Source organism: Bradyrhizobium sp. USDA 4501 (genome assembly GCF_054062115.1).
Map to the genome: position 1 here is coordinate 5,397,111 of NZ_JBSSEX010000001.1, position 113,180 is coordinate 5,510,290.

Genomic DNA, 113,180 nt, shown 5'->3' on the forward strand with positions numbered 1-113,180 from the left:
TCAGATCGCGGAACATGTGGCCGGCGCTCGGGAAGCCGTGCAGCAGCAGCAGCTTTGGCGCGCCGGGCGAACCGGCTTCGCGATAGAAGATGTTAAAGCCGTCGACATCGGCAATGCGGTATTTGACCTGGGACATCTGTCACTCCTTGTGATCGTGCGTTGGTGAGTTCCGGGACTTAGGATTTGATTTGCTTCGCGAGCCCGCTGATCGCTTCGGGACGCAGATAGAGCAGCAGGGCGCAGCACACGGTGGCAAAGCCCAGCAGCGGCATGAACGGGGCGATGGCGGCGCCGGCCGCGAACACCAGCACGGCGAGCAAGGTGCGGCGCTGCGTCCATGTCCGCACGCGCTCGGAGATCAGGCTCTGGTCTGCCTGCGTCAGCACCGCGCGCTCGAAGGCGAGATAGGCGAGATCGATCAGCAGGAAGATGACCGCATAGACCACCACCGGTGCGCGGCGGCCATGTGCGATCGCGCGACCCATGCGGTGGCAAACGGCAGCAGCGAGACCGCGAACAGATGCACGAAGTTCAGCCAGATCAGCCGTGGCGTCGGCTGCTGCACGAGATGCAGCAGATGGTGATGATTGACCCAGATCACCGCGATGAACAGATAGCTCGCCGCGCAGCTGATCGCGGTCGGCCATAGCGGCAGCAGGTCGGCGAACCGCGAGCCCTCCGGCGCCTTCAACTCGAGCACCATCACCGTGATGATGACGGCGATCACCGCATCGGAAAACGCGCCGCGCCGGTCGGCCGAGAGACGTTTCTCCTGCATGGCAGCTCTCCTGTCCGGAATCGTGGGAAGAGGTCAGTGCTCTGTAACGTTCTCGACCGCTTCCCGGATGATGTCGGTGACGAGCTTCGGCGCGGTGACGATCGGGGTATGATCGACGGGATGTGAACGCACGGTCGCCTGCATCCGCGCCGCCATGCTGCGCTGAGTCTCGGGCGCGATCATCCGGTCGTCCTCGGCAACCAGGAACCAGCTCGGGACGTCCTTCCAGAGCGGGCGGCCGACCGGCACGGTGATGCAGGCCGGCGAGATCGGCCGCTGCACCGCGGCGAGTACCGCAAGGTCCTCGGACCGCGCGCCCTGCGCAAAGGCCGCTGCGAAAGCAGACTCCGGCAGCCAGATCAGGCCATTGGCGTCGGGCGCGAGCTTCGGCGCGAACGGATGCGGCGGCAGCCGGTAGAATACGTCGGCGACCGTCTCGCTTTCATCCGGCGCCAGCGCCGCGACATAGACCAGCGCCTTGACGCGCGGCGAGCGGGTCTCGGCAATCACGGCGCCGGCATAGGCATGGCCAACCAGCACCACCGGGCCCGCGACGCGGTCCAGAGTGCGGTTCAGCGCGGCGACGTCGTCGGCGAGCGAGGTGAGGGGCAGCGGCGCCGCCACCGCTGTAATGCCCTCGGCGTCGAGCGCCGTGATCACCCGCGCCCAGCTCGAGCCGTCGGCCCACGCGCCATGCGCAAGCACCACGCTGACATCCTTGTTCGACATTGTCCGCTCCCTCGTTTCAGGCCCGTCTTGCCGTAACCTCTAAAATGCTGTTTGACAGGTTATCGCATTTTTGGTCCAGGACGCGTAACTTGTCAAATGATTTTTATCAGGTTACTATTTCCGTGACTGAGGAAGCCGTCAGAAAGCCGCCAGGAGGGCGTCACCGTGCAATCCCATCCGCCCGCGATGTTCATCGCAGACAGCCTGGGCATCGATTTCATCAATTCGATCGCGACGCCGGTCGATACGCCGGTCGACTGGATCGGCGATGGCGACGGCCTGCTGCGCTGGCTCGCGCAGGCGCAGCTGGTGCCGCCCGATGTGCTCGACGAGCTCAAGGCGCGCGCGACGCCGGGCGAGCTCGACGACGTCGCCGGTCAGGCCCGCGATTTGCGCGAGTGGTTCCGCGGCTTCGTGCGCAAGCATATGGGCCGGCCGCTGGCGCCGCGTGCGCTCAAGGAGATCGAGCCGCTGAACCGGCTGCTGGAAAGCGATCAGGCGTTCAGCCGGATCGTGGCGCATCGCCACAAGGACGGCGATGGCGGCCATGACGGTTTCGCGCTGGAGCGGACGCGGCGCTGGCGTTCGGCCGAAACATTGCTGCTGCCGATCGGGGAAGCGATGGCCAGGGTCGTCTGCGAGGAAAGCTTCTCCGACATCAAGGCGTGCGAGGGCCCGGCCTGCACGCTGATGTTTGCCGACCACACGCGGGCGCGGGCGCGCCGATGGTGCAGCATGGCGATCTGCGGCAACCGCGCCAAGCAGGCCGCGCACCGCAGCCGGATGAAGGACAGGGGCTGAGACCACCAAAGCATGATCCGGAAAAGTGCGTAGCGGTTTTCCGAAAAGATCATGCTCAAAACAAAGCCCAACAGGAGCCCAACAAAATGGCGGCACTTCCCCTGATCGTGTTCGACGTCAACGAAACCCTGCTCGACCTCGAGACCATGGAGCCGGTGTTCGCGCGCATCTTCAACGACAAGAGCGCGATGCGGCTGTGGTTCGCCAACTTCATCATGTACTCGGCCTCGCTCACCGTCGCGGGGTGTTACGTGCCGTTCACCGATATCGGCGCCGCGGTCATGAAGATGCTGGCCGACACCCGCGGCATCAGGATCGACGATGCCGACAAGCAGGAGCTGACCGAGAAATTCTCCACCATGCCGCCGCACGGCGAAGTGCCCGGCGCGCTGCGCAGGCTGCGCGCGGCGGGTTTCCGCCTGTTCACGCTGACCGACAATCTGCTCGAGGTGCAGACCCGGCAGCTGACCCATGGCGGCATCGTCGATCTGTTCGAGCGGCGCTTCTCCGCCGACGGCGTCAAGCATCACAAGCCGTCGCGGCAGGCCTATGGCTATGTCGAGAAGGAGCTCGGGGCAAAGCCCTCGGAGTTCTGCCTGATCGCCTGCCACACCTGGGACACGCTGGGCGCGGTCGCGGCCGGCTGGGAGGCCGCGCTGATCAAGCGTCCCGGCAACGATGTCCTCGGCGTCGGCCCGCAGCCGCAGGTCGTCGGCAATGATCTCGACGATGTCGTTGGTCAGCTGATCCGCCGCTACGGCGCCAAAGGGTAACGACGCCTGACGGATTCCCGCGCGGAGAAGAGGGCAAAGCGCCCCTCCAGGCCCGATCGCTCGGAAGCGCATAAAACCGGAATGAAATCCATAGCGGTTCTCAACCATGCCCCTTGAGCTTTCCTCAACTTCCGCGGCCGATGCTGCATCCGCCGCAGGGATCGAAGGAGCTCACAGCATGCCGGCCAAGGGACGAGCGACCGCCACCAACGCCACCGCGCAAGGGCGCGAGGACATCCTCAACGCGCGCGCCATCAGCACGCTGGGCGCCGGCGTCGTCAGCGCGATGAGCGCGGTCGGCGCCGCCGTCATCAAGAAGAACAAGCCGGCACTCGGCAAGAACGCGGACTGGTTCTGGCACATGTTCGCGAAATGCGAGGCCAGGGCCGCGCGCATCGCCGAGCAGGCCGCGCGCGATCCGGAGGCCTGCGGCGATGCCACCTTCATCGAGGTCTATGCCGCGCAATTGCCGAAGCTGATGACAGCGGCGCTCGAGAGCCACGAGAAGGCGCTCAAGGCGAAGTGATGCCGCGTCGAGAGAGTCCCGCAACGGTGCTTGCCCCGTTCTCGTTCCTCTTGACCTCTCAAATGCGCCAAGGCGGCAAAGTAGCGGCGGCTGTCGCCGACCGGACGGTCTTGCAGGTTAGGCGAAGCCGTCACCCGCCATCGCGCTGACCAGCCCTACGGCCCGGATCGGGCAGGCCGCCTGATCCGGGCGCCAGCTTTTCTGCGACGGGGGCATGGCGATTTGGCGCTTCTTGGCGTAAAGCAGCCCAAATCGTCATGCGGCTGTGCCGCCTGCCGGGTACGCAGCTCCAGGTCGTCCCGCTCGACGTTCTGCGCCCGGACCAATCAAGGTTTCCCATCTCGTGCCCTTTCCGACCACAAGTTCGCCGCTCGCCCGCGCCTTGGCTGAGCGCAACTACGATCAACCGACCCCGGTCCAACTCGCCGTGCTCGCCGCCGACGCGGTCGACCGTGATCTCCTGGTTTCGGCCCAGACCGGCTCGGGCAAGACCGTTGCCTATGGCCTAGCCATGGCAAAGGACTTGCTCGACGGCGCCGAGCGGTTCGAGCCGGCCGCCGCCCCGCTGGCCCTGATCGTCGCGCCGACGCGCGAGCTCGCCTTGCAGGTCCAGCGCGAGCTTGCTTGGCTTTATGAACACGCCGACGGCCGCGTCGTCTCCTGCGTCGGCGGCATGGACCCGCGCCGCGAGCAGCGCGAGCTTGCCGAGGGCGCCCACATCGTGGTCGGGACGCCCGGCCGGTTGTGCGACCATTTGCGGCGCGGCCGTCTCGACATTTCGGAACTCAAGGTCGTCGTGCTCGACGAGGCCGATGAAATGCTCAATCTCGGTTTCCGCGAGGATATGGAATTCATCCTCGAGACCACGCCGGACACCCGCCGCACCTTGCTGTTCTCGGCGACGTTTCCGCGCGGCATCGTCGCGCTTGCCAAGCAGTATCAGGAGCAGGCGTTCCGGATCGAGGTCGCGGGTGACGAAGGCGGCCATGCCGATATCGAGTACCGCGCCATCCGGGTGGCCGCCGACGATGTCGAGCACGCCGTCGTCAACGTGCTGCGTTTCCATGAGGCGCCGAGCGCGCTGGTGTTTTGCAACACGCGTGAGGCCGTCAGGCATTTGCAGGCGGCGCTGCTCGAGCGCGGGTTCTCCGTCGCCGCGCTGTCGGGCGAAATGACCCAGAACGAGCGGACCCAGGCGCTGCAGGCGTTGCGCGACGGGCGGTCGCGGGTTTGCGTCGCGACCGACGTCGCGGCGCGCGGCATCGACCTGCCGAGCCTCGATCTCGTCATTCACGCAGATCTGCCGAAAGACCCGGAGGTCATGCAGCATCGCTCGGGCCGTACCGGCCGCGCCGGCCGCAAGGGCGTCAGCATCCTGCTGGTGCCGCCGGCACGGCGGCGGCGCGCCGAATTGCTGCTCGATCTCGCCGGCATCGATGTGGTCTGGGGCTCCGCGCCGCAGGCGGAGGAGATCCGCAAGCTCGACCATGATCGCCTGCTGCAGGATGCAGTGTTCTCCGAAGAGGCGACGTCAGATGATCTGGCGCTGGCGCAGGCCTTGCTCGCCGAACGCGCGCCCGAGGCGATTGCCGCAGCGCTCGCCCGGCTTTACCGTGCGCGGCTGCCTGCGCCCGAAGACATTCTCGATCCCGGCGAGGGACGCGGTCGGGACCGCGACGATCGTCGCGGCGAGCGCGCCTCGCGCCGCGATGATCGTGCCGCCGGGCCGCGATCGAAGACCGGCAAGTCCTCCGCGCGTCACGGCATGGAGGAGGCGACCGTCTGGTTCCGCGCCGCGATCGGACGCCGGAAGAGCGCCGAAGCCCGCTGGCTGCTGCCGATGATCTGCCGCCGTGGCGGCATCGACAAGCGCGACATCGGCGCGATCAAGATCATGGATACGAGCACCGAATTCGAGATCGCCGCGCGGGTCGCGGATTCCTTCGCGGTCAAGATCAAGCGTCCGGACAAGGAAGACAGCATCCGCATCGAGCCGCTGGCGGGCGCGCCGCAGGGAGAGGTGCGCGAGAAGCCGGCGCGCAAGCCCTGGCGCGGTGATGACGACGGCGGATACGGCGCGCCGCGCGCCGAGGGTGCAGGAAAGCGGCGCGGCACGCCGGACCGCGAGGCCAGAGCGTTTTCGAGCGAAGGCGCGAGCGGTTCGCGTCAGGAATACGCGTCAAAGAAGGAATCCAGGGACTCGTTCCGATCCGATTGGGACGGAAAAGGCTTCAGGCCGAAATCCGGCCGAGGAGCCCCGGTTCGGAAAGAAAAAGAAGCATCCGGGCAAGTCCAGCCACGCCGGACCCACGCAGTGGCCGGACGTGTCGGCGAAGCCGAAGTTCGGCAAGAAGCCGAAGAAGAAGCGGCGGGGCTGAGTTGGCGTGCGGATGTGTGAGTCACAAGCCGTGCCACATCCTCACCGTCGTCCCGGCGAAGGCCGGGACCCATTACCCCGAATGCTCATTGTTGCCTAACGCTGGAGCCGCAGCTCGCTTCGACGACGAACGCCTGTGGTTATGGGTCCCGGCCTTCGCCGGGACGACGATGCGGAGAGGGCTTCGCGTCTAACTGATTGCTTGTGACGCCCGCTTGGCCCCTCACGCCACCAGCGCGATCTTCGGCACGGTTGCGAGCACCGACTGGTTGCGGCCGTTGGCCTTGGCGGCGTAGAGCGCCTTGTCGGCGGCCTCGATCAGATCGGACCATTGCTGGCCCGCGGTCGGCCGCATACTGGCGACGCCGATGCTGACTGTCGTGATCAGTTCGCCCGCGCACCATTGCTGGACCTTGCGGCGGATGGTCTCGGCCAGGTTGAAGGCCTCGAGCGCGGTCATGTTGGGCAGCAGCACGGCGAACTCCTCGCCGCCGAAGCGCGCCGGGCAATCGCCGGCGCGGCGCACCGCGTCCGAAATGCAGATCGCGATCCCGACCAGCACCTGGTCGCCGGCCTGATGCCCATAGGTGTCGTTGTAGGCCTTGAAATGATCGGCATCGATCATCAAGAGCGCGACCGGCTGGCCGTAGCGGCCGGCACGGCGCCATTCGCGCTCGATCTCGCCGTCGAACTTGCGCCGGTTCTTCAGGCCGGTGAGGGCGTCGGTGGTCGCCATCTCCTCGAGCTTGTCCTCGGCGTCGGCGCGGCGGACGATCTCGCGGGCGAGCACCAGCGTTGCGCTGAGCACGAACAGGATCAGAAACGCCATGATCGCGCCGATGCGAATGGCCTCGGTGCGCCAGAGGTTGAAGACGGCTTCGAGCGGCTTGCCGACCACCACGTAAAGCGGCCCGGAGCTGCTGCGCCTGACATAGAGCCGCGGTATGTCGTCGACCGGGCCCTTGCCGGAGAAGGCGCCGCCCACCTTCAGGTTCTCGGCCTTCCAGTCGAGCTGCTCCGCGAGGTTCTTGCCGATCACGTCGAGATCGAACGGCGTCCGCATGATGATGGTGCGGTCGTTGCGCAGCACGGTGATGGTGTCACCCGGCATGAGGTTCAGCCGCCCGAACAGGTCATGGAAATAGCTGAAGCGGATCGAGCCGACCACGACGCCGAGGAAGCGGCCCTCGTCGTCGACGATGCGCCGGCTCAGCACGATGGCGTAGGCGCCGCGATGCAGCATCGGCCGGCTGATGTAAAGGCCGGCATCGGGATTGTCGCGCTGGACCGTGAAGTACTCCTCGTCGCTGCGGGTCTCCGGCCGTGGATCCAGGCTCGCTGCGTCGATGGTCAAATTGCCCTTGGTGTCGAACACCTGGATCGCGCCGAAATGTTTTGCGGTCGCGGCGTGATCGAACAGGATCAGCTGGCGCAGTTCCTTGCTGATATTGCGGATCTCCGGCATCTCGAGATTGCTGGCGACCGCGCGCAGCGACAGGTCGTAGAGCTCGATGTTGCGGCTGATGTCGGCCTCGATCCCCGACGCCAGATTCTCCAGGGTGCGGCGGGCCAGTTCCTCCTCGCCGCGGCGCATGTCGAACATCACGCCGGCGCAGACCGCGGAGAAGCCGAGGACGGTCGCAACCGACGCCGCGATCAGCAGCTTTGCCGATAGCCGCCAGCGCCGCCTTGCGTCGTTTCGCCGTCGAAATGACATGTCCCGCTCCAATGCGCCGTCATGCAACGGGAAATCTTGTTGTCGCCTTAAATGGCGACAGCAGCCGCCGAATGGGTTAACGGGTGGTTGCCGGACTTTTGTCATCGAGGACGTTGTGAACGACTACGACGCATTGCGGGATTATCTGAAGAAGCAGCATCTGCCGGAATTCGTGCTGACCTTCGAGGAGATCGAGGCGATCATCGATGCGGCGCTGCCGCGCGCCGCGCACCGGGCCTCGTGGTGGGAGACGTTGCGCAGCCCGCAGGAGAAGATGCCGCAGCGCGAGGCCTGCCTCGAGGCCGGCTACATCGCCACCCGCCAGGCCGACGGCAAGAGCGTCAGGTTCAAGCGCATGCCCAACCGTCGTCCCGGCGAACGCCGGGACCCATAACCACAGGGCGTTGTTGTTACGAAGGCAACCGGCCCCAGCGCGTCATGGATGGGCCGCGGCGTATGGGTCCCGGCTCCCGTGCGCAATTGCGCACGAGGCCGGGACGACAAGAGTTAGCTCGCGGCTTCCAGCCGTTCCTCGGTGAGCAGCCGGGTCGCCGCATCGGCGTCCATCGGCTCGCCGAAGGCAAAGCCCTGGGCGTATTCGCAGCCGAGCTGGTAGAGCTCGACGGCATCCGAATCCGTCTCGGCGCCTTCCGCCACCACCTCCATCCCGAGATCGTGCGCCAGCGCGATGATCGATTTCAGGATCACCGGGCGGGTGCCGCGGCTGGTGGTGCGGACGAAGGACTGGTCGATCTTGATGGTGTCGAACGGGAAGCGCTGCAGATAGGACAGCGAGGAGTGGCCGGTGCCGAAATCGTCGAGCGACAGCCCGGTGCCGAGCTCGCGGATCCGCGCCAGCATCTGGGCGGCGTGCTCCGGATTCTCCATGACCAGCGATTCCGTCAGCTCAAGCTTCAGCGTGCCGCGCGCCACCGAGGAGCGCGACAGCACGGTGCGGATATCGTGGATCAGATCGTGACGCAGCAGCTGCCGCGACGACACGTTGACCGACGCGAAGATCGGCTCGCGGGCGCGCATCGCGCGCTGCCACACCGCGAGCTGGCGCGCGGTCTGGTCCATCACGAACATGCCGAGATCGACGATCAGGCCGGTCTCCTCGGCGACGTTGATGAACTCCGACGGCGACATCCGGCCGAGCTTGGGATGATCCCAGCGCGCCAGCGCCTCGAAGCCGGCGATCGCGCGATCCTCCAGCCGCACGATCGGCTGGTACAGGATCGTGATCTCCTGCCGCTCGATGGCGCGGCGCAGGTCGCTCTCCAGCGTCAGGCGGTCGGTCTTGCGCGCCCGCATCGCCGGCTTGTAGACGTCGATGCGGTCGCCACCGATCCGCTTGGAATGATACATCGCAAGCTCGGCGTCCTTGATGATCTCGTCGGTCAGCGGCGCCGCCGGGTCGGACAACGCAAGCCCGATCGAGGCGGTCAGGAAGATCTCGCGGTCGTTGAACGCGATCGGCGCGCGGATGGTCTTGCGGATGGTCTCGGCGAAATTGGTGATCCGTGCCGGGTCCTGCTCCGACAGCAGGATCAGGCCGAACTGGTCGCCGGCCATGCGGGCCAGCGTGTCCTGCGGCTTGAGGATGCGGGTCAGCCGCCGCGCCAGCGTCAGCAAAATGGAATCGCCGACCGCGATGCCGACGGAATCGTTGACCTGCTTGAAGCGGTCGAGGTCGATCACCATCAGGGTCGGCCGCAGGTTCGGCATGGTCTTGGCGAGATTCGCCACTGCGCCGAGGCGGTCCATGAACAGCCGGCGGTTCGGCAGGCCGGTCAGGTTGTCATGGACGGAGTCATGAAGCATCCGCTCTTCGGAGTTCTTGAACTCGGTGACGTCGGTGAGCGTGCCGACCACGCGCGAGACCTCGCCGTCGGAGCCGACCACCGGCCGCGCCTTGAGCGCGAACCACATGAAGTGGCCGTCGGGCGTGCGCAGCCGGAAATCCTGCACCAGGCGGCCGCGGCGCTGGTCGAGCACGCTGTCGAGCGCGGCGCGGAAGCGGTCCTGGTCGAGCGGGTGCAGCACCTCGAGCCATTTCGCCGCCGGGCCTTCCAGCGTGCCGCGCTTGAGGCCGAGCAGGGCCTCGGTCTCGGGACTGGTGAACACCTTGTCGGCTGACACGTCCCAATCCCAGATCAAGTCGCCGGAGCCGGTCAGCGCCAGCGCGCGGCGCTCGACATCGGAGACGACGCCGGTGGTGGCGCCGCCGCCGGCGAAGGCGTGCTGCATCACCGTGAATCCGATCAGCATCACGATCAGCACCAGGCCGCCGAGCAGCGCCGGGCCGACGATGTCGTTGGTGACGGAGCCGGCGACCGTCATGCCGGCCGCGACCACCCAGACCACCAGCAGGAACCAGGTCGGGATCAACAGCACCGCGCGGTCGAAGCCGTGGGTCGAGAGATAGACGATCAGCGCGAAGCCGGCGAAGGCGATCATCACCAGCGACATGCGCGCGATGCCGGAAGCGACCGCGGGATCGAACAGCGCCAGCGCGACCAGCGAGCCGAGGAAGACCAGCCAGCCGATCGTGATGTGCGAGTAGCGGACGTGCCATCTGCTCAAATTCAGATAGGCGAACAGGAACACCAGCAGTGTCGCGGCGAGGATCGCCTCGCCCGCCGCGCGCCAGACGCGCTCGGCGTTGTTCGACATGTCGAGCACCTTGCCCCAGAAGCCGAAGTCGACGCCGATATAGACCAGCACCGCCCAGGCCAGCGCCGCGGCGGCCGGGAACATGATGCTGCCCTTGACCACAAACAAGATCGTGAGCACGAGCGCGAGCAGGCCCGAGATGCCGATCACGATGCCCTGGTACAGCGTGAACGAATTGACCTTGTCCTTGTAGGCGTCGGGTTCCCACAGATAGAGCTGCGGCAGCTTGTCGGTGCGCAGTTCCGCGACATAGGTGACGACGGCGCCGGGATCGAGCGTGATGCGGAACACGTCGGCGGTCGGGCTCTCCTGCCGCTCGGGACGATCGCCGACCGACGGCGTGATGGTGGCGATGCGCGACAGGCCGAGGTCGGGCCACAGCAGGCCGGACGACACGATGCGGTAGTGCGGCGCAACGATCAGGCGGTCGAGCTGGTCGTCGGTGTTGTTGGCGAGCGCGAACACCACCCAGTTCTGGCCGCCTTCGCGGGCGCGAACCTCGATGCGGCGCACGATGCCGTCGGTTCCGGGGGCGGTGGAGACCTGGATGCGGTCGGCTTCACTGCGCTGATGGTCGAGAACCGCCGTCAGATCGATCGCGGGCGCATCGCTGCGCACGCTGACCGCGTCGATCGCATACGCGGCAGGCGCGGCGGCAAACATCATGAGGCCCAGCGCGAGCAGCGCAAGGCACCTGATCAGACGCAATGTCAGTACTCCGCGATCGACAAACTGACCGGACCCGGCGACCGGCCCGGCGGTGGCGCGATAAATGACACGAAAGCGAAGGGAATCAAAGGGTTTCCGCCCCTGCTTCCGTCGCGAGGGTTAAACCGCCAACACAATTTTGCCAATATGTTCGCTGGTCTCCATGCGCCGGTGCGCGTCGGCGGCCTTTTCCAGCGGGAATGTGCTGTCCATCAGCGGTTTGACGCGGCCTTCGCGCAGCAAGGGCAGCACCTTCGCCTCGATCGCCGCGACCATCGCCGCCTTGTCCGCATTACTACGGGGGCGCAGGGTCGAGCCGGTGTGGTGCAGCCGCTTGACCATCAGCTTGGCGAAATTGGCCGTGGCCTTCGGTGTTCCCGACAGGAACGCGATCTGGACGATGCGGCCCTCGACCGCGGCGGCGTCATAGTTCCGGTCGATATAATCGCCGCCCACCATGTCGAGGATGACATTGGCGCCGTTGCCGCCGGTGGCCTTCTTCACCGCCTCGACGAAATCCTCGGTCTTGTAATTGACCGCGTGATCGGCGCCGAGCTTGAGGCAGGCATCGGCCTTGTCCTGCGAGCCGACGGTGACGATCACCTTGGCGCCGAACGCCTTGGCAAGCTGGATCGCCATCGTGCCGATGCCCGACGAGCCGCCGTGGATCAGCAGCGTCTCCCCGGCCTGCAGCGCGCCGCGCTCGAACACATTGTGCCACACCGTCATCAGCGTTTCCGGAATCGCGCCGGCTTCCTGCATCGACAGCGAGGGCGGCACGGTCATCGCCTGCGCGTCCTGCGCGATGCAATATTGCGCGTAGCCGCCGCCGGCGACCAGCGACATCACCTTGTCGCCGATCTTGTGCTTTGCGCCTTCGCCGAGCGCGACCACTTCGCCCGCGATTTCGAGGCCGGGCAGGTCGCTGGCGCCGGGCGGCGGCGGATAGGAGCCGGAGCGCTGCGCGACGTCGGGACGATTGACGCCGGCGGCCGCGACCTTGACCAAAATCTCGCCGGCCTTCGGCACCGGCACCGCGCGGGTCTCCGGCACCAGCACCTCAGGGCCACCCGGCTTGCTGATGGCAACGACGGTCATTTGCGCGGGCAGATTTGGCATGGCTGGTCCCTGGTCAGTGGAGAGGATCGGCGGATGGCATACCGCCTTTTCCATCGAAGCGAAACGCCATTAAACCCCGAACCGCGCCGTGAGCTGGCTGGCTCGCTCAGGCGTGATCTTCTCGACCAGCGGGCCGAGCCTTGCGACCGGCGTGCCCGCGCCACGATCGAGCAGCGGAACGAGTGGGCCAGTGGGCCAGCGCGGTACGGCATCGCTCTGACCGAGCGCGCCGAGCACGCGCGCCGCGAGGTGAGGCACGATGCTCCACGCCAGCGTGGCGCTGAGCGCGACAAGATTGAGCCCGGTGCGGGTGATGACTGCCGCGCGTGCCGGATCGGACTTGATCGCCGTCCAGGGTGCCGCGTGTTGCAGATAAGCGTTCGCGGTGTCCCAGATCGCGCGGGTCGTGGCCGCCGCCGCGCGAAATTCCAGCGCCGTGTGATGGCGGTGCAGCGCTGCGATGCGCTGCTCCAGTTCAAGCGCGAGTTGTCGCTCGGCATCGCCGGGAGCGCCACCATCCGGGATGCGGCCGTCGAAGGCGCGATGCGCGAAGCTGATGATGCGGTTGGCGAGATTGCCGAAGATATCGGCGAGATCCTTGTTCACGTCGGCGACGAATCTGGCGACGCCAAAATCGGTGTCGACGCTCTCCGGCGCGTTGGCGATCAGCCACCAGCGCCAGAGGTCGGCAGGCAATTCCGCCAGCGCCGCATCGGTGAAGATGCCGCGCTTCCTGCTGGTTGAGAACTTGCCGCCCTCGTAATTCAGCCAGTGGAATCCCTTGATCACATCGGCGGTCTTCCAAGGTTCGCCGGAGCCGATCAGCGTCGCCGGAAAGCTCACGGTGTGGAACGGGATGTTGTCCTTGCCGAGAAATTGGATGTAGCTGACGTCATCGGCCTGCCACCACCACTGCCGCCAGTCGCGGCCAGGCGCGGCGTCGGCCCATTCCTGCGTCGCCGCGATGTAGCCGATCGGCGCGTCGAACCAGACATAGAACACCTTGCCGTCGAAGCCGTCGCGCGGCACCGCGATGCCCCAGGCGAGATCGCGCGTGATGCAGCGGTCGCGCAGCTCCGCATTGAGCCAGCCCTTCGCGGTCGACACCACGAAGGGCGGCCACCCGGTGCGGCTGTCGATCCATGCGCCGATTTTTTCGACCAGCTGCGACTGGCGCAGATACAGATGACGGCTGTCGCGGATCTCGAGCGCGCGGTCGCCCGACAGCGCCGAGCGGGGATCGATGAGGTCCGGCGGGTCGAGCAGCGTGCCGCAATGGTCGCATTGATCGCCGCGCGCGCCGGCGTCGCCGCAATGCGGACAGGTGCCGAGCACGTAGCGGTCTGGCAGGAAGCGCCGGTCGGCCGGCGAGAACACCTGTCGGGAGGTGCGTGCTTCGATCAGCCCGGCGTCATCGAGCCGGCGATAGAAGTGCTGAGTCAGCGCATGGTTGTGCGGCGAGCTGGTGCGGCCGAAATGATCGAACGACAGACCGAAGCGCCGATAGATGTCGGCCTGGACGGCGTGCTGTGCGTCGCAGAACGCCCGGACATCCTGTCCGGCCTCGATGGCGCCGAGCTCGGCCGGTGTGCCGTGCTCGTCGGTCGCGCAGATGAAGAGCACGTCGCAGCCGGTCTGCCGGCGGAAGCGGGCGTGGACGTCGGCGGGCAGCAGCGAGCCGACGAGATTGCCGAGATGCTTGACGCCGTTGACGTAGGGCAGCGCGCTGGTGATGAGAATCTTGGTCATGGATTAAGGTCTTTCGCGTTCGGTGATGCCGACCCCGCAAGAATCAAAGCGGAAAATCAAAAAGCCCTCCCGCGTGACCGGAAGGGCTTGGGGTCGGCTCATGCCTCGCGCGCAGGCGCGCAACTATCCCGTCCGGTCAGATTCCTTGCGGTCGGGCCGGGGCATTCGCGTCAGATGTTGCGCGCACACGAAAGTCACTGCAAAATTCTCCTCTGGACGGATATCTATCATCGCTGGACGCAGGACGCCAGATCAGCATCGCGGGGAAGACACATGCCGATTGAGGATGAGGACCGGCCGCGGAAGAAAATCAGCCATGAGATCGGCCAGGATCTCTCGCTGCTGTCGGTCGAGGAGTTGACGGAGCGCATCGCGCTGCTCAACGCCGAAGTCGATCGCCTGAAAGAGGCGATGACGAAGAAGCGCGCGTCGAAGGACGCCGCCAACGCGTTCTTCAAGTCGTAGCGCTGCGCCATCATTTCTGTCGTAGCCCGGATGAAGCGAAGCGCAATCCGGGAGCCGCGCTATCCGCGGATGGACCGTTCCCGGATTTCGCTGCGCTCCATCCGGGCTACGCGGCTCCACCTCCCCTTGAAAAGGGGAGGTCGCTTTGCTCGCCAGAGCAAAGCGGGTGGGGATCAGCTCTCTTCACATACGCCGTCGCCTGCGGTTGACCCCCATCCCGACCTTCCCCTCTCAAGGGGAAGGAGAAGAGGCCTGTCCCAAACTAGGTCAATGGCCGACATGGCAAACAAAGTGTCAAGAAATCCGTTCATTTACGATCGGTTAAGCTTTCTCGATTATGACTGCATTGTCCTCGTTTGGACACCGAGTGGCTCCTGTCCACTCTGTTTGACGCCTCCCTGTTATCAACTTCAAAGCCGCCGGAAACGGCGGCTCTTTTTTGGTGTGCCGAGCATGTTCGACAGCTTGGAGGTGGAAGTCCTTTACCCAGCCTGATGGCGGCGAAGGGTTAGCGAAGCGCAAGGGCGTCATCGCGAGGTGGGGTCTGAAGGAAGCGTGGAGCAAACCTGCGGCCCGATGGACAAAAACCGGATAACGAGGCCTACCCAACCGGACGAGCGAGCCAATGATCGCAAAGTCCACAGTCATCAAGGGTTGGGGTGGTAAATCCGGCGGGCGTGCAGGGAAGGCGGTCGAACTTACCTCGGGAGATCTTCGGCGTGTCCGGGCGACCGGACTGAGCGGGCCGCAAGGTCCGTGATCGCGACGGAGAAGTCAGCAGACGGCATAGTAGGCGGAACGAGTTTCGCTGAAGGCCCGAACGCTGGAAAGACGTTTGGATGTGGAAGCCTCGAGCCGGCCATGCGGCTGAAATCCAGGTCACTGGCCTTTGGAGCGGCGGGAAAGGGTGAAGCCCGGACGGCGCCGCTCAAAGGGGCCGAAGCCGACACGACGGAGACCACTATCTGAGCCTCTGGCGCGGACGCAAAACAAACCGTTCGCGCTTAATCCGGTGAACCGCCGTATACGGACCCGTATGTACGGTGGTGTGGGAGGGGAGAGTCGCGAGACTCCCCCTATCCCGATTGCGTCCTAGCGGCTGGAAACCATAAATCCGGTTGCGGCTGGACTCTTCGGCGCGCCCGCGCAATGATTTGTTCATCATAAGCTGGCGCGTCAGATGCCAGCGGGCGTTACGGTGGTGTGAGGGCGTTAACCATGGCCGATCGTTCCCAGAGCGAAGCCGGGCTTGTACTGTTCAGTGAACGGTTGACCAATTCTGCGGCATTCGGCGTGCTGTTCCGGGAAGGCATGGACCTGGTCGAGCAGACCGCCGCCTATCTCGACGGCGACGGACGTGCCGAGGCCAAGGCGCTCGAACGGTCCGTGAGCCTGACCTATGCCACCGAAAGCATGCGCCTGACCACGCGGCTGATGCAGCTCGCCTCCTGGCTGCTGCTGCATCGCGCGGTCAAGGAAGGCGAGATGACGCTGACCCAGGCCAATCGCGAAAAGACCAAGGTGAAGCTGTCGGCCGCCGATCCCGGCCCGGCCGACATGGTGACCAAGCTGCCGGAGCAATTGCAGCAGCTGATCGCCCGCTCGATGGATCTGCAGGCGCGCGTCCGCCGCCTCGACACCACGATCCACGCGCCGGCGCCGGATCGCTCGTCGATCGGCAACCCGCTGGTGCCGCAGCTCAACCGCCTCAAGGCGGCGTTCGAGCAGTAATCCGGGCAGCAAATCAGTGTGACGCGTCCGCGCGGCGTGGCTTGGTCCGCCGCGGCGACGTGTGCTGATCGATTGCGCGCCGCAGCCGTAGCGTCGCCGCTTCCAGCTCCTCCGGTTCGAACCCGCCGAAGCCGAGCATCAGGCCGGGGCGTGGTGCGGCTTGGTACATCGGCGAAATCGGCCGCACGACGATGCCGGCGGCAAGCGCTGATTTTGCCAATTGCACATCGTCGAAGCGCTCTGGCAGCCACAACAGCAGATGCATGCCCTGGTCGCTCGGCTGCAGCGTGACCTCACCAGGCATGTGACGCGTCAGCGCCGCGATCAGCGTCGCACGCCGTGCGGCGTAGACGCCGCGAATGCGCCTGATATGCGCCTCGAACAGCCCCTCGCGCATGTAGGCTGCCAGCACATGCTGGTCGGCGGTCGGCGAATGCCGGTCGAGCAGCGCCCGCGCGCCGGCGAAAGCGTCGATCAGCGGCGAAGACGCCACGACATAGCCGAGCCGCAGCGAGGGAAACAGCACCTTGCTCAGCGTGCCCAAATAGATCACCCGCGATGGGGCGAGGCCTTGCATCGACGGGAAGGGATGCCCGGCGTAGCGCAGCTCGCTGTCGTAATCGTCCTCGACGATCCACGCATTGCTTCGTTGCGCCCACGCCACCAGCGCATTGCGGCGGGCCATGCTCATCGGCATGCCCAGCGGATATTGATGCGACGGCGTCACGAACGCCGCGCGTGCGTGCGGGCACGCGGCGGTGGCGGCATCGACGTCGATGCCCTGCGCATCGACGCCAACGCGCGTGGTGACGAGATCGAGATCGTCGAGCACGGCGGTCATGCCGGGATAGGCGGGATCCTCGGCCCAGACAGGATCGCCTGACGACAGCAGCACGCGGCCGGCGAGATAGAGGCCTTGCTGGGTGCCGGCCGTGATCACGACCTGCTCGGGCTCGCAATGCACCGCGCGGGATTTGCGCACATAGTCGGCGATCGCCTGCCGCAGCTCGATCAGGCCGCGCGGATCGCCATAGCTCGCAGGCGCCGCGGCGCGCGATGCGCGCACGCGGTTGCCGAGGCGGCGCCAATGGTCGTCGGGCGCGACCGCGCCGCCGGGGACCGCGATCGCAAACGGGACCTCCGGCATCGGCCTGAAGGCCGCCGCCACTTTGGCAAGCCGCGCCGCGCGCGGCGGCAACTGGATCGGCACTGATTTGTTCGGCTTGCGATTGACCGCGACGGGCCGTGCCTGCTCGGCAAGCGTCGGCGCGACGCGGGTGCCGGCACCGACCTGCGATTCCAGATAGCCCTCGGCCAGCAACTGCTCGAAGGCTTCCGTCACCGTGCCGCGCGCAACGCCGAGCGAGGCCGACAGCGCGCGCGTCGACGGCAGCAATTCCCCGGCCTTCAGTTCGCCGCTCGCAATGGCGGCGCGCAGGGCCTGCGCGATCTGCCGCCCGACCTGTCCGGCGGCGCGGTCGATCGTGCCGAGCGAGGGGATGCTGATCGTGGCGCGCAGGCGGGGCATAGTGGACCAATTAGTTTGATCGAAAGTGGCCCTTATCATAGGCCAATTCAACGCTATGGTGCGAGCAGCAATTGATCAGGCCTGCCAGAGTGTCTGCCAAGAGGTTCGCAATGTACCTGCCGCCGCATTTCAAGATGGATGAGCTCGGTCCGATCCACGCCGCGATGCGGGCCTCAAAGCTTGCGACGCTGGTCACCGCAACCGCCGACGGCCTGATCGGCACGCCGCTGCCGCTGATCCTCAATGAGAACGAGGGCGACTACGGCACGCTGTACGGTCACGTCGCGCGGCCCAATCCGCAGTGGAAGCTGCCCGCGGTCGGCGAGGCGATGGCGATCTTCATGGGGCCCGACGGCTATGTGACGCCGTCCTGGTATGCGACCAAGGCCGAGCACGGCAAGGTGGTGCCGACCTGGAATTACGTCGCCGTCCACGCCTATGGCGCGGCCGAGTTCTTCGAGAATGCCGATCGTCTGCTGGACGTCGTGACCCGGTTGACCGAGCTGCACGAGACTTCGCGCCCGGAAGCCTGGCAGGTCAGTGACGCGCCTGGTGATTTCATCAAGGCGCAGCTGCGCGGGATCGTCGGCTTCCGGATGCCAATCACGCGGATCGATGCCAAGAAGAAGATGAGCCAGAACCGCAAGCTCGAGGATCGCGCCGGCGTGATCGCGGGGCTTGAGGCCAGCGACAATCCGACTGATCGCGAGGTCGCGGCAATGATTCCGGCGAGCTGAGACGCCTTGAACAAATTCCAGACCGTCATTGCGAGGAGCGATAGCGACGAAGCAATCCATCTATCGGCATATGCGGGCAGATGGATTGCTTCGCTTCGCTCGCAATGACGGCGGAGGAAGTTGCGCCCGCTCGACCCCTGCGGAGATTGACGCCCACACATGGAATTGTACCTCGCCTTCGCGATCACGACCGCGACCTTCGCGCTGATCCCGGGTCCCGCCATGCTGTATGCCGCGGCCCGCACGCTGGCAGGCGGCCGGCGCGCGGGGCTGATGGCCTCGCTCGGGCTGCATCTCGGCGGCTATGTCCATGTCGTCGCCGCGGCGGCCGGCCTCGCGCTGCTGTTTCATGCGGTGCCGCCGTTGTTCATGGCGATGAAGCTTGCCGGTGCGGCCTATCTGGTCTGGCTCGGGCTGTCGCTGTTCCGCGACCGCGACAATGCAAAGCGCCCCACACTTGCGCCGCTCTCCGCGGAGCGCGCCTTCGCGCAAAGCATCGTCGTCGAGGTGCTCAATCCGAAGACGGCGATCTTCTTCCTGGCGTTCCTGCCGCAATTCGTCGATGCGTCGGCCAGCCTGCCGGTCTGGGTCCAGCTGTTTCTGCTCGGCACAGCGGTCAATCTGACCTTCTCGGCGGTCGATATCGTCTGCGTGTTCTTCGCCAGCGCCGTGATGTCGAAGCTGCAGCGCTCGAAGAGGTCGCGGCGCATCATGCAGCGGATCGGCGGCAGCATCCTGGTCGCGCTCGGTGCGCGGCTGGCCTTCCAGGATCGCTAGAAGCAGTCATGTCCATCAGCGGCGATGGTGCGGATCAACGCTTCGCCAAGCTGCGCGACGAGCTGCTTCTGCAATGGCGCGACCGGTCAATTTCTGCGCGAGGCTTCAGTCGTGTTCGACGTCATGGGCGCGGCGGATGATCGCGGTGGTCGCGGCGGCGCAAGATCGTGGATAAAATCTCTCAGTGCGTCGGTATCGAACGGCTTGCGGAGTATTTTTAGACTTGGTGGAGCTGCTTTTGCGGCATCGCTGTAGCCGGTTGTAAGGGCGATCGGCAAACCGGGGTATCGCGACCGGACTTCTCTCGCGAGCCCGACGCCATCGATGGTCCCGGGCATGACGATATCGCTGAAGACGAGATCGATCTTTGTACCGGCGTCGAGCAATTTCAGCGCCGCTTCGGCCGAATCTCGATAGATCGTGTCATAACCCAGATGCTCGAACAGCGAGGAAGTCACATCCGCCACTTCGGGGCTGTCGTCGACAACGAGAACCGTCTGCCGCTGCGGCTGCTTTGCTCTTGTTCTGGCAGCGGCCAGCTCTTTACTGGTGGTCTGCTCGTCCGCGCAGGACGGCAAGTAGATTGTAATCGTTGTTCCCTGTCCAACCTTGCTGTCCGCCGTCACCGTTCCGCCGGCCTGGTGCGCGAAACCATAGACTTGGGACAAGCCGAGCCCGGTACCCTTGCCGACCTCTTTGGTCGTGAAGAACGGGTCGAACATCTTGGACAGCAGGTTTGGCGGAATGCCGGTGCCGGTATCGCCAAGCGCGATCGCAAAGAAAGCCTTTGCGCGGCGATCGCCGCCGGTTTCCTGGTTCGCAGTCACCGCATGGACGGATAAGGTGAACGTGCCGCCGCTTGGCATTGCATCGCGCGCATTGACGGCGATGTTGACGATCGCAAGTTCCAGCTCGGCGAGGTCCACCTTGACCGATGCGACGCCCTCGCCGACGTTCTCATTGTACACGATGTTCCCGCGCAGCGAGCTCTCGATCATGGTCCGCATGTTCTTGATGGACGCATTCAGATCGACGACCGTCGGGCTGAGATGCTGATGACGAGAGAATGTCAACAATTGGCGTGTGAGGCTTTCGCCGCGTTTGGCCGCGGTCTGTATGGCTTCAATTGCCTTGGGCAGTTTTGGATCAAGCAGGCGTGTGAAGATCTGGGCGCTGCCTCCGATGATCATCAATAGATTGTTGAAGTCGTGTGCAATCCCGCCGGTCAGCTTGCCGATTGCCTCCATTTTCTGCGACATCGCGAGCTGTTCGCGTGCCTGAACCAGCTTCTCTTCCGCGTCGCGTCGCTCGGTTGCGTCCCGCAGAATACTGATGAAGCCGATCAGATTTCCTGAGTCATCATGGCTCGACGAGACCGAGCCCGTGATGAAGAACGGCGTACCATTCTTTCTGATGCGCCAACCCTCTACGTCGTACTTGCCTCTTTCGATTGCCGTCTCCAGCGCGTGTGTCGGCGAACCCGCGCGGCGTTCATCCGGCCGATAGAATATTCCAAAATGCTTGCCGATGATTTCTTCCGAGGTGTAGCCGATGATCTTTTGAGCGGTGCTATTCCAACTCGTAACGTGTCCTTCTCTATCAAGCGCAAAAATCGCATAATCGACGACGCCTTCGATAAGGGTTTGGAAGTGCCGTCTGATGCTGTCGAGCGCCGAAGCGTTCCGTTCAAGTTGACCGTTCAACTGGTCCTGCACGGAAAGCAGATGGGCTTCCGCGGTGTGACGCGTGGCGATTGCCGCTGCCAGGGCAAGAGAGGGGGCCGATACGGTGATCGAAAGCACGAGCAGTGACAACAATGCTCCGTTCGGATCCGTTTTCGGAAACGGATCATTACCGAACGCGAAACCCCAGACTGCGATTCCGGTGAAAATGAGCGCAGCCGTAGCCGCGGTGCATCGATTGCCGCGCAGACCGGTCCAGATCAACGGGAGCAAAGCCAGAAAACCCAGCAGGCTGCGATGCGGCAACGCCACGTTGAGATCGTCGCTGACGAGGTCACTGCCGATGAGCGGGCTGTAGGCTACGATCCCAATGAGACCAGCGAGGGCGATAACTGCGATCGATTCCAACAGATCCCATCTGGAGGAAATCCGTAAGGGCATCATCGCCCAGAGCACGATGACCGGAGCAATCACCAGGATCGCGGCTGCGTCGGCAAGCCACCAGGTCAGCCCGGCGGCGACGGAATCGGGAAAGCTCGGTTCGTTGACGAAGATGGATCCGGCCAAGGCGGAGAATGAACTGATCATCGCGGTCGGCGCAAAGGAGACGCCTGCAAACTTTGCGACACCGGATGGCGTGGCAAACGTCTGGCAACCGTTCGACCAGCGTCCGATCAGCCATGTCCCGGCCAGTGCAGCAAGGAGGGTGCCGATCCCGGCGGCGACAAATTCCAGGAGCGATCGGTCGGTTATCAGGTAAGGCGCGACGGCGCCCACTAGGATCGCGGGCCAGATCCGGTAGCCACGCAGCAGCATAAGCGCGAGCGCAACCCCGGTTGGCGGCCACAGCGGTGTCGCGGTCGGATTGATAGCGGGAAGGAAATGTGCGGAGGCCGCAAGGCTCCCGTAGATCGCGGTGACGATAAAAAGTTCGATCGAGTAGGTCACAGCGCTCCGAGCATCGCCAAAAGCGAAAATCCCGGCCTTATCGAACCTTGCCCGTTCCATCACAAGCCTTTGCGGTGGGCACCTCAAGAATGCGGTAGGGAACGACCTGGCACCCGGTTCCATGTCACCCGAAGGAGGGCGATCGTATTTTCGCCAAGTCGATGACCCCTGCCAAACACTCAACGCAGTTTTGACCAAAGCATGGCCGCTGGATCGAGAGTAGGGGGCGCCAGCAACTTCTGAACAAGAGACCATGGGGCAGAACCGCTGACCTAACGGCGTGGGCCTGCAAAATCGATCCGATCCCGCCGCGTGTCGGTGTAACCGCTCCGGGTCAAAGGCGAATATCGGCAAGAGCCGTTCGAGCTCAGCTTTGGGCTAGACGCCGGAACGGTGTGAGCGGTCGGCGTTCTCCGCCGCCATGTCGATGTCGATCGTGAGACACCGGAAGATTTATCCTCAACCCTAGGTAGCCAAACTCGGGCTGTATGGTACCGTGCCCTCGTCGGGACGGCATTTCCGTCCCGGATTTGGGAGGGCTATGTCATGAGATCGCCGTCGAGCCTTGTCGCGCCTTCAGCCGTCGCCGTGTTGTCAACTGTCTGGCTGTGCGGCCCGGCAGCGTCGCAAACAGACCCAGCCAAGCCGCTTCCCTCCATCACGGTCGAGGCGCCGAAGCCAGTGGCAAGGCCAAATCGTCCGACACAGGTGGTGACCACGGGGATATCTCACCGGAGATCGAGAACCACCCAGACGTCGTCGTCAACCGCTCGAGCGCCGTCGCCGGCGCCGGATTCAGTGCTGGGCAGGATTGCCGCGCTGGAGAAAGTCGCCAGCAATTGCAACGGTGGCTGCGAATCGAGCCTCCCGCATGGCAAGGACCCTTGGGTCGGGTGCAGCGAGTCGACGGGCGGACAAACCCACGGACCGTTCTCGTCGACGTGCCGAGACAACCTCACCTACAAGTCCTACGTCGATTGCGTCGAGACCAAATGGTTCCTGGGCGAGTACCGAAACAGGGCCTGGTGGCTTTGCAGCAGCCTGCAGGCCGCGGGGAAGTTTAAGGTCGCCGAACTCAAGCGACCGAAACGTCCGCGCTAGGTTCGCCGTCGGAATCCGCGCGACGGCGCGAGCTACCATTTCCTGTTCGTGATTGAGCCGTCGTTGCGGGTCCCGGAAGCAGGCCATCCGCGGCAATTCCCGCAAGGCGACTACGCCTTTGTTTCTTCCGGCCTCGGTAGAGGGGAGACGCGCTTGGCAAACTCGCGTCCCGGATAGTGCTGGCCGCAATAGGCGACGAGTTCGTCGATAAAGGATTTGGCATAAGAAGCCAGAAAGCGCTGCGGATCCCAAGCCACCGCAGTCCATCGCCCGATCGAGGCGCCCCTGTGAATCAGCGGAAAGGCGCGGACGCCTGCGGACGGGATCTGGACATTCGACGGCACGATGGCGACATCGTTGCCGCCTTTTGCCAGCGCGAGCAAGGTGTGAGGCGCTGCGCTTTCGAGGATCACGCGTGGCCTGATGTGTGCGACGTTGCAGGCGGCATCGAACCATCCGCGAGATGCGAAGTCCCGCCGCAGGAGCAGCAATGACTCTTCGGCAAGTTCGGCAATCTCCAGCTTCCGCCTGCTTGCGAAGCCATGCCGCGGCGAAACCGCAGCAAGCATATGGACGGGAGCCAGCAACCGGCGGTGATAGCCGTCGTCGGCGGCCGGAATGATCGCGAGATGAACGTCGCCCCGCTGCAGACGATCCGGAACGCGGGCACCACCATCCTCGATCAAATCGATGGCCACGGAGGGGTGCTTGCGCCGGAACAGGGGGAGGAAATTGGCGAGCACCGTTTCCATATGTTGGGTGCTGCAGCCGACGCGCAGCGCGCCGGCCTTGCCGGTTCTCAGCGCGCGGGCACGCTCGCCGAACGATTCGGCATCCTGCAGGAGACGGCGGCCGCGCCGTAGCAGATCCTCGCCTTCTGAAGTCAGTTTGATCCCGCGGCCGACGCGATCGAACAACGGAATCCCGAGTTCGTCCTCGAGCGCCTGGATCTGGCGAGAGGCCGCCGGCTGGCTCAGACGCAGCTGTTGTTGAGCGGCGGCAAAGCCGCCTGCCTCGGCAACGACGACGAAGGTGCGCAGCTGTCGAAGGTCCATTTTCAATGCACCAAATGCATGAATAGATGGATAATAAATGCATTGGACACATTGAGCAAGCCGCGACATCCTTATGCGGCCCAGCCGAGATTTGTCCAAAAGGGGAATCGCGATGTTTGACACCGAGCGTTTCGTTGCCGACTGCCGCGCAGCGTTCGCGGCGGACCCGTCTCACCGAGCCATTCATGAGGTCGTTGCCCGCGCGATGTCTGAACCGGCTGCGGTATTCAAGGGACTCGGCGAGCCGCAGCGTCCCGAAAGCCGCGCGCTCTTCCATTCCGAGACGCTGACCATCCTCAACGTGGTGTGGCCCCCCGGCTATATCGTGCCACCTCACGACCATCACATGTGGGCCGTGATCGGCGTTTATGGGGGCCGTGAGGACAACGTCTTCTGGCGGCGCATTCCGAGCGAGCCGAACAGGATCGAGGCTGCCGGCGCCAGGGCCTTGTGCGTGCGCGATACCGTGCCGCTCGGCACCGACATCATCCATTCGGTGATCAATCCAATCGACCGGCTGAGCGGCGCAATCCACGTCTATGGCGGCGATTTTTTCGCCACGGAACGGAGCAAATGGGATTCGTTGACGCTTGAAGAGGGCCGCTCCGACCGCGAAGAAGCGCGCCGCAACTTCGAACGGGCGAGCGCGCGTTACGAAGCAAGTCTGCGCGAGGCCGCCGGCTGACTGCAGCGCGCTTAAAGAAGTAGCCCATCCATGCTTGCTTGCAGATGTATGACCCAAAAGTCGAGCCACACATTCAGTGTCGTCCCGGGCTTGACCCGGGACCCATAACCACAAATGACAGTAGTTGCGCGACGCTGGGGCCGCAGCCCTCTTCAACAACACAGCCCTGTGGTTATGGGTCCCTGCTCCCGTGCGCAATTGCGCACTAGGCAGGGGCGACGATTGTGGATGGAGGCCGTGCCACACATTCGCTGTCGTCCTGGCCTTTGCCAGGACGACGCATCGGGAGGATCGCGGGCCCGTTCAGCCCGCCGGTCCGGAGCGGCCCCCAAAAACAAAAACGCCCCCGCGACGGGGGCGTTTTGCGTGTGGTCGCCGGGGCGATCCCGAAGCGGACTTTAGTCCTTCTTGAGGAAGCCCGAAAATTTCTTCTGGAAGCGCGAGACGCGGCCGCCGCGATCCATCAGCTGCTGGGTGCCGCCGGTCCAGGCCGGGTGCGACTTGGGGTCGATGTCGAGGTTCAGCGTGTCGCCTTCCTTGCCCCAGGTCGAGCGGGTCAGGTACTCGGTGCCGTCGGTCATGACGACCTTAATCGTATGATAATTCGGATGAATATCGGCTTTCATGACAGTTCCTTCGGCGCGCCGGCGCCCGTCTCAAGATGTCTGGAATACGGGATTTGCGTGGGTCTATAAACCCATGGAGCCCGCCAAAACAAGCCAAGAAAGGGCCTAAGCCCATCACCGGATTGGGACTTTACCGGATTTGCCAGCCGGGGGTCGGCGGGCCTATGTGGGGGGCGATAGAACCGGTCTAGATTGATGAGCGTAGCCGAACAGCTTGAGACCCCGCGCGGCGCCCCGCAGCCTCCGCGCGACGCGTTGCTCGATGAGGAAGCCTTCATCGAGAGCCAGATCACGGAGCCGGCGAAGAGCCGTGCCCGGTTGCGGCCGTTGCTTGCGCTCGCGCCCTATGTGGCGCGCTACAAGGGCCGGGCGATCCTCGCGCTGATCTCGCTGACGATCGCCGCGATCACCACGCTGATCGTGCCGGTCGCGGTGCGGCGGATGATCGACATGGGCTTCACGCCCGAAGGCATCGCGATGATCAACAGCTATTTCAGCGTGATGATCGCGGTCGTCGCGGTGCTCGCCTGTGCCAGCGCCTCGCGCTATTACCTCGTGATGACGATCGGCGAACGCATCGTCGCCGATCTCCGGCGCGACGTGTTCGCGCATCTGATTTCGCTGTCGCCCTCGTTCTTCGATTCCGCGCGATCAGGCGAATTGGTGTCGCGGCTCACCGCCGACACCACTCAGATCAAGTCCGCGGTCGGCGCGTCGGTGTCGATTGCGCTGCGCAATCTGATGCTGTTCTTCGGCGCCGCCGCGATGATGGTGATCACCAGCCCGCGGCTGTCCGGCTTCGTGCTGCTCGCGATCCCGATCATCGTGATTCCGCTGGTGGCGTTCGGCCGCTGGGTGCGGCGGCTGTCGCGCACCGCCCAAGATACGCTGGCCGATGCCAGCGCCTATGCCTCCGAACTGGTCAACGCGATCCGCACCGTGCAGGCCTATACCGGCGAACGGCTCGCCAGGACGCGCTTTGCCGGCGAGGTCGAGCAGGCCTATCAAGCCGCGCGCAGCTCGACCAAAGCACGCGCGGTGCTGACGCTGATCGTCATCTTCATCGTGTTCGCCAGCGTCGTCGTGATCCTCTGGGTCGGCTCGCACGATGTGCTGGTCGGAACCATCAGTCCGGGCCGGCTCGGCCAGTTCATTCTCTATACGGCGTTCGCCGCGAGCGGCCTCGGCCAGCTCAGCGAGGTCTGGGGCGAGGTCTCGGCCGCATCGGGCGCCGCCGAGCGGCTGTTCGAGATCTTGCGCGTCAGGCCGCAGATCGCGGCGCCCGCGTCGCCGCGCGCGCTGCCGCAGCCGGCGCGCGGCGATGTCGGTTTCGACGATGTCAGCTTCGCCTATCCGACCCGGCCCAACGCGCTTGCGGTCGATGAAGTGTCGCTCTCGGTCCGGTCAGGTGAGAAGGTCGCGATCGTCGGCCCGTCCGGCGCCGGCAAGAGCACGCTGTTCCATCTGCTGCTGCGCTTCTACGATCCGAAATCGGGCACTATCTCGCTCGACGGCGTGCCGATCCGGCAGGCCGATCCGGCCGAGGTGCGCGCGCGCATCGCGCTGGTGCCGCAGGATTCCGTGGTGTTCGCCGCAAGCGCCCGCGAGAACATCCGGTTCGGCCGGCCCGATGCCAGCGACGCCGAGGTGGAGCGTGCCGCCGATCTCGCCCATGCCACCGAGTTCCTGCGCCGCCTGCCCGATGGCTTCGACGCCCAACTCGGCGAGCGCGGCGTGACGCTGTCCGGCGGCCAGCGCCAGCGCATCGCGATCGCGCGCGCGATCCTGCGCGACGCGCCGCTGCTGCTGCTCGACGAGGCGACCTCGGCGCTCGACGCCGAGAGCGAGACGCTGGTGCAGACCGCGCTGGAGGAGTTGATGCGCCACCGCACCACGCTGGTGATCGCGCATCGGCTGGCGACCGTCTTGTCCTGCGACCGCATCCTGGTGATGGACCAGGGCAGGATCGTCGAGCAGGGCACCCACGCCGAACTGGTCGCCGCGGGCGGACTCTACGCCCGGCTGGCCCGGCTGCAATTCGAGGGGATCTGAAAGAATTGGGGCTCGGCGCGCTCCGCCTATGCGATTCCTATGCAATCGGGGGCGCGCTCCCCTCGAAAACCTATTCCTGCGCAAGGATAGTCGCGCCGCGCCCGACCTCCATCGACAGCCGAAGGACGTCCGGCGCGCGGGGTGTTCGACTGATGCGCGAGAATGCGACCGAACCGGAGAGCAAGCTGCTCCGTGCCTGGCAGCTTGCCGTGCTGCGCTTCGCAGTGACGCTCGACGACGACGATCGGATGCACGCGCTCGGTGTGGCCGGCGAGGTCGACCGGCTGGGCGGCGCGGCCGATGACGCCTTCCACTTCTTCCGCAGGACGACCGCGGAGCTGTGCGCGGCGATCTCCGGTCAGGGCGCGGATCAGGATGCCGTCATCCGGCGGTTCCTGGCGCAGATCGACAATGTCAGGCTCAAGCGTGCGGTCGAAGCGGCGTTAGCCAGGGACCGCACGCCGCCGAAACTCGTGGCGAGCCGCGTGAAGCCCGGCGCCGATCTCTGGCGCGGGCTGCCGTCGCGGCGTGCAACCGGAACGTAGGAAGGGCCTCACTCTGCAATCGCCATCACGGCGCGGCGGATATTCCGTCACAGCATGTCGCCACAACCCTGGCCGGCTTGCTGCGATCAGTGCGATGCGCTTCTCTGTGCTCGACAGGAGACCGGTCGGTTTCGGAATGCGGGGAGTGGCGAGATGGGTGGCTTGGTGATCAGCGGCGGCCGGGTGGTGGATCCGGCCAGCGGGATGGACGCGATCGGCGATGTCGCCGTGGTCGACGGCAAGATCGCCGCGGTCGGCACCGGCCTCGGCGGTTCCGAACGGCAGATCGACGCGACCGGGCTCGTGGTGGCGCCGGGCTTCATCGACCTGCACGCGCATGGCCAGACCATTCCAGCCGACCGCATGCAGGCGTTCGACGGGGTGACGACCTCGCTCGACCTCGAGGCCGGCGTGTTGCCGGTCGCGTCCTGGTACAAGCGCCAGGCCGAGAAGGGCAGGGTGCTGAACTACGGCGCCGCCGCCAACTGGGCCTTCGCGCGCATCGGTGCGATGACCGGCTCGAATTCGGAGAGCTCGCTGGAATCGTTTGGTGCCGCGATGCGCGATCGCCGCTGGATCGAAAACGTCGCGACCGAAGGCGAGGTCGGCGGCATCCTGGAGCGCCTCGCCAATGCACTGAACGAGGGCGGCATCGGCATCGGCATTCTCAACGCCTATGCGCCGGGCGCCGGCGTGCAGGAATTGACCGCGGTGTGCCAGCTCGCGGCGGATCATGCGGTGCCGACCTTTACCCACGTCGCCTACATGTCGCGGATCGATCCCGAGAGCGCGGCGGAAGCCTATATCCGCCTGATCGGCTATGCCGGCGCCACCGGCGCGCATATGCACATCTGCCACTTCAACTCGTCGAGCAAGACGGATATCGAGCGCTGTGTCGCGCTGATCGCGAAAGCGCAGGCGCAGGGCCTGCCGATCACGGTGGAGGCCTATCCCTACGGCACCGGCTCGACCGTGCTGGCGGCGACCTTCTTCAGCGATCCGAAATTCGAGGAGCGCAACGGCCTCGGCTACGATTCGGTGCAGCGCGTGACCGACGGTCACCGCTTCGGCAGCCGCGAGGAATTGCTGGCGGCACAGGCCGAAGAGCCCTCGACCTTGGTGCTGTGGCATGTGCTCGACATCGAGAACAACGCGCATCATCGCGATCTGCTCGATATGGCGGTGCTGTATCCGGGCGGCGCGATCGCCTCCGACGCGATGCCGTGGACGCTGTCGGACGGCCGCCCCTACAGCGGCGACGCCTGGCCGCTGCCCGACGATGCGACCTCGCATCCGCGCTCGGCCGGCTGCTTCACCCGCTTCATCCGTGAATGGGTGCGCGAGCGCAAGAAAGTGTCGCTGCTCGAGGGCATCCGCAAATGCGCGCTGATCCCGGCCGAGATCCTGTCGGCGAGCACGCCGGCGATGCGGGCCAAGGGCCGGCTGCAGGTCGGCGCCGACGCCGATGTTGTGGTGTTCGACTACGAGACGCTGAGCGATCGCGCGACCTTCTCGGCGATGAATCGTCCGGCGGAGGGCGTGCGGCATCTCGTGGTCAGCGGCCAGCCGCTGATCAGCGATGGTGTGCTCGATGTCGCGGCGCGTCCCGGCCGGCCGGTGCGCCGGCCTATCACGGGGGGCTGAGGTGCCGGTCCCGATCCTGCTGGTCGCGGGCTTCCTCGGGGCGGGCAAGACCACGGTCGTCAACCATCTGCTGGCGCATGCGCAAGGGCGGCGCATCGCCGCCGTGGTCAACGATTTCGGTGCGATCAATATCGACGCCGAGCTGATCGCCGGCGCCAGCGACGGCGTGGTCAGCCTGAGCAATGGCTGCATCTGCTGCACGCTGGAGGGCGCCCTGCTGCGCACGCTCGCCACGTTGCTGCGGCGTGATCCGCGTCCCGAATTCATCGTGATCGAGACCAGCGGGATCGCCGATCCCGCCGACATCGTGCGCAACCTGATGGATCCCGTGATCTGGAAGGAGGCGCCGCTGGAGACCGTGCTGTGCGTGGTCGACGCGACGCAGCCTGCGGCGATGCTGAACGATGCGCTGCTGCGCTCGCAGCTCCGGGCGGCGGATGTGGTGGCGCTGAGCAAGGTCGATCTGACTGACGCCGCTGCGTGCGCCGCGATCCGCGACGCCGTGCGCGCGGTGCGTCCGGCGGCCGTGGTGGTCGATGCCTTGCATGGCGAGGTGCCGGCCGCGCTGCTGTTCCCAGCGGACCTCGATCATGTGTCGGCGCCGCGCGAGACCGCGCCGCGACGGCCGTCGTCCGATCGCTTCGACACGCTGAGCTGGACCTCGGAGCGGCCCGTCGTGCTGCCGCGCTTGCAGCAGGCGATCGGCAGACTGGCGCCGAAGCTGGCGCGGGCGAAGGGATTGTTCGAGACGGTGGAGCAGCCCGGGCGGCTGACCGTGCTTCACCTCGCCGGCGGCCGCGCGACCTTGGCTGCGGGCGGCGTGCCGTCGCCCGGCGTGCCGCGCACGCGCATCGTGTTCATCGCCGAGATGGGTGCGCTGTCGCGCGCGGAGATTGATGAGGTGATGCAGGGATGCGTCGAGGCTCAGTGACGCGAACCTACGTTTCCCGTCATACTGAGGTGCGAGGGAAGCGGCGTCTCGAAGGATGAATCGGCCACCAGCCGGGCCGTGCATCCTTCGAGACGCGCGTGCCGCGCTCCTCAGGATGACGGGTTGCCTTTCGGCGTCAGCCCTCGACGTCGCTGTGTCATCGCCGCAGCAGCATCTCGCAAAGCATGTGTGCGACAATCGCATCGAATTGACAGCCTTGCCGGCACCACCTATCGTTTTTGCCGACGGTTCCCTTCGGGGATCAAAAGGGAATGCGGTGCGAGGGTAACCCCAATGCCGCAGCTGTCCCCGCAACTGTAAACGGCGAGCCTTTCGTCAATTTTGCCACTGGGCCATCGGCCCGGGAAGGCGTCGACAGGCGATGACCCGTGAGCCAGGAGACCTGCCGTCAGTCGTGGTCACACGCGAGCACATCGGGCGGGGGCGTCCTGGTGGGATCGGAGCACTGCCTTTTTTGGCAATGCGCCAGTCCACGTTCGCGGTGACGTGCCACGTTACCGCGAGTCCTTTTCATGTCTCCGTCCTCTCCCGTTGCGCGCAAATGGCGCCTCGGTCTTCTCTGCTCCCTGTCATCATTGTTGTTGCCGGTCGAAGGCTCGGCACAAACGCCGCCACCAACCAGACTCGATCCGATTGAGGTCGCGCCTTCCGCTGCGGCAAAGCCGAAGCCTGCGGCGCGCAGCCGTGACATGACCGCTGCGGCGCGGCCACGGCCGAGGCCTGCAACAGCCGGCAACGCCCCGCGCGTCGCGGCGTCGGGCGTACCGGGATCGGCATCGCCGACGCTCAATGCCACCACGCAGGGCGGCACCGGCAGTCGTCTCAACCTGACGCCGCTGCAGACGCCGGCCAGCGTCGAGATCATCACGGCGCAGACCATCGCTGAACGCGGCCAGCATAATGTGCTCGATGCCGTCACCCAGGACGCGGCCGGGTTCGTCGCAACGCCGGCGCCAGGCAATGGCGGCCTGTCGTTCAGCACCCGCGGCTTTGCCGGCAGCAACTCGGTGATGACGCTGTATGACGGCACGCGCTTCTATATCGGCTCCGGCACGCTGACGTTCCCCTATGACACCTGGTCGACGCAGCGCATCGAAGTGCTGCGCGGCCCGGCCTCGGTGCTGTACGGCGAAGGCGCGATCGGCGGCGTCATCAACGTGATTCCGAAGAAGCCGCAGAGCACGCCCTATAACGAGGCCGAGGTTTCGCTCGACAGCAACATGACGCGGCGGCTCTCGGTGGACAGCACCGGTCCGATCAATCCCAATGTGTCGTACCGCATCAACGCCACCGGCAACATGTCGGACAGCTGGGTCGATCGCGACAAGACCTCGAACGCGGTGGTCTCCGCTGCCGTGCGGGTGCAGGCGTCGGACAATCTCGCCTTCACGCTCTCGGAAGATTACGGCGATCGCAGCCCGTCGCGCTATTTCGGCACGCCGCTGATCAACGGCGCGATCCAGGACGCGCTGCGTTTCAAGAACTACAATGCAGCGGACAGCGCGATCCGCTATCAGGACAGCTGGACCCGGTTCAAGACCGAGTGGGACGTCGCCGACGGCATCAAGGTCAACAACACGCTGTATTACCTGACCAGCGAGCGGCACTGGCGCGACATCGAGAACCACACCTGGAATCCGAAGACCCAGCTGATCGATCGCACGAGCTATATCGAGATCTTCCACGACCAGAAGCAGCTCGGCAACCGGATGGATACGACCTTCAGCGGCCACGTGTTCGGCCTTGCGAACCAGGTCGTCGCCGGGTTCGACGTCAACCGGATCGACTTCACCCATACCAACAACTCGCCCTATGGCGGCGCGTCGTCGGTCAATCCTTATGTGTTCGATCCCGGATCGTTCTTCGCCACGACGACGGCGACCACGCCGGGCTTCAACGCGATCGTCAATCAATACGCGCTGTTCGCCGAGGATCGGCTCTCGCTGACCGATCAGTTGTCGCTGGTGACCGGGGTCAGGTATGATCGCCCCGGAGTGGACCGCACCGACTACAAGACGCCGGCAAACAGTTTTGAGACGACGCTATCGGGCACTAGCTGGCGCGCGGGCCTCGTTTACGAGCCGATCAAGAACCTCGCGTTCTATGGCCAGTACGCGGTCGGCGTCGATCCGGTCAGCAATCTGATCTCACTGTCGACCACGCAGAAGACATTCCAGCTTGCGACCGGCAAGCAGACCGAGATCGGGGTCAAGCAGTCGTTCTGGGGCGGCCGCGGCGAGTGGACGCTGGCCGCCTACGAGATCGTCAAGACCGGGCTCACGATTCCCGATCCCGGCAACCCTACCGGCGGCGTGGCATTGCAGATCGGCCAGCAATCATCCCGCGGGGTCGAAGGATCGATCGGGCTCGCGCTGAACGACGGCTGGCGCGTCGACGCCAATCTTGCGCTGTTGCGCGCCAGATACGACAACAACAGCCAGGTGGTCGGCGGCAAGATCGTCAGCTTCAACGGCAATGTCCCGGTCAACGTGCCGCAGCAGGTCTCGAATGTCTGGCTGACCTGGGATTTCGCGCCCAACTGGTCGGTCTATGGCGGCGTGCAGATCGTCGGTGCGATGTACTCCGATCTTGCCAACACCCAGCTGCGTCCGGGCTACAATGTGGTCAATGGCGGCGTCAGGTGGAAGCCGGATGACCGCACCACGGTCGCGTTCCGCGTCTACAACCTGTTCGACAAGGCTTACGCGGCGACCTCGAACGGCACCGGGCAGTGGCTGCTAGGCATGCCGCGTACCGCCGAATTGTCCGTCAACGTGAAGTTCTGACCATGCGCAACGCTCTGATCCGGCGCGGGCGGCGGTGGCTCTATATCGTCCATCGCTGGATCGGCATTGCGACGTGTCTCCTGTTCGCGATGTGGTTCATCTCCGGCCTTGTCATGATGTACGTGGCCTTTCCGCGCCTTACCGACAGCGAGCGCCTCGCCGCGCTTCCTGTCATTCCCTGGAGCAAGGTGCGGGTCACGCCTGATCGCGCGATGGCGATCGCAGGTGTCGAGCGTTATCCGCGTGACCTGCGGCTTTCGATGATGGACGACACGCCCGTCTATCGGGTGACCGCCTGGAAGGCAGGGACGATCACCATTTCGGCGACCGACGGCAGCGTGATCGACCGGATCACGCCCGACCAGGCGCTGGCCATTGCCGCTCATCATCCGCATGCCGTGCAGCCTCGCTTGATCGAAACGATCACGCGCGACCAATGGTCGGTGACCGCGCGCTTCGATCCGTTGCGGCCGCTCTATCGGATCGGCCTCGGGGACGCCGATGGCACCGAACTCTACGTTTCCTCGCGCACCGGCGAGATCGCGCTCGACACCACGCGGCGCGAGCGCGTCTGGAATTGGCTCGGCTCGATCCCGCACTGGATCTATCCGACCGTGTTGCGCAAGGACGGCCCGCTGTGGCGGGATGTGGTGCTGTGGATCTCGGGTGTCTGTCTTGTCGTCGCGGTCACCGGCTTCTGGATCGGCGTCCTCCGCCTGCGGCTGATGCGCCGCTACGCTGATGGCGCCGTCTCGCCCTATCGCGGCTGGATGGCCTGGCATCACATCGCCGGCCTGGTCGGCGGCATCTGCGTCTTGACCTGGATGTTTAGCGGCTGGCTGTCGCTCAATCCCGGTGGCGCGTTCTCCGGCCGCGGCGTCACCCGCGAGATCGCGATCGGCTATAGTGGCCATGACACGGCCGACATCGTCGCCGGCTTCCAGTCGTCGCCATCGATGCCTGCGGTGGAGGCCCGCTTCGTCTGGATCGGCGGACACCGGTTAATGTTGCTCGACGACGGCAACGGCGGCCGCAGCATCGCCGATCCTGTGACCGGTGCGCGGATGCCCCTCTCGCGCGACGAGGTCATCGCTGCCGCCCGACACGCAATGCCCGGCGCTGCGATGACATCAGCGCGGCAGCTCGATGAACCCGACGCCTATTGGTACACGCTGCACCAGGCGCGCGAGCTTCCGGTATTGCGGATCGGGTTCGACGATCCCGCCCGCACCTGGCTGCACATCTCCCCCGTCACCGGCGAGATCCTCGAGCGCAGCGACGACAGCCGCCGGTCCTACCGCTGGCTGTTCAACGCGCTGCACAGCCTCGATGTCCCGCTGCTGCTGCGCATCTGGCCGGCGCGCGACGTCGTGGTGTGGCTGCTATCGGCGGCTGGTACGATTATCTCGATCAGCGGGATCGTGATCGGGTGGCGCCGGTTGCGGCGGCGGAAGGTACGAGGCAGGCGCGTGTCGGCGCGCCTCGTGCGCACACCCCCGTAAGGCGCGATTACTTGGCGGTCAGGTGCACGTCCGGCGCCGGCCGATCGGGGGCCCATTCCAGTGCAAACCGCTGACCGGCGATGATCTCATAGGTCGAGAGCTTGGATGCGACCGCATCGCGGAAACGGAGATAGGCATCGCGCTGCCGCCCGTTCGAGCGGGCCGCGGCCAGATTGAGCCATTTGTAGGCCAGCACGAAATCCGTCGGAACGCCGTGACCCTTGTCGTACATCAGGCCGAGCTGGGCCTGCGCGAACGGGTCGCCCTGCACGGCGCCGCGATAGTAGCAGTCGGCGGCGGCTGCGTAGGCCTGCGGCACGCCGAAGCCGTGCTCATACAAGAAGCCGAGCATGCCGAGAGCGCGCGGATTGCCGCGCTCGGCGGCCGGCGCGAGCTCCCGAGCCGCCCGGACATAGTCGCCGCGATGGAAGGCGGCCGATCCGCGCGCGACGCTGTCGGCGCTCGCGACAGAGGCGGTCATCGCCCAAAGCGCGATCGCAAGCGAAGCCGAGAGGCCCGTCCGTTGTGCGAGAACGCGGCGCATCCTGCTGCCCGGCTCAGTGATAGCTGGTGGTGATCGGCGCATTGGTCGATGTCGTGGCGATGCTGCCGCGCAATTTCGATCGAAGCTCCTCGGCCACAGTCTGGGCGTCGGAGCCGTTGCGGATGATCTGCGGGCGGATGAAGATGATCAGCTCGGTACGCTGGGTGCCGTTGCTCTGATGTCCGAAGGCGTCACCGAGGCCCGGAATCTGGTCGAGCACCGGAAGCGCGTTGCGGGCGCCGCTCTGCTGTTCGCTGATCAGGCCGGCCAGCAGCACGGTCTGACCGTTGGCCACCGAGATCTGGCTCTTGACCCGTCGCTCCGAAACGGTCGGCGTCAGGTTGACCGTGCTGCCGCTGCTTTGGGGAACGTTGCTGATCTCCTGCTCGACATCGAGCCGCACGGTGCCGTTCACGCTGACGCGTGGCGAGACCTTCAGGATGATGCCGGTGTTGCGATAGTCGATGGTGTTGACGACGGTGTTGCTCGTGGTCAGCACCGTCGCGCTGCCGGTCGAGACCGGGACGACGTCGCCGACCTGCAGGGTCGCGACCTGGTTGTTGATCACCACCAGCGAGGGATTGGACAGCACCTTGACGCTGGTGACGGCGTGCAGCGCATCCAGGATCAGGCTCGGCTGCGTTGCATTTCCGATCAGGAAGTTGAAGCCCGGGAAGCTCTGGTTGATGAAGGCATTGGTGAGCGACCCCGCGACCGAGACCGCGCCGGTGGTCGCGTCGGTGGTGGTCGCGGGAGCGGAAGTGGCCTGGGTGCCGAGGATCGAGCCGGTGTTCGGCTTCAGGCCGAGGTTCTGGCTGGTGAGATAGGTCTGCACGCCATAGGACAAGGTGTTGTTGAGCGTGACCTCGGCGATCGTCGCGTCGATCGCGACCTGGAGCTGCGGCTCGTCGATCTGCAGCAGGGTCGACTCGATAATGCGGTAGTTGGCCTGGTCGGCATAGATCAGGAGATTGTTGTTCACGACATCGGGCGTGATCCGGACGTCCTGCATGACGGGCTGCCCGTTGCCGCCGCCGGCACCGCGTCCGGCATCCAGCGCGGCATTGTTGCCCTGGCCCGGATTGTTGGGATTGTTCGCTTGCCCGCCGGCGCCGAATCCCTGGCCAAGGCCCTGGCCTGTTGCGCCTGTCCCCGACGTGCCGCGGGATGCGAAGCCGCTCATGCCTGAATTCGCGCCGTTGTTGTTGTTGAGCGACAGACGGTCGGCGACGCTCGAGGTCGACGAGGTGCCGGAGCCGGGCGCGAGCTGGCTGTCGGCACTGTCGAGCAGGTTGCCAGACGATCCGCCAAGGAACATGTCGGTCAGGACCCGCGCGATCTGGCGCGCATCGCCGTATTTGACGCGGTAGACATGGACCGAGGTGCGCGCCGTGTCGTTGCGGTCGAGGCGCTTGATCCAGGTCGCGGCCGTGTGCAGCATGTCGGGCTTCTTGGTCACCACCAAAATCGCGTTCAGGCGCGCGATCGGCATGAACTTGATGACATTCTGGCTGAGGCCGTTCTCGCCGGAATCGACGATCTTCTCCAGCTCGGCAATGACAGGCGCGGGCGAGCCGCTCGAGATCGGGAAGATGCCGACGGATTGGCCGCGCATCCAGTCGACGTCGAAACTGAGCACGGTATCGACCGCGGTGCGGCGCTCGGCGCCGGTGCCCTGGATCAGCAGCAGGTTGCGTGTCGTGTCGGCGCGGATCGCGCCCGCCCTGGTGGCGAAGCTGTCGGTCAGCTTCATGAGGGTCTGCGCCGACACATATTGCAGGGGGACCACCGAGATGCCGAATCCGGGTTCGGGATTGGCCGCCGCAGCATCGACGCGGCCGCCGCCGACGGCGTCGCCGAGCGGCGTCAGGCGATAGCCTGCCGGATCCTTGAGCAGCACAACGCCGCTCAGGCGGAGTGCGTTTTCAAGCACGAACACCATGTCGGACTTCGGCACCGGGCGGACCGAGACCAGGCTGACCGTGCCCTGCACCCGCGGGTCGATGGTGTAGCCGACATGCAGGATGTCGCCGAGCACCACCTTGGCGACGGTCGCCACCGGCGTGCTCTCGAAATTCAGATCGAAGCCATTGCCGTTCGACGCCGGTTGCGGCCGCGCGTCCGCGACCGCCGTCACTTCGCTTCCGTCATACATCGCCGCGCGGACGCTGCCGCTCTGGCTGCCGCCCGTCGCCGCCAGTGCGTTCACCGGTTGCGGCTGGCGCTGCGCCAGATCCAGCGAGCGCACCTTGTCGGTGACGTCGAGTTGGGATGCGTCCACGCTCTCGCCGACCGTCGCGGAATTGCAGGACGCCAACAGCCCCAGTGACGTCAAGGCAAAAATGGCTGCGAGGCCGCCACGGATCGTCGGGCAGCGGCCCACTGTGCCTACGCGTTGCATGAAGGCCCTTCGCTTTGACTAACTGAAATTTCGATTGCTTGCGACGATCGGTCCTACCCCGGAGGGACTCTTAGCGATCGAACATGACAGAAATAAATTGGTTACATGATTGTCGTTCGCGACCTGCCCATCGCATCGCACCGAAATCGTGCTGCCGGCGCGCTGCTTGTGTCCGCGATGCCACCCTCAAAGTTTCTTGAGCGCGACGAATGATGTGACTTCGCACAGCTGTCACACTTCGGATCGATAACCGCACAATTGCCGGGAGCCGAACGCGACGGCACGCAGCGGCGCTTGGCACGAACTGATCCGGGATAGTGTGGCGGGATATCGAGAATGGCCAACGACCTGTCCGTTCGGTTCGTGGATTATCTGCGTCAGAACAATCACCTGGCGCCGAGCGATGGACCGGCTGAGCGGACCGGGCAGGGCGCCGATGTCAGGCAATTGAAGCTGTGGGAGGTCACCAGCCTCTCCCCGACCGAATTCGCCGACGAAGCCGCGCGCTTCTTTGCGCTCGGCCGCCTGACGCTCCAGGAGATGACCTCGGCCGAACCGCTGGCCGGGGCGTTCTCGCCGCGCTTCCTGCGCGAGACCATGGTCTATCCGTGCCGGGCGGCCGACGGGACCACGGTGCTCGCGGTCGTCGACCCGACCGATCAGGCGACGCTGCGCGCGGCACAGATCGTGCTTGGCGCTGATATCAATGTGAAAGTGGCATCGTCGGAAGACGTCGCCATCGCGCTGAACAACTCTTCCAGCACTGAAGAGGCCGAGGCCGCCGATAGCGCGGCGGCGCTGCCCCGCGAAGACGACATCGAGAGCCTGCGCGATCTCGCCAGCGGCGCGCCGGTGGTGCGCGCGGTCAACGATCTGATCGAAAAGGCGGTCGAGCTTCGCGCCAGCGACATCCATATCGAGCCGTTTTCCGGCGGGCTGATGGTGCGCTTACGGGTCGATGGTCTGCTCCGGCCGGTCGCCGCGCTGTCGGGCGTGCTGCCCCAGGCGGTGGTCTCCCGCATCAAGATCATCGCCAACCTCAATATCGCCGAGCGCCGCCTGCCGCAGGACGGCGCGGCGCGGCTGCGGGCCGGTCGCACCGACATCGATATCCGCGTCGCGATCATGCCGACGCAGCACGGCGAATCCTGTGTCATCCGCATCCTGCCCAAGGATCGCGGCTTGCTGGTGGTCGAAAAGCTCGGATTCTCCGAGCCTGACGAAGCCAAGCTGCGGCGGCTCTTGAAGCTGCCGCACGGCATGGTCGTGATCACGGGGCCGACCGGCAGCGGCAAGACCACGACGCTGGCGACGATCCTGTCGATCCTCAATGAGCCGAGCCGCAAGATCCTGACCATCGAGGATCCGGTCGAATACGAGCTTCCCGGCGTCAACCAGTCCCAGATCAAGCCCGCGATCGGCCTGACCTTCGCCACCGCCCTGCGGTCCTTCGTTCGCCAGGACCCTGACGTGATCATGGTCGGTGAAGTCAGAGATTCCGAGACCGCGCATGTCGCGGTGCATGCGGCGCTGACCGGGCATCTGGTGCTGACGACGCTGCACACCGAGACCGCGGCTGCCGCGGTGCCGCGTCTGCTCGACCTCGGGGTCGAAGGCTATCTGTTGCGTTCGGTGCTGCGCGGCGTGATCGCGCAGCGTCTGGTCCGGCAACTCTGCGAGCGCTGCAAGACGGCGCGGCCGCTTGCAACAGCCGATTTCGCCGAGGACCCCCGGCTCGCCGCGCTCGGCTTCAAGGCCGACGAGATCATTCAGGAGCCATGCGGCTGCGAGCGCTGCGGCGGGACCGGCTATCGAGGCCGCCTCGGCGTGTTCGAACTGCTCGAACTGTCCAATGAACTGCGCGAACTGATCGGGGAGCGAACCGACGGGCTGAAGATCGATACGATGGCGATCCGCTCGGGCATGACCACGATGCTCGACGATGGGGTCGCCAAATGCCGCGCCGGATTGACCTCGCCCGCCGAGATCCTCCGCGTCGCAACGGTGCGGTGACGCCGTGCCGAATTATCGCTATCGCGCTCTGACCCAGGCCGGCGAGATCGTGAACGGCACGATCTCCGCCCCGACGGCGGCCGAGGTGGCGCGGCGGATCGAATATCTCAAGCTGCTGCCGATCGAAACCACCGAGGACAAGCGCGCATCCGGCGCCGTCGGCGCCCGCAGCCTGTTCGGCGGGCCGAGCGCGGCCGAGGTCACTACGTTCACGCGTGATCTCGCACTGCTGCTCAAGGCCGGTGCGCGTCTCGACGATGCCTTGGAGCTGCTGTCGGGCGACGCCGATGTCGGCCGGATGCGTCCGGTGGTGGCGAAGATTCGCGCTGCCCTGCTCACCGGCGAGAGCTTTGCCGATGCGGTAGCGGATCATCCAACCCTGTTCCAGCCGATGTACATCGCCCTGGTCCGGGTGGGGGAAATCTCCAGCACGCTCGATTCCGTGCTGGAGATGCTGGGCACCGAGCGCGCGCGTTCCGAGCAGATGCGGCGAAAGCTGACCGACGCCATGCAATATCCGGCCTTCGTGCTGGTCGCGGCGTCCGGTGTGATGCTGTTCTTCCTGCTGTTCGTGTTGCCGCAATTCTCGACCGTGCTCGGCGATTTCGGCGGCAAGTCGGACACGGCGCTCGCCAGCTTCATTGCGGTATCGGATTTCCTGCGCGCCAATGCCACCGCGGCAAGCCTGATCAGCGCGGCGACGATTGCGCTCGCATGGTGGCTGCTGCGGCAGGCGCGCGTGCGCGCCGCGTTGGTCAATGGAATTTCGCGGGTGCCGGGCATCAGCAGCGCTTTCCAGTTCTATCGGGCCAGCCTGTTCTGCCGCAATCTCGGCGTCCTGCTCGGCAGCGGCGTCAACCTCACCGCCGCGTTGCGCATCCTGGTCGACATCATGTCAGTGACCGGAAACGAGGCGAACTGGACCGCCGCCGCCGACCGCGTCCGCCATGGCGGCAAATTGTCGGAAGCACTCGCCGTGGCGGACAGTCTGCCGCCGATGGCGGTCCGCATGCTGCGGCTCGGTGAAGAGACCGGGCAGCTGCCGGTGCTGGCCGGGCGGGTCGCGGAATTCTACGAAGCAAAATTGCAGCGCAGCCTGGACCGGGTCGTCGGCATCGTCGGTCCGCTGGCGATCATCACGATCAGCACCGTCGTCGGCGGACTGATCGTGTCGGTCATGACGGCGCTGCTCTCGGTCACGCAGCTAGTCGGTTAGAGCAGGGGTCATCGGCCATGATATCGCGCAACACCATCATAAAGGCATTCGCCACGCGAGTGGAACGCGCTCGCGCGCCGTCGCAAAGCCAGAGGCGTTCGGGGCAGGAGGGCTTCACGCTGGTCGAGATGCTGGTGGTGATCGCGATCATCGGCCTGATCATGGGGCTGATCGGCCCGCGCGTGCTCAACTATCTCAGCGAATCCAAGGTCAAGACCGCGCGCATTCAGTTGCAGAGCTTCTCCAGCGCGCTCGACCTGTTCTATCTCGACGCCGGGCGCTTCCCGTCCACGGCTGAGGGGCTTGCCGCGCTGGTGCGGCGCACGCCGGGGGTCGCGGCCTGGAACGGCCCGTATCTGAAGGGCGGCAACGTGCCAAACGATCCCTGGAACCACCCCTATCTCTATCACTCGCCCGGCGAGCACGGACCCTATGACATCGTCTCCTACGGCTCCGATGGTCAGGAGGGCGGCAGCGGCACCTCGGCCGATATCTCGCTCGAGAAGACCACCGCCGCCAACAACGACCAATAAGGATGCATCGCAAGCATGAGTGACGCGACGCAGCGCGGTTTCACCCTGCTCGAGATGGTGTGCGTGCTCGCCATCATCGCGCTGCTGGCGGCCGTGCTGCTTCCGTTCATTCCGCACCAGACCTCGCGATCGCGCCTGCAGGCCTATGCATTGCAGACCGCGACGCTGCTGAAGGCCGATCGGAATGCCGCCATCGAGCGCAGCACCAGTGTTGCGACGCTGGTCGATGCGCCGAGCCGGGTGATCCACTCCGGCGCGTCGCGCATGACGGTGCGGATCCCCGAAGACGTGCGGTTCGATGCCGTGCTGCCGCAGAGCTGTCAGCGCCGCGCCGCACTGTCGACGATCCGCTTCTTCGCCAATGGCGGTTCCTGCGGCGGCTCCATCGCGCTGACGCGGCTCGATGCGGGATATGAGGTCCGCGTCAACTGGCTTACCGGAAGGGTTGAAATCGTTGCTCGCGACGTCGCCGCCAACTAACCGCACTGATGCGGGGTTCACCATCATCGAGGTGCTGGTGGCGCTGGCGCTGGTGGCCGTCTCGATCGTTGCGATCGGCGCCGTCATGGGCGTCAAGACGCGCGGCGTGCGGGCGCTGGAGCAGCACGTGGCGCTGATGCAGGCGGTGCGCACCTTGATGACGGTCGGCATCCCGCCCCGCGCGGAATTGCAGTCGGGCACCTCGACGGGGCAGGCGGAGGGCTACCGCTGGACGATTGATGTCAGTCCGCTCGGTGGCGACTGGAAAGTGCCCGAGGGCAATGTGCCCTGGGCTCCGGAGCTGGTACGGATTCGCGTCAAATCTCCGGGCGGTGCGCTGTCCGACATTCGCACCGTGCGCCTGATGCCGAGGTCGTCGGAATGACCCGGGCATGGGCAGACCAGCGAACGGGCGAGCGCGGCTTCACGCTGATCGAGACCATCGTCGCGCTGGCGCTGATGGGGCTGTTGCTGTCGGCGCTCGCCAGCATCACGGCGCAGTGGCTGCCGAGCTGGAACAGGGGCCTCGACCGGATCCAGCGCAGCGAATTGATCGGGATCGCGCTGGAGCGGATCGGCGCCGATCTTGCGGCCGCGGAGTTCGTTGCCGCCAACCGCGACAGCCACAAGCCGCTGTTCGACGGATCGGAGTTGTCCGTGATGTTTGTGCGCACGTCGGTGGGGCCGAATGCCGGGCCGGGGCTCGACGTGGTGCGCCTTGGCGAGACGCGCGATCGCGGCGAGTTCGTCACGGTTCGCACGCAGACGCGGTTCACGCCGCTGGCTGAAGGGGTGTCGCGGTCGGAACAGGTCCATCTCGCCAGCCCGGTGGTGCTGCTGCGCGCGCCCTATCGGCTGTCGTTCGCCTATGCCGGTGCTGACCGGGCCTGGAAGAGCGCGTGGAAGGACGCGGACAGACTGCCGGCGATGATCCGGCTGACCGTGCGCGACGCGGCGAGCCAGCGCGTCCTGTCGGTTTCGACCATCGCGCCGGTCCATGTCCAGATTCCGAGCGACTGCACCAAGCCGGACGGCAATTGCGGCGACAAGCAGAGTTCCGGCAGTGCCACCGATCAGGGGAAGACGTGATGGGCGCGTCCGGCAAGATCGGCCGATCGCCGGCCAATCGCGGTTTCGTCATCGTTGCGGTGCTCTGGATCCTGCTGGCGCTGTCGTCGCTGGCGATCATCTTCTCGGCGTATCTGGCCGCGTCGGCGCGCGCGCTGGCGGCCAGCGATCTGTCGTTGCAGACCGAGGCGCTGGTGTCGGCCGGGGTTGAGCTCACCGCCTATCAGCTGACGCTGACGGACGAGAAGACGAGGCCGCAGCAGGGGACGTTTCATTTCGGTCTCGACGATGCCAGCGTCGATGTCACCTTCACGTCGGAGGCCGGCCGCCTTGATCTGAATTATGCATCGAAGGAGATGCTGATCGGCCTGTTCGTCGTGCTCGGTGCCCGCAAGGACGCCGCCGCCGAATATGCCGACCGGATCGTCGGCTGGCGAACCCGGCCCGCGCCGGGCAGCGAGAACGTGGAGGCGGCGCGCTACAACGCGCTTGGCTATTCGCCGCGGCAGGGGCTGTTCACCCATGTTAACGAGCTGGCGCTGGTCGCCGGCATCCCCGAAGCGTTTGTCGATCGCGTGTTGCCATTCGTGACGGTGTTCAACGGTGGTCCGGACGTTGATCCGACCATTGCCGCGCCGGAAGTCGCTCTCGCCGTCGATAAGGCACCGGGGAAGGACCAGGACGGCTTCGGGGCGCGCCCGGCTTCGCCGAACGGAATCGCTGCCGGAACGCAGGCCCCAAGCCAGCAAAGCGCGGCATCGACGGCGCAGAGCCCGTGCTACCGGATCGCAATCTCGATCCGCTTCCGCAACGGTCACCGGACCACATCCGAGGCGGTGATCGCACTCGGTGACAAGGTCGAGCCCTATCGGGTGTTGTCCTGGCAAAACGACGTCGAGGCGCGAATTACGGCTCTGCCGCGCAGGAGAGGTTGATGGCAATGCTTGCCGAGGCACGGCAATGGTTCGAGCAATGGATCGCCGCGGTCGCGACGGCCGTCGACGGCGTCGCCGGCATGTTCATGCGCCGGCGCAGCATCGAGCTCGACGAGAATGGCGATGGTACGTTCACCGCCCGCCTCGCGGTCTCGAAGGATGGCTCGCCTTCGATGCCGGTTTCGTTCCGGCTCGATCACGATGCGCCGCAGCCTCCGCTGCCGGCGGAGTGGAAGACCGCGTTCGACGGCAGCCGCATCGAGGTGCGTTTGCGATCGGATCAAATCGTCAGCCGCGTGCTCGATTTCCCGAGCCAGGCAAGCGACTTCCTCGACGGCATGATCCGCGCACAGGTCGACCGGCTGACTCCATGGAGCGCTGCCGATGCCGTGTTTGGCTGGAGTTCGCCGCAACCGATCGCCAATGACCGCATCGAAGTCGCGTTCGGCGCGACCGCGGCGGCGAAGGTCGATCCGTTGATCCGGATGGCGACGATGCTCGGCGCCGCCTCCGTCGCGGTCTTCGCGCCGGCGGTTGGCGGCGACGGCGCCGCGCAGCAGGTGACGCTGCTCGACAAGTCGCTGCGCGGCCTTGCCGGGCCTTCGGTTCCGCGGCTGTTGCGCGTCAGCCTGGTCTCGACGGCGGCCGCGGCCGCGGTCTCGCTGCTGCTGAACATCTATCTCGGCGGGTGGCTGCAATCCGAGCAGGACGACCTGCAACACCGGATCGCGCAGCGCCGCGCCGCGCTGCGTCTCGATGCCAATGGCGACTCGTCCGGGCTCGGCCTGCTGGCCAAGCGCAAGCAGACGACGCCGTCGAGCGTCATGGTCCTGGAAGCGGTCTCGCGCGTGCTGCCCGACACGACCTATGTGACGGAGCTTCGCATCGAGGGCAACAAGGCGCAGGTGGTGGGACTGACCCAAGATGCGCCATCCCTGATCCGGCTGCTGGAGCAGTCGCCGCAATTCACCCGCGCGACGTTCTTCGCGCCGACGACGCGTGCGGCAAATGAATCGGCCGAGCGGTTCCACGTCGAGGCCAACATCACTGCTTATTTTGGGTCCGGCTCATGAGCGCAGCATCCCGATCGCTGACCGCTGTCAGCACCTCGCCAATGGTCGCGACCGCGAGCTATCTCGGCCTGTTCGTGCTGCTGCTCTTTGTCGTCATCTCGTCGCTCTCGGACATCATCGGCCTGCGCAGCGATGTTGCGGCAGCGGCCGGATTGCTGGAGCAACTGGAGGGGCGATCCAGGGCGAATACCGCGCCAGGTCAGCCGGCGATGCCGACCGGCTCGGCCTATCTCGAGGGGGCGACCGTCACGGTGGCCGGCGCCACCCTGCTGCAACGGGTGTCGGGTGCGGTGATCAAGGCCGGCGGCAACGTGCTGTCGACGCAGCTCGATGTTCCCAACGCGCCGGCCAAGGCCGGCTTCATCAGCATGGTCGCGAGCAGCGAGATCGAGCAGGCGCAATTGCAGCAGGTGCTCTACGATCTGGAAGCTGGCATGCCGTTTTTGTTCATCGACCAACTGGTCGTGCAACCCGTCGCCGACGAGGCCGCCAAGGGCGCCGATCCCGGCAAGCTGCGCGTGCTGCTCGGCGTCTCCGGACAATGGCGAGGAGCGAAATGATGCGACGCTTCGCAGCGACCATCGTGCTGTTGGCAGTGTCGGCCTATTCGGCGCCGGCCGCGGTGCCTGCCCCGTCCGGCGATGCATTGGACGCCGGGATGCTCGACGATACCCGTCTCGGCGGACCGGTGCTGAGTTCACCGCCGCCGTCCGAGCTGGTGACGTCGGTCCGGGTGACACCGTCGCCGGCACCGACACCCCGGCCGCTTAGCGCCAATCCGTTGTGGGGCATCCCGCTCAAGACGCTGTCCAACACGCGCGACCGGCCGGTGTTCTCGCCGTCGCGGCGGCCGCCGCCTGCCGTCGTTGCGGAACCGGAGGTCAGCAAGCCGGCGCCGCCGCCGCCGCGCAAGGTCGCGATCGAGCCACCGCCGCTGTCGCTGGTCGGCACCATCGCGGGAGATGACGAAAGCTTCGGGATCTTTCTCGATCAGTCGACCAAGACGGCGCTGCGGCTGAAGATCGGCGACGACTTCCAGGGATGGAAGCTGCGGTCCATCAACGGCCGCGAAGTCACGATGCAGAAGGACGATCAGGGGGCCGTGCTCACATTGCCCCAGCCCGGTGGCGACGAGAGCGGCGATGTCCGCCTGGTTCCGGTCAGCAGCGAAAGGAAGCCCTTGGCCGCGCGGCGCCAGATGTGACCGCGCGTCGGACCGAGATGCTAGTTCAACGCGAGCCAGCTCTGAAGGGCCGGCGTCACGAGAAGCCCGAGCGCCAGAAACGGGCCGAACGGGATCGAGGTCTGGCGCTTCATCTCGTGACCGGCGAGTTGCAGGCCGCCGGCAACACCGAGCGCCGCGAGTGCCGCGATCAGCAGCAAGGTCGGAACGCCTGTCGCGCCGACCCAGATCGCCGCGGCGGCAAGAAACTTGACGTCGCCAAGTCCCAATCCGTCGACATGCCGCAAGGCGAAGTAAAGACGCTGCAGTAGAAGGAACACGATGCCGACCAGGACCGCAATCGCCATGGCGGTGAAGGCGGCCATCGTGCCTTCGGTGACGACGACGTTGGCGAGACCGAGCGCCGCGATCGCAAGGTTCAGCCAATTCGGGATGATGCCGTGGCGAAGATCGATCAGCGCGACCGCGCAGCAAAGCATGCAAAGCGCGCCGTAAGATCCGATAAAATAGAGAGCTTCGCGATCAATCTGCATGACGACGGACAAGTGTGACGGGTGCGAACGTTGTGTTGCAACAACTCACGCGCGTTGAACAGTCCAATTTCAATCCGTCTGCAGCAGCGCCAACGAGTTTGCGAGATTGTGATCGTCATCGACGATCGCGAAGCAGAAAAGATGCGACAAAAAGTCTGCGCTGTCACAAATCCGCATAGGATACCGACAATAGTTCGCCCCGCTACATGCCGCGAGCCCTTCGTGGCAGACGAGTGGGTTGACTATGCACAAGATGCAAGTGGCGGCGTGCCTTGCTTTGCTGGCAGCGTTCGCAGGCGTGCGCGCCGCGAATGCCGGCGCTCTCGAGGAGGGCGCCGAGCGCTACCGGCCATATTTGATCGAGGGCGTCGCCAGTGCGCTGACAGGCGCGCGTGCACTGCGCGAGCGCGCCGCAGCGGCGGATTTGCCCGGAGCGAAGAAGGCCTGGCTGTCGGCGCGCGCCGGCTGGGAGCGCTCGGAGGTGTTCACCGCGGGCTTCGTGCCTGAGCTCGATGCGCAGATCGACGCCTGGCCCAACGCGGACAGCGGGTTCCACGCCATCGAGGCGAAACTGTTCGGAGCTGCCAGCACCGACGTTGCAACGGATGCGACCGGCCTTGTCGAGCATCTGAACGATCTCCACGGCAAGCTCAAGGATATCAAGCTGACGCCGCAGGGCCTTCTGGATGGCACGGTGCGGCTTGCCTACGAGGTCGGAGAGAGCAAGGCCGATGGCGGCGAGTCGCGCATCAGCGGCACCTCGCTGGACGACATGCGCAACAACATCGCCGGCATCGACTTCGCCTACCACACGATCTTCTCGGCCGCGCTCAACACGGTCGACGGCAAGCTCGACGAGATGGTGACCAACCGGATCGAGCAGCTCGAAGCGATCGTCGCTACGCCCGACCTGCCGCATGTCAACATTGCCGATCTGCGCCAGACCAGCGAGGAACTGGTGGTTGCGTTGCAGAGCGCCTCGGCAAAGCTCGGGCTGCAGCGGCCGACCCTGGAGGCCCAGGCGCGATGACATCGCTTCACCTGCGTCTGGCCACGCTGCTCTCCGGTGTCATCGCCCTGGCACTGCTCGGGCGTGCGGTGGCGTTTCCGGTCGACGGTGACAAGACCGTGCTGCCTGTCGCGACCGAGCTGAACGAGGATGCGCTCGACAAGCCGCGCGAGGTGTTCCAGTCCGAGCGGACCGGTGCCAAGTCCTATCTGGTGAATCTCGGCGATCTCGCGTTCAATTCGCCGGGGCTGCTCGGTGACGTGGCGCGGCAGGCCGGCGTGAGCTGCGGCACCTGCCATGTCAATGGCGCGAACAACGCCAAATTTTTCATGCCGAAGATGTCGAGCCGGCCCGGCACGTTCGACACCACCGGTCCGCTGTTCAATCCGAAGGCCAACAATCTGGCGTTCGATCCAGTGCGGATCCCGAGCCTGCGCGGCGCCCGTTATCTAGCGCCCTACGGTGCAGACGGCCGATTCGCCTCGCTGCGCGACTTCGTCCGCAACGTCATCACCAACGAGTTCGCAGGTCCCGAGCCGTCGCCGGCAACGCTCGATGCGATCGTGGCGTATATTCACGACATCGACTTCCTGCCCAATCCGAGCCTTGGTCCCGCCGGACGGCTGGCCGGCAAGATCAGCGACGCGGAGCGCCGCGGCGAGGTGCTGTTCGCAAAGCCGTTCCCGCACGATCCATCATCGAGCTGCGCGGGATGCCACGTTCCATCGTCCGGCTTTGTCGATCACCAGCAGCACGACGTAGGTTCGGGCGGCCTGTTCAAGACGCCGACGCTGCGCAACGCCGACTTCAACGCGCCGTACTTTCACGACGGCCGCTTCGACAATTACAACCAGGTTGTCGATTATTTCGACCGGACCTTTCAGCTCGAGCTCTCGGCGCAGGACAAGGACGACCTCGTCGCCTATCTCACGGCGGTCGGCGATGGCGTTCAGCCCTATGAGCGCGACGGTGCCGGTGCAACGTTGAAAGAGATCAACGATTTCTCGATGGTGCTCGCGACTGCGATTCCGTCCGGTGACAAGGACATCGTCGCGCTGGCGGTCGATACGATCGGCCGCGAACTGCGCGAGTTGACCGAGCAGTATCCCGACCGCAAGAACACCAGCGTCTCGGGCGGGGAGCAGCAGCGCGTACTTGCGCGCAACGGCCTCAAGGAGCTCGTGCTCACGCTGCGGCGAATCGAGATGGCGGTTGCGGCAGGGCGCAACGCGGATGCCGCAACCGAGTTCAGGAATTATCGCAATCTGATGGCTGCTGCAGTGCCTGCGCTGTTGGCCAGCGCCGAGCCGTGGTCGCTATTCAATCAGGGCGTGCATGACCAACATTATGCTGCGCTTCGCCAGGTGATGCGCTCCAGGCACCTTTCGCATTGATTGCGTTGTATTGAAGTGATTTTGCGATCTGCGCTGCGGGCGCGGATGCTCGATCAATTTTCGATCATTGGTTGCATGATTGAATCGTGGAGATGCACCGCGCGGCGGCAGATGTCTCCTTAGAAAATATTTGAACGTTTCGAAATTTCTTGCGCGCTTTCACGTAAGCGAAAACCATGCGTCATATTGTCGCACTAAACAGTGTGTGTTGCTAACCGCAAACACCCTGAGGTCGACAATGAGTTTGAATTACAAAAAGCACTGGCGAACCAGCACCGCGCTCTGCATCGCGTCAACGGTGCTCGTCGCAACGGCCGCATATGCTGCTCACTATCCGGGCGGCCGCAGTGATTGGGACAAGCGTCCGCATCACAATCACCAGGCGCACGAAGAGGGCGATCGTGCGAATCATGGGAACCATGGCCATCATGGTGACGGCGATCACGGCGTGAAGACCGCGTCGCCGATCAAGCACGTCATCATCCTGATCGGTGAGAACCGCGGCCTCGATCACACCTTCGGCATCTACAAGCCGAAGGGCAAGGGACAGACCATCTCCAACCTGTTGTCGAAGGGCATCGTCAACGAGGATGGAACGCCGGGACCGAACTTTGCGCAGGCGCAGCAGTCCTCGGTCGCGGGCCAGCCCTTGTACTATATCGGCGCACCGACCATCGCGAAGTCGCCCTACAACGCGACCAACCCGATGCCGCAGCCGAACACGGCCGGCACGCCGACCGCGCAGAGCGACACCGCGCCCCCGTTCAAGACGATCGCCGAAGCCAGCGTCGAGAAGGACATGGACCCGGCCGATCTCGATATCCTCACCACCGGCTTCAGCGGCCTGCCGACCGGTGTGCTGGATACCCGCATTCCCGGCGCCGGCGGTCTGAACGGACCGTTCCAGTTGCAGGGTGAGCAGATCAGCGACGACGACTATACCGGCGACTCGACGCATCGCTTCTATCAGGATTGGCAGCAGGAAGACTGCAGCGCCGCCAACGCCACCAAGAAGAACAATTCGGGCTGCCTGAACGATCTGTTCCCGTTCGTGATGGCGACCTATTCGGCGTCCAACAAGAGCATGGCCAACTCGATGGGCTTCTACAATGCCCAGCAGGGTCAGGCTCCGGTCCTGAAGATGCTGGCCGACCGCTTCACCCTGAGCGACAACTTCCACCAGTCGTTCCACGGCGGCACCGGCGCGAACCACTTCATGCTCGGTACCGGCGACGCGGCCTTCTGGAGCGACGGCAAGGGCAATCCGGTGACGCCGCCGGCCAACCTGATCGCCAATCCGAATCCGGTCGCGGGTTCGGTCAACCGCTACACTGTCGACGGCAATTGGAGCAATTGCTCTGATGTCTTCCAGCCCGGCGTCAAGCCGATCGTCACCTACCTCAACAATCTGCCGTACGCGGCGGAGCCGAACTGCAAGCCCAACCACTACTACATGCTCAACAACGTCAACCCGGGCTATCTGCCGAACGGCGCGCTGTCGGGCGGTAACAACGTGCCGCCGTCGTCGGTTCGCACGATCGGCGATGCGCTCATGGAGAAGAACGTCTCCTGGGCGTTCTATGGTGGCGCGTTCAACGACGCCGTGGCGCTTTCCAACGCCGCGGTTGCCGCCAATCCGTCGAACCCCAACCTCAGCGCCGCTGCGGTCGCCGATCCGGCGCACGCGCTCGGTGTTGCCTACTGCCAGATCTGCAATCCGTTCCAGTATGCGACCTCGATCATGGCCAACCCGGCCGTGCGTCAGGCTCACATGAAGGACACTGCCGATCTGATCACGGCGATCCGGAACAACACGCTGCCTGCGGTGTCGTTCGGCAAGCCGGACGGCCTGCTCGACGGTCATCCGCAGAGCTCGAAGGTTGATCTGTTCGAGGCCTATGTCCTAAACGTGCTCAACTCGCTGGACAACAATCCGGAGCTGAAGGCTGAAACCGCGGTCTTCATCACCTGGGACGAGGCCGGCGGCTATTGGGATTCCGGCTACCAGCAGTCCATCGACTTCTTCGGCGACGGACCGCGCATTCCGACCCTGATCCTTTCGCCCTATTCGACGGGCGGCAAGGTCAACCACAACTACGCCGACCACGTTTCGCTGCTGAAGTTCATCGAGCGCAACTGGGCTCTCCAGCCGCTCACGAACCGCAGCCGCGACAACCTGCCGAACCCGACCTACTCGAAGAACAACGAGTATGTTCCGACCAACAGCCCGGCATTGTCTGATATGTTCGACGCGTTCGACTTCAGCAAGCCGGTCACGTTGTCCTACACCGAGTGATCAAGCTCTCGCCCACGGCGAGGTCTTGACTGCATCCAAGGGCGGCGCCGATCGAACCAATGGTTCGGTCGGCGCCGTCATGTTGTGTCCCTGCCACCTGATCGACCGGAGACATGCGATGAAACGCAATAAGAAGACGTGCGCGATCAGCAGCAGCGTCGCGGCTAGCCTGCTTGCCGTCGCCATCCTGGCCGGCGCGGCGATCCCGGCCATGGCGCAGCAGTTTTCCGCCGACCTCGTCGCGAACAAGGACGACACGGCAACCGCCATGGGAGCCTTGCGGGTCTCGGGCGGAAAAGCACGGATCGAGACAAGCGCGCTGCCCGACGGGTTCTTCCTGATCGATACGGGCAAGCCCGCGGCCTATTTCGTCCGTCCGGCGGCACGGGCTTACATGGACGCGCGGCAATCGAGCCCGCTCACCCGGATGTTCATTCCGGTCGATCCGGATGATCCCTGCCAGCAATGGCTGGCGATGGCGCAGCTGTCCGCGCCGATCGACCTCGCGACGTGGCACTGCCAGCGCGATGGAACGGAAACCATCGCGGGGCACGACACAGACGTCTTTCGAATCGCCGCGCCGTCCGGTTTGAGCTTTGTCGGCTGGATCGACCGCGCGCGCAGATTTCCGGTACGGATCAAGACCGCGGATGGGACGGTGATCGCTGCCGATCACATCCGCGACGAGCCGCAGCCGGCGCAGACGTTTGAAATCCCCGCAGGCTTGCGCAAGTTCGACCCGCAAGCGCTGATCCGTCGGATCCAGCAGAGTGACGTATGGGTTGAGCCGCCGGCTTCGGAGTGAGCACGCCGTCCGTTAGTGCGACTGCTGGCTTGTTACCGGCAGGATCCGGCCGAGCGCGGTGTAGTGCGACTGATGCACGTTGCTGTTGAACAGCGACCAGGGTTCGGCCTTTTTCAGAGCGACGGGTACGTCGAAGTGCGCCAGCTGCGCAAAGTTGCGATATTCAGCCATCGCGTCGTCGATACGGCCGGCGGCGACGTCGAGATCGATGCGGCGCAGGGTGAGAACGAGGTCCTTCAGGATCGCGCGCGCCGCCAGCCGCTCGTCCTTGCCACCGATCGCGGTGTTCCTGATGTCCGGGATGCGCTCGGTCAGTTCGCGCAGCTCGGCTCCGACCCCGGTCACGGCCAGCGACACCACCGCGGTGTCGGCAGCCGGGATCGCGACCTCGAGGACGCTCGAGAGCTCGAGCACCTCTTTCATCCGGAGCATGACGCCGTCCTTGTCGAACGGGCGTTCGCCGTCGCCGACCGCATTCAGATAGGCCACGAGGTCCTGGGTGTCCTGGGTCGACAGTTCGAGGTCGAACACACGATCGAAATGATCGACCACCTGTTCATAGCTGTCGTAGCGGCCATCGTGGAAATACGGGGCGTTGAAGTTGGCGTTCAGCAAAGTCGGGGTCTTGACCAGTCCACCGGATCCGACGTCGTGGCGCATCTGGTCGTTGAAGGTTCCACCCGGAACATGACAACCGGCGCAGCTCAGCTCGGCCTGCTTCGGGAACGGCTTGAAGAACAGCTCTTCGCCGCGGCGCTCGGCCAGGCTCGCCTGCGCGGCAAGCCTGCCGCCGGGCGCAATCTTCGGATTGGGGAGGAAATCGATATCGTTGATATAGGCGACCAGGCCGTCGAGAACCTCGTCGCGCGGCTTCGGACCGGAAAATTCATTGACGATGACATTGTAGACGAAGTCGCGCAGCGAGGTGATGCGCCCGTCATGTCCGTAGGGGGCGAGGAAGCGGGCGCCGCGCAGGCTCGGAATCCTGACCGGATCGAGGATGCTGTTGAACGTCTTCGCGTTGAAGGCAAGGCTGGTCGTATCGAAGGTGCCGGGGCGGGAGGATGCGCCCGGAACGAACAGTTTCGGGTTCGATGCGCCGTTGACGTGACAGGTGCCGCAGCTCATCTCGGCCTGACGCGCCTTGCCGCCCAGGATGGAAGGCGAGTTGAACGCAAGCTCGCCGAGATTGACCAAATAGGACTTTCGCCCGCCGACGGCTTCGGAATGAAAGAGTTCGCGCGGCCGCGCCAGCGCTTCCTCGGAAAATTCGGTGCCGGTCGGCAGCACGGTCTGGTCGCCGCCGAGCGGGAACGCCGTCGCGCGCAACGGGAGCAGGGCAACGACGAGCGCCAGCCACGCGACCCGTGCCGGTCTGACGCCGCGATCGGCGGCTCTCGCACGATGTTTTCCGGAGCCGGACGCCAGAATGTCCCAAGCCATCGCGCGAATACGCCCCTGTCACAAATGCATATGCGCTGCCGTGCGTCGGAAGATGTCACGGAGGTGACAGTTTCCTGTCGGCAGGATCAATGACCATCTGACTGGATAGACGAATTTTGATTGCGGTTTGATGACGCGCGATCAGCGAAGCGCAACGCAGTCTGCGTTTGACACGATGAAAGTCTGTTGGTGCGCGAGCATCTTTCCGCGCGTTTGCGCGCGCGTCGAAAAACAGTCATCCCAGCGAAATGTGTTTTGCATAGCGTGTAGCTCCATTTCTATTTCTTTCTAAATCAGGAGAGCACTATGCGGCTTTGGGGAGCCATTCCGGCGCTCGCGGTTGTTGCTGGCGCCGTTGCCATCTCGCCGGTAGCAAACGCAGAGAATTTGGTCGAAAAGATCGTTGATGAGTTCAAGCACGAGATCAAGGACGAGCTGCGCGACCTGCGGGATCGTGGCCATGAAGGCGTGCACCAGTACAAGCACATCGTCGTCATCTATCAGGAGAACCACAGCTTCGATAACCTCTACGGTCACTGGGGCGACGTCGGCCGCGACCGGATCAACGGCACATCCTACGCCGATCAGGCGCACACCCTGCAGGTTCGGCAGGACAACCAGACCGTCTATGCTTGTCTGCTGCAGAACGACGTCAACCTGACTTCTCCGTCGCCGCAACCGACGAGCTGCACCGACAATACGGGCACGGTCGCGATCCTGAGCGCCTTCAAGAACAAGCCGTTCGAGATCAATGAATTCATTCTGACCTCGGCCACGACCTGCCCGAAGCCGCTCGGCGCTTTCGCGGCTCACGGTTTCCTCAACGGCACCGGCGCGCCCGGCGGCTGCACCGCGGACATCGTGCACCGCTTCTACAGCGAGCAGTACCAGCTCAACGGCGGCCGGCAGAACCGCTACATGACCGGCAGTGATGCGGCGGGTCTGGTGATGGGCTATTACGACACCAAGAAGCTGCCCATCTACACCTATCTCCACGGCAACGGCGCGCCGAACTACATCATTGCCGACAGCTTCTTCCAGGGCGCCTTCGGCGGTTCGTTCCTCAACCACCAGTTCCTGGTCGCCGCCGCGGCGCCGCAGTTCGTCGGTGCCCTGAATGACGGCAGCGCCAACGACTTCCACTCGATCGTCGATGCCAACGGCATGCCGACCAGCACGCCGCTCTACACGCCGCTCTCGACCGTGAAGGATGCGCAGCTGACGGCGAAGTGCAATCAGGCCGGCCTGCCGGCGGGCCTCGCCTGCGGCGACTACGCGGTCAACACCACGCAGCCGTTCTATCAGCCCTATTCCCCGGGCACCGCCGACATCAAGCGCCTGCCGCCGCTGCACACGCCGAACATCGGCGATCGGCTGTCGGCAAAGCGCGTCGATTGGGCCTGGTATTCGGGCGGCTGGTCGAACGCCAACGGCGACGTCGGCGCTTCGGGCTGGACCAACGGCAACGGTACGACCTGCACCGACCCGAACCATGTTTCCACGGCGGTGTTCCCGAACTGCCCGGACGTGGATTTCCAGTACCACCATCAGGCGTTCAACTACTTCGCCAACTACGCGCCCGGAACGCAGGCCCGCAAAGATCGCCTGAAGGACGAGGCGGAGTTCATCCAGGCGGCGAAGACCGGCCGGCTGAAGCAGGTCAGCTTCATCAAGCCGATCGGCGAGGAAAACGAGCATCCGGGCTACACCAGCGAGTCCGAAGGCAGCCAGCATCTCGTCGATCTCGTCAAGGCGATCGTCGAGGGGCCGGATGGCAAGGACACGCTGATCGTCATCACCTATGACGAGTTCGGCGGGCAGTGGGATCACGTTCCCCCGCCGCCGTTCAACCGCCATGGTGCCGAAGCCAAGGCTGCGGACCAGTGGGGCCCGGGCACCCGCATTCCGGCGCTCCTGATCGCCAAGCGCTTCAACAAGTCGGGCGTCGCGCACGAGGACTTCGACACCACGTCGATCCTCAAGATGCTTGAAAAGCGCTTCGACCTCGACCCGCTGGTGACGCGCCCGGTGCGCAGCCTCTCGGCGGCGCTGAAGGCCGGCGAGGGCTGGCACTGACACGAGAAACGCTGCCGGCCCGCGTCAACGTCCGACGCGGGCCGGAGTGCCGGCCACGCGCCCAAGGGATCGCTAGACGAAGGGATCGCTACAAGAAGCGATCGCTACATGATCAGATCGTGTAGCGGATGGGTCACGACGGCGTCCGGCGTATGGTCCGGGAAGAAATCTGTTTGGTGCTCCGGGACAGCCGGCCCCATTGCCGGCGTTCCACCAGTTGCAACTCCTTGCGCCAGCTGAAATCCGGCGGAATCGTCGTGGCGGCCGAACCATGCGAGGCTTTGATCAAACTGTGGAGGGGACGAAGCTCCCTGCTGTTCAAGGCTCGAAGGCTCCGCGAAATGAAAGGACTGCTCGGTCGTTCCCGACGTTCCGCCGTCTACAAAGGGCAAGATTGCCTGAGACAACGCCGCGTCCTCGTGGCTACTCGTTGACATCGGACTAACATCGGGTGCGGGAGCGCTGGCGCCGACCGGCGGCGCGGGGCTGTCCTGGCTGGCGGCGAATATGAAGGTGTCCATCCCCGCCGTGTGGCACTGAATATCGACCTGAAGGCTGCTCGTCGCCGAATCGCCGTCCGCATCGACCGCCGTCACATCGAACAGCAGATCCGCATTGATGCTCGTCTTTTCGGTATAGCTGATGTTGTTGATCGCGAAGGTGGGACACCCGGCTTCCACCCGATCGTAGTCGACCTGGACTTGATCGAACGACCTGTCAACGTAAAGCGTATACGTCGTCGTCGTGGCATCAAAGGTGTAGGTGTCGATCAGCGAAGCATCCGATGTCTCCTGCACCACGAAGCCGGCGCTGCCGCAGAGCGGCCTGGGAACATCGATGCAGAAGTCGTGAACGTCGGCGCTGCCATCAAGAACCTTGAGGATCACGCCGGCGGTGCCGTAGCCCTGCCATTCCGTGAGATTGAAGCCGACCTGCGATTGCTTCTCGGTGAACGCGAGATTCAACTGCTCGGCCGGGTCCATCTGCAGTCCACTGTCGCCGACCGCAATACCGCAGTCCGATGCCTTGACATCGAGCGGCTGGCCGGCGCAGTCCGACCCGGTAATAACCAGTTGTCCGTCCGGAGCCGTCAATGACGGCGTGCCGCAGATCGGGGCATCAAAATCGGAGCCATGGACGGTGACGTCCTTCGACGGCCCGGCGTGCTCGAGATCAAAGCAGAATGTTCCATCCGGATTGATCAGCAACTTGAAATAAGGATCGTCCAACCTACCGCCGCAATCGGTAAGATACGCGTCGAGCTCGACGCCGCCGCCCACCTCATGGGTCGTATAGTAGAAGTTGTAATCATCGCCATGTCCGGTGACGTGCACCGCGGTGATGCCGTTGCCCAGGCATGATGTGGCCAGATCATATCCCGAGCAGCCGACCGGACCGTTGTGGACGGCAACGAACATCGCGGCATCGCCATCCGCGCCGAAATTGATATCGTAGGTACCTGTCGCAGTCTGATGATCCTGAGCGGCGACGAAGGTCTCCGGGAAGCTGCAAATGGTCGGGTGATCGTCCGTGATCGTCAGTTGCTTGCCGAGGTCGATGCACGCGCTCTGGAAGTCGCCGTCCTTGTCCGTGATGGTGGCAACCAGGCTTACGACGCCGGCGGTCAGCGACACGGCTTCGCCGCTGTCAGGGCCGGCGCAGGCCGGATGCGTCACCGCGCGATATTCGGTGAAGGTGACGCATCCCGTGGCCGGATCAACCGCGATGGTGAATGCCAGCGCGCCACTTGCTGTGCCAACATGGCCTTCGATGGTGTTGCCGTTCAGAACTAGCACGTCGGAGCAGCCGGTATGCGAATCGATCAGACCGGATGGGGTGCAGTCACCTCCGTTGATCGACAGTGCATAGTGAGCCGTCGCGCCGTCGGCGCCCTGGAGCGAGCTGAACGCCGTCGAGAATTCGGCGGAAATTTTCGTCAGCGCCGCGTCCGGTGCCGAGCCCGCGACATGGTCGTCCAGTGCCGTTGCCGTCAGGTGCGTCTCGCTCAGCGTCAGCGACGGAGCGGTGCAATTGGCTCGGATGCAGGGGCCATCGTCGCTGATGGTCAGCCTGCTGCCGAGGTCGAGGCCGGCGCTCTGGAAGTCGCCGTCCTTGTCCGTGATCGTGGCAGTCAGGCCCACGATGCCCGCGGCCAGCGATACGGCTTCGCCGCTGTCCGGGCTGGTGCCGAGCGGCTGCTCCACCGGCCGGTAGTCGGTGAAGGTCACGCGTCCCGTAGCCGGATCGAGCGTGATGGTGAATGCCAGTGTGCCGTTGGTCGCGCCGACGCGGCCTTCGATCGTGTTGCCGTTCAGAACCAGCAGGTCAGCGAGGCCGGTATGCGAGTCGATCAGCCCCGATGCCGTGCCGTTGCCGCCGGTGATCGTCAGCGCGTAGCGGATGGTCGCGCCATCGGCGCCTTGCACCGAAGTGAACGCGGTCGAGAAATCGGCGAAAGTCGTCGTCAGCGCCGCGTCCGGTGCCGAGCCGGCGATGTGGTCGTCCAGCGCCGTTGCCGTCAGATGCGTCTCACTCAGCGTCAGCGATGGGGCTGTGCCCGCCGCCTCGATGCGCGGGCCATCGTCCGTGATTGTCAGCTGCTTGCCGAGATCGATGCTTAGATCCTGGTACTGGCCGTCGCTCTCCGTGACCGTCGCGATCAGGTTGACGAGGCCGGTCCCCAGCGCGATCCCTTCGCCGCTGTCAGGGCTGGTGCCCGACGATTGTTCGACCGCGCGGTGCTCGACGAAGGTCACGCGGCCCGTGGCCGGGTCAACCGTGATGGTGAACGCGAGCGCCCCGCTTGCCGTGCCGACATGGCCTTCGATGGTGTTGCCGTTCAGAACCAGCAGGTCAGCGAGGCCGGTATGCGAATCGATCAGCCCTGACGCCGTACCGTTGCCGCCGGTGATCGTCAGTGCGTAGCTGACCGTCAGACCCGGTTCGGTGACGAATGCCGCCGAGAACTCGCCCGATGTCGTCGTCAGTGCGGCGTCCGGTGCCGAGCCGGCGATATTGTCGTCCAGCGTCGTCGCTGTCAGATGGGTCTCGCTCAACGTCAGCGATGGCGCGGTCCCAACCTCGATCAGCGGGCCGTGGATGGTGAGTGTCACCGTCTGCGGGGTTCCGCCGATCGTGGTCACCGTGAAGCTGTCGGTCAGCGTGTTGCCGACATGGAGGGCTTGCACGGAGCTGTTGGCGTTGTCGAGCGTATAGGTCCACACGCCGGCCGTTGTGAGCGTGAATGAGCCGTAGCCACCTGCGCTTGTCGTCGGCGCGTTCACGGCGGTGAAGGTATTGGCGGGATCGTCGACATCGGTGTCGGTGAGCGTGCCCTTTGCGATGAGCAGGCCGGGCGAGGCATGACTGACGCCGACCGCACCCACCACCGCGCCGGCCTTGGTGCCGGAAATGATGGAGGCGTCATCGGCGCCCAGGATGCTGATGTCGAAGCTCTCGCTTGCCGAAAGCGCGCCGTCCGAGACCGTGATCACGAAGCTCTGGGTCGTGTTGGCCTTCAGCGCGTTGATTGCGGTATTGTTCGGAACGAAGGTGTAGCTTCCGGTCGCGCTGTTGAGATAGAGCGTGCCAAAAGTACCGACGCTCGACACGTCGTATGTCGCCTGTCCCAGCACCGTATCGCCTGTGGCGCCTCCGCTGATGCCGAATTTCAGTGCGCCGCCCTTGATGCTGCTCGCGGAAAAGGTCCCGCTCGCCGCATTGAAGTCGTCAAATATCACCGTATCGATTTCAGTCGGCCCCGCTCCGAGGTTCAACTTCGGCGGAACCGGCGGCAGCTTGAAGAGATCATTTTTCGCGAAGGTCGCTACCGGCAGCGGCCCGAGCGTATCTTGCACCGGCGACAGCGGGGACTGCTGAATAAAATTGATCGGCAGCAGCAGTTGTCCGCCTTCGAGAGCAGGCATGCCGGATCCTTTCGATGCCGGTCCTTTCTCGAAATAGGCAAGGGTCTCCTGTTGGGCCTCCCGTAATTCCTCCATGTGCGAAGGGGAATTCGTGGCATGGTTCACGCCGACGGAGGAGCCTCTTCTGCTCAGGATGATCGTCTCTTCGGGATCCTCGACGACGATGTGACGGGGGATCGCCTCCTTGGTGACGAGTTCGAACACGCCGTGGTGGAGGTCCTTGTATTTGATGTTGTCGTCGTCCAGGAGCGTGACGTTCGGCTCCGCGGCCCGGGCGTCCTCCAGCAGCGAGAAGGTCAGGGCGGCCAGCGACAGCATGCCGAGGCCGCTGGCGCGGATGGTGCCAACCGGTGTGTCCGCCGTCAGGACGCCAGACCCTGCGAGCCGGCTGCCGATGAGGCGGAAGAGGCTTCTGGTTTTCGCGAACAGGCCCGGCCGCAAGCCCCCGCCGGGGTCCTGCGCGATGTCCAACTCCAGCCGGGTGCCGGCCGGCAAATTGAGCACCCTGCCATCGACCAGGCGGATTTCGATCCGCCCGCCGGCTCCGACCTCGATGACGTCACCCTGGCGAACGGGATCGCCAGCTACGATTTGAATCGGTATGCCGCGGGCACCCGCGATCGTGCCGCAGCCGATCGCCGTCCGAACAGTGCCAACTAAGCGGGGCGGTTGGCCCAAAACGGCCATGCACGCGTCCCCGAACTCTACGCCGGACGCAACTGACATTGGCTTTTTGCCTGTTAGGCAGTTCGAGCGGAAAGTGGCGCCGCAGTCTTTTTATTTTGGCTTGGTTCGGCCACGCGGCGAAAAACCCCGCGCCGTCAGCCATAGGCTTGTCCGCTGAAACGTCCTGATTGAAACCAAATTCGGCAGTAAAAATGGAATTCCAATACTGCGGGGAAGCCTTACGAAAAGGACAGAACAGCTGTCCTTTATCGCGCGTGCAGCCCCGCAAAATTAATAGTATGATTACCATGCAAATTGTCCACTTATTAATTTTTAGTCGAACTGCGTCAGGCATTTAGGCCTGTCTGCGACAACTCGTTTGGCACTCAAGGTCCTGCGGTCTCGGCCCGGTGGTCCCGGTCACCCATCGAGCCCCGGCACGACAAGACCTTTTCGAGGAGGGGATCGTGCGCATCCATTTGATTGTTCAATTGCTTGCAAGCTTCGTCCTGGCGCTCGCAACGCTCACGCCCGGCCAGGTGCAGGCGCAAACCGAACCGGACAATATCCAATTGAAATTCATCGGAAGGGTCGTAGCCGCCACCGGTTCGGTCACGATCGAGCATCCGAATGCAGTCGTCGTTCAGGCAGGGCTGCCCGGCAAACTGCCTCAGGCGCAGGTCGGCGACCCCGTGTATCTGGGCGACGTGGTGCAAACTGGAGCCGACGGACGCGTCGGGATCAATTTCTCCGACGGCACTTCGTTCAATCTGTCGAGCAACGCCAAGATGGCGATGACCGAGTTCGTGTACGACCCGAACGGCAAGTCGAACTCGACCTTGCTCAAACTGACCAATGGGACGTTCACCTTCGTTGCCGGCAACATTGCGAAGACCGGAGACATGAAGATCGACACCCCTGTCGCAACGATGGGCATTCGAGGCACCACGCCACGCATCGAGATATCGGACGATGGAACGGTGAGGTTCGCCACGCTCGTTGAAGAGGGCAAGAGCAAGGTCAGGAAGGTCGGGACTCGAACGCCGCAGCAACCTGAGCAAAACACCCTTCACAAGTTCAATCCCAACATCTGTCGAGGGTGCTAGGCCAGGCGCAGCCAGTTTCGTGCAAGCAAGGCCCGATATGAAACTTCGTGCAAGCGCCGGCGCAATTGTCAGCCTGATATCGCTTCTCGTTGCGACGCTCCCCGTGTTGCCGGCGGTCGCGCAGAACGCGAAGAAGGACAGCTATCTCCGCACTATCGGATTGTGCAGCGGCCTCGATCGCACACCGGCCGACGCGCGCATTGCTGCCTGCACGGCGCTGATCGATGCGGGGCAGGACATGACCCAGGCTGGCCTCGCGATCGCCTATAACAACCGTGGTAACGCCTACGCCGCCAAGGGAGACTATGACGGCGCCATCCGGGATTTCGATCGATCGATCGAACTCAATCCGACCTACACCAAGCCGTTCAACAACCGCGGCGTGGCCTATCTCAGGAAGCGCGAATATGATCGCGCGACCGACGCCTTCGATCAGGCGATCAAGCTCAACCCGAACTACGGCGAGGCCTTCGCCAACCGCGCCGGCGCCTATTTGAAGAAGAACGATTATGCACGCGCGGCGCAGGACTACGATGAGGCAATTCGCCTCGAGCCGAAGCTCGACGGGGTGTGGAACGGACGCTGCTGGAGCCGGGCCATCCTCGGCGAATTGCAGGCGGCGCTGGAAGATTGCAACAAGGCCCTTCAATTGGCGTCAACCAACGCCGCGACGTATGACTCGCGTGCCCTTATCTATCTGAAGACCGGCGAGCTGGGCGCGGCGATCGCCGACTACAGCTCCGCACTTCGCATCGATCCCAAGCTCGCAAGCGCTCTTTATGGCCGCGGCCTGGCGAAGTTGAAGCAGGGTGACAAGGCCGGCGGCAATACCGACATGGCGGCGGCCAAGGCGATCCAGGGCAGCATCGGCGACGATTTCACACGCTACGGCGTGCGATAGGCCGAGTGGTCGACGAGCCGCAGTAAGGTGCACCGGCTCGATGCTGTCGCCGCGGATGCGCCCGGCCAGCCGGCTAGTCCATGATCTCGACCGTCGCCGAACGGCCGGCGACCAGCGCGATGCGATCCGGCAGGTGGTCCAGCGCGATGCGCACGGGGATGCGCTGTGCGAGCCGAACCCAGCTGAAGGTCGGGTTGACGTTTGCGAGCAGGCTCGCGCCTGCCGCGCGGTCGCGATCCTCGATGCCGGCTGCAATGCTCTCGACATGTCCGGTGAGCCGCACCGGCTCGCCCATCAGCCGGATCTGCGCCTTGTCGCCGACGCGAATGCGCGCGAGCTTGGTCTCCTCGAAATAGCCTTCCACATGCAGCGTGTCGGTGTCGACCAGCGCCATCACGCCCTTGCCTGCGGTGACGTAAGCGCCCGGCCGCAGGTCCATATTGGTGATGGTGCCGTTCACCGAAGCGTGCACCTCGCTGCGATCCAGATTGAGCTGCGCGACGGCGCGGTCGGCGACCGCCTGGTCATAGGCCGCCTTGGCCTGCAGCTGCGTCGCCAGAACCTGCTCCTGCTTCTGCTGCGACACCGCATCGGTGGTCAGCGAGCTGTAGCGTTTGAGGTCGGCGTCGGCCTGATCCAGCGTCGCGCGATGGCCGGCGACCGCTGCATCGGCCTGCTTCAGTGCCAGGGCATAGCGTGCGCGATCGATCCGGAACAGGATGTCGCCACGATGCACCGGCTGATTGTCCCTGACCAGCACGTCGGTGACGAAGCCGGAGACGTCGGGAGCCACCTGGATCACGTCGGCGCGGACCCTGCCGTCGCGAGTCCATGGCGATTCCATATAGTAGACCCAGAGCGCGCGAGCGACAGCGAGTGCGGCGACGACGGCGACCGCGGTCAGCGCAACCCGGCCGAGCCAGGCGAAATTCGCTTTCATGGCAGAAACTCCGAAAGATAAACCACGACGCCGAGCAGGCATACGTACAGGGCGAAATTGAACAACGCGCGATGCCAGACCAGCCGGTAGAACCCGAAGCGCTGCAAGATCCGGCTCGCCACTGCGCTCAGCGCATAGGCAACGATGAGCCACAGCAGCAGCGCCGGAACGAGCACGCCGTAAATGTCGAGCTCATATCTCATGCGGCAAAGCTCTCCTCGGGCTGCGATCGATACGCGGGTGCATCCGGAAACAGGCCGCGGCGGATGCCGACGAGGCCGAGCAACGCATCGTCCCGCGCGCGCTCATTGGGGTCCTTGACGACCGCGGTCAGCGCCGCATCGATGCATGACAACAGTTCGGCCGGCATTGCCTGGTCCGCACGGGCGCGAAACGCCGCCGCGAGGTCGTCCAGCATGTCGTCGATGGCACGCACGGTCACTGCGGCGAGGCCGTAGCGGGCCCGCCGGAGGTCGATGATGTTGAGCCCGATGCGGAGCTGGACCAGGCTGTCGGCATCACGGCGGTCGCTCTCGGAGATGAAGGCGATGCGCTGGACCAATAGTCCGAGCCGATGCAGCATCAGGCCGGCAAACTGCGCGCGATCGCCGTGGCCGCGCCGCTCGGCCGCGACCGCGAGCGCCTGCCAACTCGACGTCATCAGCCGCTTGGCGATCCATTCGGCGCCGACGCCGCGTGCGATCCGCGTTACGATCTCCGCGATCACAACACCGAGGAAGAAGGCGACCGACGTGTTGGCGAAACTGGCGAAATCCGCGCTGTAGGTCGATTGCAGCGCGAGCAGCGTCGCGGTGTTGGCGGCGAGCGCCATGCCGATCGGCGCGGTCTTGGGTCGTGCGATCAAAAAGCCGTACAGGAGGAAGGTCGGCGCCAGTGCCGCGATCAGGACCTCGACATGGGAGATGCCGGGCACCAGCGCGAACTGATAGATTGCGACGATGACGATCGCGACCAGTGAAAACAGGCCGAAGGCCCGGATGCTGCGCGCAGGCTCGTCCTGTGCGGCGAAGAAGGAGCAGGCGACCGCCGCCATCATCGGCGCCGAGGCGCCATCGGCCCAGCCGGTCGCAATCCACAGGCCGCAGCAGATCAGGATGGCGACCGCCGCGCCCGCGGCCGACCACAGCGCCATGCCGTGGTCGCGATGACGGACCGGTGCGGCCCCCGACTCCGGGTGGAACGCCAGCTGGACGCTGGAGATATCCCGGCCCGCGGTGATCGCATCGCCCAGCGCGCGGCAGTCGGCCGAAATGTCGGCAAGCTCGCGCAGCCGGAGCAGCAGGCTGATCGTGATGATGCGTTCCCGCGGCGCGATGCCGTCGAGCGCAGATTGCCGCTCGGCGATTGCGGTGCGGATCTGCTCGCCGGATTGCCGCTGGCGGTCCTCGTCCACGATCCATGCGGCGAGATCGCCGATCAGGCGTTGCAGCTCCGGTTGCCGTTGCAGCGCCGCTTCGCCAAGTGCGGTAAGCCGGTCTTCGATCGACGTGATGATCGGCAACAGCATCAGCATGCGCAGCCGGACCTCGCCGAGGCCACGCACGGTGCCGGCGTCGGCCAGCCGGTCATAGGCGACATGGGTCGCCAGCGTATCGATCTCGACAATGTCGGTCGCAAGACGGAGGCGTTGGGCCCGGCGCGTCTCGCCGGTCCCGCGGTCAAGCAGCACGTCGCGGGACAGACGGCGCGCATCCGACAGCCAACTCCTGATGCGGCCGCCGACCGCCGGCGCGACGCTGCGGGGAAACACCACCGTCGACACCAGGCTCGCACAGATGATGCCGAGCGAGATCTCCTCGACTCGTGCCAGCGCTACATCGAAGATGCTGCCCGGTTCGGCCACCGACGGAAAGCCGATCAGCGCGACGGTATATCCGCCCAGCATGAAGACATAGCTGCGCGGCGTGCCGTCGAGCAGCGATAAATAGAGACAGAGCCCGACCCAGAGCGCGATCGCGAGGCACAGTAGCTCCGGTGCATTGACCAGGTTCGGCACCAGGGCGACCGTGACGCTCGCGCCGACCAGCGTACCGATCACGCGGAAGAACGCCTTCGAGCTGGTCGCGCCGGCCAGCGGCTGCGAGGTGATGTAGACCGTCGCCATCGCCCAATAGGGACGCGGCAGATCGATCGCCAGGGCGATGACAAGCGCCAGCATCGACGCCGCGAACGTCTTCAACGCGAAGATGAGATCCGCGTGGCGGACCAGGAACGGCTCTTCCGCGCGCATGACTATTTCGCCTCTGGAGCAGTCCTGGCTGGCGCAGTCCTGGCGTCCTGCAGGCGGCTCGCCCGCTGCTCGATGAGCTGCAGCGTCTCGAAGGTTACCGCAAGTTCCGCGCTGCCGATATCCTTCAGCAGGCTGGCCCGTACGCGACGCAGCACCCGATTGATCTCCTCTACCTTGGCTCCGCCGGCCGCGGTGAGATGCAGCGTCTTGGCGCGCCGGTCGGTCGGGTCCTCGCGACGCTCGACCAGGCCTTCAGACTGCAGCAGATCGATCAGCCGCACCAGTGAAGGCCCCTCGATTCCCAGTTCATCCGCGAGCACGCCTTGCCGGACGTTTTCCCCCTGGCGGGACAACACCAGTAGCGGAATCGCCGTCGCGTAGGACAGTCCGTGGTCGGACAAGGCCTGATCCGACTCGCGGCGCCAGATCCGGGCCAGTCTGGTCACCAGGCGGCCGATCTCGGCGTGGATATGGGACTGTGAAGGCATGTAAACTAGATAGGATGCGAACTATTAGGATGCAACGATATAGTACGAACATCGCGGATGATCACGCGAATGCGATCCTGCGTGAGGGAGTGTCAGTACTGCTGCGGGATCGACCTCGATGCGCTGGTTATGCTCGGTTGCGGGCGGACCTTGAGCGCGGCGGGTTAGGAACACATCGGGATACAGATGCTTCTGTTCTTGAGGAGATTGTCATGAACAGAAAGCCGGTAACGCAGGATTCCGGACGCTCGAGCGACTGGGGTTCGCACGCGCAAACCGACAAGCCGTGGAAGGGAAACCCGGAGAAGGAGCAGCGCTCCGGAGATGCGAGGCGCTCGGGAGACGCGAAGGCCTCCGGAGACGAGAAGCCGGACCTGGAAAAGTGGCATGAATCGAACACGCATTGATGCGCGGAGATAGCCGATGTCCGCCTTTCATTTCGCGATCGTGAATGATGAGCGTGTGATCGATGCAACCGGTCAGCCGGTTGCCGACCGCGATGAAGCCATTGCGGTGGCCAAGCGGCTCGCCATCGACCTTGCGGAGACCCGACAGGAATATCTGGGCCGCGGCTACTACATCTCGGTGATCGGCAGCGACGCCCGCGAAATTCACCGCGAAAGCATCGACAGTGCCGCGAAGAGCGGATGAACGATGCCGCCCCGGCGGGCGGCAAGAGAGCAAGGCTTCGAGAACAAGGCTTTGAGAACAAGGCCTGGAGAGACCAAATGGATATGGGCCTTGAGATCATCTACGGCATCGGAGCGCTCGTGCTGCTGACCGCTTTGATCTTCGGCGTGCTTCAACACCATTTTCGCAGCAGGCGCACGGTGCAGGCCGGCGAGGAGGTCGTCCGCGAGCGATACAAGCGGAATGAGACCTGACGCAGCGCCGCTGGCGCAAGGAGGAGACGATGGGATTGGCTCAATATGCGGTGATTGCAGCCGGCGAGGAATGGGGCGTCCTGCACGACGGCAATCTCAACGGCGGATACGCCACCAAGGAAGCTGCATTCGAATCCGCGGCGGCCGCCGCGGCTCTGGCGATCAGGATGGGGCACGAGGTCCACGTCAGCGTTCCCGGGCGCGAGGAGGGTGAAGCGGCCCTCACCAAGCGACCCGCCTGATCCAAATCACAGCAGTACGGCTTGCATTCGATGTGACGACGATGCGCGCCAGCGCGCTCTACGGATCGAGCTCAGTATCCCAGTAGAGATAATCGAGCCAGCTCTCGTGCAGATAGTTCGGCGGAAACAGCCGGCCGTTGCGATGCAGCTGATGCACGGTCGGGGCGTAGGGCGTCTGCTTCGGAAACATCTTGGCCTGCTGCGGCGTCAGATTGCCTTTGCGCAAATTGCAGGGCGAGCAGGCGGCGACGACGTTCTCCCAGGTGGTCTGGCCACCCTTGCTGCGCGGAATGATGTGATCGAAGGTGAGATCGTCGCCCGACAGGCAATACTGGCAGCTGAATCGGTCGCGCAGGAAAACGTTGAACCGGGTGAAGGCGGGGTGGGTGGTCGGCTTGACGAAGGACTTGAGGGATACGACGCTCGGCAGCTGGATTTCGAAGGAAGGACTTCGTACCGCCCGGTCGTAATATTCGACGATGTTGACACGATCGAGGAACACCGCCTTGATCGCGTCCTGCCAGGACCAGAGCGACAGCGGGTAATAACTCAGCGGCCGGAAGTCCGCATTCAAGACCAGCACCGGCCAACCGCCTTGCGAGACATGTGCGTTCAAATAACGCTCCTGACTCCCACTAGCTGCGAAGCAGCATGCACTCACATACTACAGGCAGCGTGACGGGATTGTGAAGAGCAATGAGCGGCTTATCCGCCGCGCCCTGCCATGTTCCTGCCCCGATTGCCTCCCGCCCGCGAGGCCCGTAAAGGGAGCCGCAAGGCCCTGTCGGCCAGTGACGGACCCTGCCGATGACCACGACCTCAAGCTATCTCGAGGCGCCGCGCCGGTTGCGCGCGTTCGTGCGCGCGCACGAGACGAGCCTTGTGGTGCTGGCGGTGCTGATCGGCGCCATTGGCGGCCTCGTGGTGGCGGTCATGAGCGGCCTCGTCACGGTGCTGCATTCGGTGCTGTTCAATCTGCCGCTCGGCGACCGGTTGTCGAGCCAGCCCAGCATCGATCCCGTGCGCGCGCTCGTGGTTCCCACGATCGGCGGCCTGCTGCTGGGATTTGCATTCCTTCTGTTGCTCCGGGTGCGGCCGGCCCGCGAAATCGACCCGATCGAGGCCAACGCGCTTTATGGCGGGCGGATGTCGTTCCGCGGCAGCGTGATCGTGGCGCTGCAGACGATCTGGTCAAGCGGCGTCGGCGGCTCGGTCGGGCTCGAGGCCGGCTACACCCAGCTCTCCAGCGGCCTCGCCGCCTCGCTCGGGCGCGGCTTTCACCTCCGCCGCAACGACCAGCGAATCATGGTGGGCTGCGGTGCGGCGGCGGCGATCGCCGGCGCCTTCAGCGCGCCGCTTGCGGGTGCGTTCTACGCTTTCGAGCTTGTGATCGGCGGCTATACGCCGGCCAGCCTGACCCCGGTCGGCGTGGCGGCGGTGACCGGCTACTTCGTTGCCCATGCCTTCGAACCGCTGCCGCTCGGCGTCGGCGTCGGAACCGTCGGCGATGTGCTCGGACGGGATCTTGCGATTGCAGCGCTGCTCGGCATGGTCGCGGCCCTGACCGGCATTGCGATCATGCGCGGGGTGACGCTGTGCGAGGCGCTGCTGACCAAGAGCCGGCTGTGGCCGCCGCTGCGGCCGGCGCTCGGCGGGCTTGCGGTCGGCGCGATGGCGCTATTGACGCCGCAGGTGATGTCGTCGGGCCATGGCGCGCTGCGCTTCGCCGGCATCGTGGCGATGCCGCTTGCCTTCATCGCCGGCGTGTTCGCGCTGAAGGCGGTGGCCTCGATCATCTCGCTCGGCTCGGGCTTTCGTGGCGGATTGTTCTTCGCCACGCTGTTCATGGGCGCGCTCGGCGGCCGGCTGTTCGCCGCCGGCGTCGACATCGTGTGGCCGGGGCTGAACCTCGACCCCAACGCCTATGCGGTGATCGGCATGAGCGCGCTGTCGGCCTCGGTGATCGGCGGCCCGCTCACGATGTCGTTCATCGCGCTGGAATCCACCGGCAACCTCTGGCTCACCACCGCGGTGCTGGTCGCGGTCATCATCTCGACCACGATCACGCGCGAGCTGTTCGGCTATTCGTTCGCGACCTGGCGTTTGCATCTGCGCGGCGAGACCATCCGCAGCGCCGCCGATATCGGCTGGATCCGCGATCTCACGGTCGGCAAGATGATGCGGCAGGACATGACGACGGTGAACGCCGCGATGCCGATCGAGGCGTTCCGCGAGGAATTCCCCCCGGGCTCGAAGACCCAGGTCGTCGCGGTCGACGGCGAGGGGCATTACGCCGGGCTTGCGCTGGTCGCCGAAGCGCACGCGCCGGATCTCGAGGCCGACAAGGGGCTTGCCGCGATTCTGCGCTACGCCGATGTGGTGCTGCATCCCGGCATGAACGTGCAGGAGGCGATCGCGGTGTTCGACGCGGCCGAAGCGGAATCGCTCGCCGTGGTCGAAGGTGACCGCCGGCCGATCGGCCTGCTCACCGAAGCGCACGCCATGCGGCGCTACGCGGAAGAATCCGAGCAGCGCCGCCGCGAGGTGATCGGCGAGATTTGACGGCGGCGTGATCGCTCTTTGCTCAACCCGTCATCCTGAGGTGCGAGCCTTGCGGCGCAATTGCACCGCTGGGCGAGCCTCGAAGGATGCACGGCCACCGACTGGGCCGTCGACCCTTCGAGGGCCGCTGAAGAAGCGGCCACCTCAGGGTGACGGGAATAGAGGGGGCGCTGCCTTTCAATTTAACCTGGCTACGGTCACGCGCTCCAGCTTCTGCAAACATCGTGTCACGCGCACCGCGGCCGGCATCTCGGTGTCCGGAAAGCTGGTCTTCCAGTCGGTGACGCCGACTTCGCCGACATAGATGTCGCCGCGGGAATCCAGCGCGATGCCGTGCGGCGCCAGGAATTTGCCGGTCTCGACGCCGGGGCCTTGCTCGCCGCCGAGGCGCGCGATGCGCTTGCCGGTGTGATCCACGATCGACAGTCTCGGGCCGAGATTGGGCACCTTGCGATTCACCGCCATGCCAGGGCCGAGCTCGCCGATCACGAAGTTCGGCTGCTTGCCACCGCCGCAGCAGCACAGCGCGCAAGGCCGGTGCAGGTTGTTCCACTGCGTCTCGTATCTGCCGTTGCCGTCGAACACCTGGACGCGGTGGTTCTCGCGGTCGGCGACATAGACCCAGCCATCGGCGTCGGTCGCGATGTTGTGCACGATGTTGAACTGGCCGGGGTCGGTGCCGGGCTCGCCCCAGGTTTTGATCAGCTTGCCATCCGGCGCGTATTTGTGGACGCAGGCATTGCCGTAGCCATCGGAGACATAGATCTCGCCCTTCGGCGACAGCGCGGTATGGGTGCAGCGGTGGAACGGCTCGCCGCTCATGAACGGCGCCGGCTTGTTCGGGATGCCGATCGTCAGCAGCACCTTGCCGTCGGTCGAGCATTTGCGCACGGTGTGGTCGCCGTCATCGGTGCAATAGAGATTGTCGTCGGCGTCGATATGCAGGCCGTGGGCACGCGAGAACACGCCTTCGCCCCAGCTCTTGACGAAATTCCCTGCGCGGTCGAGCACCACCATCGGATGGTCGCCGCGGTTGAAGACATAGACACGGTCCTTGCTGTCGACTGCGACGGACGCGACATCGGTCAGGCTCCAGCCGTCGGGCAGTTTTGCGAAGTTCTCCACCACGCGATAGCGGTGTTCGCCGGTGCCGAGGATGATTGGCATGTTGTCTCTCCTCTGAGCCGTCATTCCGGGGCGATGCGCAGCATCGAACCCGGAAGCTCGAGATTCCGGGTCTGGTCCTTCGGACCAGCCCGGAATGACGATGGTGGGGTTAGGAAAAATCCGCCCGTGGCCCGACGTCGCGCGGCAACAGGTCTTCCTCGATCGCCTTGATCTGCAATGCGAGATAGCGCGAGTTGATGCGGCATTGCGCGAGGCTGCCGGCGATGAACCACAGGCCGGGCTGCGGCGTGCGGGTGTACATGTTGCGCAGCTCCTGGCCGTCGCCAAAGCCCCAGATCGGGCCGACGCGCGCGGCCATCGCCTCGCCGAACAGCTTCTTCACCAGCTCTTCCTGCGGCCGGTAGCCGGTCGCGAGCACGATCAGGTCGGCGGCAATGATCTCGCCGTCTTTCAGCCGCGCGCCCTCGCTGACGAAGGTGTCGATGTCGGTGAATTGCTGCAGGGCGACCGCGCCGCTCGCGACGAGATCGGAGCAGCCGACGTTGAAGTAATAGCCGCCGCCGCGGGTCAGGTACTTGAACTGCCAGCCGGTGCCGCCATCGCCGAAATCAAGCTTGAAGCCCTTGCGCGTGAGGCCGTCGAGCAGCGGCTTGTCGAGCTCTTTCGACTGCTCGGTCATCAGCACATGGCTGCGCTTGGCGAGCACAAGCGGCATCGAGGTCGCGATCAGATCGTTATCCTCGAGCGTACCTTCATTGTAGGCGGCATAGGCCAGCTGCGCCGACGGCTCGATATTGGTGATCAGCGTCGAGGAGCGCTGTACCAGCGTGACCTCGGCGCCCGAGGAATGCAGGTCCTGCGCGATGTCGTGGCCGCTGTTGCCGGTGCCGATCACGAGCGCGCGCTTGCCGGTCCAGTTCTCGCCGTCCTCGTAGCGGCTGGAATGCATCACCTTGCCGCCAAAATCTTTCAAACCGGGGATGTCGGGCAGATTGGGAATGCCGCTGACGCCGGTCGCCATCACGACATGGCGCGGCTGCATTGTCCGTGTCGTGCCGTCGGCGCGGCGCAGCTCGACGGTCCAACGCCCATCCGCATCGTCATAGCTGCCGCCGACAAATTCGGTGCCGGTCCAGAAGTTCAGCTCCATGGCTTCGACATAGGATTCGAACCAGTTGGCGAGCTTGTCCTTCGGGATGTAGGTCGGCCAGTTCGGCGGGAATGGCATGTAGGGCAAATGATTGACCTGTACCTGGTTGTGCAGGGTCAGCGCGTGATAGCGCTTGCGCCAATTGTCGCCGACGCGCGCCTCGCGGTCGACGATCAGCGCGTCGATCTTGAGCTGCTGCAGCCGCGCGGCGATCGCAAGCCCGGCCTGTCCGCCGCCGACCACCAGCACATCAGGGTTGCGGTCGGCATATTCGGCGGATGCCTTGCGCAGGTCGAGCCAGTTGGGGCCGCGGAAGTCGCGCGAATAGGACTGCCCGCGCGGCCTGGTGTGGCCCTGCTGCTCCTCAAAACCCTTCAGCTCCTCGAGCGCCGTCAGCAAGGTCCAGGCCTTCAGGCGATCGTCGTCGGCGGCATCGGGGATCAGCCGCACGATGCCATGGCCGCGGCCGACCGCCGTCTCGAATTTGAAGATCGCCTCGATCGCATGGGTGCCGGCGCGCGTCACCCGTCGGGGCGGGGCGCGATCGGCATCGATGCGGAAGTCATGCGGCGCGCTGTGACGCGCATGCGCCGGCAGCTCCTCGATGATTGCGAAGGCCCGGTTGACGGTCTGGATGTTCCAGCTCAGCGCCAGCACGTCGCGCCAGTAGCTGTCGGGATGGAACAGTGGCTTCAGCAGCACATCGTCCGGGCTCGCCAGCGCATCTTCGAACTGCACAAGCCAATTGTCGGCGGCGACCGAAATATCGTCCGTCTTGTCGAGCATTGAGCGTTTCTCGCCATCGGCCGCCTTGCTGATATTTTCTTGGCGGCGTTCCCTTTCCGCGAAGCCTATACCCATCCGAAGGCGTGCAGAAAGGGCGCGACGGGATAGCGCCTATTCGGCCAGCGACAGGATCAGGCCTTGATCCGGTGGAACGCGGCCTTGCAGGGTATCGAGATAGGCCTCGCGCACCGCGGCCGGGCCGCGCCGCTCGACCACGTCAAGCCAATTCGGCAGATGCGGCACGAGCTCCGCCCATGCGGCGCCAAAACGCTGGTCGATGCCGCCGGGACCCCATTCCTTGGCGCGCTTGCGGATCTGGTCCGGGGCGAAGAACCAGACCGGCTTGGCGCCTGGCAGCGTCGGCTCCTCCGCCTCGCTCGCACGGTGCGTCAGCCCGACCCGGCCGGAATAGACCATCTGCGCGCCGAAGTGCCGGTGCAGACTTTCGCGCAGCGCACTGTTGCCGGCCATGTCGACATAGGCTGTCGGCTCGGCCGCCGGGATCGCGGCGACCTGGTCATAGGTGACGACCTCGTCATAACAACCGAGCGAGCTGACGAAATCGACATTGCCCTTGGAGGTCAGCCCGATCACGGGGATACCCCGCTTGTGCACGAGATGGGCGAGGCCGAACGCGGTCTTGCTCGAGGCCGACGACAGGATGACGCGGCGTGCGCCGTAGAACGCATTCTCGGCGAGGGCGTCGTCCGACCAGGAACGACAGCATGAACAAGGGCAGCAGCAGTGCGCGGAAATCGCCCTGCTGACCGGCATAGGTCGGATCGCCGGAGACGCGGGCATAGGCGTTGTAGACCGGCGAGACCTCCTGCCGGTGTGCCGCGCCATCGCGCAGGCCGCGCTTGTTGACGTCGGCCGCCTCGATCACCAGATGGGCCGCCATCGGGAGATAGCCGAACAGCGTTTCGCCGACGGCGATCATCGGATGTTTCGAGATCAGCACCTCGCCAAAGCCCCACACCGGGATGATGCCGTAGCCCTCGGGCGCCGGGAACAGATGCCAGTATTTCAGCTGCTCGCCGATCACGGCGTAGGTGATGTTGTTGGCGGTGAAGGCGAAGCGGGTCACCTTCACCAGCAGCGCATCGGCCGGCAGCGCCGCGGCATCGGGCAACTGCGTCTCGATCACCTTGCACTGTTGCAGGTCGTTGCGGATGACGATGAAGTCGGTCGAGTTCATGGCGGTGATCCCAGCTTACGATGCGCCGGCATCGTTGCGTCGATTGCCGGCCTTTTGCAACAGCAACTAAGTTTCAAACGCCGTTCGCTTCGCCGTCACATCGTTCAGCGAAGCTGTCCTTCGCGGTAGAGGTCGCGCAGCTTGCGCTTGAAGATCTTGCCGGTGGCTTCCCGCGGCAGCGCGTCCATGAAGCGGATATCCTTGGGCACCTTAAAGTTGGCGAGCTTGCCGCGGAGAAAATCCTGGATCGCGCTGATCGACAGGGTCGCGCCGGCTTCCGGCTCGACGCAGGCGAACAGCCGCTCGCCGTATTCGTCGTCGGGAACGCCGAACACCGCGCAGTCGCGGACGCCTGCCATGCCGATAAGGGCATTCTCGATCTCGGCGGGATAGATGTTGACGCCGCCCGAGATCACCATGTCGCGCTTGCGGTCGCACAGGAACAGATAGCCGTCCGCGTCGAGATAGCCGACATCGCCGACGCTGATCAGGCCGTCGTGATCGGCCTCGGCGCGCGCCTTGGCATTGCCGTGATAGTCGAAGTCCGAGATCAACGTCTGACGCATGAAGATCTCGCCGGGCTCGCCGAGGTCGCATTGCGTCCCGTCGGGCCGGAAGATCTTGACGATGCCGCCCTCGATCGCGCGGCCGACGGTGCCGGGCTTGGCCAGCGCTTCGGCTGACGAATGCCAGACCGGGATGCCGGTCTCGGTCGAGCCGAGATATTCGTTGATGACCGGTCCCCACCACTCGATCATCGCGCGCTTGACGTCGACAGGGCAGGGCGCCGCGCCATGGACGATGAAGCGCAGCGACGACAGGTCGTAGCGGCGCCGTGTCTCCTCGGGCAGGCGCAGCAGCCGCACGAACATGGTCGGCACCATATGCATGTGGGTGACATGGTGGCGCTCGATCAGTTGCAGCAGATCCTCCGGATCGAAGCGCGGCTCGAGCACGATCACGCAGCCGTTGCGGAATGCGAGCATCCCGTAGGAGTGCGGCGCCGAATGATACATCGGGCCGTTCATCAGGATCACCTGATCCTCGTTCGGCTTGACGCCGTAGGTGATGGCGCCGACCCGCGCGGCTGCCGCCTGCTGCTCGGGCCGCATCGGCTTGCGCTTGACGCCCTTCGGCAGTCCAGTGGTGCCCGACGTGTAGAACATCGGCGCCGCGCCGATCGGTGCGTCGGTCAGTGGTTGGTGCGTCTCCCGCCAGACGTCCCAGTCGGTCATGCCGTCGGGCACGCGGGTGAGCGCCGGCGCCACGCCATAGGCCGCGGCAATCTCCGGCGGCGTCGTCACCACGAGCAGCTTGATTGCCGGCGGTAGCCCGTCGCGGATCTGCGGCAGCAGATCGGCGTGGCAGACCAGCGTGTCGGCGCCGCTGTCGGACAGGATGTAGGCGACCTCGTCGGCCTTCAGATGCCAGTTGATCGGCACCACCGGGCTGCCGAGCGCGGCCGAAGCCGCGACCACCTCGAACAGCGCGAAATCGTTGCGCAGCATCATGCCGACCGGCTTGCCGCCCTGCACGCCGAGCGCCCGGAAGCCGCTGGCCGCCCGCGCGATGCGGGCGTGAATGTCGCCGTAGCTGATCTGTCTTTCGCCGCTGATGATCATGTCGCGCCTCGTCTTCTAGCGATCGTCCAGGATCTCGCCGAAGCTGATCCAGCTCTTGCCGTTGAACCGGCGCAGCCGCAACTGCTGGAACGGCAGGTAGTCGTCCGGCCCGGTCGATACCGTCATGCCCGGCAACAATAGCGGCAGCGGAACGTCGCGCAATGACGCCGCCTGGCGCATGATGTTTTCGCGGCTGAAATCGTTCTTGCAGGCCTTCAGCACGGCCATCAGCAGTGTCGCATAATGATAGCCCGCCGAGTAGTTCGAGTTGCTGAGGTCCGCATTGGGCAGGTACTGCTTCATGAAGGCAAGATAGTCCTTCACGGCGGGATCGTCGGCCCATTGCGCATCCATCGTGTCCTTCTGGTTGCTGGACGAGATCAGGCCGACCGCGTTCTCGAGCCCGGCGGGCTCCAGGAACGAGATCGACGACGCGGAGGTCGGCACGAAGAACAGGTCCGGCTTCCAGCCGATCTCGGCCACGCCCTTGATCATCTGCGGCGTGAACTTGCCGAGCACGACACCGAACAGCACATCGGCACCGGACGCCTTCAGGGTCGCGAGCTGCGAGCTGATGGTGGGCGCTGAGGTCTCGTAGCTCGCTTCCGCGACGATCATGCTCGCGGCCTTGCCGCCGAGCGCACGCTTGAAGCCGGCGACATAGTCGCGGCCGAAATCGTCGTTCTGCGCAAGGATCGCGATCTTTGCGTCGGGCTTGGCCTGCAGCACATATTTGGCATAGACCACGCCCTCAGATTCGTAGGACGCCATGCCTGGCATGGTCCACGGATAGGTCTTCGGGTCGGCCCATTTGGTCGCGCCGCTCAGCACGAACAATTGCGGGATCTTCTTGCTGTTGAGATAGCGGTGCACGGCGTTGTTGGTGGCGGTTCCGAGCGAGCCGAACATCATCAGCACCTCCTCCTGCTCCACCAGCTTGCGGGTCTGCTCGACGGTCTTCGGCGGCGAATAGGCGTCGTCCAACGTGATCAATTTCACCTGCCGGCCGTTGATGCCGCCCTCCGCGTTGACCTTCGCGAAAAACGCTTCCTGGGCGCGGCCGATGGTGCCGAAGCCGGAGACCGGTCCGCTATAGGGCAGCGTCTGGCCGATTCGGATCGCTTCGTTGCCGTTGTCGGCGGCGGCCGTGCCGGCGATCGCGCAGACCGCAAGCGCGGCTGCCAGCGCGTGTTGCGCTCGTTTCATGGTTCACTCCCGGACTTTGTGAAACAGCGTCAGGCGCTGGCGCGCAGAAACTCGCTGCGCGCCGCGGCGAACTCGGACTTGAGCCGCGCCACCAGTTCGGCGACCGGCGGGGCATCGGAGATCTGGCCGATGCCCTGGCCCGAGCCCCAGATGTCGCGCCAGGCCTTGGCCTTCATGTTGCCGCCGGAGCCGAAGTTCATGCTGGATTTGTCGGCGACCGGCAGATTGCCCGGATCGAGCCCTGCCGCCGCGATCGACGGTCCGAGATAGTTGCCGTGCACGCCGGTGAACAGGTTCGAATAGACGATGTCGTGCGCTGCGTATTCAGTCAGCGCCTGCTTGTACCTGATATCGGCGTTGGCTTCCTCGGTCGCGATGAAGCGGGTGCCGATATAGGCGAGGTCGGCGCCGAGCGCGAGCGCGGATGCGATGCTCCAGCCGTCGGAGATCGCGCCTGACAGCAGGATCGTGCCGTTGAACCATTGCTTGACCTCGCGCACCAGCGCGAACGGCGACAGCGTGCCGGCATGGCCGCCGGCGCCGGCGCAGACCAGGATCAGGCCGTCGACGCCCTGCTCGGCGGCCTTGCGCGCGTGCTTCACGTTGATGACGTCGTGGAACACTACGCCGCCATAGGAGTGCGCGGCCTCGACGATCTCGGACGGCGGGCGCAGCGAGGTGATGATCACGGGTACCTTGTGCTTCACGCAGGTTTCCATGTCGCGCATCAGCCGGTCGTTGGAGGCGTGGCAGATCTGGTTGACGGCGTAGGGTGCGACCTTCTTTTCCGGATGCAGCGCCTGGTACTCGCCGAGCTCGTTCTCGATCTGGGTCAGCCATTCGTCGAGCTTTTCGGCCGGGCGGGCGTTCAGCGCCGGGAACGAGCCGACGATGCCGGCCTTGCACTGCGCGATCACGAGCTCGGGCCCCGAGACGATGAACAGCGGGGAGCCGACGACCGGCAGTTCAAGCCTGTTGGCGAGCGAAACGGGCAGCGTCATTTTCGGATCCTCCATGCGCGTCGCCCGGCCGGCAGCCGGGGCGGATCGCGATTTATTGTGATGGCTGGAGCGGTGGCGCTCTTGGCGCGGCAATATAAGGCTGGACGGCTCGGTCATGACGTTCAATATTGAACATCGGACCGACCAGAAATGAACGATGTCGCAACAAGGGGAGCGGCATGGACTGGGAGCTTTGCAAGACATTCGTCGCGGTCGCGGAGACACGCAGCCTTGCCGGGGCGGCACGGCGGCTGCGCATCAGCCATCCCACCGTCGGCCGCAACGTCGCGGCGCTCGAGCAGCAACTCGGCACCCGCCTGTTCGCGCGTTCCAATGACGGCCTGTCGCTGACGTCGCATGGCCGCAAATTCCGCGAGCACGCCGAAGCGATGGCCGCGGCGGCCTTGCGCGCGGAGGCGGCCGCGTCCGCCACCGGTGGGCAGGCGCGCGGTGTCGTGAAGCTGTCGATCGGCGCGACGCTGGCCGCGCACTGGCTGATGCCGCGCCTCGGCCCGTTCCTGCGCGATCACGCCAACATCCAGCTCGAGATCATCACCCATCCGTTCCCGGCCAGCGTGCGCCGCCGCGAGGCCGACGTGGTGCTACGGCCGGTCGATGCGGGCGAGGAGAACCTGATCGGGCGCAAGATCGGGCGGCTCGGCACCGGCTTCTACGCTTCCCGCGACTATGCGGCAGGCCGCAAGCTGCCGGAGCGGCGGGACGAGTGGCGGGGCCACCATGTGATCGGCTTTGCCGACCAGGCCTCGAACGCGCATCTGGCGCGCTGGAGCGACGTCATCACCCGACAGGGCACGCTGGTGATGCGCTGTTCATCGCAGGGCGACATGCTCGCGGCGGCGCGGGCCGGGCTCGGGATTTGCGCGCTGTCCTGCCTGGTCGGGGCCGACTACCCCGATCTGGTGCGGGTCGCGCCGCAAAAGCTCTCGAGCCTTTCCGATCTCTGGCTGCTCGCCCATCCCGATCTGGTCGAGCTTCCCGCGGTGCGCGCCGTCATCGGCTTCGTCACCGACTGCGCGCGCGAGGATCGCGTCAGGCTGCGCGGCTAGAGCGTTTTCGAGCGAAGTGGATACCGGTTCGCGTGAAGAAAACGCGTCAAAACAAGAATCTAGAGCGCCGTTCCGATTCCATCGGAACGGGAAACGCTCTAGGTCGCGTTGTCAAGCACGCGCCCGCAACAGCGTCACCGCGAGCAGGACAAAGGCCGCGCAGGTCCATAGCGACTGCCAGTTCTCCGCCCCTTCGTTGAATCCTGTGTAGATCGCCGTTGCAATGAAAATGCCGGCAAAGATCGACTCCGCCAGTGGTCGGATTCCCTTCGTGGGAGGATTGAGCAGCGTCACGGCAGCAAAGGGCACCGCCGCCATGGTGAGAGGCGCGAAGGGAAAGTCAATGAAGCGCGGGTCGAACACGAGACCGATTGCGGTCGCCGTGCCGATCACGACGGTGATCATCAAAGCCAGTCCATGCAGGGTTGCCAGAACCGATTCAGTGTGGTGACCCTTCGGACCCAACACTTCGAAAAAGCTGGGCGGTGCGCGGCCCGACATCAGGGCGTTGGCGCTCAACACCGGCGAAGCCGTGGCCGCCACCAGCAGCGAGCCCCAGACAAGCCAGCCTCCCGTTCCGTAGCTTTCATAGACCAATCTTTGCTCGGCGACGCCAAACAGGATTCCAGCCGTGGTCGCCGATAGCGCGACCGCAAGCCATGACGCGAATGCGGGCTTTCTCGGCTTGCGGCGCAAGGTCAGCCATGCCGCGCCGAATACCAGGATCGCCAGCGCCAATCCGCTGACCATTTGCAGCTTCCAGAGCGGAAAATTGCTGACCGGCTGGCCCGGCGGATATTTCGGCATGCGCTGCTCGGAATCGAACAGGCCCCAGGAGCCGCCGACCGTGCCCTCGATCTCCCGCTTCCATCCTTCATCATAGGCCTCGAACAGGTTGACGCGGAAATGCTCGCGCCGGGCAAGATCGAGGACCTCCGAAACCACTCGCGCCTGATTGATGCGGGACGGCAGCGCGGACTCCCGCATGCGCCCCTCGCTGGGCCAGCCGATTTCTCCGATAAAGATTTCCTTGCCTGGAAAAGCCGCGGCGATCTGCCGGCGCATCTCGTCGGCGTGAGCGGCGGCATCTTCCGCCCGGATTGGAACATTTTCCCAATAGGGCAGGATGTGAACCGTGACGAAGTCGACGGCGTCAGAAAGCTCGCGATTGCTCAGCCAGAATTCCCAGACGTCGGCATAGGTGACGGGCACGGAGACCTGCGCCTTGATCGAGCGGATCGTGGCGGCAAGGTCGGAAGCCGACATTTCCTTGCGTAGCAAGACTTCGTTGCCGACCACGAGCGCGATGATGGTTTCCGGATATTCCTGGGCGAGGCGGATCGCGGTGGCGACCTGCGTTGCATTCTTCTTGCGGTCTCGATCGAGGAAGATGCCCTGGATGACCTTCAGCCCCGCCTTGGCCGCGAGTGCGGGAATCTGATCGAGACCAAGATCGGTCGCATAGGTGCGGATGCAGTCGGATATCTTCGCGAGTTGCGCGAGGTCTTCCGCGATCTGTTCCGGCGAGACCTGCGTCGCCGGCGAAAGCGATGTCTGATTGTTACGGAACGGCGCGTACGAGATGCATTGCACCTTGTCGTTCGGATCGATCGGCGCGCGCGGCAGGTCGACCGGGATGCCGAGCCACCACCACGCCGCGGCGATCGCGCCCAGGGATAACGAGAGAAGCGTCAGCGGGATACGGAAAGAAATCAGGTCCGTCTCCTTGCAATAAGGACGTGCTGCGCGTGCAAAATGGGCGAGGCCGGCAAATTGAAAAACTATATGTCTGCTGATTCTATATCACGCGATCACGCAGTTGGTGTGTTTTTCTCCACGACTACTTTGCACCGGCGATCACGCCCTCGCGATTTCTGAGCACGCGATAATATGCCCACCACAGATGCGCTGCGGCGCCGCGCAGCGGACGCCACGGCTCCGCAAGCGGCGCCATCTGCTTCGGCGTCGGCCGATCCTTCAAGCCGAGCCCGACCTTGACCGCTTCCTGCACGGCGAGGTCGCCCGCGGGCCAGGCATCGCCATGGCCGAGGCAGAACAGCAGATAGACATCGGCGGTCCACGGGCCGATCCCGGGCAGCGCCGTCAGCGTGTTGTGCGCCGCATCGGCCTCCTCATTGGCAAGGACGTCGAGGTTCAGCCGCTCCTCGGCGAGCTCGCGCGCGATGTGCTTCAGCGTCTTGATCTTGGCCGCCGACAGCCCGAGCCGGCCGAGCCGGTCGGCCCGCGCCTTGCGGATCGCGTCATGGTGGAACGGGTCGAACGCCGTGCTGACGCGCCCCCAGATCGCCGCCGCACTCGCGGTCGAGAGCTGCTGGCCGCAGATGATCGCGGCAAGCCCGGCAAATCCGGGCTCGCGCTGCCGGATCGCCGGCATGCCGGTCAGCTCCAGGATCGGGCGCAGGCGGCGGTCCTGCTCGACCAGTTTTTGGATCGCGTCTTCGAGGTCGGCCTGGGTCTCGAGGTGAATCAGCATTTGCGGGGTCTGCATCGGCTTGTCAGGCGCGGGCTTGACCCGCGCATCGATATCCTATCGTAACAGAGTCTTGTCCGGGCGCATGAACCAGAGTCGCCGGGGCAAGCCCGGCCATGACGCGTGACCGATGACCATGCCACCCGTTTTCCGCTTCGCGCCGAGTCCGAACGGCTACCTGCATCTCGGCCACGCCTATTCGGCGCTGCTCAACCACGACCTCGCGCGGCAGTCGGGCGGACGCTTGCTGCTGCGGATCGAGGACATCGACGCGACGCGCTGCCGGCCGGAATTCGAGCAGGCGATTTATGAGGATCTGGCCTGGCTCGGCATCGCCTGGGAGACCCCGGTGCGGCGGCAGTCCGAGCATTTCGCCGCCTATGGCGCGGCGCTCGACCGCCTGTCGGCCCAGCCGCTGGTCTATCCGAGCTTCGAAAGCCGGGCCGAGATCGCGCGGCTGGTCGCGGAGCGCGAGGCCGGCGGCGCGTGGCCGCGCGATCTGGACGGCGTGCCGCTTTATCCGGGGCTGGCCAAATCGCTGTCGGCCGCGGCGCGCGACCGGCTGATCGGGCAGGGTGTGCCGTTCGCGTTGCGGCTCGACATGGCCTCAGCCCGCGCGCGCGCCGGTGAGCTGCGTTGGCTGGAAGCGGGCGAGGGGCCGGCTGGCGAGAGCGGAGACGTCGTGGCCCGGCCTGAGGCCTGGGGCGACGTGATCCTGGCGCGCAAGGAGACCCCAACCAGCTACCATCTCTCGGTCGTGATCGATGACGCCCTGCAGGGCGTTACCGATGTCGTCAGGGGCGTTGACCTGTTCTGGTCGACCAGCGTGCATCGGCTGTTGCAGGAACTGCTCGGCCTGCCCGCGCCAAACTACCGGCACCACCGGCTGATCCGAGACGCGGCCGGCCAAAAGCTGTCGAAATCGACCCAGGCGACCGGACTGCGCGAATTGCGGGCGGCTGGGGCGAGCCCGGCCGATATCCGCCGCCTGGTCGGTTTGCAGTAGATTTTGGCCATTTGATCGCATCATGGCGTTTTGCGCAGGCGCGCCGTAAACGTCGCCGTGACTCCGGCCCGCCTGGCATGCCATGTTGTTGACCGGGGCGGGGATCACGGAGACCATGGCGTCAAAATCGCGCGCACGGCGCAGCAAGCGGCCTTCCAAAAGGACGCCGCCGAAGGCGCGCGCCGCCAAACCGCGTGCTGCCAAGACACGAACTGCCAAAACACGAACTGCCAAGACAGGTGCCGCCAAGACGCGAACGGCCAAGGTCCGCGCCGCCAAGGTGGCCGCCAGGCCGCGCCGCAAGCGGGCCGTGCCGAAGCCGGCCCCGAAGGCCGGTCCCGGCATGGTCGATACTGCACTTGCCGCCTTTGCCCATGAGGTGCGGACGCCGCTCACCGGAATCCTTGCGATCAGCAATCTGCTCGCGACATCCGATCTCGGCGAGCGCGAGCGGCGCTGGGTCGACACCATCAAGGCCGGCGCCGAGCATCTGGCGAGCCTTGCGACCCTGTTCGTCGACGCCGCCCGGAGCGAGGGGCCGGGGCTCGAGATCCGGCAGGATTTCTTCGACCTGCGCACGCTGGCGCGTCACGCAGCGGATTCGCTCGCCGGCCGCGCGGCGGCCAAGGGGCTGCAGGCTTCCGTCGAGGTCTCCGACCAGTTGCCTGCCTTCGCGGTCGGCGATCCCGTCCGTCTGCGCGCGGCGCTGGAAAATCTGATCGACAACGCGGTGAAGTTCACCGAGCAGGGCAGCATCGAGCTGCGTATCGTGCCGGTGGGCATGGTCAAGGCAAGGTCGGGCGACAAGATCGGCGTCGCGTTCGCGATCTCCGACAGCGGCATCGGCCTGTCGCTATCGGAGGTCAAGCGCCTTTTCCGGCCGTTCTCGCAGGCCAACGTCTCGATCGCCGCGCGGTTCGGCGGCGCCGGGCTCGGCCTGTCGTCCGTCAGGCAGCTCGCGCGCGCCATGGGCGGCGACATCGTCGCGGACCGGCGCGCCGGCGGGGGCACCACCTTCACGCTCAAGGTGGAGCTGGCGCCCGCCGAAGGGCCGGCCGGCACCGCCTCCGGCGAGAGCGCGGCGGCGCTGCTGTCGCAAGGGCTGCGGCTGCTCAGTGTCGAGGACAATCCGTTCGGCCGCGTCGTGCTCAACACGATCCTGACCGAGCTCGGCCACCACGCCGAATTCGTCGGTCAGGGCGAGGCCGCGCCCGACCGGCTCGTGCAGGGCGCCTTCGACGCCGTGCTGATGGACATGGTGCTGCCCGGCATCGGCGGCATCGAGGCGATCAAGCGCATCCGCGCGCTGCCGCCGCCGCACGGTCGCATCATGATTGTCGGGATTTCCGGCCGGGCCGAGGACGAAGCCGCGGCGCGCGCTGCAGGTGCAGACGGCTTCCTGGTCAAGCCTGTGTCCCCGCGGGCGCTCGCGACTGCGCTGCATGAAGCGACACGCCGTGCGGCAACCGCGACTTGATGATCGCCGCGTTCAACTCGCCGCCGAACACGAAGATCGCGGCGATGAAATACAGGAACACCAGTGCGATCACCACCGAGGCCAGCCCCGCATACATCGTGACGTAGTTGTTGGCGAAGCGTGCGAGGTACATGCCGAAGCCGATGCCCGAGAGCAGCGAGGCCACCATGGTGAAGATGATGCCGGGCAGGATTTGCGTGAAGCTGCGACGGCCCGCCGGCAGCCAGGCGTGCAGGATGAAGAGCGCGACGACCAGCGCCAGGATCGTGACGCCGTAGCGGGCGGTGTTGAGCAGGCTCTCGTTTGATTCGACGAAGAACGGGATATAGCGCCGCGCCGCCTCGATGATCAGCGGTCCGAGCACGATCAGGAAAGCCATCGCGAGCGAGGTGAACGCCGCGACCAGCGTGTAGCCGATCGACTCCAGCCGCAGCCAGTACCAGCGCCGCGGCTCGATCACGGCGTAGGCGCGGTTCAGCGCCACCCGCAGCGCCTCGACGCCGTTGGAGGCGAAGTAGACCGCGAGCACCGCGCCGATGGTCAGGATATCGCCGCGGGTGTTGGTCAGCACGTCGTGGATCTGGCCGGACAGCGCCTCGGCGACCTGCTGCGGCCAGACCTGCAGCATCAGCCCGACCGCCTGGTCGGCGAGTTGCTTGGAGCCGAAGAAGCCGGCCACCGAGGTCAGCACGATCAGGAACGGAAACAGCGCCATCAGCGTCGACAGCGCGATGTGGCTCGCGATCGCCCAGCCGTCGTCGGCGAGGAACGTGTAAAAGGCATCCATCACGACGTGGGTGACGTAACGAAGCTGCTTCACATTCCACCCGGCATTGTCGAAAACCGCTCGGCCCGAGAACCGACCCAGCATCTGATATTACGCGCTGAAAAGCCAGTTGGTTGCATGGCCGGGCTGTGTGGAAGTCCGCGTCCTGCGGTGTTATGTACCGCAAATGACATCTCTCCTCAGCACGATCATTCTTCCCATCGCCGTCGGCGCCGTCGCGCTGGTGCTCCTGCTCGGCCTCATCAATATGATGAAGGGCGGCTCGCCGAACACGTCGCAGAAGCTGATGCGGCTGCGCGTGCTGCTGCAGTTCGTCGCCATCGTCATCGCAATGCTCGCGGTCTGGGCGATGGGGCGCTAGGTGAGGTAGATTTGTCGGGCTATTCTCCACCTCTCCCGATCGGAGTGGTGGACTCGAACATCGAACACCGGAGCCTGCCATGGTCGTTCTCAATCGGATCTACACGCGCACCGGCGATGACGGCACCACCGCGCTCGGCTCCGGCGAGAGGCGGCCGAAATACGATCTGCGCATTGCCGCCTATGGCACGGTCGACGAGACCAATGCCGCGATCGGCGTGGTGCGGCTGCACCTTGCCGGCAGCCCCGAGGTCGATGCGATGCTGGGCCGGATCCAGAACGATCTGTTCGATCTCGGCGCCGACCTCGCGGTGCCCGAACGCGAGGGCAAGGCCGAACGTCTGCGGATGCTGGCAAGCCAGGTCGAGCGGCTCGAGCGCGATATCGACAGCCTGAACGACCAGCTCGCGCCGCTAACCTCGTTCGTGCTGCCCGGCGGCACGCCTGCCTCTGCCTATCTGCATCTCGCCCGGACGATATGTCGCCGCGCGGAACGGATGATGGTGGAACTCGCCGCCCAACCCGACGAGCCGGTCAATCAGGCTGGCATCCAGTATATGAACCGGCTGTCGGATTTCCTGTTCGTTGCCAGCCGCTTCCAGAACAGTAAGGGAGCGGGAGACGTGTTGTGGGTGCCGGGCCAGAACCGCTAAACTGGTTCAAAACCGGGGGACGGTTTTTTGGCTTTGGCGCGTTGACCGGGAGAAACGGGACCTTTAGGTTCCGCGCCAGCCAACCGAAACCCATAAAATCAAAGCGAAAGAGGATCGATGAAGGTTCTTGTGCCGGTAAAGCGGGTCGTCGACTACAACGTCAAGGTCCGCGTCAAGAGTGACGGGACGGGCGTGGAGCTCGCCAACGTCAAGATGTCGATGAACCCGTTCGACGAAATCGCCGTCGAGGAAGCGCTGCGGCTGAAAGAAGCCGGCAAGGCGACCGAAGTGGTGGTGGTGTCGATCGGACCCGCGCAGGCCTCCGAGACCATTCGCACCGGACTTGCGATGGGTGCCGACCGCGGCATCCTGGTCAAGGCCGAAGGCAATGTCGAACCGCTCGCGGTTGCCAAGATCCTGAAGGCGGTGGTCGAGGCGGAGCAGCCCGGCCTCGTCATTCTCGGCAAGCAGGCGATCGACGACGACTCGAACCAGACCGGCCAGATGCTGGCCGCGCTGCTCGGCTGGTCGCAGGCGACCTTCGCCTCCAAGCTCGAGGTCGAAGGATCCGACTTCAAGGTCACCCGCGAAGTCGACGGCGGCCTGCAGACCATCAAGCTCAAGGGCCCGGCGATCGTCACCACCGACCTGCGCCTGAACGAGCCGCGCTATGCGTCGCTGCCCAACATCATGAAGGCGAAGAAGAAGCCGATCGACGACAAGAGCGTCGCTGACTACGGCGTCGATGTGACGCCGCGTCTGGAAGTGCTGAAGACCGCGGAACCGGCAGGCCGCAAGGCGGGCGTCAAGGTCAAGGACGTCGCCGAACTCGTGAACAAGCTCAAGACCGAAGCCGGGGTTCTCTGATGACGACGCTGTTGATTGCTGAACACGACCACGAGACGCTGAAGGACGCGACCAACAAGGCGCTGACCGCGGCGAGCCAGCTCGGCGGCGATGTCCATGTGCTGGTTGCCGGTGGCGGCCAGGGCACCAAGGCGGCGGCGGAAGCAGCCGCCAAGCTTGCCGGCGTCACCAAGGTGCTGGTGGCCGAAGGCCCGGCCTATGAACACGACCTTGCCGAGCCGCTGGCCGCGCTGATCGTCGCGCTGGCTCCTGGCTATGACGCGTTCGTCGCGCCCGCGACCTCGCGCTTCAAGAATGTGATGCCGCGCGTCGCGGCCTTGCTCGACGTCATGCAGGTCTCCGAGATCATCAAGGTCGTCGCCCCCGACACCTTCGAGCGGCCGATCTATGCCGGCAACGCGATCCAGACCGTGAAGTCGAAGGACGCCAAGAAGGTGATTACGGTGCGCACCTCGACCTTCGCCGCCGCCGGCGAAGGCGGCAGCGCTGCGATCGATAACGCCGCTGCGGCCGCCGATCCCGGCCTGTCGACGTTCGTCGGCGAGGAAGTCGCCAAGAGCGACCGTCCCGAGCTGACCTCGGCCAAGATCATCGTCTCGGGCGGCCGCGCCATGCAGAGCCGCGAGAACTTCGCCAAGTACATCGAGCCGCTCGCCGACAAGCTCGGCGCCGGCGTCGGCGCCTCGCGCGCCGCGGTCGATGCCGGCTATGCGCCGAACGACTGGCAGGTCGGCCAGACCGGCAAGGTGGTGGCTCCGGAACTTTATGTCGCGGTCGGCATCTCCGGCGCGATCCAGCATCTGGCCGGCATGAAGGACTCCAAGGTGATCGTCGCCATCAACAAGGATGAGGACGCGCCGATCTTCCAGGTCGCCGATTACGGCCTGGTCGCCGACCTCTACCAGGCGGTTCCGGAGCTCACCGAAGCGCTCGGCAAGCTCGGAAAGTAAGCGACAAGACACCGGCCGGGTGGGTAAGCTCCGGCCGGTGTTATTATTTTCGAGGCAATGATCCGGAAACGTTTTTCCGAAAGGATCGTGCTCGACGGGGGAAAATGGGACCCGGGTATGATGACCTGTCATCACATCATGGTCCCGGGAAACGTTTTCTGGCGGATTGGGCAACCCGGAAGGCTTTACTTCGGGTATCGTTGGAATTGGGCAGGCGCGATGTGCGCGCCGTTCCGGTGGATGACAAGATGACGGTGGCAATCAAAAAGGTCGGCGTGATCGGTTCGGGCCAGATGGGCAATGGCATTGCCCATGTGGCGGCGCTGGCCGGCTTCGACGTGGTGCTCAATGACGTGTCCGGCGACCGGCTGAAGTCGGCGCTGGCGACCATCAACGGCAATCTGACCCGGCAGGTCGCGAAGAAGGCGATCAGCGAGAGCGACCGCAAGCAGGCGCTCGACCGCATCGCCTCCGCCGAGTCGCTCGACGCGCTCGCCGATTGCGATCTCGTGATCGAGACCGCGATCGAGAAGGAAGAGACCAAGCGCAAGATTTTCCACGAGGTCTGTGCGGTACTGAAGCCGGAGGCGATCGTCGCGACCAACTCGTCGTCGATCTCGATCACAAGGCTCGCCGCCTCGACCGACCGCCCGGAGAAGTTCATCGGCATTCATTTCATGAATCCGGTGCCGGCGATGGAACTGGTCGAGTTGATCCGCGGCATCGCCACCGACGACATGACCTTCGACACCGCCAAGGCGTTCGTCGCCAAGCTCGGCAAACAGGTCGCGGTGTCGGAAGATTTCCCCGCCTTCATCGTCAACCGCATCCTGTTGCCGATGATCAACGAGGCGATCTACACGCTGTATGAAGGCGTCGGTAACGTCGAGGCGATCGATGCCGCGATGAAGCTCGGCGCGCACCATCCGATGGGCCCGCTCGAGCTCGCCGATTTCATCGGCCTCGACACCTGTCTGTCGATCATGCAGGTGCTGCACGAGGGGCTGGCCGACTCCAAGTACCGGCCGTGTCCGCTGCTGGTGAAGTATGTCGAGGCCGGTTGGCTCGGACGCAAGAGCCAGCGCGGCTTCTACGACTATCGCGGCGACAAGCCGATCCCGACGCGGTAATCGTCGCGTCTTCAGATCAGTGCCCGCAGCAGCGCAAGCGTCGCGGGCACCAGACCGACAATCATCGTCACACCCGTTCCAAGTCCGAGCAGATGTGCTGTCAGCGCGAGGCGCGGGGTCCGTCCGTGAGGCGTCATTGCAGTGCCGCGCAGGCGCGCTTCAGCCGCCTTGCGGCCTCCTCGATGGTCGATGACGGGTTGGCGAAGCTGAGGCGGATATAGGGCGACAGCCCGAGATCCTCGCCGGGAAACACTGCCACGTCGGCCGCCTCGAGCAGATAGGCCGAGAAATCGCGGTCGGTCCGGATCACTCTGCCGTCGGGCGCGCGCTTGCCGATTATGCCGGCGCAGGCGACCAGCAGATAGAACGTGCCTTCCGGCGGTGTGCAGGACAGCCCGGCGCATTCGTTCACGAGTTCGGCAAAGCGGTCACGCTTGGCGCGCAGGATGGCGGCACGCGCAAGCAGCACATCCTGCGCGCCGTCGAGCGCGGCAATTGCCGCGGCCTGGCTGATCGACGACGCGCCGGACGTGGTCTGCGACTGGATCGTGATCATCGCGCGGATCAGCGCCGCGGGTCCGGCGGCATAGCCGATGCGCCATCCCATCATGGCGTAGCTCTTGGCGAGGCCACTGACGGTCAGCGTCCGCGGCTTCAGGCGCGGCTCGATTTCCGCAAGCGTCGGCGCCGGAGATCCGTTGAACACGATGTGCTCGTAGAGCCCGTCGGCCAGCACCCAGATGTCCGTATGCCGTAGCAGGACCGTGGCGATCTCGGACAGATCATCACGCGAATACAGCGCGCCGGATGGGTTGACCGGATTGTTGACGATGATCCAGCGGGTTCGCGCCGAGATCGCCGCCTGCAAATCCTCCGCGCGCAGCTTGAAGCCTTTGTTCTGCGCGCACGGCACCACCACCGGCGCCGCACCGGCCAGCCGTACCTGATCGAGATAGGGCGCCCAATAGGGCGCGGGGATGATGACCTCGTCGTCGGGCGCCAGGGTCGCCAGCAGCGCGTTGAACAGCGCCTGCGTCGAGCCGTTGGTGATGACGATCTCGTCCGGGCCGTAGTCGAGATGATGGTCGCGCAGCAGCGCGGCCTGCACCGCCCGCTTCAGTTCCGGCGTGCCGTCGACATCGGTGTAACGGGTTTCGCCGCGCAATGCGGCTGCATGCGCCGCTGCGATCACATGGTCCGGTGTCGGGAAGTCCAGATTGCCCGACGACAGCTCGATGATGTCGCGCCCGGCAGCTCGCAGTTCGCGGGCGCGGCGGCGCAGCACTGATGCGGGCGATGCCGTGATGCCGCTCATGCGCGGTGAGAGAAGCGGTGCAGCGGTCATCGGACGTATTGCGCCTCACCGTTGCCAGTTCTCGGGGAGCACCTCGACAAGGTTGATGAAGATGTCCTCGGCGCGCAGGCCGGGGCTTTCGGTCAGCCGTTCCGCGATCCGTCGATAGAGCTTCTGCTTCTGCGCCACCGGGCGGGTATTGCTGACAGTAATCTGGATGATGATCAGATCATCGCGGCGCCTGATGCCGAGATAGTCGGCACCATAGAGGAAATCATCGTCATCGTGCTCGGAGATTGTCATGAAGCGATCGCCTTCCGGCACGTCGAAGGTCTCGCGCATGGCGCGATAAAGGCTTTCGAGAACGGCCTTGCGGTAGGCGGCGGGCTTGCCCCGTCGCAATGAAACGCGGGTCAGCGGCATGATGGTGGCTCTCCTGGTGGCGTGACGTGCCGCCGATCCTAGAGGCTCCTTGTTCATTGAAAAACGGTATGATAAAGCATTTCAATGATTTCATATTTAAATGAATGACCATGAAGGCGCTCGACCTCGAGGCGGTCCAGGCGTTCGTCCTGGTGGCCGATCTCAGCAGCTTCACGCGCGCGGCGCAGGCGATGGAGACCACGCAGTCCGCGGTCAGCCTGAAGATCAGGCGTCTGGAAGACGGCCTCGGCCGACGGTTGCTGGAGCGAACGCCGCGGCTGGTTCGGCTGTCAGCTGAAGGTGCCGCCTTCCTCGGCGCCGCGCGCAATCTGGTGGCCGCGCATCAATCGGCGATCAACTCGTTTGCCGTCGAGCATCGGCGGCTGGTCGTCGGCATCAGCCACCACATCGTCGGCTCGGAGCTCGCCTCGCTGCTGAAGCGGATGAACAGCACCGATCCCGGGCTGGTGATCCAGCTGCACGTCGACACGTCGCGTTCGGTGCTTAGCGCATTCGACGACGGCAGGCTCGATGCTGCGATCGTGCTCCGCCACGACGCCAAGCGCCGCGATGGCGACGTGCTGTTCGAAGAGCCGTTCGGCTGGATGGCCGCACCCGATTTTCACCATCGACCGGGCGAGCCGTTGCGCCTCGCGACGCAAGCCGAGCCGTGCAGCGTGCGTGCCATGGCGGTCGAAGCGCTCGACGCCGCCGGCATCGCCTGGACCGAGGCATTCGTCGGCGGCGGGTTGTCGACGATCGGAGCTGCGATCTCCGCTGGCCTTGCGGTCGCGGCGCTGGCGCGCCGGGTGGCGCCGGCGGACACCGTCGATCTCGGGCCGCGGCTTGGCCTGCCGCCATTGCCGTCCCGCGACGTCATGCTTCACTCAAAACTGTCCGATGCGCGGACACGGCAGGCGCTGCGCACCCTCGGCGCCGCCTTCGCGGCGAACGCGGCCTGAGCGGCTGTTCATTCTGTCAGACGGCAGCCGGCGCGCTTGAGCATGTCGCGGATGATCAGCGGCGTTGCCGGTGTCTCGGTCGCAGCGGTGGTTGCCGCGCCGGCGATCGCGTCACGGGCCTGCTGGGCGTCGAGCGTCAGCCGTCGGGCGCAGGGTGGCACGCCGTGCGCTGCATCGAGCAGCCAGCCGGTGGTTTCGCCGGCGCCGGCCAGATAGGCCGTCAGGGCCTGCCGCGCGGTCGGATTGGTGGCGGCCTGATCCAGCATGGCCCTGACTTGCGCGACGGAGATTTGCCCACGCGATGTCGAGGGTTGAGCGTGCGCGGCTGTCGTCAACAGGAGGAGGGCGCAGATGGCGCGGCTCGGGCGGTTCAGCATGAATTGGCCTTTCGATGTATGTTGACTTGCAGATATTAATTATCGTAAAACAATAATATAAGGTCAACAACCATCAAGGTCGAGCATGTCCGCGTCCCTCTCGTCAGAGCTTTCCCGATCCGCACGGCCAACGCGCCTCGAACGCATCCGCGCGGTCAGCCGCGTGCTCGCCTACGCCTGCATCGGCATTTCGCTCCTGCTTGCTGTTGGATTGCTGGCCTATTGGGTGGCGAGCCCGGATCAAGCGATCCTGCGCGACGCCGGGCTGACCGGCATCGCGTTCCATCCTGTCGGCTGGCTGGTGCGGCTGATGGGCCTCGCGGTCTCGGCGTTGCCGCTCGCCGGTCTGATCTGGGGATTGTCGCGCGTGCGCGGCTGCTTCAATGCGTTCGCGCAGGGGCGCTTCTTCACGGCCGACAACGTGGCGAGGTTGCGCGACCTTGCGATCGCGATGCTGGTTTCGACCTTGCTCAAGCCGTTGATCGGCGCGCTGCTCTCGATCCTGCTGAGCTGGCAAACCTACGCGCAGGGCAAATCCATCGTCGTCGCGTTCGGGTCCGACACGCTACTCGCGTTGCTGTTCGCCGGCCTGGTCGCGGTCACGGCCTGGGTGATGGCCGAGGCCAATGCGATCGCCGATGAGCACGCGCAATTCGTCTGAGGCATTCGCGATGCCGATCCGGGTCAGGCTGAATGTGATGCTCGCCGAGCGCAACGTGAAATCGAAGGAGCTTGCCGAATATGTCGGGATCACCGAGGCCAACCTGTCCCTGCTCAAGCAGGGCAAGGTGAAGGGTGTCCGCTTCGATACGCTGGAGCGGATCTGCACTTACCTGAAGTGCCAGCCCGGCGACCTCTTGCGCCATGAAGCGGACGATGCGTCAGCCTGACGCGGCCATCGATTACCCAAGCATTAACTTTCGCGCGTTACCTCAAACCCCAGTTTTGGGAGTGCCGCGTATGGACATGATGAGCATGGTCACCAGCATCCTGTCGATGCAGCAGGGTAGTCTGCAGGGTGAGATCGCAACCCGCGTGACCAAGCAGAACCTCGACGCCGAGAAGTTCGCGGTTCAGACCCTGCTCGGCACGCCTTCCACCGCGAATTTGTCGCCCGGCATCGGCGACAACCTCGACACCGTCGCCTGATCAGAACCCGGCTGCGGCTGGCTGCAGCGCGGCCTTCACCAGCTTGATCGCGTCGTCGCTCGCCCATTCGGCGGGACCGGCGATATTGGCGATTTCGCAGCCCTTGCCGTCGACCAGCACCGAGGTCGGCATGCCCAGCGCCTTGCCTATGTTCTTAAGATCCTGAAAAACCTTGGCTTTCTGATCCGAAAAATAGCCGAGACTGGTCAGATTGGCCTCTTTCAGGAAGTTTTTCGGCTTGTCCGGGTCGCGGGTGTCGATGTTGATCGCGACCACCTCGAAATCCTTGCCGCCGAGCTTGGTCTGCAGGCTGTCGAGCGCCGGCATTTCCTTGCGGCAGGGCACGCACCAGGTCGCCCACAAATTGACCAGCACGGTCTTGCCGCGCCAGTCCGAGAGCTTCTTCGGCTGGCCGTTGGCGTCCTCGAAGGTCAGGTCGGGCAGCATCAAGGGGGTGGTCGCCATGGTCAGCGCCGCGACCTCGCCGTGGGCAAGCGGGGCGATCTTCTTCGCAAGAGCCACCGCGCTGTTGCAGGCGATATCGCCGCCCGCGGGATGCTTGAGGCTGGAGACCCCCGCATAGCCGATCACAGCCCCGGCCAGCACGGCGCCGATCACCAGCGGGATGCGCCACTTGGCGGTCGGCCTGGCGGTCGGGTTGGGTTGGGTCGTCTCGGGCATATCGTTTGTCATCCTGGGTCGATGTGGCTAAGCAGTGCCGGGAATACGACCGGAACTGCGGTGCTGTTTCGCCGCCTCCGGCCATGAAACCGCAAGGCTGAAATACGAATTCGTGAGCGAGATGTCATGAGCAACAAGATGTGGGGCGGCCGCTTCTCGGAACGTCCCGACGCGATCATGGAGGAAATCAACGTCTCCATCGACGTCGATCGTCACCTTTATGCCCAGGACATTGCCGCGTCCAAGGCCCACGCCGCGATGCTCGCTGCGCAGGGCATCATCACGTCCGCTGATGCGAAAAATATCGGCAAAGGTCTAGACACGATTTTGTCAGAGATCGGCAAGGGCGATTTCGATTTCAAGCGCGCGCTCGAGGACATTCATATGAATGTCGAGTCGCGGTTGTCCGAATTGATCGGGCCCGCGGCGGGCCGGCTGCACACCGCGCGCTCCCGCAACGACCAGGTCGCGACCGATTTCCGGCTTTATGTCCGCGACACCATCGATGAGACCAATGCGGCGCTGGCCGCGTTCCAGCAGGCGCTGGTCGCCCGCGCGCTGGAGCATGCCGGCACGGTGATGCCGGGCTTCACCCATCTGCAGACCGCGCAGCCCGTGACCTTCGGTCATCATCTCCTAGCCTATGTCGAGATGGCCAGCCGCGACCGCGGCCGCTTCGCCGACGCGCGCAAGCGGTTGAACGAATCGCCGCTGGGCGCGGCCGCGCTCGCCGGGACCTCGTTTCCGATCGACCGCGCCACGACCGCAAAGGCGCTCGGCTTCGACCGTCCGATGGCCAATTCGCTCGACGCGGTATCCGACCGCGATTTCGTGCTGGAGACGCTGTCGGCGGCCGCGATCTGCGCAGTGCATATGTCGCGCTTCGCCGAGGAGATCGTGATCTGGACCTCGCCCTTGGTCGGCCTCGTCAAGCTCAGCGACAAGTTCACCACCGGCTCGTCGATCATGCCGCAGAAGCGCAATCCGGACGCGGCCGAGCTGGTGCGTGCCAAGACCGGCCGCGTGATCGGCGCGCTCACCGCGCTGCTGATCGTGATGAAGGGCCTGCCGCTCGCCTATCAAAAGGACATGCAGGAGGACAAGCAGGGCGCGATGGAGGCTTTCGAGGCGCTGTCACTGGCAATTCGCGCCATGACAGGCATGGTCGAGGACCTGGTGCCGGACGAGGCCAGGATGAAGGCCGCCGCCGGCGAGGGCTATGCCACCGCGACCGACCTCGCCGACTGGCTGGTCCGCACCCTGAAAATGCCGTTCCGTGACGCCCACCACGTTACCGGGCGCATCGTCGGCCTGGCATCGAAGCAGGGTGTGGCGCTGCACGAGCTGCCGCTCAAGGCCATGCAGGAGGTTGAGCCGAAGATCACGGCCGACGCGCTGAGGGTGCTCAGCGTCGAATCCTCTGTGCAGAGCCGGACCTCGTTTGGCGGCACGGCGCCGAAGAATGTGATGGCGCAGGCCAAGGCCTGGGCCAAGCGGCTGGAAAAAGAGCGAAAATTGGGCTGAACCGGAAAATTTGGCCGTGATTTCATGGCGCTCCGCCTCTCGCCAGAGCACGCCAATGTTTGTATGGTGCCGCCCGAATTGGGGAATTCGTCGTGATTAGCAAGAACCGCCTGACCCCCTCGGGATGGGCCATCATTGTGCTGGGCGTATCCGCGCTGGCGCTCGGCGGCTGCGGCCGCAAGGGACCGCTCGACCTGCCGCCGACCGCGAACGTCGCGCCGGGCGCGGCACCGAGCGACACCGAGAGCGAGCGGGCGGCGCAGCCCAGCGTGTTCAATCCGACCTATGGCTCGGAGGCCGCGCCGGCCGCGCCGCGAGGCAATAAACGGCCCTTCCTCCTCGATCCGCTGCTCGGCAATTAGTATTTAAAAGCGTGTCATGAACCATTTCGACTATCGCAACGGCGTGCTGCATGCCGAGGCGGTCAATCTCATTGAGCTGGCGGAGGCCGTCGGCACGCCGTTCTATTGCTATTCGACCGCGACGCTGGAGCGTCACTACCGCGTCTTCACCGAAGCCTTCGCCGGCGAGAAGGCGCTGGTCTGCTACGCCATGAAGGCGAACTCCAATCAGTCGGTGCTGCGCACGCTGGCCAAGCTCGGCGCCGGCGCCGACGTGGTATCCGGCGGCGAGTTGAAGCGGGCTCTGGCGGCCGGCATTCCGCCCTCGAAGATCGTGTTCTCCGGGGTCGGCAAGACCGAAGGCGAGCTGCGCGCCGCGCTCGCAACTGACATCCTCTGCATCAATATCGAGTCCGAGCCGGAGCTCGAGATGCTGTCGCGTCTCGCGGTCGAGATGAAGAAGACGGCCCGCATCTCGGTGCGGGTCAATCCCGATGTCGATGCCGGCACCCATGCCAAGATCTCGACCGGCAAGTCCGAGAACAAGTTCGGCATTCCGATCGCCCGCGCCCGCGAGGTCTATGCCCGCGCGGCAAAGCTGCCGGGCATCAAGGTCACCGGTACCGATGTGCATATCGGCAGCCAGATCACCGATCTCGGCCCGCTGGAGGTCGCTTTCCGGCTGCTCGCCGAATTCGTGCAGACGCTGCGCGCCGACGGCCACGACATCTCGCATATCGATTTCGGCGGCGGCCTCGGCATCCCCTACTACATGGATCGCGCCGCGCCGCCGGCGCCGGACGCCTATGCGGCGATGGTCAAGCGCGTCACGCACAATCTCGGCTGCACGCTGATGTTCGAGCCGGGACGCATGATCGTCGGCAATGCCGGCATCCTCGTCACCCGCGTGATCCATGTGAAGCCGGGCGATGCCAAGAACTTCGTCATCATCGACGCGGCGATGAACGACCTGATCCGGCCGACGCTGTACGAAGCGCATCACGACATTCTGCCGGTGCGCCAGCCCGCGCCCGGCACCCCGACCATGGTCGCGGATGTAGTCGGCCCGGTCTGCGAGACCGGCGATTACCTCGCGCTCGATCGCGCGCTGCCGCAGCCGAAGGCCGGCGATCTGCTGGCGATCATGACCGCCGGCGCCTACGGCGCGGTGCAGTCCGGCACCTACAACACGCGGCCTCTGGTGCCCGAAGTGCTGGTCAAAGACGACCAGTACGCCGTGGTCCGCCCGCGCATCGACGTCGACGCCCTGATCGCGATGGACAAGCCGGCGCCGTGGCTGTGATGGCCGGTGTCGCGCTTCACTAACGGTGTTGTCCCTGCCTAGTGCGCAATTGCGCACGGGAGCAGGGACCCATAACCACCGCTCCTGATTGTTGTCCTGAGCTGGGGCCGCAGCTCAGCTAAACCACGAAGTGCTGTGGTGATGGGTCCCGGGTCGCGCGGAGCCTGTCATCGGGCGGCGCTTCGCGCCGACCCGTTGGCTTGCCCGGGACGACAGCGTTTATTTCGGCGAGAGCGTTACTTCGCGGCGTGCGCGCCGCCCTTGCCGCCGCCGACGATCACGCCCGCGGCCTTCTCGATCGGCTTGATCGCCGCGGTGAAGTCCGACTCCGGTCCCTCGTCGCGGATGATGACTTCCCAGAGCCGGCCGACCGCCTCGGCGACTTCCATCGACAGCCCGAGCGCGCGCATTTCCTCGACCGCAAGCCGCACGTCCTTCACCATCAAGCCGGTGGCGAAGCCGAAGTCGAAGCTGCGCGGCAAGACCGAGCGCGGAAACTTGTCGCGGCTCGCGGTGTTCAGCCCGGAGCCGGCATTGATGACGTCGATCATCACGGCCGGATCGAGCCCGGACTTGACGCCCATCACAACAGCCTCCGAGGTCGCCACCATCGCGGTCGCCGACAGGAAGTTGTTGGCGAGCTTCATGGTCTGGCCGGAGCCCGGCTTGGTGCCGATGAAGAACACCTTGCCGATGACGTCGAGCGCGCCCTTCACCAGTTCGAAATCGGCGCGCGGGCCCGACACCATCACTGCCAGCGTGCCCTTCTCGGCGCCGGCGACGCCGCCGGAGACCGGGCTGTCGATCTGCACGATGTTCTTCTTGGCCAACAGCTCGTGGATCTTCACCGCCATCCGCGAGCCGACGGTGGAGAGGTCGATGAAGCGTTTGACGCGCGTGCCCTCGATCACGCCGCCCGCGCCGGTCGCCACCTCGAGTGAGGCCTGCAGCGAGGGCAGGCTCGCCATCACGGTCTCGACGCGGTCGGCGATGTCCTTGGGCGAGGTTGCGGCCACCGCGCCGAGTGCGACCAGCCTGTCGAGCGCGTCCTTGCTGGTGTCGAACACGGTGAGCTTGTGGCCGGCCTCGATCAGCCGGCGTGCCATCGGGAAGCCCATCTTCCCGAGGCCGATGAATCCGATTTCCATGAGTCGTTTCCTCTATGTCGTTGTGCGCGATATGCGCGCCTCCCACACGATGTCGTCTCTGCGAAAGCAGGGACCCATAACCCCAGGACTAAGTTGTTTGGTGCAGTCGGGGCCACAGCCGTCGTAACCACGACGACCTGTGGTTATGGGTCCCGGCTCGCGCTTCGCTTGGCCGGGACGACAACGAGTGGAGCTCGCTCACGCCTTGTTGTCGAGTTCGGCGAACACCTCGCGCGCGATGCGGAAGCTGTCGACGCCGGCGGGGATGCCGGCATAGATCGAGACCTGCATGAAGATCTCGCGGATTTCGTCGCGGGATACGCCGTTGGTCAGCGCGCCCTTGATGTGGGCCTTCAATTCGTGCGGCCGGTTCAGGATCGAGATCATGGCGAGGTTGAGCATGCTGCGGGTCTTGCGCGGCAGTTCCTCGCGGCCCCAGACCGCGCCCCAACAATATTCGGTGACCAGTTCCTGGAATGGTTTGTTGAAGCTGTCCGAATTCTTCAGCGCATTGTTGACATAGGCTTCGCCCAGCACCGCCTTGCGGATTTCGAGCCCCTTGTCGTGCGTTTTTTGGTCCATATCGCGTTCCTCATGCGTTAATGCGATGGTTCGGCCGGGACGTTACGGGGTCGAACCGCCGCAGTCACGCCTTCGTGTTATGCGTATTTCCCGGTGTGGGTTACTGCCTGGAACGGGTGCCTCAAAGCCGCCGCCGTGCTAGGCTGACCTGCCGGCTACCCCGGAGATTTTATTGAGCGGAGCCAACATCGACCCCTCTGACCCGTCACGCGCCGTCCGCGACAGCGATGCGATCGCGCGGCTGAAACTGACAGAGGCTCTGCAGCGGGCAAGGTTCGCGATTGGGTGGGAACGGGCTTGGCCGCATCTGGCCCGGTTCCTGACGGTCGCAGGATTGTTCCTGGTCGCGTCCTGGGCCGGGTTGTGGCTGGTGCTGCCGTTTGTCGCACGCGTGGCCGGTGCCGGCCTGTTCGCGATTGCCGCGCTCGCGGCGCTGTCGCCGCTGGTGCGCTTCCGCTGGCCGAGCCGCGAGGAGGGCCTGAGCCGGCTCGACCGCGGCGCCGGCATTCGCCATCGTCCGGCGACCACGCTCTCCGACACGCTCACCAACAAGGACCCGTTTGCGCTGGCGCTGTGGCAGGCGCAGCGCGAGCGCACGCTGGCCTCGATCAAGCGCATCCGCGCCGGGCTGCCGCGGCCGCGCGTGTCGCTGCACGACCCCTGGGCGCTGCGCGCGCTGGTCATCGTGATGCTGGTCGCGAGCTATGTCGCCGCCGGCGACGAGCGCGGCCTGCGGGTCGCCTCCGCATTCGACTGGAACGGCATCATGGCGCCGGCCAATATCCGGGTCGATGCCTGGGTGACGCCGCCCAACTACACCGGCAAGCCGCCGATCATTCTGTCCAACGCCAACAAGGACGCCAACGCGGCGGACACCACCCCGCTCGCGGTTCCGGCCGGCAGCACGCTCCTGGTGCGCTCCAGCGGCGGCAGCATCGACGTCGTCGTCGGTGGCGGTGTTACCGAGGTCGCGCCGGACGGGCAGGCGCCCAGGGGCACCAACGAGCGGCATTTCAAGATCACCGGCGACGGCACCGCGCATGTCCGTGCGCCGGCCGGCCAGCCGCAGTGGAAATTCACCGCGACGCCGGACCGCCCGCCGTCGATTGCGCTCGCCAAGGATCCGGAGCGGCAGGCGCGCGGCGCGCTGCAGATGTCCTACCGGCTCGAGGACGATTACGGCGTCAGCGAAGCGCGCGCGCAATTCGCGGTGCGGCCGACCGATGCGCCGAAGGAGGCTGACGGCAAGAAGGATGCCGACGGCAAGGCGGCGCAACCACGGCCGTTGTTCGAGCCGCCGCAATTCGCGCTGGTGCTGCCGAATGCGCGCACCCGCAACGGCGTCGGCCAGACCGTGAAGGACCTCAGTGAGGATCCCTATGCCGGCGCCGACGTGACCTTGACGCTGACGGCCAAGGACGAGGCCGGCAATGAGGGCAAGAGCGAGCCGTTCAACATGCGGCTGCCGGAGCGCCTGTTCACCAAGCCGCTGGCGCGCGCGCTGATCGAGCAGCGCCGTATCCTGGCGCTCGACGCCAACCAGAACGGCCAGGTGTTCGCCGCGCTCGAGGCGCTGATGATCGCGCCCGAAATGTTCATGCCGGAGACCGGCTATTACCTTGGCCTGCACACCGTGAGCCGGCAGCTTGAGGCGGCGCGCACCGACGACCAATTGCGCGAGGTGGTCGCCAGCCTGTGGTCGCTCGCCGTCACCATCGAGGACGGCAATATCTCGGACGTCGACAAGGCGCTGCGCGCGGCGCAGGACGCGCTCAAGCAGGCGCTCGAGCGCGGCGCGACCGACGAGGAGATCAAGAAGCTCACCGACAATCTGCGCGCCGCGCTGGACAATTTCCTCCGCCAGATGGTCGAGCAGTTCCGCAACAATCCGCAGCAGCTCGCCCGGCCGCTCGATCCCAATGCCAAGGTGCTGAGCCAGCAGGATCTCAAGAACATGCTCGATCGCATGGAGCGGCTGTCACGCTCCGGCGACAAGGATGCGGCGCGGCAGCTGCTCGAGCAGATGCAGCAGATGCTGGAAAACCTGCAAATGGCGCAGCCCAATCAGGGCGACGACGACATGCAGCAGTCGCTCAACGAGCTCGGCGACATGATCCGCAAGCAGCAGCAATTGCGCGACAAGACCTTCAAGCAGGGCCAGGATTCCCGCCGCGACCGCATGCGCGGCAAGCAGGGCGAGCAGTCGATGGGCGACCTGCAGCAGGACCAGCAGGCGCTGCGCGACCGCTTGAAGAAGCTGCAGGAAGAACTCGCCAAGCGCGGCATGGGACCGGACCAGCGCGGCCAGAAGGGCCAGAAAGGCCAGGGTCAGAAGGGCGACCAGGCGCAGCCGGGCGATCAAGGCGGCGACCAGGGCGATGACGGCGATGACGGGCTCGACCAGGCCGATTCCGCGATGGGCGATGCCTCCGGGCGGCTCGGCGAGGGCAATGCCGACGGCGCGGTGGATTCGCAGGGCCGTGCGCTGGATGCGCTGCGCAAGGGCGCCCAGAGCCTCGCCGACGCGATGCAGCAGGGCGATGGCGACCAGCCGGGCGACAACCCCGGCAACCGCGCCGGCCGCCAGCAGAGCGGCGGCAACCAGACCGATCCGCTCGGCCGCCCGTTGCATGGCCGGGAATTCGGCGACGACTACACGGTGAAGATCCCCGGCGAGATCGACGTGCAGCGCGTCCGCCGCATCCTCGAAGAGCTGCGCCGCCGCCTCGCCGATCCGTCGCGGCCGCAGATCGAGCTCGACTACATCGAGCGGCTGCTGAAGGATTATTGAGCGCCTCGTCCTTCGACTGTCGTCATCCGTGAAAGCTCGTGCCTACTCACTAGACATCGGCGCTTTGAATCGAACGGCCACGGCGACCTGTATGCCGCGCTTCCACTGGAATGACGCGGAATCTGCACGACGGTCGTAAGCCAGCGGACGTCAGCTTCTGCGGGCTACGCGCCCCGTATTCCAATCGGTGCGATCGGGACCGGGTGTCGTCCGCCCGTTGCGCACAATTTTCCTAAAATTGTCGGGTTCCCGTTGGTGCGCATTTAAGTCGCTTGCGTCACCTTACTTCGGAAAATTGGCAAGCGTCTCAGGAGAGCACATGAGGCACAGCCGTTTATTCATTGCATCGTCATACCGGCCATTGGGTATTACTCGCCGGCACCAACATCAGACCAGCTTGGTTCGACAATTCGTTCGAGACCAGTCGGGCAGCTATGTGATCATTTCAGCGCTGCTCATGCCGGTCCTGGTCGGCACGGCAGGGCTGGGTACCGAAGTGGGATGGTGGTACTACAAACATAAGAACATGCAGAGTGCCGCCGACTCCGGCGCGGTGAGCGCCGCAACGGCGGCAAGTGCAGGCGCCGACCTTTTGTCCGAAGCCAATGCGGTCACGGCAAACTACGGTTACGCGAACGGGGCGAACAACGTCACGGTCAGGGTGAATCAACCGCCGAAGACCGGCAGTCAGACGTCGAACCTGCAGGCGGTCGAAGTCATCGTGAGCCAACCGCAACAGCGGTTGCTGTCAGCCTTGTTCGGCTCGGCCCCGGTGCCGGTCACCGCGCGCGCGGTCGCGCTGCCGAATTCCGGGACGGGCTGCGTGCTTGCGCTCAACGCCAGCGCCAGTCCCGCGGTCAACGTGAGCGGCGGCAACCAGCTCAACCTGATCAAGTGCAACCTTTACAGCAACTCGGGTGCAAGCCCATCGCTCAACGTGGCCGGCAGCGCGACGGTCGCCGCCAATCAGGTCGGCGTCGTCGGCGACGTCTCCGGCACCAGCAACATCACGGCCACCAACGGCGTCAAGACGCATGTGAAGCCAATGGCTGACCCGTATGCGAACGTCTCTCCGCCGTCGAAGCCGAGCTGCACGAACGCCAAGATTACGGTCAATTCCAACGGAAAGACGAACTCCCTCAGCCCCGGCTGCTACTCGGGCAGCATTACGGTGAACGCCGGCGCAACGCTGAACCTCGATCCAGGCATCTATTACCTGGACGGCTCGAACTTGAGCGTCGCGGGCAACGCCACCATCACGGGCAGCGGCGTGACCCTGGTCTTTACGGGCTCGGGAAGCAAGTGGGGCACGGCTTCGATCGGCAGCAACGCCATCGTCGATCTGACGGCGCCGACCTCCGGCTCCACGAAGGGCATCGTCATGTATGGCGACCGCAACATGCCGGCCGGGACTACCTTTAATCTCACGGGTGGTGCCACCCAGAACTTCGGCGGCGCCATCTACCTGCCGAAGGCCGACCTCAGCTTCGGCGGTGGCAACGGCACAAGCACATCATGCACCAAGATCATCGCGGACACGCTGACGTTCAGCGGCACGTCGAACCTTCAGGTCAATTGTTCGGCGCTCGGCACCGCGACGATAGGCACGCAAACCGCGCAACTCATCGAGTGAGGTTGGCCCCGATGCAAATCCAGAGATCCTCATCCAACAGCCGTGGTCGATTGGTTTTCTCTCTGACGCGGCTTGTGCGCACCGCCGTTCACGACAGGGGCGGCGTCGCGGCCATCGAATTCGGGATCATGATCCCGTTGCTGTCCCTGATGGTCGTCTCGGTAACCGACATCGGACTCGCGCTCTATCGCAAGATGCAGGTCGAGAATGCCGCGCAGGCGGGAGCGCAATACGCCATCGTGCGCGGCTTTGACGAGACTGGCGTCACCAGCGCCGTAACAGCCGCCACGAATTCCACAGCCATCAATGCTTCGCCCAAGCCGTACCAGTTTTGCGGGTGCCCGACCAGTTCGGGGGTCAGCACCGTCAGTTGCGGTGCGGTCTGCCCCAGCGGCGCGCAGGCCGGAACATATGCCATGGTTTCGGCGCAAGGGACCTACTACACGCTGATCAATTATCAGATTGTGGCGGCCTCCTACACCTATAGCGCCCAGTCCACTGCGAGGCTGCAGTGAAACTCACACCGCTATGGCGGGACAATCGAGGGGCCTCCGCGCTGGAATTCGCCCTGACCGCTCCCGTGTTCTTCCTGTTCATATTTGGCATCATCGAATTCGGACTGCTGTTCTGGACTCAGCTCGGGCTGCAGCACGGCACCGAAATGGCGGCGCGTTGCGCGACCGTCAACAGCACGCTCTGTCCGAGCGGGAGCGCCATCACGAATTACGCCGCGCAGCAGGCGTTCGGCCTCACGCTCCCGGCGCAGACATTCACCTATTCCACGTCAGCCTGCGGCAACGTGGTCAGCGCGAGTTATGCATTTCAATTTGCGCAATTTCTCAATCTGTCCCCGGTGACGCTGACCGCCCGGGCATGCTTTCCGAGTTGAGCTCATAACCCTAGTGTCCCGAATCCGAAGTTCGCATCATTTGCCCCATCTTCGGAGCGAACTTCGGATTCGATAAGGACACTAGCAAACTGATGATTCTAGTGTGCTTTATGAATGCGAAGTTCGTGAAAGTGGCTGCCGCGAAATCGCACGAACTTCGCATTCAGCACACTAGCCGGCCTTCCGCGCCGCCAGCGCGTCCGCGACTGCGGTGCGGATATCGGCCACCGAGAACGGTTTCGTCACCACGTCATGCACGATCGCCTCGAGGCCGGAGGCGCGTTCGCGCTGATGGGCGAAGCCGGTCATCAGCAGGATCTTCAGCGCAGGGAAGTCGCGCGCCGCGGTCAGCGCCAGCGCGATGCCGTCCATCACGGGCATCTGGATGTCGGTGAGCAGAAGGTCGAACGCGCCTTCGTCGCGCGTCAGCACCTCCAGCGCCTCGGCGCCGTCCTGCGCGGTCACGGTTTCGTGGCCGTCCATGGCGATGGCGCGCGCCACCAGCGAGCGCATTGAGTCTTCGTCGTCGGCGATCAGAACACGCGTCATGGTGATTGGTCGGTTCCCGATGGAGTTGGCCGGCGGCTCACGCGCGGCCGCCGGTGAGATCACGCTTGTTGAAGAAGCGTACGTCGATATTGCGGCCTTCGGGCGGCGGCGAGGCGAGGCGCGACTTGAAGAAGGCCCGCTCGCCGGGATTGAGCACCGGCTGCTCCAGCACGGCGTTCCAGGCATAGATTTCGGCGCCTTGCGCGTCGCGGACCGAGAAGCGCAGCCGCGGCAATTCGACCGGCTTCCTGGTCTGGCCGACGATCATGCCCTCGATCACCAGCACCGGCTTGCCGTCCACGGTCTCGTTGGTGATCTTGAGATCCTTGAAGGCGAGCCCGCGCAGATTCACGTCGAGCCCGGCCATCTTGTAGAACAGCGCGGTCTGCGGCAGCAGCCGCACCACGTCGTTGCGCCAGACGAACAGCGCGATGATCAGCGCGGCCATGGCGCCGCAGGTGGTCGGCAGGGCACCGATTACCGGCATGAACGGAATTCGGGGCAGGGCGGGCAGCCGGAACAGGCGGGGAAGCCGGGGCAGGCGGAAGCGGCCCCTGGTTCCCGCGTCCCCGGCGTCGGCATGGGCCGCGGCATCCGCCTCGGCCAGCGCCGGCCATTCCGTGTCGGCGTCGCTGCCCTCGGTGGGCAAATCGGCCGAAATCGAGGGGCTCTCGACCATCGGGGTCGCGTCAGCCTCCTCCCGGCCCATGGCCTCCCATTCGGCGGCGAGGTCGGATCCGGCGGACTGATAGGCCAGAGTGGGCGCGGTCGCCCCGACGGCGTCCTCCGGCCGGGCCAGCCAGACCTCCCGGCAGCGGGAACAACGGACGGTACGTCCGGCCTCGCCAAGGGTGGCCGGATTGATGGCGTAGGATGTTGTACAATGCGGGCAGACAATATGCATGGAGGCCGAATCTCCACCGTGTGGATGCCCGGATGCTACTTAGCGACCGTTAACGAATCGGAAACCATAACCGAAGCACAAGCTTTCTGTGCGGTTCGCGGGCGCTCGGCCGGGGTTCGGGCCGTCTTCGCCGTCGGTGTAGGGTATTGGGCCATCGGCCCTCTCGAACGGAGCTAGCGCATTGGTTCGGTTCGAAAATGTCGGTCTGCGCTACGGGCTCGGCCCGGAGATTTTGCGCGACCTCTCGTTCATGATCCCGGCGCACTCGTTCCAGTTCCTCACCGGGCCGTCGGGCGCGGGCAAGACCTCGCTGCTGCGGCTGTTGTTCCTGTCGTTGCGGCCGACCCGCGGGCTGGTCAATCTGTTCGGCAAGGACGTCTCGCTGCTGAGCAAGGATCAGGTCGCCGACCTGCGCAAGCGGATCGGCATCGTGCTGCAGGATTTTCGCCTGCTCGATCACATGACCACCTATGAGAACGTCGCGCTGCCGTTCCGCGTGATGGGCCGCGAGGAATCGAGCTATCGCCGCGAGGTGATCGATCTCTTGAAATGGGTTGGCCTCGGCGAGCGCATGGACGCGCTGCCGCCGATCCTGTCGGGCGGCGAGAAGCAGCGCGCCGCGATCGCGCGCGCGGTGATCTCGCGGCCGCAACTGCTGTTGGCGGACGAGCCGACCGGCAGCGTCGATCCGACGCTCGGGCGCCGCCTGCTGCGGCTGTTCATCGAGCTCAACAAATCCGGCACCGCGGTCATCATCGCGACCCACGACATCACGCTGATGGATCAATACGAAGCGAGGCGGCTGGTGCTGCATCAGGGACGGCTGCACATCTATGAATAGGAGCGGCGACGAGAAAGTGTCGTTGGTCGATCTCGGGCGCGAACGCCCGCAGGTCCCGGCCACTGCGCGCAACATGTCGCCGATCGTGCCGCGGGCGTCGATTTCGGGCCGTGCACTGGTCGCGGTCGTCGCGATCATGACCTTCCTCGCCTCGCTGACGACAGGCACCGTGCTGCTGGTCAGCGCGTCAGCCGCCGAATGGCAGTCGGAAGTATCGAGCGAGATCACCATCCAGGTGCGCCCCTCGCCGGGCCGCGACCTCGATCGCGACGCGCAGGCCGCGGTGGACGCGATGCGGGCGCAGCCCGGCATTCTCGAGGTCCGTCCGTTCAGCAGGGAGGAATCCGCCAAGCTGCTGGAGCCGTGGCTCGGCAGCGGGCTCTCGATCGACGAACTGCCGGTGCCGCGCGTCATCGTGGCGCGGGTGCAGCCCGGCACCACGCTCGATCTCGCCGGCTTACGCGCGCGGGTGACGCAGGCGGCGCCGACCGCAAGCGTCGACGATCACCGCGCCTGGATCGAGCGCATGCGCTCGATGACCGGCGCCACGACGTTCGCCGGCGTCGGCATCCTCATCCTCGTGATCATCGCAACCATCATCTCGGTGTCGTTCGCGACCCGCGGCGCGATGGCCGCCAACCGCCCGATCGTCGAGGTGCTGCATTTTGTCGGCGCCGGCGACAGCTTCATCGCCAACCGCTTCCTGCGGCATTTCCTTCGGCTCGGCCTCGAAGGCGGGCTGATCGGTGGCGGTGCGGCGATGCTGGCGTTCGGCTTCTCCGAGTCGATCGCCAACTGGTTCTCCGGCACGCCGGTGGGCGACCAGTTCGCGGCCCTGCTCGGCACGTTCTCGCTGCGTCCGTCGGGCTATCTGGTGCTGGCGATGCAGGCGGTGCTGATCGCGGCGATCACCGCGTGGGCATCGCGGCGCACCCTGTTTGCCACGCTCGACGACATCGACTGACGGCGCCGCGAAAACTCGAAATCATGGCGCCGCCTCGTGATCGCATTTCGTCGCCCAAGTGTGATTTCGCGCGCGGCACGCGGCACTGGTCCCGAGGAAAACCGGTTTCCACTTTTCCGGATCATGCTTTAAAATCCCCCGGGGGAAGGATAACCGCATCACATGAGTTTGCAGTCCGACGATACGTCGCCGAATGGCTTTGCCGCGCGCCCGCGCGGCTGGCTGCGCGCCGTCATCGTCGCGCCGCTGGCGCTTGCCTTCGTCGCCGCGGCGGTCGGCTTTGTCGGCTTCCTCTCGCAATTGCGCGGCGTCGAGACCGACCCGCCGCAAAATGCCGACGGCATCGTGGTGCTGACCGGCGGCTCGTCGCGGGTGTCCGACGCCATGGAACTGTTGGCTGCCGGCTACGGCAAGCGTTTGCTGATCTCGGGCGTACATCCGACCAACGACGCCAGCGACATTTCCCGCTCCGTGCCGGACAGCAAGGGGCTGATGAGCTGCTGCGTCGATCTCGACCGCTCGGCGCTGAACACCCGCAGCAACGCGGCGGAGACGCGGCGCTGGGCGCGCGAGCGCGGCTTCAAGTCGCTGATCGTGGTGACCTCGAACTACCACATGCCGCGGGCGATCGTGGAACTGTCACATGCGATGCCCGACGTCACGCTGATCCCGTTCGCGGTGGTCGGCGACAAATGGCGCGACGAGCCGTGGTGGACGAGCGGCGCGACGTTCCGTCTCTTGCTATCGGAATACGCCAAATATGTCGCCGCCGAGATGCGGGTGCGGCTGGCCGGTCTCGGCCTCGACCTGACCTCCGATCTCGCCGAGCCGGCTGCCGCGCCGCGCCGCCCGGCGACGGCGCAGGCGAATTGATGTATCAGGCACCGTCATTCCGGGGCGATGCGCGGCATCGAACCCCAATTCGTAATTGCGAATTGTGGAATCTCGAGATTCCGGGTCTGGTGCTGACGCACCATCCCGGAATGACGGTGTAAAGGATAGTGTTGAGAGAATGACTTCAATCTTCCTGCGCTCGCTGATCTTCAACGTGCTGTTCTATCTCGTGCTGGTGGTGCTCTGCATCATCGCGCTGCCGGCGCTGCTGTTGCCGCGGGGGGCGTTGATGGCGCTCGAAGTCGCGTGGGCCAACACCAGCCTGTTCCTGATGCGCGTGATCTGCAACATCAGGATCGAGTTTCGCGGGATCGAGAAGATACCGAGCGGGCCGCTGGTCGTCGCCTCGAAGCACCAGTCGTTCTGGGAGACGTTCGCGCTGGTGCGCTTCTTCGAGCATCCGCTGTTCATCCTGAAGCGCGAGCTGATGATGATCCCGGTGTTCGGCTGGTACCTCAAGAAGGTCGGCATGATCTCGGTCGAGCGCGGCGGCGGCCCGCGCTCGCTGATCAAGACGCTGAAGCGCGCGGCGGCCGAGGTGAAGCTCGGCCGGCAGCTTGTGATCTTTCCCGAGGGCACCCGTACCGCACCAGGGGCGCCGCCGAACTACAAGGCCGGCGTCGCGCAGATCTATGCCGAGAGCGGCGTGCCGTGCCTGCCGATCGCGCTCAATTCCGGGCTGTTCTGGCCGCGCCGCACCTTCATGCGCTATCCGGGGACGCTGGTGGTCGAATTCCTCGATCCGCTGCCGCCGGGATTGCCGCGCGATGAGTTCATGGCTCGCTTGCGCGACCAGATCGAAACCGCCACCACCCGCATCGTCGAGGCCGGCCGCGCCGAGCAGGCGAAATTGTTCGGCGGTGTGCCGAACGCGGCGAAAGGGTAGGGCGCAGCACAAGCCCTGGTGCGGTTGCTGCCGGGAATTTCGTGCGCGCGGTTTCGTCGGTCCCTTCAGAAATCGTCATGCCCGGGCTTGTCCCGGGCATCCACGTTTTTGGTTCGGCCCGAAGCAAGACGGTGGATGGCCGGGCACAGGCAAGCCGAAGCGATGCCGTCCTTCGGGCGGCTGCCCGGCCCATGACGATGCGGAGAGTTACCGTATTGCGAATGGCGTCGCCACTACTGAGCGGCCGCCGCGTCGGTGTTGAAGGTCTCGCCTTGCGGCACCCAACTCTTGCCGTCGAACGTCGCGATCTGCATCTGCGTGAACGGCGCATAGCGGTCCGGCCGCGTCGAGATAGCGATGCCGGGCAGCAGCAACGGCGCAACCACCTTGTTGAGGTTGGTTGCCTGCTTCAGCAAATTCTCGCGCGTCAGATCATCGCCGCACATCTCGATGACCTTCACCGTCATATAGGCCGAGATGTAGCCGGTGACGTTGCTGCCGTCGGCGATGTCGCCTTGCGGATACCACTTCGCCAGGAATTCCTTGAACTCCTTCACGTCGGCGGCGTTCTCCCAGGTGGGATCGGTCGGCGTCTTGAACGCCAGCGCGGTCAATAATCCCTTCGAAGCTTCGATGCCGGCCGGCTCCATGACGCCCTTGATCGATGAGGAGACGCTGACCACGTAGTTCAGCGGTTTCCATCCGAGCTCGTAGACCTTGCGTATCGCCTGCGCGCCGAACTTGGGCGTCGCCATCGTGAACAGCGTGTCGGCGCCGGAGGCTTTCAGGGAGACGATCTGCGAATCGACCGTCGGATCGGAAACCTCGTAGGTCACTTCCTTCACGATCATCGTCTTCGCCTTGTCGCCGAGGCCATCCTTCAGCCCCTTGACGTAATCCTTTCCGGCATCATCGTTCTGGGAGAACACGCCGAGCTTCGCGTCGGGCTTGTTCTTCAACAGATATTTGGCGAAGATCATGCCCTCCATCTGGTAGGGCGGATAAAGCTGGGTGGTCCACGGGAAGTTCTTCGGGTCGTCCCATTTTGCCGCGCCCGTCGAAATGAAGATCTGCGGGACCTTCTTCTGGTTCAGATACTTCTGGATCGCTGAATTGGTCGGCGTGCCGATGGTACCGATGATTGCCAGCACCTCGTCCTGTTCGACGAGGCGTCGCGTCTGCTCCACGGTCTTCGGCGGCGAATAGGCGTCGTCCAGTGAAATCAGCTTGATCTTTCGGCCGTTCACGCCGCCCTTCGCGTTGATCATCGCGTAGTAGGCCTCTTCGAGACGCCCCTGGGTGCCGTAGGCGGACGCCGGGCCGCTATAGGGCATGGTCTGGCCGATCTTCACCTCGGTATCGGTGACACCGGGGCCGTATTTCTTGTCGGCGAGGGCAGGTTGGGCGGTGGCGAGCATCAGCGCGCAGAACACTGCGCGTGAGTAACGAAACGTCATGGCGAATCTCCCCAAGTATCGGCCACGCTCTTCGGCGTGTGCCGTGGGGCTGATGATCGCTGCTCCACCCTGCACGTCAAGTGCGACAGCTCGGCGCGCGGGTGCCGTCGTACCGCTGTCCGTCCGGGAGCGGTGAAGCAAGCGATGTCAGTGCGGAAAACTCACCGCATCACGAACGGATTGGCCGGCACGTCCGTCGCGGTCGAGATCCAGACGCTCTTGGTCTCCTGATATTCGCGGACCGCGTCGATGCCGCTTTCGCGGCCGACGCCGGAGTGCTTCATGCCGCCGAACGGCATCATGTAGCTGATGGCCCGGTAGGTGTTCACCCACACGGTGCCCGCGCGCAGTTGCTTCGGCACGCGGATGGCGCGCGCGAGATCCTTGGTCCAGATGCCGGCGGCGAGGCCGTAGATCGTGTCGTTGGCGATCCGGATGGCGTCCTCCTCGGTGTCGAAAGAGATGATCGACAGCACCGGTCCGAACACCTCCTCGCGCGCGATCCGCATGGTGTTGTCGACGTCGGTGAAGATGGTCGGTTCGACGAACTGGCCGCCCTTGATGCCGTCGCCGGTGGCCGGCTTGCCGCCGAGCAGGCAGCGCGCGCCCTCGGCCTTGGCGATGTCGATATAGTCGAGCACCTTCTTGTACTGCGCCGGCGTCGTGATCGGGCCGACATTGGTGTCGGACTGCATGGGATCGCCGATCTTGGCGGACTTTGCCAGCTCCAGCACCCGCGCGACGAATTTTTCCTTGATCGAGCTCTGCACCAGAAGGCGCGATCCCGCGATGCAGGTCTGCCCCGTGGCAGCGAAGATGCCGGAGATCGCGCCGGCCGCGGCGGCGGTGAGGTCGGCGTCCTCGAACACGATGTTGGGCGACTTGCCGCCGAGCTCGAGCGAGACGCGCTTCAGGCTCTTGGCCGCGGTCTCGTAGACCTTTGCGCCGGTCGTATCGGATCCCGTGAAGGTGATCTTGGCGACGCCGGGATGGGCGATCAGCGCGGAGCCCGCCTCGGGACCGAAGCCGGTCACCACGTTGAAGATGCCGTCGGGAATTCCGGCTTCCTTGGTCAGCGCGGCGAATTCCAGCGTGCTGGCCGAGGTGAATTCCGACGGTTTGACGACCACGGCGCAACCAGCGGCGAGCGCGGCGGCGCACTTCCAGGCGACGAACAGCAGCGGCGAATTCCAGGCGGTCAGCGCCGCGACCACCCCGACCGGCTCATGGGTCGTGTAGGCAAAGGTCTCCGCCTTGTCGATCGGCACCAGGCCGCCCTCGAGCTTGTCGACGAGCCCGCCGAAATACCACCACCACTCCGGATGGTAGCGCAACTGGCCGAGCATCTCGGCCATCAGCTTGCCGTTGTCGCGCACCTCGATCTCGGCAAGGCGCTCGGCATTGGCCGCGACGAGGTCGCCGAGCTTGCGCATCACCTTGCCGCGTGCGGAGGCCGTCATCTTCGCCCAGGGGCCGCGCCACATCGCCTCATTGGCTGATTTCACCGCCTTGTCGGCGTCGGCGGCCGTGCCGCGCGGAATCTTCGCCCAGGCCTCGCCGCGATAGGGATCGATGCTGTCGAACCATTCGCCATTGGCGGGGTCGACATACTGGCCGTTGATGTAGAGCTGATAGGTTTTCATGACATCCTCCCGCAATGCGATGGTTCTGGTTGGCGGAACGCTATCACGCATTGCGCGACGCCGTCATAACGCAGTCGCGTGAGCCGGGTTGCAGCCGAGGCGGGCCGCTATCGGCCATGCGGCGCGGCAAGCTCGGCCGCGATGATCGCGCCGAGCGCCATGTCGCTCTGTTGTCCGAAGCCATGATGCACGACGTTGCCGTCGCGGCCGATGAGGATGCTGGTCGGCGTTCCCTGCATGCCGTAGCGCTGCATGGTGACCGGGATCGGCGTGCCTTCGCCGGCCTCGTCGACGCCGATCGGGAAGGTCAGCCGGTACTCGTGGATGAAGGCTTCCAGCGACACCTCCGTCATCGCCGCGTGGTGCTCGAATACGGTGTGCAGCCCGATCACCTGCAGGTCCGAATGCTTGAACAGCTCGAACGCGCGCTGGGTCTGCGGCGTGCCGTGCGCGACGCAGCCGGGGCACAGCATCTGGAACGCGTGCAGCAGCACCGGCCGGCCGCGCAGCCCAGCCAGGGTCAGCGGCTCGCTGGTGTTGAACCAGCGCGACGCGGCGAGTTCAGGTGCGAGAGTCACAGATCGGTTCCTTGCGTCCGCTCACGGCGCAAGGTTGGCAAGATCGATACCGGTCTGTCAACGACCGGCGGCGCTTGATGCCGCGGCCCGGCGTGCGCGGCGCGCGGCGCGGCGGCGCTGGGTCCAGAGCCTGGCGCGGTCGAGATAGAGATAGACCACCGGCGTCGTGTAGAGCGTCAGGATCTGGCTCAGGATCAGCCCGCCGAAGATCGCGATGCCGAGCGGCTGACGCAGCTCGCTGCCTTCGCCGAGGCCGATCATCAGCGGCACCGCGCCGAACAAGGCAGCCAGCGTCGTCATCATGATCGGCCGGAAGCGCATCAGGCAGGCCTCGTAGATCGCATCGCGCGACGACAGCCCGCGCTGGCGCTCGGCATCGAGCGCGAAGTCGATCATCATGATGGCGTTCTTCTTGACGATGCCGACCAGGAGGATCACCCCGATCATGCCGATGATGTCGAAATCGGTGTGCGACAGCATCAAGGCCGCCACCGCGCCGACGCCTGCCGAGGGCAAGGTGGAGAGGATGGTCAGCGGGTGGATGTAGCTCTCGTAGAGCATGCCGAGCGAGATGTAGATCGTCGCCAGCGCGGCGAGGATCAGGAACAGCTCGTTCGCCAGCGCCTGCTGGAAGATTTTCGCGGAGCCCGCAAACCCGCCGGAAATGCCCGCGGGCATGCCGAGCGCGTGCATCGCGTTCTCGATCGTGGTGGTCGCCGTGCTCAGCGAGACGCCCGGCGGCAGGTTGAAC

Annotated in this window: 103 protein-coding genes, 1 pseudogene and 1 riboswitch (2 of these 105 cut by a window edge); of the genes and pseudogenes, 61 read left to right on the plus strand and 43 right to left on the minus strand. The window is 65.0% G+C overall.

Annotated elements, in window-relative coordinates:
* The 4 genes in view from ACVWZM_RS24595 to ACVWZM_RS24610 are tightly spaced (at most 40 nt apart) and all read right to left on the minus strand, a layout consistent with a single transcriptional unit that may run on beyond the window.
* Positions 1–136: the 5' portion of an alpha/beta fold hydrolase gene (locus ACVWZM_RS24595; RefSeq protein ID WP_456855158.1), read on the minus strand. 719 nt of this gene lie to the left of the window's left edge; only the first 136 of its 855 coding nucleotides appear in the window; the start codon lies at positions 134–136; its stop codon lies beyond the left edge, outside the window.
* Between the two features lie 40 nt (positions 137–176).
* Positions 177–446, minus strand: a complete 270-nt coding sequence (locus ACVWZM_RS24600; RefSeq protein ID WP_456855159.1) for a hypothetical protein — start codon at positions 444–446, stop codon at positions 177–179.
* Complete coding sequence (locus tag ACVWZM_RS24605; protein ID WP_456855160.1) at positions 419–778, minus strand: TMEM175 family protein; 360 nt, start codon at positions 776–778, stop codon at positions 419–421. The genes ACVWZM_RS24600 and ACVWZM_RS24605 overlap by 28 nt, the downstream gene beginning before the upstream one ends.
* 33 nt (positions 779–811) lie before the next feature.
* Entirely contained in the window at positions 812–1,507 is a 696-nt protein-coding gene (locus ACVWZM_RS24610; RefSeq protein WP_076827333.1) for an alpha/beta fold hydrolase, read from the minus strand.
* A gap of 186 nt (positions 1,508–1,693) precedes the next feature.
* Here ACVWZM_RS24610 and ACVWZM_RS24615 point away from each other — a divergent pair, with 186 nt between their 5' ends.
* The 4 genes from ACVWZM_RS24615 (at position 1,694) to ACVWZM_RS24630 (ending at position 6,005) form a co-directional block, all read left to right on the plus strand.
* Positions 1,694–2,308, plus strand: a complete 615-nt coding sequence (locus tag ACVWZM_RS24615; RefSeq protein ID WP_456781817.1) for a CGNR zinc finger domain-containing protein — start codon at positions 1,694–1,696, stop codon at positions 2,306–2,308.
* An 86-nt stretch (positions 2,309–2,394) separates the two neighbouring features.
* Positions 2,395–3,081: a haloacid dehalogenase type II gene (locus tag ACVWZM_RS24620; protein WP_456855161.1), complete on the plus strand. Its 687-nt coding sequence runs from the start codon at positions 2,395–2,397 to the stop codon at positions 3,079–3,081.
* 178 nt (positions 3,082–3,259) lie between these two features.
* Positions 3,260–3,607 (plus strand): hypothetical protein, encoded by a 348-nt coding sequence (locus ACVWZM_RS24625; protein WP_076827336.1) that lies wholly within the window; start codon positions 3,260–3,262, stop codon positions 3,605–3,607.
* A 343-nt stretch (positions 3,608–3,950) separates the two neighbouring features.
* Complete coding sequence (locus ACVWZM_RS24630; protein WP_456855162.1) at positions 3,951–6,005, plus strand: DEAD/DEAH box helicase; 2,055 nt, start codon at positions 3,951–3,953, stop codon at positions 6,003–6,005.
* Positions 6,006–6,207: 202 nt separating this feature from the next.
* On the opposite strand, the gene ACVWZM_RS24635 is transcribed toward ACVWZM_RS24630, so the two are convergent.
* Positions 6,208–7,701, minus strand: a complete 1,494-nt coding sequence (locus ACVWZM_RS24635) for a sensor domain-containing diguanylate cyclase (RefSeq protein WP_456855163.1) — start codon at positions 7,699–7,701, stop codon at positions 6,208–6,210.
* 115 nt (positions 7,702–7,816) lie between these two features.
* Here ACVWZM_RS24635 and ACVWZM_RS24640 point away from each other — a divergent pair, with 115 nt between their 5' ends.
* Positions 7,817–8,095, plus strand: coding sequence for a DUF7662 domain-containing protein (locus ACVWZM_RS24640; RefSeq protein ID WP_057017704.1), 279 nt, complete (start codon positions 7,817–7,819; stop codon positions 8,093–8,095).
* Positions 8,096–8,208: 113 nt separating this feature from the next.
* Here the strand turns inward: ACVWZM_RS24640 and ACVWZM_RS24645 are convergent, their stop codons facing one another.
* The 3 genes from ACVWZM_RS24645 to metG all read right to left on the minus strand — a co-directional run bounded on the left by ACVWZM_RS24645 (position 8,209) and on the right by metG (position 13,953).
* Positions 8,209–11,085, minus strand: a complete 2,877-nt coding sequence (locus ACVWZM_RS24645) for an EAL domain-containing protein (RefSeq protein WP_076827342.1) — start codon at positions 11,083–11,085, stop codon at positions 8,209–8,211.
* Positions 11,086–11,205: 120 nt separating this feature from the next.
* On the minus strand, positions 11,206–12,204 hold the full coding sequence (locus ACVWZM_RS24650; protein WP_057017706.1) for an NAD(P)H-quinone oxidoreductase: 999 nt from the start codon (positions 12,202–12,204) through the stop codon (positions 11,206–11,208).
* A 69-nt stretch (positions 12,205–12,273) separates the two neighbouring features.
* Entirely contained in the window at positions 12,274–13,953 is a 1,680-nt protein-coding gene (metG, locus tag ACVWZM_RS24655) for a methionine--tRNA ligase (protein ID WP_057017707.1), read from the minus strand.
* Positions 13,954–14,226: 273 nt separating this feature from the next.
* Between metG and ACVWZM_RS24660 the strand changes: the two genes are divergently transcribed.
* Both ACVWZM_RS24660 and rcdA read left to right on the plus strand, forming a co-directional pair.
* Positions 14,227–14,418, plus strand: a complete 192-nt coding sequence (locus ACVWZM_RS24660; RefSeq protein ID WP_016845225.1) for a DUF1192 domain-containing protein — start codon at positions 14,227–14,229, stop codon at positions 14,416–14,418.
* 1,218 nt (positions 14,419–15,636) lie between these two features.
* A complete protein-coding gene (gene rcdA / locus ACVWZM_RS24665; protein WP_028340279.1) occupies positions 15,637–16,149 on the plus strand; it encodes a protease adaptor protein RcdA in 513 nt (170 codons plus the stop codon).
* A gap of 13 nt (positions 16,150–16,162) precedes the next feature.
* Here rcdA and pdxR read toward each other — a convergent pair whose 3' ends face one another.
* Positions 16,163–17,677, minus strand: a complete 1,515-nt coding sequence (gene pdxR / locus ACVWZM_RS24670) for a MocR-like pyridoxine biosynthesis transcription factor PdxR (RefSeq protein WP_057017708.1) — start codon at positions 17,675–17,677, stop codon at positions 16,163–16,165.
* Between the two features lie 110 nt (positions 17,678–17,787).
* Here pdxR and ACVWZM_RS24675 point away from each other — a divergent pair, with 110 nt between their 5' ends.
* Together ACVWZM_RS24675 and ACVWZM_RS24680 are read left to right on the plus strand one after the other, a co-directional pair.
* Positions 17,788–18,414, plus strand: coding sequence for an FMN-binding negative transcriptional regulator (locus tag ACVWZM_RS24675; RefSeq protein WP_057017709.1), 627 nt, complete (start codon positions 17,788–17,790; stop codon positions 18,412–18,414).
* A 159-nt stretch (positions 18,415–18,573) separates the two neighbouring features.
* Positions 18,574–19,191 carry a LysE family translocator gene (locus ACVWZM_RS24680; RefSeq protein ID WP_057017710.1) on the plus strand — a complete coding sequence of 206 codons (618 nt, stop codon included), beginning with the start codon at positions 18,574–18,576 and terminating at the stop codon, positions 19,189–19,191.
* Between the two features lie 86 nt (positions 19,192–19,277).
* Here the strand turns inward: ACVWZM_RS24680 and ACVWZM_RS24685 are convergent, their stop codons facing one another.
* Entirely contained in the window at positions 19,278–21,821 is a 2,544-nt protein-coding gene (locus ACVWZM_RS24685) for an MASE1 domain-containing protein (RefSeq protein WP_245311507.1), read from the minus strand.
* A 1,211-nt stretch (positions 21,822–23,032) separates the two neighbouring features.
* A complete protein-coding gene (locus ACVWZM_RS24690; RefSeq protein WP_456855164.1) occupies positions 23,033–24,100 on the minus strand; it encodes a LysR family transcriptional regulator in 1,068 nt (355 codons plus the stop codon).
* Between ACVWZM_RS24690 and ACVWZM_RS24695 the strand changes: the two genes are divergently transcribed.
* Positions 24,090–24,662 carry a hypothetical protein gene (locus ACVWZM_RS24695; RefSeq protein WP_057017714.1) on the plus strand — a complete coding sequence of 191 codons (573 nt, stop codon included), beginning with the start codon at positions 24,090–24,092 and terminating at the stop codon, positions 24,660–24,662. The genes ACVWZM_RS24690 and ACVWZM_RS24695 overlap by 11 nt on opposite strands.
* A gap of 398 nt (positions 24,663–25,060) precedes the next feature.
* Here ACVWZM_RS24695 and rpmE read toward each other — a convergent pair whose 3' ends face one another.
* Complete coding sequence (gene rpmE, locus ACVWZM_RS24700) at positions 25,061–25,288, minus strand: 50S ribosomal protein L31 (protein ID WP_016845230.1); 228 nt, start codon at positions 25,286–25,288, stop codon at positions 25,061–25,063.
* Between the two features lie 195 nt (positions 25,289–25,483).
* Between rpmE and ACVWZM_RS24705 the strand changes: the two genes are divergently transcribed.
* The 6 genes from ACVWZM_RS24705 to ACVWZM_RS24730 all read left to right on the plus strand — a co-directional run bounded on the left by ACVWZM_RS24705 (position 25,484) and on the right by ACVWZM_RS24730 (position 34,769).
* Entirely contained in the window at positions 25,484–27,340 is a 1,857-nt protein-coding gene (locus tag ACVWZM_RS24705) for an ABC transporter ATP-binding protein/permease (protein WP_057017715.1), read from the plus strand.
* A gap of 152 nt (positions 27,341–27,492) precedes the next feature.
* A complete protein-coding gene (locus ACVWZM_RS24710; RefSeq protein WP_245311509.1) occupies positions 27,493–27,885 on the plus strand; it encodes a hypothetical protein in 393 nt (130 codons plus the stop codon).
* 153 nt (positions 27,886–28,038) lie between these two features.
* On the plus strand, positions 28,039–29,529 hold the full coding sequence (locus ACVWZM_RS24715; protein WP_057017717.1) for an amidohydrolase family protein: 1,491 nt from the start codon (positions 28,039–28,041) through the stop codon (positions 29,527–29,529).
* A 1-nt stretch (position 29,530) separates the two neighbouring features.
* Positions 29,531–30,460, plus strand: coding sequence for a CobW family GTP-binding protein (locus tag ACVWZM_RS24720; protein WP_156436251.1), 930 nt, complete (start codon positions 29,531–29,533; stop codon positions 30,458–30,460).
* Positions 30,461–30,689: 229 nt separating this feature from the next.
* Positions 30,690–30,885: riboswitch (cobalamin riboswitch) on the plus strand.
* Between the two features lie 108 nt (positions 30,886–30,993).
* Entirely contained in the window at positions 30,994–33,267 is a 2,274-nt protein-coding gene (locus ACVWZM_RS24725; RefSeq protein ID WP_456855165.1) for a TonB-dependent receptor, read from the plus strand.
* A gap of 2 nt (positions 33,268–33,269) precedes the next feature.
* Positions 33,270–34,769, plus strand: coding sequence for a PepSY domain-containing protein (locus ACVWZM_RS24730; RefSeq protein ID WP_456855166.1), 1,500 nt, complete (start codon positions 33,270–33,272; stop codon positions 34,767–34,769).
* A 7-nt stretch (positions 34,770–34,776) separates the two neighbouring features.
* On the opposite strand, the gene ACVWZM_RS24735 is transcribed toward ACVWZM_RS24730, so the two are convergent.
* Positions 34,777–35,250: a tetratricopeptide repeat protein gene (locus ACVWZM_RS24735; RefSeq protein WP_253625332.1), complete on the minus strand. Its 474-nt coding sequence runs from the start codon at positions 35,248–35,250 to the stop codon at positions 34,777–34,779.
* 76 nt (positions 35,251–35,326) lie between these two features.
* Complete coding sequence (gene gspD, locus ACVWZM_RS24740; RefSeq protein ID WP_456855167.1) at positions 35,327–37,714, minus strand: type II secretion system secretin GspD; 2,388 nt, start codon at positions 37,712–37,714, stop codon at positions 35,327–35,329.
* Positions 37,715–38,050: 336 nt separating this feature from the next.
* On the opposite strand from gspD, the gene ACVWZM_RS24745 reads away from it, so the two are divergent.
* Genes ACVWZM_RS24745 through ACVWZM_RS24790 form a run of 10 tightly spaced genes read left to right on the plus strand, consistent with a single transcriptional unit; the run spans position 38,051 to position 46,236 of the window.
* Positions 38,051–39,727, plus strand: a complete 1,677-nt coding sequence (locus ACVWZM_RS24745; protein WP_456855168.1) for a GspE/PulE family protein — start codon at positions 38,051–38,053, stop codon at positions 39,725–39,727.
* 4 nt (positions 39,728–39,731) lie between these two features.
* Positions 39,732–40,943, plus strand: a complete 1,212-nt coding sequence (locus ACVWZM_RS24750) for a type II secretion system F family protein (protein ID WP_456855169.1) — start codon at positions 39,732–39,734, stop codon at positions 40,941–40,943.
* Between the two features lie 17 nt (positions 40,944–40,960).
* Positions 40,961–41,476, plus strand: a complete 516-nt coding sequence (gene gspG / locus ACVWZM_RS24755) for a type II secretion system major pseudopilin GspG (protein WP_456855170.1) — start codon at positions 40,961–40,963, stop codon at positions 41,474–41,476.
* Between the two features lie 15 nt (positions 41,477–41,491).
* Complete coding sequence (locus ACVWZM_RS24760; protein ID WP_050386340.1) at positions 41,492–41,956, plus strand: type II secretion system protein; 465 nt, start codon at positions 41,492–41,494, stop codon at positions 41,954–41,956.
* Positions 41,922–42,341, plus strand: a complete 420-nt coding sequence (locus ACVWZM_RS24765; RefSeq protein WP_245311511.1) for a prepilin-type N-terminal cleavage/methylation domain-containing protein — start codon at positions 41,922–41,924, stop codon at positions 42,339–42,341. The genes ACVWZM_RS24760 and ACVWZM_RS24765 overlap by 35 nt, the downstream gene beginning before the upstream one ends.
* Complete coding sequence (locus ACVWZM_RS24770) at positions 42,338–43,045, plus strand: PulJ/GspJ family protein (RefSeq protein WP_456855171.1); 708 nt, start codon at positions 42,338–42,340, stop codon at positions 43,043–43,045. The genes ACVWZM_RS24765 and ACVWZM_RS24770 overlap by 4 nt, the downstream gene beginning before the upstream one ends.
* Entirely contained in the window at positions 43,045–43,959 is a 915-nt protein-coding gene (locus ACVWZM_RS24775) for a type II secretion system minor pseudopilin (RefSeq protein ID WP_316398121.1), read from the plus strand. Before ACVWZM_RS24770 ends, ACVWZM_RS24775 begins: the two co-directional genes overlap by 1 nt.
* Positions 43,959–45,032, plus strand: a complete 1,074-nt coding sequence (locus ACVWZM_RS24780; RefSeq protein WP_456855172.1) for a PilN domain-containing protein — start codon at positions 43,959–43,961, stop codon at positions 45,030–45,032. Before ACVWZM_RS24775 ends, ACVWZM_RS24780 begins: the two co-directional genes overlap by 1 nt.
* Positions 45,029–45,592, plus strand: a complete 564-nt coding sequence (gene gspM / locus ACVWZM_RS24785; protein ID WP_063790101.1) for a type II secretion system protein GspM — start codon at positions 45,029–45,031, stop codon at positions 45,590–45,592. The genes ACVWZM_RS24780 and gspM overlap by 4 nt, the downstream gene beginning before the upstream one ends.
* On the plus strand, positions 45,589–46,236 hold the full coding sequence (locus ACVWZM_RS24790; protein ID WP_456855173.1) for a hypothetical protein: 648 nt from the start codon (positions 45,589–45,591) through the stop codon (positions 46,234–46,236). Before gspM ends, ACVWZM_RS24790 begins: the two co-directional genes overlap by 4 nt.
* Before the next feature lie 20 nt (positions 46,237–46,256).
* Here the strand turns inward: ACVWZM_RS24790 and ACVWZM_RS24795 are convergent, their stop codons facing one another.
* Positions 46,257–46,694, minus strand: coding sequence for a prepilin peptidase (locus ACVWZM_RS24795; RefSeq protein WP_063790104.1), 438 nt, complete (start codon positions 46,692–46,694; stop codon positions 46,257–46,259).
* Positions 46,695–46,992: 298 nt separating this feature from the next.
* Between ACVWZM_RS24795 and ACVWZM_RS24800 the strand changes: the two genes are divergently transcribed.
* The 4 genes from ACVWZM_RS24800 to ACVWZM_RS24815 all read left to right on the plus strand — a co-directional run bounded on the left by ACVWZM_RS24800 (position 46,993) and on the right by ACVWZM_RS24815 (position 52,252).
* Positions 46,993–47,778 carry an EfeM/EfeO family lipoprotein gene (locus ACVWZM_RS24800; protein WP_057017731.1) on the plus strand — a complete coding sequence of 262 codons (786 nt, stop codon included), beginning with the start codon at positions 46,993–46,995 and terminating at the stop codon, positions 47,776–47,778.
* Positions 47,775–49,151 (plus strand): cytochrome c peroxidase, encoded by a 1,377-nt coding sequence (locus ACVWZM_RS24805; RefSeq protein ID WP_456855174.1) that lies wholly within the window; start codon positions 47,775–47,777, stop codon positions 49,149–49,151. The genes ACVWZM_RS24800 and ACVWZM_RS24805 overlap by 4 nt, the downstream gene beginning before the upstream one ends.
* A gap of 244 nt (positions 49,152–49,395) precedes the next feature.
* Positions 49,396–51,447, plus strand: coding sequence for an alkaline phosphatase family protein (locus ACVWZM_RS24810; protein ID WP_076827494.1), 2,052 nt, complete (start codon positions 49,396–49,398; stop codon positions 51,445–51,447).
* Between the two features lie 118 nt (positions 51,448–51,565).
* Positions 51,566–52,252 (plus strand): hypothetical protein, encoded by a 687-nt coding sequence (locus ACVWZM_RS24815; RefSeq protein WP_456855175.1) that lies wholly within the window; start codon positions 51,566–51,568, stop codon positions 52,250–52,252.
* 12 nt (positions 52,253–52,264) lie between these two features.
* On the opposite strand, the gene ACVWZM_RS24820 is transcribed toward ACVWZM_RS24815, so the two are convergent.
* On the minus strand, positions 52,265–53,695 hold the full coding sequence (locus ACVWZM_RS24820) for a cytochrome c peroxidase (protein WP_456855176.1): 1,431 nt from the start codon (positions 53,693–53,695) through the stop codon (positions 52,265–52,267).
* A 306-nt stretch (positions 53,696–54,001) separates the two neighbouring features.
* Here ACVWZM_RS24820 and ACVWZM_RS24825 point away from each other — a divergent pair, with 306 nt between their 5' ends.
* The gene (locus tag ACVWZM_RS24825; protein ID WP_456855177.1) at positions 54,002–55,771 is read left to right on the plus strand and encodes an alkaline phosphatase family protein; all 1,770 of its coding nucleotides are present in this window, start codon (positions 54,002–54,004) and stop codon (positions 55,769–55,771) included.
* A 104-nt stretch (positions 55,772–55,875) separates the two neighbouring features.
* Here the strand turns inward: ACVWZM_RS24825 and ACVWZM_RS24830 are convergent, their stop codons facing one another.
* Positions 55,876–60,384 (minus strand): DUF5801 repeats-in-toxin domain-containing protein, encoded by a 4,509-nt coding sequence (locus ACVWZM_RS24830; protein ID WP_456855178.1) that lies wholly within the window; start codon positions 60,382–60,384, stop codon positions 55,876–55,878.
* Between the two features lie 446 nt (positions 60,385–60,830).
* Between ACVWZM_RS24830 and ACVWZM_RS24835 the strand changes: the two genes are divergently transcribed.
* Positions 60,831–61,469, plus strand: coding sequence for a FecR family protein (locus tag ACVWZM_RS24835; RefSeq protein WP_194295347.1), 639 nt, complete (start codon positions 60,831–60,833; stop codon positions 61,467–61,469).
* 37 nt (positions 61,470–61,506) lie between these two features.
* The gene (locus tag ACVWZM_RS24840; protein ID WP_076827396.1) at positions 61,507–62,370 is read left to right on the plus strand and encodes a tetratricopeptide repeat protein; all 864 of its coding nucleotides are present in this window, start codon (positions 61,507–61,509) and stop codon (positions 62,368–62,370) included.
* A 73-nt stretch (positions 62,371–62,443) separates the two neighbouring features.
* Here ACVWZM_RS24840 and ACVWZM_RS24845 read toward each other — a convergent pair whose 3' ends face one another.
* The 4 genes from ACVWZM_RS24845 to ACVWZM_RS24860 are packed head-to-tail and all read right to left on the minus strand — an operon-like array spanning position 62,444 to position 66,049.
* Complete coding sequence (locus ACVWZM_RS24845; protein WP_456855179.1) at positions 62,444–63,310, minus strand: efflux RND transporter periplasmic adaptor subunit; 867 nt, start codon at positions 63,308–63,310, stop codon at positions 62,444–62,446.
* Positions 63,307–63,513 carry a DUF1656 domain-containing protein gene (locus ACVWZM_RS24850; protein ID WP_076827400.1) on the minus strand — a complete coding sequence of 69 codons (207 nt, stop codon included), beginning with the start codon at positions 63,511–63,513 and terminating at the stop codon, positions 63,307–63,309. The genes ACVWZM_RS24845 and ACVWZM_RS24850 overlap by 4 nt, the downstream gene beginning before the upstream one ends.
* On the minus strand, positions 63,510–65,561 hold the full coding sequence (locus ACVWZM_RS24855) for an FUSC family protein (RefSeq protein WP_076827402.1): 2,052 nt from the start codon (positions 65,559–65,561) through the stop codon (positions 63,510–63,512). The genes ACVWZM_RS24850 and ACVWZM_RS24855 overlap by 4 nt, the downstream gene beginning before the upstream one ends.
* 2 nt (positions 65,562–65,563) lie before the next feature.
* On the minus strand, positions 65,564–66,049 hold the full coding sequence (locus ACVWZM_RS24860; RefSeq protein WP_057017738.1) for a MarR family winged helix-turn-helix transcriptional regulator: 486 nt from the start codon (positions 66,047–66,049) through the stop codon (positions 65,564–65,566).
* 212 nt (positions 66,050–66,261) lie between these two features.
* Here ACVWZM_RS24860 and ACVWZM_RS24865 point away from each other — a divergent pair, with 212 nt between their 5' ends.
* Genes ACVWZM_RS24865 through ACVWZM_RS24880 form a run of 4 tightly spaced genes read left to right on the plus strand, consistent with a single transcriptional unit; the run spans position 66,262 to position 67,175 of the window.
* Positions 66,262–66,456, plus strand: a complete 195-nt coding sequence (locus tag ACVWZM_RS24865; RefSeq protein ID WP_076827404.1) for a hypothetical protein — start codon at positions 66,262–66,264, stop codon at positions 66,454–66,456.
* Between the two features lie 16 nt (positions 66,457–66,472).
* Positions 66,473–66,700 carry a DUF6894 family protein gene (locus tag ACVWZM_RS24870; protein ID WP_057017740.1) on the plus strand — a complete coding sequence of 76 codons (228 nt, stop codon included), beginning with the start codon at positions 66,473–66,475 and terminating at the stop codon, positions 66,698–66,700.
* Positions 66,697–66,933: a hypothetical protein gene (locus ACVWZM_RS24875; RefSeq protein ID WP_253588796.1), complete on the plus strand. Its 237-nt coding sequence runs from the start codon at positions 66,697–66,699 to the stop codon at positions 66,931–66,933. The genes ACVWZM_RS24870 and ACVWZM_RS24875 overlap by 4 nt, the downstream gene beginning before the upstream one ends.
* A gap of 29 nt (positions 66,934–66,962) precedes the next feature.
* The gene (locus ACVWZM_RS24880; protein ID WP_028333636.1) at positions 66,963–67,175 is read left to right on the plus strand and encodes a hypothetical protein; all 213 of its coding nucleotides are present in this window, start codon (positions 66,963–66,965) and stop codon (positions 67,173–67,175) included.
* Between the two features lie 58 nt (positions 67,176–67,233).
* Here the strand turns inward: ACVWZM_RS24880 and ACVWZM_RS24885 are convergent, their stop codons facing one another.
* Entirely contained in the window at positions 67,234–67,791 is a 558-nt protein-coding gene (locus tag ACVWZM_RS24885) for an HNH endonuclease (protein ID WP_016845270.1), read from the minus strand.
* Between the two features lie 191 nt (positions 67,792–67,982).
* Here ACVWZM_RS24885 and ACVWZM_RS24890 point away from each other — a divergent pair, with 191 nt between their 5' ends.
* On the plus strand, positions 67,983–69,737 hold the full coding sequence (locus tag ACVWZM_RS24890; RefSeq protein WP_057017742.1) for a chloride channel protein: 1,755 nt from the start codon (positions 67,983–67,985) through the stop codon (positions 69,735–69,737).
* A gap of 177 nt (positions 69,738–69,914) precedes the next feature.
* On the opposite strand, the gene ACVWZM_RS24895 is transcribed toward ACVWZM_RS24890, so the two are convergent.
* The 6 genes and pseudogenes from ACVWZM_RS24895 to ACVWZM_RS24920 all read right to left on the minus strand — a co-directional run bounded on the left by ACVWZM_RS24895 (position 69,915) and on the right by ACVWZM_RS24920 (position 77,828).
* Positions 69,915–70,904, minus strand: coding sequence for a peptidyl-alpha-hydroxyglycine alpha-amidating lyase family protein (locus ACVWZM_RS24895; RefSeq protein ID WP_456855180.1), 990 nt, complete (start codon positions 70,902–70,904; stop codon positions 69,915–69,917).
* A 109-nt stretch (positions 70,905–71,013) separates the two neighbouring features.
* A complete protein-coding gene (locus ACVWZM_RS24900; RefSeq protein ID WP_057017744.1) occupies positions 71,014–72,801 on the minus strand; it encodes a flavin-containing monooxygenase in 1,788 nt (595 codons plus the stop codon).
* A gap of 111 nt (positions 72,802–72,912) precedes the next feature.
* Positions 72,913–73,999: pseudogene (locus ACVWZM_RS24905) on the minus strand (DUF2855 family protein).
* 104 nt (positions 74,000–74,103) lie between these two features.
* The gene (locus ACVWZM_RS24910) at positions 74,104–75,621 is read right to left on the minus strand and encodes an acyl-CoA synthetase (protein ID WP_057017745.1); all 1,518 of its coding nucleotides are present in this window, start codon (positions 75,619–75,621) and stop codon (positions 74,104–74,106) included.
* A 15-nt stretch (positions 75,622–75,636) separates the two neighbouring features.
* A complete protein-coding gene (locus tag ACVWZM_RS24915) occupies positions 75,637–76,827 on the minus strand; it encodes an ABC transporter substrate-binding protein (protein ID WP_057017746.1) in 1,191 nt (396 codons plus the stop codon).
* A gap of 29 nt (positions 76,828–76,856) precedes the next feature.
* Positions 76,857–77,828, minus strand: a complete 972-nt coding sequence (locus ACVWZM_RS24920; RefSeq protein ID WP_057017778.1) for an NAD(P)H-dependent flavin oxidoreductase — start codon at positions 77,826–77,828, stop codon at positions 76,857–76,859.
* A 179-nt stretch (positions 77,829–78,007) separates the two neighbouring features.
* Between ACVWZM_RS24920 and ACVWZM_RS24925 the strand changes: the two genes are divergently transcribed.
* Positions 78,008–78,895 (plus strand): LysR family transcriptional regulator, encoded by an 888-nt coding sequence (locus ACVWZM_RS24925; RefSeq protein WP_057017747.1) that lies wholly within the window; start codon positions 78,008–78,010, stop codon positions 78,893–78,895.
* A 111-nt stretch (positions 78,896–79,006) separates the two neighbouring features.
* Here the strand turns inward: ACVWZM_RS24925 and ACVWZM_RS24930 are convergent, their stop codons facing one another.
* On the minus strand, positions 79,007–80,569 hold the full coding sequence (locus ACVWZM_RS24930; protein ID WP_456856769.1) for a glycoside hydrolase family 17 protein: 1,563 nt from the start codon (positions 80,567–80,569) through the stop codon (positions 79,007–79,009).
* A 166-nt stretch (positions 80,570–80,735) separates the two neighbouring features.
* Positions 80,736–81,389, minus strand: coding sequence for a DNA-3-methyladenine glycosylase family protein (locus ACVWZM_RS24935; RefSeq protein ID WP_456855181.1), 654 nt, complete (start codon positions 81,387–81,389; stop codon positions 80,736–80,738).
* 133 nt (positions 81,390–81,522) lie between these two features.
* Here ACVWZM_RS24935 and gluQRS point away from each other — a divergent pair, with 133 nt between their 5' ends.
* Positions 81,523–82,392, plus strand: a complete 870-nt coding sequence (gene gluQRS, locus ACVWZM_RS24940; RefSeq protein WP_456856771.1) for a tRNA glutamyl-Q(34) synthetase GluQRS — start codon at positions 81,523–81,525, stop codon at positions 82,390–82,392.
* Between the two features lie 115 nt (positions 82,393–82,507).
* Positions 82,508–83,869, plus strand: a complete 1,362-nt coding sequence (locus tag ACVWZM_RS24945; protein ID WP_168857828.1) for an ATP-binding protein — start codon at positions 82,508–82,510, stop codon at positions 83,867–83,869.
* On the opposite strand, the gene ACVWZM_RS24950 is transcribed toward ACVWZM_RS24945, so the two are convergent.
* Positions 83,796–84,656, minus strand: coding sequence for a YihY/virulence factor BrkB family protein (locus ACVWZM_RS24950; protein WP_370143883.1), 861 nt, complete (start codon positions 84,654–84,656; stop codon positions 83,796–83,798). The two genes, ACVWZM_RS24945 and ACVWZM_RS24950, sit on opposite strands and share 74 nt — an antisense overlap.
* Before the next feature lie 166 nt (positions 84,657–84,822).
* Between ACVWZM_RS24950 and ACVWZM_RS24955 the strand changes: the two genes are divergently transcribed.
* From ACVWZM_RS24955 to ACVWZM_RS24975, 5 genes are all read left to right on the plus strand, one after another.
* Positions 84,823–85,017 carry a twin transmembrane helix small protein gene (locus ACVWZM_RS24955; protein ID WP_028340366.1) on the plus strand — a complete coding sequence of 65 codons (195 nt, stop codon included), beginning with the start codon at positions 84,823–84,825 and terminating at the stop codon, positions 85,015–85,017.
* A gap of 79 nt (positions 85,018–85,096) precedes the next feature.
* A complete protein-coding gene (locus ACVWZM_RS24960) occupies positions 85,097–85,669 on the plus strand; it encodes a cob(I)yrinic acid a,c-diamide adenosyltransferase (protein WP_456778834.1) in 573 nt (190 codons plus the stop codon).
* Positions 85,670–85,786: 117 nt separating this feature from the next.
* Positions 85,787–86,536 (plus strand): electron transfer flavoprotein subunit beta/FixA family protein, encoded by a 750-nt coding sequence (locus tag ACVWZM_RS24965; RefSeq protein WP_016845285.1) that lies wholly within the window; start codon positions 85,787–85,789, stop codon positions 86,534–86,536.
* The gene (locus ACVWZM_RS24970; protein ID WP_057017750.1) at positions 86,536–87,486 is read left to right on the plus strand and encodes an electron transfer flavoprotein subunit alpha/FixB family protein; all 951 of its coding nucleotides are present in this window, start codon (positions 86,536–86,538) and stop codon (positions 87,484–87,486) included. The genes ACVWZM_RS24965 and ACVWZM_RS24970 overlap by 1 nt, the downstream gene beginning before the upstream one ends.
* A gap of 248 nt (positions 87,487–87,734) precedes the next feature.
* Positions 87,735–88,616, plus strand: a complete 882-nt coding sequence (locus ACVWZM_RS24975) for a 3-hydroxybutyryl-CoA dehydrogenase (protein ID WP_076827506.1) — start codon at positions 87,735–87,737, stop codon at positions 88,614–88,616.
* 133 nt (positions 88,617–88,749) lie between these two features.
* Here the strand turns inward: ACVWZM_RS24975 and ACVWZM_RS24980 are convergent, their stop codons facing one another.
* Both ACVWZM_RS24980 and ACVWZM_RS24985 read right to left on the minus strand, forming a co-directional pair.
* The gene (locus ACVWZM_RS24980; protein WP_456855182.1) at positions 88,750–89,961 is read right to left on the minus strand and encodes a pyridoxal phosphate-dependent aminotransferase; all 1,212 of its coding nucleotides are present in this window, start codon (positions 89,959–89,961) and stop codon (positions 88,750–88,752) included.
* 15 nt (positions 89,962–89,976) lie between these two features.
* Complete coding sequence (locus ACVWZM_RS24985; RefSeq protein ID WP_456855183.1) at positions 89,977–90,333, minus strand: tautomerase family protein; 357 nt, start codon at positions 90,331–90,333, stop codon at positions 89,977–89,979.
* Between the two features lie 110 nt (positions 90,334–90,443).
* On the opposite strand from ACVWZM_RS24985, the gene ACVWZM_RS24990 reads away from it, so the two are divergent.
* Positions 90,444–91,295 (plus strand): LysR substrate-binding domain-containing protein, encoded by an 852-nt coding sequence (locus tag ACVWZM_RS24990; protein WP_375166546.1) that lies wholly within the window; start codon positions 90,444–90,446, stop codon positions 91,293–91,295.
* A gap of 8 nt (positions 91,296–91,303) precedes the next feature.
* On the opposite strand, the gene ACVWZM_RS24995 is transcribed toward ACVWZM_RS24990, so the two are convergent.
* Entirely contained in the window at positions 91,304–91,561 is a 258-nt protein-coding gene (locus tag ACVWZM_RS24995; protein ID WP_092080523.1) for a hypothetical protein, read from the minus strand.
* 196 nt (positions 91,562–91,757) lie between these two features.
* Here ACVWZM_RS24995 and ACVWZM_RS25000 point away from each other — a divergent pair, with 196 nt between their 5' ends.
* The 3 genes from ACVWZM_RS25000 (at position 91,758) to ACVWZM_RS25010 (ending at position 92,821) form a co-directional block, all read left to right on the plus strand.
* Complete coding sequence (locus ACVWZM_RS25000) at positions 91,758–92,333, plus strand: DUF2975 domain-containing protein (RefSeq protein WP_063790103.1); 576 nt, start codon at positions 91,758–91,760, stop codon at positions 92,331–92,333.
* Positions 92,334–92,343: 10 nt separating this feature from the next.
* Positions 92,344–92,562, plus strand: a complete 219-nt coding sequence (locus ACVWZM_RS25005; protein ID WP_057017783.1) for a helix-turn-helix domain-containing protein — start codon at positions 92,344–92,346, stop codon at positions 92,560–92,562.
* 70 nt (positions 92,563–92,632) lie between these two features.
* Entirely contained in the window at positions 92,633–92,821 is a 189-nt protein-coding gene (locus ACVWZM_RS25010) for a putative motility protein (RefSeq protein WP_253625359.1), read from the plus strand.
* Here ACVWZM_RS25010 and tlpA read toward each other — a convergent pair whose 3' ends face one another.
* Positions 92,822–93,502, minus strand: coding sequence for a thiol:disulfide interchange protein TlpA (gene tlpA, locus ACVWZM_RS25015; RefSeq protein WP_168857833.1), 681 nt, complete (start codon positions 93,500–93,502; stop codon positions 92,822–92,824).
* A 126-nt stretch (positions 93,503–93,628) separates the two neighbouring features.
* Between tlpA and argH the strand changes: the two genes are divergently transcribed.
* The 3 genes from argH (at position 93,629) to lysA (ending at position 96,670) form a co-directional block, all read left to right on the plus strand.
* Complete coding sequence (gene argH, locus ACVWZM_RS25020) at positions 93,629–95,026, plus strand: argininosuccinate lyase (RefSeq protein ID WP_057017757.1); 1,398 nt, start codon at positions 93,629–93,631, stop codon at positions 95,024–95,026.
* A 92-nt stretch (positions 95,027–95,118) separates the two neighbouring features.
* Positions 95,119–95,388 carry an LPS translocon maturation chaperone LptM gene (gene lptM / locus ACVWZM_RS25025; RefSeq protein ID WP_057017758.1) on the plus strand — a complete coding sequence of 90 codons (270 nt, stop codon included), beginning with the start codon at positions 95,119–95,121 and terminating at the stop codon, positions 95,386–95,388.
* A 16-nt stretch (positions 95,389–95,404) separates the two neighbouring features.
* A complete protein-coding gene (gene lysA / locus ACVWZM_RS25030) occupies positions 95,405–96,670 on the plus strand; it encodes a diaminopimelate decarboxylase (RefSeq protein ID WP_057017759.1) in 1,266 nt (421 codons plus the stop codon).
* 236 nt (positions 96,671–96,906) lie between these two features.
* Here lysA and ACVWZM_RS25035 read toward each other — a convergent pair whose 3' ends face one another.
* Positions 96,907–97,818 carry an NAD(P)-dependent oxidoreductase gene (locus tag ACVWZM_RS25035; RefSeq protein WP_253588807.1) on the minus strand — a complete coding sequence of 304 codons (912 nt, stop codon included), beginning with the start codon at positions 97,816–97,818 and terminating at the stop codon, positions 96,907–96,909.
* Between the two features lie 198 nt (positions 97,819–98,016).
* Positions 98,017–98,400 (minus strand): carboxymuconolactone decarboxylase family protein, encoded by a 384-nt coding sequence (locus ACVWZM_RS25040; protein ID WP_018268955.1) that lies wholly within the window; start codon positions 98,398–98,400, stop codon positions 98,017–98,019.
* A gap of 172 nt (positions 98,401–98,572) precedes the next feature.
* Here ACVWZM_RS25040 and ACVWZM_RS25045 point away from each other — a divergent pair, with 172 nt between their 5' ends.
* From ACVWZM_RS25045 to ACVWZM_RS25060, 4 genes are all read left to right on the plus strand, one after another.
* Complete coding sequence (locus ACVWZM_RS25045; protein ID WP_456855184.1) at positions 98,573–101,191, plus strand: TIGR02302 family protein; 2,619 nt, start codon at positions 98,573–98,575, stop codon at positions 101,189–101,191.
* A 319-nt stretch (positions 101,192–101,510) separates the two neighbouring features.
* Positions 101,511–102,824 (plus strand): pilus assembly protein TadG-related protein, encoded by a 1,314-nt coding sequence (locus ACVWZM_RS25050; protein WP_233475675.1) that lies wholly within the window; start codon positions 101,511–101,513, stop codon positions 102,822–102,824.
* A 74-nt stretch (positions 102,825–102,898) separates the two neighbouring features.
* Positions 102,899–103,339, plus strand: a complete 441-nt coding sequence (locus tag ACVWZM_RS25055; RefSeq protein ID WP_168857846.1) for a TadE/TadG family type IV pilus assembly protein — start codon at positions 102,899–102,901, stop codon at positions 103,337–103,339.
* The gene (locus ACVWZM_RS25060) at positions 103,336–103,713 is read left to right on the plus strand and encodes a TadE/TadG family type IV pilus assembly protein (protein WP_225164603.1); all 378 of its coding nucleotides are present in this window, start codon (positions 103,336–103,338) and stop codon (positions 103,711–103,713) included. The genes ACVWZM_RS25055 and ACVWZM_RS25060 overlap by 4 nt, the downstream gene beginning before the upstream one ends.
* Before the next feature lie 171 nt (positions 103,714–103,884).
* On the opposite strand, the gene ACVWZM_RS25065 is transcribed toward ACVWZM_RS25060, so the two are convergent.
* Both ACVWZM_RS25065 and ACVWZM_RS25070 read right to left on the minus strand, forming a co-directional pair.
* Positions 103,885–104,262 carry a response regulator gene (locus ACVWZM_RS25065; RefSeq protein WP_016845302.1) on the minus strand — a complete coding sequence of 126 codons (378 nt, stop codon included), beginning with the start codon at positions 104,260–104,262 and terminating at the stop codon, positions 103,885–103,887.
* A 37-nt stretch (positions 104,263–104,299) separates the two neighbouring features.
* Complete coding sequence (locus tag ACVWZM_RS25070) at positions 104,300–105,166, minus strand: MJ0042-type zinc finger domain-containing protein (RefSeq protein WP_229189167.1); 867 nt, start codon at positions 105,164–105,166, stop codon at positions 104,300–104,302.
* A gap of 181 nt (positions 105,167–105,347) precedes the next feature.
* On the opposite strand from ACVWZM_RS25070, the gene ftsE reads away from it, so the two are divergent.
* From ftsE to ACVWZM_RS25090, 4 genes are all read left to right on the plus strand, one after another.
* Positions 105,348–106,007, plus strand: a complete 660-nt coding sequence (gene ftsE / locus ACVWZM_RS25075) for a cell division ATP-binding protein FtsE (protein WP_016845305.1) — start codon at positions 105,348–105,350, stop codon at positions 106,005–106,007.
* Complete coding sequence (locus ACVWZM_RS25080) at positions 106,000–106,971, plus strand: cell division protein FtsX (RefSeq protein WP_057017877.1); 972 nt, start codon at positions 106,000–106,002, stop codon at positions 106,969–106,971. Before ftsE ends, ACVWZM_RS25080 begins: the two co-directional genes overlap by 8 nt.
* 162 nt (positions 106,972–107,133) lie before the next feature.
* Positions 107,134–107,844, plus strand: a complete 711-nt coding sequence (locus ACVWZM_RS25085) for a YdcF family protein (RefSeq protein ID WP_076827440.1) — start codon at positions 107,134–107,136, stop codon at positions 107,842–107,844.
* Positions 107,845–107,983: 139 nt separating this feature from the next.
* Positions 107,984–108,751: a lysophospholipid acyltransferase family protein gene (locus tag ACVWZM_RS25090; RefSeq protein ID WP_057017876.1), complete on the plus strand. Its 768-nt coding sequence runs from the start codon at positions 107,984–107,986 to the stop codon at positions 108,749–108,751.
* Positions 108,752–108,984: 233 nt separating this feature from the next.
* Here ACVWZM_RS25090 and ACVWZM_RS25095 read toward each other — a convergent pair whose 3' ends face one another.
* The 4 genes from ACVWZM_RS25095 to ACVWZM_RS25110 all read right to left on the minus strand — a co-directional run.
* Complete coding sequence (locus tag ACVWZM_RS25095) at positions 108,985–110,208, minus strand: ABC transporter substrate-binding protein (protein WP_456855185.1); 1,224 nt, start codon at positions 110,206–110,208, stop codon at positions 108,985–108,987.
* Between the two features lie 161 nt (positions 110,209–110,369).
* The gene (locus ACVWZM_RS25100) at positions 110,370–111,851 is read right to left on the minus strand and encodes an aldehyde dehydrogenase (RefSeq protein ID WP_057017874.1); all 1,482 of its coding nucleotides are present in this window, start codon (positions 111,849–111,851) and stop codon (positions 110,370–110,372) included.
* Between the two features lie 107 nt (positions 111,852–111,958).
* The gene (locus ACVWZM_RS25105; protein WP_057017873.1) at positions 111,959–112,429 is read right to left on the minus strand and encodes a peroxiredoxin family protein; all 471 of its coding nucleotides are present in this window, start codon (positions 112,427–112,429) and stop codon (positions 111,959–111,961) included.
* Between the two features lie 57 nt (positions 112,430–112,486).
* A protein-coding gene (locus ACVWZM_RS25110) for an efflux RND transporter permease subunit (RefSeq protein WP_229189169.1) crosses the window boundary here: on the minus strand, positions 112,487–113,180 show its 3' portion. Its footprint extends 2,609 nt past the window's final position; the window shows 694 of its 3,303 coding nt (coding positions 2,610–3,303); the start codon falls outside the window, past its right edge; the stop codon is at positions 112,487–112,489.

What these genes read in the sequence shown, in the direction of transcription:
- ACVWZM_RS24830 (WP_456855178.1), bottom strand. Translation starts at nt 60,384, where the DNA reads ATGGCCGTTTTGGGCCAACCGCCCCGCTTAGTTGGCACTGTTCGGACG.
- ACVWZM_RS24605 (WP_456855160.1), bottom strand. Translation starts at nt 778, where the DNA reads ATGCAGGAGAAACGTCTCTCGGCCGACCGGCGCGGCGCGTTTTCCGAT.
- ACVWZM_RS24680 (WP_057017710.1), top strand. Translation starts at nt 18,574, where the DNA reads ATGGAATTGTACCTCGCCTTCGCGATCACGACCGCGACCTTCGCGCTG.
- ACVWZM_RS24790 (WP_456855173.1), top strand. Translation starts at nt 45,589, where the DNA reads ATGATGCGACGCTTCGCAGCGACCATCGTGCTGTTGGCAGTGTCGGCC.
- ACVWZM_RS24825 (WP_456855177.1), top strand. Translation starts at nt 54,002, where the DNA reads ATGCGGCTTTGGGGAGCCATTCCGGCGCTCGCGGTTGTTGCTGGCGCC.
- ACVWZM_RS24910 (WP_057017745.1), bottom strand. Translation starts at nt 75,621, where the DNA reads ATGATCATCAGCGGCGAAAGACAGATCAGCTACGGCGACATTCACGCC.
- metG (WP_057017707.1), bottom strand. Translation starts at nt 13,953, where the DNA reads ATGACCAAGATTCTCATCACCAGCGCGCTGCCCTACGTCAACGGCGTC.
- ACVWZM_RS24925 (WP_057017747.1), top strand. Translation starts at nt 78,008, where the DNA reads ATGGACTGGGAGCTTTGCAAGACATTCGTCGCGGTCGCGGAGACACGC.
- ACVWZM_RS24635 (WP_456855163.1), bottom strand. Translation starts at nt 7,701, where the DNA reads ATGTCATTTCGACGGCGAAACGACGCAAGGCGGCGCTGGCGGCTATCG.
- gspM (WP_063790101.1), top strand. Translation starts at nt 45,029, where the DNA reads ATGAGCGCAGCATCCCGATCGCTGACCGCTGTCAGCACCTCGCCAATG.
- ACVWZM_RS24675 (WP_057017709.1), top strand. Translation starts at nt 17,788, where the DNA reads ATGTACCTGCCGCCGCATTTCAAGATGGATGAGCTCGGTCCGATCCAC.
- ACVWZM_RS24800 (WP_057017731.1), top strand. Translation starts at nt 46,993, where the DNA reads ATGCACAAGATGCAAGTGGCGGCGTGCCTTGCTTTGCTGGCAGCGTTC.
- ACVWZM_RS24935 (WP_456855181.1), bottom strand. Translation starts at nt 81,389, where the DNA reads ATGCTGATTCACCTCGAGACCCAGGCCGACCTCGAAGACGCGATCCAA.
- ACVWZM_RS25000 (WP_063790103.1), top strand. Translation starts at nt 91,758, where the DNA reads ATGTCCGCGTCCCTCTCGTCAGAGCTTTCCCGATCCGCACGGCCAACG.
- ACVWZM_RS25080 (WP_057017877.1), top strand. Translation starts at nt 106,000, where the DNA reads ATGAATAGGAGCGGCGACGAGAAAGTGTCGTTGGTCGATCTCGGGCGC.
- gspD (WP_456855167.1), bottom strand. Translation starts at nt 37,714, where the DNA reads ATGCAACGCGTAGGCACAGTGGGCCGCTGCCCGACGATCCGTGGCGGC.
- ACVWZM_RS24710 (WP_245311509.1), top strand. Translation starts at nt 27,493, where the DNA reads ATGCGCGAGAATGCGACCGAACCGGAGAGCAAGCTGCTCCGTGCCTGG.
- ACVWZM_RS24960 (WP_456778834.1), top strand. Translation starts at nt 85,097, where the DNA reads ATGGTCGTTCTCAATCGGATCTACACGCGCACCGGCGATGACGGCACC.
- ACVWZM_RS25090 (WP_057017876.1), top strand. Translation starts at nt 107,984, where the DNA reads ATGACTTCAATCTTCCTGCGCTCGCTGATCTTCAACGTGCTGTTCTAT.
- ACVWZM_RS24875 (WP_253588796.1), top strand. Translation starts at nt 66,697, where the DNA reads ATGAACGATGCCGCCCCGGCGGGCGGCAAGAGAGCAAGGCTTCGAGAA.
- ACVWZM_RS24660 (WP_016845225.1), top strand. Translation starts at nt 14,227, where the DNA reads ATGCCGATTGAGGATGAGGACCGGCCGCGGAAGAAAATCAGCCATGAG.
- ACVWZM_RS24735 (WP_253625332.1), bottom strand. Translation starts at nt 35,250, where the DNA reads ATGACCGCCTCTGTCGCGAGCGCCGACAGCGTCGCGCGCGGATCGGCC.
- ACVWZM_RS24770 (WP_456855171.1), top strand. Translation starts at nt 42,338, where the DNA reads ATGACCCGGGCATGGGCAGACCAGCGAACGGGCGAGCGCGGCTTCACG.
- ACVWZM_RS24965 (WP_016845285.1), top strand. Translation starts at nt 85,787, where the DNA reads ATGAAGGTTCTTGTGCCGGTAAAGCGGGTCGTCGACTACAACGTCAAG.
- ACVWZM_RS24805 (WP_456855174.1), top strand. Translation starts at nt 47,775, where the DNA reads ATGACATCGCTTCACCTGCGTCTGGCCACGCTGCTCTCCGGTGTCATC.
- pdxR (WP_057017708.1), bottom strand. Translation starts at nt 17,677, where the DNA reads ATGCCCCGCCTGCGCGCCACGATCAGCATCCCCTCGCTCGGCACGATC.
- ACVWZM_RS24775 (WP_316398121.1), top strand. Translation starts at nt 43,045, where the DNA reads ATGGGCGCGTCCGGCAAGATCGGCCGATCGCCGGCCAATCGCGGTTTC.
- ACVWZM_RS24950 (WP_370143883.1), bottom strand. Translation starts at nt 84,656, where the DNA reads ATGGATGCCTTTTACACGTTCCTCGCCGACGACGGCTGGGCGATCGCG.
- argH (WP_057017757.1), top strand. Translation starts at nt 93,629, where the DNA reads ATGAGCAACAAGATGTGGGGCGGCCGCTTCTCGGAACGTCCCGACGCG.
- ACVWZM_RS24820 (WP_456855176.1), bottom strand. Translation starts at nt 53,695, where the DNA reads ATGGCTTGGGACATTCTGGCGTCCGGCTCCGGAAAACATCGTGCGAGA.
- ACVWZM_RS24695 (WP_057017714.1), top strand. Translation starts at nt 24,090, where the DNA reads ATGTTTGACACCGAGCGTTTCGTTGCCGACTGCCGCGCAGCGTTCGCG.
- ACVWZM_RS24795 (WP_063790104.1), bottom strand. Translation starts at nt 46,694, where the DNA reads ATGCTTTGCTGCGCGGTCGCGCTGATCGATCTTCGCCACGGCATCATC.
- ACVWZM_RS25010 (WP_253625359.1), top strand. Translation starts at nt 92,633, where the DNA reads ATGGACATGATGAGCATGGTCACCAGCATCCTGTCGATGCAGCAGGGT.
- ACVWZM_RS24970 (WP_057017750.1), top strand. Translation starts at nt 86,536, where the DNA reads ATGACGACGCTGTTGATTGCTGAACACGACCACGAGACGCTGAAGGAC.
- gspG (WP_456855170.1), top strand. Translation starts at nt 40,961, where the DNA reads ATGATATCGCGCAACACCATCATAAAGGCATTCGCCACGCGAGTGGAA.
- ACVWZM_RS24895 (WP_456855180.1), bottom strand. Translation starts at nt 70,904, where the DNA reads ATGCCAATCATCCTCGGCACCGGCGAACACCGCTATCGCGTGGTGGAG.
- ACVWZM_RS24745 (WP_456855168.1), top strand. Translation starts at nt 38,051, where the DNA reads ATGGCCAACGACCTGTCCGTTCGGTTCGTGGATTATCTGCGTCAGAAC.
- ACVWZM_RS24855 (WP_076827402.1), bottom strand. Translation starts at nt 65,561, where the DNA reads ATGCGCGCGGAAGAGCCGTTCCTGGTCCGCCACGCGGATCTCATCTTC.
- ACVWZM_RS24840 (WP_076827396.1), top strand. Translation starts at nt 61,507, where the DNA reads ATGAAACTTCGTGCAAGCGCCGGCGCAATTGTCAGCCTGATATCGCTT.
- ACVWZM_RS24980 (WP_456855182.1), bottom strand. Translation starts at nt 89,961, where the DNA reads ATGACCGCTGCACCGCTTCTCTCACCGCGCATGAGCGGCATCACGGCA.
- ACVWZM_RS24650 (WP_057017706.1), bottom strand. Translation starts at nt 12,204, where the DNA reads ATGCCAAATCTGCCCGCGCAAATGACCGTCGTTGCCATCAGCAAGCCG.
- ACVWZM_RS25035 (WP_253588807.1), bottom strand. Translation starts at nt 97,818, where the DNA reads ATGGAAATCGGATTCATCGGCCTCGGGAAGATGGGCTTCCCGATGGCA.
- ACVWZM_RS24725 (WP_456855165.1), top strand. Translation starts at nt 30,994, where the DNA reads ATGTCTCCGTCCTCTCCCGTTGCGCGCAAATGGCGCCTCGGTCTTCTC.
- ACVWZM_RS24920 (WP_057017778.1), bottom strand. Translation starts at nt 77,828, where the DNA reads ATGACGCTGCCCGTTTCGCTCGCCAACAGGCTTGAACTGCCGGTCGTC.
- ACVWZM_RS24615 (WP_456781817.1), top strand. Translation starts at nt 1,694, where the DNA reads ATGTTCATCGCAGACAGCCTGGGCATCGATTTCATCAATTCGATCGCG.
- ACVWZM_RS24890 (WP_057017742.1), top strand. Translation starts at nt 67,983, where the DNA reads ATGACCACGACCTCAAGCTATCTCGAGGCGCCGCGCCGGTTGCGCGCG.
- ACVWZM_RS24900 (WP_057017744.1), bottom strand. Translation starts at nt 72,801, where the DNA reads ATGCTCGACAAGACGGACGATATTTCGGTCGCCGCCGACAATTGGCTT.
- ACVWZM_RS24880 (WP_028333636.1), top strand. Translation starts at nt 66,963, where the DNA reads ATGGGATTGGCTCAATATGCGGTGATTGCAGCCGGCGAGGAATGGGGC.
- ACVWZM_RS24705 (WP_057017715.1), top strand. Translation starts at nt 25,484, where the DNA reads ATGAGCGTAGCCGAACAGCTTGAGACCCCGCGCGGCGCCCCGCAGCCT.
- ACVWZM_RS24760 (WP_050386340.1), top strand. Translation starts at nt 41,492, where the DNA reads ATGAGTGACGCGACGCAGCGCGGTTTCACCCTGCTCGAGATGGTGTGC.
- ACVWZM_RS24780 (WP_456855172.1), top strand. Translation starts at nt 43,959, where the DNA reads ATGGCAATGCTTGCCGAGGCACGGCAATGGTTCGAGCAATGGATCGCC.
- rcdA (WP_028340279.1), top strand. Translation starts at nt 15,637, where the DNA reads ATGGCCGATCGTTCCCAGAGCGAAGCCGGGCTTGTACTGTTCAGTGAA.
- ACVWZM_RS24955 (WP_028340366.1), top strand. Translation starts at nt 84,823, where the DNA reads ATGACATCTCTCCTCAGCACGATCATTCTTCCCATCGCCGTCGGCGCC.
- ACVWZM_RS24975 (WP_076827506.1), top strand. Translation starts at nt 87,735, where the DNA reads ATGACGGTGGCAATCAAAAAGGTCGGCGTGATCGGTTCGGGCCAGATG.
- ACVWZM_RS24610 (WP_076827333.1), bottom strand. Translation starts at nt 1,507, where the DNA reads ATGTCGAACAAGGATGTCAGCGTGGTGCTTGCGCATGGCGCGTGGGCC.
- ACVWZM_RS24625 (WP_076827336.1), top strand. Translation starts at nt 3,260, where the DNA reads ATGCCGGCCAAGGGACGAGCGACCGCCACCAACGCCACCGCGCAAGGG.
- ACVWZM_RS25100 (WP_057017874.1), bottom strand. Translation starts at nt 111,851, where the DNA reads ATGAAAACCTATCAGCTCTACATCAACGGCCAGTATGTCGACCCCGCC.
- ACVWZM_RS25085 (WP_076827440.1), top strand. Translation starts at nt 107,134, where the DNA reads ATGAGTTTGCAGTCCGACGATACGTCGCCGAATGGCTTTGCCGCGCGC.
- ACVWZM_RS24990 (WP_375166546.1), top strand. Translation starts at nt 90,444, where the DNA reads ATGAAGGCGCTCGACCTCGAGGCGGTCCAGGCGTTCGTCCTGGTGGCC.
- ACVWZM_RS24865 (WP_076827404.1), top strand. Translation starts at nt 66,262, where the DNA reads ATGAACAGAAAGCCGGTAACGCAGGATTCCGGACGCTCGAGCGACTGG.
- ACVWZM_RS24915 (WP_057017746.1), bottom strand. Translation starts at nt 76,827, where the DNA reads ATGAAACGAGCGCAACACGCGCTGGCAGCCGCGCTTGCGGTCTGCGCG.
- ACVWZM_RS24985 (WP_456855183.1), bottom strand. Translation starts at nt 90,333, where the DNA reads ATGCCGCTGACCCGCGTTTCATTGCGACGGGGCAAGCCCGCCGCCTAC.
- ACVWZM_RS24995 (WP_092080523.1), bottom strand. Translation starts at nt 91,561, where the DNA reads ATGCTGGATCAGGCCGCCACCAATCCGACCGCGCGGCAGGCCCTGACG.
- ACVWZM_RS24860 (WP_057017738.1), bottom strand. Translation starts at nt 66,049, where the DNA reads ATGCCTTCACAGTCCCATATCCACGCCGAGATCGGCCGCCTGGTGACC.
- ACVWZM_RS24730 (WP_456855166.1), top strand. Translation starts at nt 33,270, where the DNA reads ATGCGCAACGCTCTGATCCGGCGCGGGCGGCGGTGGCTCTATATCGTC.
- ACVWZM_RS25095 (WP_456855185.1), bottom strand. Translation starts at nt 110,208, where the DNA reads ATGACGTTTCGTTACTCACGCGCAGTGTTCTGCGCGCTGATGCTCGCC.
- lysA (WP_057017759.1), top strand. Translation starts at nt 95,405, where the DNA reads ATGAACCATTTCGACTATCGCAACGGCGTGCTGCATGCCGAGGCGGTC.
- ACVWZM_RS24870 (WP_057017740.1), top strand. Translation starts at nt 66,473, where the DNA reads ATGTCCGCCTTTCATTTCGCGATCGTGAATGATGAGCGTGTGATCGAT.
- rpmE (WP_016845230.1), bottom strand. Translation starts at nt 25,288, where the DNA reads ATGAAAGCCGATATTCATCCGAATTATCATACGATTAAGGTCGTCATG.
- gluQRS (WP_456856771.1), top strand. Translation starts at nt 81,523, where the DNA reads ATGCCACCCGTTTTCCGCTTCGCGCCGAGTCCGAACGGCTACCTGCAT.
- ACVWZM_RS24815 (WP_456855175.1), top strand. Translation starts at nt 51,566, where the DNA reads ATGAAACGCAATAAGAAGACGTGCGCGATCAGCAGCAGCGTCGCGGCT.
- ACVWZM_RS25065 (WP_016845302.1), bottom strand. Translation starts at nt 104,262, where the DNA reads ATGACGCGTGTTCTGATCGCCGACGACGAAGACTCAATGCGCTCGCTG.
- ACVWZM_RS25070 (WP_229189167.1), bottom strand. Translation starts at nt 105,166, where the DNA reads ATGCATATTGTCTGCCCGCATTGTACAACATCCTACGCCATCAATCCG.
- ACVWZM_RS24845 (WP_456855179.1), bottom strand. Translation starts at nt 63,310, where the DNA reads ATGAAAGCGAATTTCGCCTGGCTCGGCCGGGTTGCGCTGACCGCGGTC.
- ACVWZM_RS24850 (WP_076827400.1), bottom strand. Translation starts at nt 63,513, where the DNA reads ATGAGATATGAGCTCGACATTTACGGCGTGCTCGTTCCGGCGCTGCTG.
- tlpA (WP_168857833.1), bottom strand. Translation starts at nt 93,502, where the DNA reads ATGCCCGAGACGACCCAACCCAACCCGACCGCCAGGCCGACCGCCAAG.
- ACVWZM_RS24620 (WP_456855161.1), top strand. Translation starts at nt 2,395, where the DNA reads ATGGCGGCACTTCCCCTGATCGTGTTCGACGTCAACGAAACCCTGCTC.
- ACVWZM_RS24715 (WP_057017717.1), top strand. Translation starts at nt 28,039, where the DNA reads ATGGGTGGCTTGGTGATCAGCGGCGGCCGGGTGGTGGATCCGGCCAGC.
- ACVWZM_RS25040 (WP_018268955.1), bottom strand. Translation starts at nt 98,400, where the DNA reads ATGGACCAAAAAACGCACGACAAGGGGCTCGAAATCCGCAAGGCGGTG.
- ACVWZM_RS25050 (WP_233475675.1), top strand. Translation starts at nt 101,511, where the DNA reads ATGAGGCACAGCCGTTTATTCATTGCATCGTCATACCGGCCATTGGGT.
- ACVWZM_RS25005 (WP_057017783.1), top strand. Translation starts at nt 92,344, where the DNA reads ATGCCGATCCGGGTCAGGCTGAATGTGATGCTCGCCGAGCGCAACGTG.
- ACVWZM_RS24945 (WP_168857828.1), top strand. Translation starts at nt 82,508, where the DNA reads ATGGCGTCAAAATCGCGCGCACGGCGCAGCAAGCGGCCTTCCAAAAGG.